The 102,173-nt window shown below is 64.4% G+C and carries 85 protein-coding genes and 1 pseudogene; 32 read left to right on the forward strand and 54 right to left on the reverse strand.

Features of this window, described 5'->3' with window-relative positions:
• Positions 1–157: 157 nt before the first annotated feature.
• The 5 genes from ldcA to HWY30_RS23725 form a co-directional block, all read right to left on the reverse strand.
• Positions 158–1,084, reverse strand: coding sequence for a muramoyltetrapeptide carboxypeptidase (gene ldcA / locus HWY30_RS23705; protein WP_090800529.1), 927 nt, complete (start codon positions 1,082–1,084; stop codon positions 158–160).
• A gap of 25 nt (positions 1,085–1,109) precedes the next feature.
• Positions 1,110–1,829, reverse strand: a complete 720-nt coding sequence (gene tadA / locus HWY30_RS23710; protein ID WP_090800531.1) for a tRNA adenosine(34) deaminase TadA — start codon at positions 1,827–1,829, stop codon at positions 1,110–1,112.
• On the reverse strand, positions 1,826–2,224 hold the full coding sequence (locus HWY30_RS23715) for a DnaJ family domain-containing protein (RefSeq protein ID WP_090800532.1): 399 nt from the start codon (positions 2,222–2,224) through the stop codon (positions 1,826–1,828). Before HWY30_RS23715 ends, tadA begins: the two co-directional genes overlap by 4 nt.
• A gap of 508 nt (positions 2,225–2,732) precedes the next feature.
• Positions 2,733–3,332, reverse strand: coding sequence for a 2'-5' RNA ligase family protein (locus HWY30_RS23720; RefSeq protein ID WP_090800535.1), 600 nt, complete (start codon positions 3,330–3,332; stop codon positions 2,733–2,735).
• 120 nt (positions 3,333–3,452) lie between these two features.
• A complete protein-coding gene (locus HWY30_RS23725; RefSeq protein WP_167368591.1) occupies positions 3,453–4,211 on the reverse strand; it encodes a LysR substrate-binding domain-containing protein in 759 nt (252 codons plus the stop codon).
• A 36-nt stretch (positions 4,212–4,247) separates the two neighbouring features.
• Between HWY30_RS23725 and HWY30_RS23735 the strand changes: the two genes are divergently transcribed.
• From HWY30_RS23735 to HWY30_RS23755, 5 genes are all read left to right on the forward strand, one after another.
• Positions 4,248–4,796: an amidohydrolase family protein gene (locus tag HWY30_RS23735; protein WP_341809940.1), complete on the forward strand. Its 549-nt coding sequence runs from the start codon at positions 4,248–4,250 to the stop codon at positions 4,794–4,796.
• 581 nt (positions 4,797–5,377) lie between these two features.
• Positions 5,378–6,838, forward strand: coding sequence for a DUF3375 domain-containing protein (locus HWY30_RS23740; protein ID WP_090800538.1), 1,461 nt, complete (start codon positions 5,378–5,380; stop codon positions 6,836–6,838).
• A 2-nt stretch (positions 6,839–6,840) separates the two neighbouring features.
• The gene (locus tag HWY30_RS23745) at positions 6,841–7,497 is read left to right on the forward strand and encodes a DUF4194 domain-containing protein (RefSeq protein ID WP_090800540.1); all 657 of its coding nucleotides are present in this window, start codon (positions 6,841–6,843) and stop codon (positions 7,495–7,497) included.
• A complete protein-coding gene (locus HWY30_RS23750) occupies positions 7,490–10,861 on the forward strand; it encodes an ATP-binding protein (protein WP_090800541.1) in 3,372 nt (1,123 codons plus the stop codon). The genes HWY30_RS23745 and HWY30_RS23750 overlap by 8 nt, the downstream gene beginning before the upstream one ends.
• A complete protein-coding gene (locus HWY30_RS23755) occupies positions 10,858–12,042 on the forward strand; it encodes a Wadjet anti-phage system protein JetD domain-containing protein (protein WP_090800543.1) in 1,185 nt (394 codons plus the stop codon). Before HWY30_RS23750 ends, HWY30_RS23755 begins: the two co-directional genes overlap by 4 nt.
• A gap of 92 nt (positions 12,043–12,134) precedes the next feature.
• On the opposite strand, the gene HWY30_RS23760 is transcribed toward HWY30_RS23755, so the two are convergent.
• From HWY30_RS23760 to HWY30_RS23770, 3 genes are all read right to left on the reverse strand, one after another.
• The gene (locus HWY30_RS23760; RefSeq protein WP_244144974.1) at positions 12,135–14,642 is read right to left on the reverse strand and encodes a DEAD/DEAH box helicase; all 2,508 of its coding nucleotides are present in this window, start codon (positions 14,640–14,642) and stop codon (positions 12,135–12,137) included.
• 321 nt (positions 14,643–14,963) lie between these two features.
• Positions 14,964–15,791: a nucleotidyl transferase AbiEii/AbiGii toxin family protein gene (locus HWY30_RS23765; protein WP_244144975.1), complete on the reverse strand. Its 828-nt coding sequence runs from the start codon at positions 15,789–15,791 to the stop codon at positions 14,964–14,966.
• Between the two features lie 24 nt (positions 15,792–15,815).
• On the reverse strand, positions 15,816–17,000 hold the full coding sequence (locus HWY30_RS23770) for a tyrosine-type recombinase/integrase (RefSeq protein ID WP_090800549.1): 1,185 nt from the start codon (positions 16,998–17,000) through the stop codon (positions 15,816–15,818).
• A gap of 58 nt (positions 17,001–17,058) precedes the next feature.
• Here HWY30_RS23770 and HWY30_RS23775 point away from each other — a divergent pair, with 58 nt between their 5' ends.
• On the forward strand, positions 17,059–17,361 hold the full coding sequence (locus HWY30_RS23775) for a hypothetical protein (RefSeq protein WP_167368582.1): 303 nt from the start codon (positions 17,059–17,061) through the stop codon (positions 17,359–17,361).
• A 199-nt stretch (positions 17,362–17,560) separates the two neighbouring features.
• Here the strand turns inward: HWY30_RS23775 and HWY30_RS23780 are convergent, their stop codons facing one another.
• Complete coding sequence (locus HWY30_RS23780; protein ID WP_090800550.1) at positions 17,561–18,808, reverse strand: type II toxin-antitoxin system HipA family toxin; 1,248 nt, start codon at positions 18,806–18,808, stop codon at positions 17,561–17,563.
• Positions 18,801–19,136, reverse strand: coding sequence for a helix-turn-helix domain-containing protein (locus tag HWY30_RS23785; protein ID WP_090800552.1), 336 nt, complete (start codon positions 19,134–19,136; stop codon positions 18,801–18,803). Before HWY30_RS23785 ends, HWY30_RS23780 begins: the two co-directional genes overlap by 8 nt.
• 208 nt (positions 19,137–19,344) lie before the next feature.
• On the opposite strand from HWY30_RS23785, the gene HWY30_RS23790 reads away from it, so the two are divergent.
• The 4 genes from HWY30_RS23790 to HWY30_RS23805 all read left to right on the forward strand — a co-directional run bounded on the left by HWY30_RS23790 (position 19,345) and on the right by HWY30_RS23805 (position 27,008).
• The gene (locus HWY30_RS23790; RefSeq protein WP_244144976.1) at positions 19,345–20,703 is read left to right on the forward strand and encodes a hypothetical protein; all 1,359 of its coding nucleotides are present in this window, start codon (positions 19,345–19,347) and stop codon (positions 20,701–20,703) included.
• Positions 20,704–20,863: 160 nt separating this feature from the next.
• On the forward strand, positions 20,864–21,595 hold the full coding sequence (locus HWY30_RS23795; protein ID WP_090800554.1) for a hypothetical protein: 732 nt from the start codon (positions 20,864–20,866) through the stop codon (positions 21,593–21,595).
• A 2-nt stretch (positions 21,596–21,597) separates the two neighbouring features.
• Positions 21,598–26,001, forward strand: a complete 4,404-nt coding sequence (locus tag HWY30_RS23800; RefSeq protein WP_090800556.1) for a coiled-coil domain-containing protein — start codon at positions 21,598–21,600, stop codon at positions 25,999–26,001.
• Complete coding sequence (locus HWY30_RS23805) at positions 25,998–27,008, forward strand: Wadjet anti-phage system protein JetD domain-containing protein (protein ID WP_090800558.1); 1,011 nt, start codon at positions 25,998–26,000, stop codon at positions 27,006–27,008. Before HWY30_RS23800 ends, HWY30_RS23805 begins: the two co-directional genes overlap by 4 nt.
• A 289-nt stretch (positions 27,009–27,297) precedes the next feature.
• Here HWY30_RS23805 and guaA read toward each other — a convergent pair whose 3' ends face one another.
• The 3 genes from guaA to guaB form a co-directional block, all read right to left on the reverse strand.
• Positions 27,298–28,881, reverse strand: coding sequence for a glutamine-hydrolyzing GMP synthase (guaA, locus tag HWY30_RS23810; protein WP_090800560.1), 1,584 nt, complete (start codon positions 28,879–28,881; stop codon positions 27,298–27,300).
• A gap of 215 nt (positions 28,882–29,096) precedes the next feature.
• Positions 29,097–29,840 (reverse strand): hypothetical protein, encoded by a 744-nt coding sequence (locus HWY30_RS23815; protein WP_090800561.1) that lies wholly within the window; start codon positions 29,838–29,840, stop codon positions 29,097–29,099.
• 6 nt (positions 29,841–29,846) lie between these two features.
• Entirely contained in the window at positions 29,847–31,307 is a 1,461-nt protein-coding gene (guaB, locus tag HWY30_RS23820) for an IMP dehydrogenase (protein ID WP_090800562.1), read from the reverse strand.
• Between the two features lie 317 nt (positions 31,308–31,624).
• On the opposite strand from guaB, the gene HWY30_RS23825 reads away from it, so the two are divergent.
• Positions 31,625–32,611 (forward strand): DMT family transporter, encoded by a 987-nt coding sequence (locus HWY30_RS23825; RefSeq protein ID WP_090800564.1) that lies wholly within the window; start codon positions 31,625–31,627, stop codon positions 32,609–32,611.
• A gap of 72 nt (positions 32,612–32,683) precedes the next feature.
• Here HWY30_RS23825 and HWY30_RS23830 read toward each other — a convergent pair whose 3' ends face one another.
• Both HWY30_RS23830 and HWY30_RS23835 read right to left on the reverse strand, forming a co-directional pair.
• Positions 32,684–33,016, reverse strand: a complete 333-nt coding sequence (locus HWY30_RS23830) for an RnfH family protein (RefSeq protein ID WP_090800565.1) — start codon at positions 33,014–33,016, stop codon at positions 32,684–32,686.
• Positions 33,013–33,450 (reverse strand): type II toxin-antitoxin system RatA family toxin, encoded by a 438-nt coding sequence (locus HWY30_RS23835; protein ID WP_018417666.1) that lies wholly within the window; start codon positions 33,448–33,450, stop codon positions 33,013–33,015. The genes HWY30_RS23830 and HWY30_RS23835 overlap by 4 nt, the downstream gene beginning before the upstream one ends.
• A 100-nt stretch (positions 33,451–33,550) precedes the next feature.
• Between HWY30_RS23835 and smpB the strand changes: the two genes are divergently transcribed.
• Positions 33,551–33,997, forward strand: coding sequence for an SsrA-binding protein SmpB (gene smpB / locus HWY30_RS23840; RefSeq protein WP_013089686.1), 447 nt, complete (start codon positions 33,551–33,553; stop codon positions 33,995–33,997).
• Positions 33,998–34,096: 99 nt separating this feature from the next.
• Here smpB and HWY30_RS23845 read toward each other — a convergent pair whose 3' ends face one another.
• The 3 genes from HWY30_RS23845 to ppsA form a co-directional block, all read right to left on the reverse strand.
• Positions 34,097–35,044 (reverse strand): SPFH domain-containing protein, encoded by a 948-nt coding sequence (locus tag HWY30_RS23845; protein ID WP_090800567.1) that lies wholly within the window; start codon positions 35,042–35,044, stop codon positions 34,097–34,099.
• An 87-nt stretch (positions 35,045–35,131) separates the two neighbouring features.
• A complete protein-coding gene (locus HWY30_RS23850) occupies positions 35,132–35,587 on the reverse strand; it encodes an NfeD family protein (RefSeq protein ID WP_090805347.1) in 456 nt (151 codons plus the stop codon).
• A 118-nt stretch (positions 35,588–35,705) separates the two neighbouring features.
• Positions 35,706–38,108 (reverse strand): phosphoenolpyruvate synthase, encoded by a 2,403-nt coding sequence (gene ppsA / locus HWY30_RS23855; RefSeq protein ID WP_090800568.1) that lies wholly within the window; start codon positions 38,106–38,108, stop codon positions 35,706–35,708.
• A 519-nt stretch (positions 38,109–38,627) separates the two neighbouring features.
• On the opposite strand from ppsA, the gene ppsR reads away from it, so the two are divergent.
• A complete protein-coding gene (gene ppsR / locus HWY30_RS23860) occupies positions 38,628–39,443 on the forward strand; it encodes a posphoenolpyruvate synthetase regulatory kinase/phosphorylase PpsR (RefSeq protein WP_090800570.1) in 816 nt (271 codons plus the stop codon).
• Between the two features lie 58 nt (positions 39,444–39,501).
• On the opposite strand, the gene HWY30_RS23865 is transcribed toward ppsR, so the two are convergent.
• From HWY30_RS23865 to rpsB, 16 genes are all read right to left on the reverse strand, one after another.
• Positions 39,502–40,290 carry a TrmH family RNA methyltransferase gene (locus HWY30_RS23865; RefSeq protein ID WP_090800571.1) on the reverse strand — a complete coding sequence of 263 codons (789 nt, stop codon included), beginning with the start codon at positions 40,288–40,290 and terminating at the stop codon, positions 39,502–39,504.
• A gap of 92 nt (positions 40,291–40,382) precedes the next feature.
• On the reverse strand, positions 40,383–41,132 hold the full coding sequence (gene rnhB, locus HWY30_RS23870) for a ribonuclease HII (protein WP_090800573.1): 750 nt from the start codon (positions 41,130–41,132) through the stop codon (positions 40,383–40,385).
• Positions 41,129–42,298, reverse strand: coding sequence for a lipid-A-disaccharide synthase (lpxB, locus tag HWY30_RS23875; protein WP_090800574.1), 1,170 nt, complete (start codon positions 42,296–42,298; stop codon positions 41,129–41,131). The genes rnhB and lpxB overlap by 4 nt, the downstream gene beginning before the upstream one ends.
• Before the next feature lie 3 nt (positions 42,299–42,301).
• Entirely contained in the window at positions 42,302–43,090 is a 789-nt protein-coding gene (gene lpxA, locus HWY30_RS23880) for an acyl-ACP--UDP-N-acetylglucosamine O-acyltransferase (RefSeq protein ID WP_090800576.1), read from the reverse strand.
• Positions 43,091–43,190: 100 nt separating this feature from the next.
• Entirely contained in the window at positions 43,191–43,655 is a 465-nt protein-coding gene (gene fabZ, locus HWY30_RS23885; RefSeq protein ID WP_090800577.1) for a 3-hydroxyacyl-ACP dehydratase FabZ, read from the reverse strand.
• A 186-nt stretch (positions 43,656–43,841) separates the two neighbouring features.
• Positions 43,842–44,954 carry a UDP-3-O-(3-hydroxymyristoyl)glucosamine N-acyltransferase gene (gene lpxD / locus HWY30_RS23890; RefSeq protein WP_090800579.1) on the reverse strand — a complete coding sequence of 371 codons (1,113 nt, stop codon included), beginning with the start codon at positions 44,952–44,954 and terminating at the stop codon, positions 43,842–43,844.
• 95 nt (positions 44,955–45,049) lie between these two features.
• Positions 45,050–45,571, reverse strand: a complete 522-nt coding sequence (locus tag HWY30_RS23895; protein ID WP_026225318.1) for an OmpH/Skp family outer membrane protein — start codon at positions 45,569–45,571, stop codon at positions 45,050–45,052.
• Between the two features lie 89 nt (positions 45,572–45,660).
• Entirely contained in the window at positions 45,661–47,964 is a 2,304-nt protein-coding gene (gene bamA / locus HWY30_RS23900; RefSeq protein WP_090800580.1) for an outer membrane protein assembly factor BamA, read from the reverse strand.
• Between the two features lie 67 nt (positions 47,965–48,031).
• Positions 48,032–49,426, reverse strand: a complete 1,395-nt coding sequence (gene rseP, locus HWY30_RS23905) for an RIP metalloprotease RseP (RefSeq protein WP_018417653.1) — start codon at positions 49,424–49,426, stop codon at positions 48,032–48,034.
• Positions 49,427–49,433: 7 nt separating this feature from the next.
• Positions 49,434–50,639 (reverse strand): 1-deoxy-D-xylulose-5-phosphate reductoisomerase, encoded by a 1,206-nt coding sequence (locus HWY30_RS23910; protein ID WP_090800582.1) that lies wholly within the window; start codon positions 50,637–50,639, stop codon positions 49,434–49,436.
• A gap of 10 nt (positions 50,640–50,649) precedes the next feature.
• Positions 50,650–51,471: a phosphatidate cytidylyltransferase gene (locus tag HWY30_RS23915; protein WP_090800583.1), complete on the reverse strand. Its 822-nt coding sequence runs from the start codon at positions 51,469–51,471 to the stop codon at positions 50,650–50,652.
• Positions 51,465–52,244, reverse strand: coding sequence for a polyprenyl diphosphate synthase (gene uppS, locus HWY30_RS23920; RefSeq protein WP_090800585.1), 780 nt, complete (start codon positions 52,242–52,244; stop codon positions 51,465–51,467). Before uppS ends, HWY30_RS23915 begins: the two co-directional genes overlap by 7 nt.
• A 62-nt stretch (positions 52,245–52,306) precedes the next feature.
• Entirely contained in the window at positions 52,307–52,867 is a 561-nt protein-coding gene (gene frr / locus HWY30_RS23925; protein ID WP_090800586.1) for a ribosome recycling factor, read from the reverse strand.
• 97 nt (positions 52,868–52,964) lie between these two features.
• Positions 52,965–53,678, reverse strand: coding sequence for a UMP kinase (gene pyrH, locus HWY30_RS23930; protein ID WP_090800588.1), 714 nt, complete (start codon positions 53,676–53,678; stop codon positions 52,965–52,967).
• A gap of 222 nt (positions 53,679–53,900) precedes the next feature.
• A complete protein-coding gene (gene tsf, locus HWY30_RS23935) occupies positions 53,901–54,782 on the reverse strand; it encodes a translation elongation factor Ts (RefSeq protein WP_090800589.1) in 882 nt (293 codons plus the stop codon).
• A gap of 219 nt (positions 54,783–55,001) precedes the next feature.
• Positions 55,002–55,754, reverse strand: coding sequence for a 30S ribosomal protein S2 (rpsB, locus tag HWY30_RS23940; protein ID WP_013089705.1), 753 nt, complete (start codon positions 55,752–55,754; stop codon positions 55,002–55,004).
• A 486-nt stretch (positions 55,755–56,240) separates the two neighbouring features.
• Here rpsB and map point away from each other — a divergent pair, with 486 nt between their 5' ends.
• The 3 genes from map to HWY30_RS23955 are packed head-to-tail and all read left to right on the forward strand — an operon-like array spanning position 56,241 to position 61,891.
• Complete coding sequence (gene map / locus HWY30_RS23945; RefSeq protein ID WP_279613298.1) at positions 56,241–57,131, forward strand: type I methionyl aminopeptidase; 891 nt, start codon at positions 56,241–56,243, stop codon at positions 57,129–57,131.
• Positions 57,132–57,160: 29 nt separating this feature from the next.
• Positions 57,161–59,740: a [protein-PII] uridylyltransferase gene (locus tag HWY30_RS23950; RefSeq protein ID WP_090800592.1), complete on the forward strand. Its 2,580-nt coding sequence runs from the start codon at positions 57,161–57,163 to the stop codon at positions 59,738–59,740.
• A 6-nt stretch (positions 59,741–59,746) separates the two neighbouring features.
• Positions 59,747–61,891 carry a pseudouridine synthase gene (locus HWY30_RS23955; RefSeq protein ID WP_090800594.1) on the forward strand — a complete coding sequence of 715 codons (2,145 nt, stop codon included), beginning with the start codon at positions 59,747–59,749 and terminating at the stop codon, positions 61,889–61,891.
• A gap of 96 nt (positions 61,892–61,987) precedes the next feature.
• Here HWY30_RS23955 and def read toward each other — a convergent pair whose 3' ends face one another.
• The 5 genes from def to HWY30_RS23980 form a co-directional block, all read right to left on the reverse strand.
• The gene (gene def / locus HWY30_RS23960; protein WP_090800596.1) at positions 61,988–62,521 is read right to left on the reverse strand and encodes a peptide deformylase; all 534 of its coding nucleotides are present in this window, start codon (positions 62,519–62,521) and stop codon (positions 61,988–61,990) included.
• Positions 62,521–64,584: an NAD-dependent DNA ligase LigA gene (gene ligA, locus HWY30_RS23965; RefSeq protein ID WP_090800597.1), complete on the reverse strand. Its 2,064-nt coding sequence runs from the start codon at positions 64,582–64,584 to the stop codon at positions 62,521–62,523. The genes def and ligA overlap by 1 nt, the downstream gene beginning before the upstream one ends.
• A gap of 166 nt (positions 64,585–64,750) precedes the next feature.
• A complete protein-coding gene (locus tag HWY30_RS23970; protein WP_090800599.1) occupies positions 64,751–66,067 on the reverse strand; it encodes a cell division protein ZipA C-terminal FtsZ-binding domain-containing protein in 1,317 nt (438 codons plus the stop codon).
• A 113-nt stretch (positions 66,068–66,180) separates the two neighbouring features.
• Positions 66,181–69,699, reverse strand: a complete 3,519-nt coding sequence (smc, locus tag HWY30_RS23975; protein WP_090800600.1) for a chromosome segregation protein SMC — start codon at positions 69,697–69,699, stop codon at positions 66,181–66,183.
• Between the two features lie 184 nt (positions 69,700–69,883).
• Complete coding sequence (locus HWY30_RS23980) at positions 69,884–70,945, reverse strand: DMT family transporter (protein ID WP_090800602.1); 1,062 nt, start codon at positions 70,943–70,945, stop codon at positions 69,884–69,886.
• Positions 70,946–71,249: 304 nt separating this feature from the next.
• On the opposite strand from HWY30_RS23980, the gene dapC reads away from it, so the two are divergent.
• The 6 genes from dapC to cls all read left to right on the forward strand — a co-directional run bounded on the left by dapC (position 71,250) and on the right by cls (position 77,606).
• On the forward strand, positions 71,250–72,470 hold the full coding sequence (dapC, locus tag HWY30_RS23985; RefSeq protein WP_090805349.1) for a succinyldiaminopimelate transaminase: 1,221 nt from the start codon (positions 71,250–71,252) through the stop codon (positions 72,468–72,470).
• A gap of 73 nt (positions 72,471–72,543) precedes the next feature.
• Complete coding sequence (dapD, locus tag HWY30_RS23990; RefSeq protein WP_090800603.1) at positions 72,544–73,371, forward strand: 2,3,4,5-tetrahydropyridine-2,6-dicarboxylate N-succinyltransferase; 828 nt, start codon at positions 72,544–72,546, stop codon at positions 73,369–73,371.
• Entirely contained in the window at positions 73,371–73,736 is a 366-nt protein-coding gene (locus tag HWY30_RS23995) for an ArsC family reductase (RefSeq protein ID WP_090800605.1), read from the forward strand. The genes dapD and HWY30_RS23995 overlap by 1 nt, the downstream gene beginning before the upstream one ends.
• A gap of 142 nt (positions 73,737–73,878) precedes the next feature.
• The gene (dapE, locus tag HWY30_RS24000; RefSeq protein WP_090800606.1) at positions 73,879–75,018 is read left to right on the forward strand and encodes a succinyl-diaminopimelate desuccinylase; all 1,140 of its coding nucleotides are present in this window, start codon (positions 73,879–73,881) and stop codon (positions 75,016–75,018) included.
• A 14-nt stretch (positions 75,019–75,032) separates the two neighbouring features.
• A complete protein-coding gene (gene prmB, locus HWY30_RS24005) occupies positions 75,033–75,917 on the forward strand; it encodes a 50S ribosomal protein L3 N(5)-glutamine methyltransferase (RefSeq protein ID WP_090800608.1) in 885 nt (294 codons plus the stop codon).
• 201 nt (positions 75,918–76,118) lie between these two features.
• The gene (cls, locus tag HWY30_RS24010) at positions 76,119–77,606 is read left to right on the forward strand and encodes a cardiolipin synthase (RefSeq protein WP_090800609.1); all 1,488 of its coding nucleotides are present in this window, start codon (positions 76,119–76,121) and stop codon (positions 77,604–77,606) included.
• Positions 77,607–77,616: 10 nt separating this feature from the next.
• On the opposite strand, the gene HWY30_RS24015 is transcribed toward cls, so the two are convergent.
• The gene (locus HWY30_RS24015; RefSeq protein WP_090800611.1) at positions 77,617–78,096 is read right to left on the reverse strand and encodes a glutathione peroxidase; all 480 of its coding nucleotides are present in this window, start codon (positions 78,094–78,096) and stop codon (positions 77,617–77,619) included.
• A gap of 166 nt (positions 78,097–78,262) precedes the next feature.
• On the opposite strand from HWY30_RS24015, the gene HWY30_RS24020 reads away from it, so the two are divergent.
• Both HWY30_RS24020 and HWY30_RS24025 read left to right on the forward strand, forming a co-directional pair.
• Positions 78,263–80,218, forward strand: a complete 1,956-nt coding sequence (locus HWY30_RS24020; protein ID WP_090800612.1) for an ATP-binding cassette domain-containing protein — start codon at positions 78,263–78,265, stop codon at positions 80,216–80,218.
• Positions 80,219–80,326: 108 nt separating this feature from the next.
• Positions 80,327–81,382 carry a CaiB/BaiF CoA transferase family protein gene (locus tag HWY30_RS24025; RefSeq protein ID WP_090800614.1) on the forward strand — a complete coding sequence of 352 codons (1,056 nt, stop codon included), beginning with the start codon at positions 80,327–80,329 and terminating at the stop codon, positions 81,380–81,382.
• A 70-nt stretch (positions 81,383–81,452) separates the two neighbouring features.
• On the opposite strand, the gene HWY30_RS24030 is transcribed toward HWY30_RS24025, so the two are convergent.
• The 3 genes from HWY30_RS24030 to alr form a co-directional block, all read right to left on the reverse strand.
• Positions 81,453–81,731 carry a DUF2866 domain-containing protein gene (locus tag HWY30_RS24030; protein WP_090800615.1) on the reverse strand — a complete coding sequence of 93 codons (279 nt, stop codon included), beginning with the start codon at positions 81,729–81,731 and terminating at the stop codon, positions 81,453–81,455.
• Positions 81,732–81,884: 153 nt separating this feature from the next.
• Entirely contained in the window at positions 81,885–83,261 is a 1,377-nt protein-coding gene (gene radA, locus HWY30_RS24035; RefSeq protein ID WP_090800617.1) for a DNA repair protein RadA, read from the reverse strand.
• 3 nt (positions 83,262–83,264) lie between these two features.
• Complete coding sequence (gene alr, locus HWY30_RS24040) at positions 83,265–84,335, reverse strand: alanine racemase (protein WP_090800619.1); 1,071 nt, start codon at positions 84,333–84,335, stop codon at positions 83,265–83,267.
• Between the two features lie 218 nt (positions 84,336–84,553).
• Here alr and lplT point away from each other — a divergent pair, with 218 nt between their 5' ends.
• Together lplT and thiD are read left to right on the forward strand one after the other, a co-directional pair.
• Positions 84,554–85,861, forward strand: coding sequence for a lysophospholipid transporter LplT (gene lplT / locus HWY30_RS24045; protein WP_090800620.1), 1,308 nt, complete (start codon positions 84,554–84,556; stop codon positions 85,859–85,861).
• 61 nt (positions 85,862–85,922) lie between these two features.
• A complete protein-coding gene (gene thiD / locus HWY30_RS24050; RefSeq protein WP_090800622.1) occupies positions 85,923–86,729 on the forward strand; it encodes a bifunctional hydroxymethylpyrimidine kinase/phosphomethylpyrimidine kinase in 807 nt (268 codons plus the stop codon).
• Between the two features lie 6 nt (positions 86,730–86,735).
• On the opposite strand, the gene HWY30_RS24055 is transcribed toward thiD, so the two are convergent.
• From HWY30_RS24055 to tsaB, 4 genes are read right to left on the reverse strand one after another with little or no spacing between them, the layout of a single operon-like run.
• On the reverse strand, positions 86,736–87,767 hold the full coding sequence (locus HWY30_RS24055) for a DUF1853 family protein (protein ID WP_244144977.1): 1,032 nt from the start codon (positions 87,765–87,767) through the stop codon (positions 86,736–86,738).
• On the reverse strand, positions 87,764–88,747 hold the full coding sequence (locus tag HWY30_RS24060; RefSeq protein WP_090800623.1) for a uracil-DNA glycosylase: 984 nt from the start codon (positions 88,745–88,747) through the stop codon (positions 87,764–87,766). Before HWY30_RS24060 ends, HWY30_RS24055 begins: the two co-directional genes overlap by 4 nt.
• A complete protein-coding gene (rimI, locus tag HWY30_RS24065; protein WP_018417621.1) occupies positions 88,734–89,228 on the reverse strand; it encodes a ribosomal protein S18-alanine N-acetyltransferase in 495 nt (164 codons plus the stop codon). The genes HWY30_RS24060 and rimI overlap by 14 nt, the downstream gene beginning before the upstream one ends.
• Positions 89,225–90,061, reverse strand: a complete 837-nt coding sequence (tsaB, locus tag HWY30_RS24070) for a tRNA (adenosine(37)-N6)-threonylcarbamoyltransferase complex dimerization subunit type 1 TsaB (protein ID WP_090800625.1) — start codon at positions 90,059–90,061, stop codon at positions 89,225–89,227. Before tsaB ends, rimI begins: the two co-directional genes overlap by 4 nt.
• A gap of 167 nt (positions 90,062–90,228) precedes the next feature.
• Here tsaB and HWY30_RS24075 point away from each other — a divergent pair, with 167 nt between their 5' ends.
• Positions 90,229–90,498: an acyl-CoA-binding protein gene (locus HWY30_RS24075; protein WP_090800626.1), complete on the forward strand. Its 270-nt coding sequence runs from the start codon at positions 90,229–90,231 to the stop codon at positions 90,496–90,498.
• A gap of 169 nt (positions 90,499–90,667) precedes the next feature.
• On the opposite strand, the gene HWY30_RS24080 is transcribed toward HWY30_RS24075, so the two are convergent.
• A complete protein-coding gene (locus HWY30_RS24080; RefSeq protein WP_143037102.1) occupies positions 90,668–90,991 on the reverse strand; it encodes a hypothetical protein in 324 nt (107 codons plus the stop codon).
• A gap of 8 nt (positions 90,992–90,999) precedes the next feature.
• Between HWY30_RS24080 and HWY30_RS24085 the strand changes: the two genes are divergently transcribed.
• Both HWY30_RS24085 and aceA read left to right on the forward strand, forming a co-directional pair.
• The gene (locus HWY30_RS24085) at positions 91,000–92,613 is read left to right on the forward strand and encodes a DEAD/DEAH box helicase (RefSeq protein WP_090800627.1); all 1,614 of its coding nucleotides are present in this window, start codon (positions 91,000–91,002) and stop codon (positions 92,611–92,613) included.
• Between the two features lie 400 nt (positions 92,614–93,013).
• On the forward strand, positions 93,014–94,318 hold the full coding sequence (gene aceA / locus HWY30_RS24090; protein WP_090805352.1) for an isocitrate lyase: 1,305 nt from the start codon (positions 93,014–93,016) through the stop codon (positions 94,316–94,318).
• Positions 94,319–94,588: 270 nt separating this feature from the next.
• On the opposite strand, the gene HWY30_RS24095 is transcribed toward aceA, so the two are convergent.
• Positions 94,589–95,023 carry a universal stress protein gene (locus HWY30_RS24095; protein ID WP_090800630.1) on the reverse strand — a complete coding sequence of 145 codons (435 nt, stop codon included), beginning with the start codon at positions 95,021–95,023 and terminating at the stop codon, positions 94,589–94,591.
• Positions 95,024–95,150: 127 nt separating this feature from the next.
• Positions 95,151–96,053, reverse strand: coding sequence for a LysR family transcriptional regulator (locus HWY30_RS24100; RefSeq protein WP_090800632.1), 903 nt, complete (start codon positions 96,051–96,053; stop codon positions 95,151–95,153).
• A 151-nt stretch (positions 96,054–96,204) separates the two neighbouring features.
• Between HWY30_RS24100 and HWY30_RS24105 the strand changes: the two genes are divergently transcribed.
• Positions 96,205–97,011, forward strand: a complete 807-nt coding sequence (locus HWY30_RS24105) for a haloacid dehalogenase type II (protein ID WP_090805353.1) — start codon at positions 96,205–96,207, stop codon at positions 97,009–97,011.
• A 79-nt stretch (positions 97,012–97,090) separates the two neighbouring features.
• On the forward strand, positions 97,091–98,683 hold the full coding sequence (aceB, locus tag HWY30_RS24110) for a malate synthase A (RefSeq protein WP_090800633.1): 1,593 nt from the start codon (positions 97,091–97,093) through the stop codon (positions 98,681–98,683).
• 127 nt (positions 98,684–98,810) lie between these two features.
• Here the strand turns inward: aceB and HWY30_RS24115 are convergent, their stop codons facing one another.
• Entirely contained in the window at positions 98,811–99,212 is a 402-nt protein-coding gene (locus HWY30_RS24115) for a gamma-glutamylcyclotransferase family protein (protein WP_090800635.1), read from the reverse strand.
• Between the two features lie 182 nt (positions 99,213–99,394).
• Between HWY30_RS24115 and HWY30_RS24120 the strand changes: the two genes are divergently transcribed.
• On the forward strand, positions 99,395–100,294 hold the full coding sequence (locus HWY30_RS24120; protein WP_090800636.1) for an AraC family transcriptional regulator: 900 nt from the start codon (positions 99,395–99,397) through the stop codon (positions 100,292–100,294).
• A gap of 47 nt (positions 100,295–100,341) precedes the next feature.
• Here HWY30_RS24120 and HWY30_RS24125 read toward each other — a convergent pair whose 3' ends face one another.
• The 3 genes and pseudogenes from HWY30_RS24125 to HWY30_RS24135 all read right to left on the reverse strand — a co-directional run bounded on the left by HWY30_RS24125 (position 100,342) and on the right by HWY30_RS24135 (position 102,090).
• Positions 100,342–100,806, reverse strand: a complete 465-nt coding sequence (locus HWY30_RS24125; RefSeq protein WP_090800638.1) for a GNAT family N-acetyltransferase — start codon at positions 100,804–100,806, stop codon at positions 100,342–100,344.
• Between the two features lie 123 nt (positions 100,807–100,929).
• Positions 100,930–101,073, reverse strand: a pseudogene (locus tag HWY30_RS24130) (group II intron reverse transcriptase/maturase); the annotation flags it as partial.
• 273 nt (positions 101,074–101,346) lie between these two features.
• Positions 101,347–102,090, reverse strand: a complete 744-nt coding sequence (locus HWY30_RS24135) for a reverse transcriptase domain-containing protein (RefSeq protein WP_244144978.1) — start codon at positions 102,088–102,090, stop codon at positions 101,347–101,349.
• Positions 102,091–102,173 lie beyond the last annotated feature (83 nt).

A 102,173-nucleotide genomic window follows, 5' to 3' on the forward strand; every position in this document is an offset into this window, starting at 1 on the left:
CTTCCCCTTGCCGGGTGTGCAGAGGACTTTCACCCCCAAGTCATCCGGCTCGCCACCACAGCGGGTCGGACAGCGCCAGTCACGGCGCTACGCGCCATGCCTGGCGCACCAAAAAAAAGCGGGCGATCCGCCCGCCTCCGCCCCGCCCACGACGGCTTCAGCCAATGCTCGGATAGCCCGACGCCGTCAGCCTGAAGCCATGCGCATTGGCGACCAGATGCGCGTCCGCGCCGACCGGCAGCGTCACCATGTTATGAACGTGCCCGAACTGCAGCCCCGTCACGACAGGAATGCCGATCAGCGAGCGCACTTGCTCGACCATCGCGTGCAGGTCGTAGCCGTTGTCGTAGTCGTACGGCTTGCCGCCCGAGAAATCACCGAGCACGAGCGCCTTCTGCTGCGCGAGGATGCCGGCCAGATGCAGTTGATAGATCATCCGCTCGATGCGGAACGGCTGCTCGTTGACGTCCTCGACGAACAGGATGCCGCCCTGCACCGGCGGCATGTACGGCGTGCCGACAAGCGACGCCACCACCGCCAGATTGCCGCCCCACAGCGTGCCCGTTACGTCGACGCTCTGCGCTTGCGGCGTGTCGCTCACGACCGTGATGGTCGGCTGCGTCAACGCCGACCAGAAATGCCGCATCGTGAATTCGCTGAGCTGCTCGGCGCCGAAATCACTCATCAGCATCGGGCCGCCGAAGGTCTTCAAGCCGGCGCGCGCGAGCAGCGCCAGTTGGATCGCGGTGAAGTCGCTGTGACCGACCAGCGCTATCGGCTGATCGGCGAGCCGCCGCTGCAGCCCCTCGTAGTCGAGACCGTGCAGAATCCGCACCGCGCCGTAGCCGCCGCGCACGGCCAACACGACATCGGGCAGCTCACGCGATGGATCGGCGAGCCGGTTCAGATCGGCCGCGCGCTCGCCGTCGGTGCCCGCGAAGCGTTGGTAGCGGCGCTTCGCGGCCTCCTCGCCGTCGACTCGATGCCCCTGCGCACGCAGCCGATGCAGCGCGCGATGCAGCACCTCCGGATCATGCGGATAGCCGGATGGCGCAATCAGTTCGATGGTGCGAGATGCGGTCATGGCGAGACCCGTTGGGCGTGGTTGTTTAGAGCGGCGTGGTTGGGGGCGGTTCGCTGCTGGAGGGTGTGGCGGTGTCCACGGCCGCTTCAGCCGTTTCGCCGCGCGCCGCCGCGCGGGCTGCGCGACCCGTCCGACGCCGCTCGGCAAAAAACGACCTGAGCGCGGCACCGCATTCGGCTTCGAGGACGCCGCCGCTGACCGTCGTGTGATGGTTCAACTGAGGATTCGCGAACGCATCGACCACGCTGCCGCACGCGCCGGTTTTTGGATCGCGCGCGCCGAACACGACACGGGCGATGCGCGCGTGCATGATCGCGCCGGCGCACATCAGGCAAGGCTCGAGCGTCACATAGAGTTCGCAACCCGGCAGACGGTAGTTTTGGAGCGACTGCGCGGCTGCGCGCAGCGCAACCATTTCGGCGTGCGCGGACGGATCATGCGCGCCGATCGGATGATTGAAGCCCGTGGCGATGACTTCGTCGCCGCGCACGAGCACCGCGCCGACCGGTACTTCGCCGGCTGCGCGCGCTTCTTCGGCGGCGGCCTGAGCGAGCGTCATGAAGCGCAGGTCGCGTTCGGAGATGATGGGAGCGTCGAAACTTCCGGGAGGGATGGCGGCAGCGGCCATCGGGTGATCAGCCGCCGGTGCGAAGACCGCGCCGATGCAAGCGCCAACGGATTTCTCACCGGCCTCGGCTTGTGCAGAAGAGCCGATCGAGGCGGCACACGGGAGCGGCTCGTTCACTGCGAACCCGCGGCGGCTACATCGACATTGCCCACGCGCTCCGAGAGACGCTCCGCGATGCGGCGGCAATATTCGCGCGGCAGGACCATCGGGCCGCCGCGCAGCGATTCGAGCGCCATATCGAGCGCGAGCATGCGCGCCTGGAGACGGCAACGGGTCGGCTGATCGCTCACGGCATTCAGCTCCGTTTGCAGATCGCGCAACGCGCGAAGCTGCTCGACGGCGGGCGGCACGAAGCCCGCATTTTTCAGAATCCGGTTGGCGACGCGCACCTCTTCCGGCACCAACGCATCGTCGTCGAAGGCTAGCGGCGCGCCCGCTCCCGGCAAGTCGTCGAACTCTCCGCGCGCGGCGGCGGCAATACGCTGTTCGACAAGCGCATCAAGCAATTTCATCTGCAATCCACAACGTTGCGGCCCGAGCATTCTATCAGGGAGCGCACGGACGCTCCGTGCTCACTTGACGGCATAAAAGGCGCCGATTTGCCGGCAACCCGGCATTTGACGGTGCTTCAGCGTGGACTTAGAGTAAGTCATCAAGTCGCACAACGCGCGCGGCGCTTAACCGGCGCGGCACGCAGAGGTTCCCTCTCGTCGAATTTGACGCCGCCATGCCATTCAAACCGATCGGCCGTCCCAGTGCTCTTCCCGTCGCGGAACCGCATCCGATGTGCGCCGCGCAGCCAGTGCGAGGGGGCCAGCAAGCGTCTCGGCGGATCGGCGTGCGTAGCGCGCTGGCGGCGATTACCGCGGCCGCGCTGCTTTCCGGCTGCGGCGTTTTTTGCGGCGGCGCCGCGGCGAGCGGCGGCGCCTATGCCGGGGGCTGCGGGACAAGCGTGCGGTTCTAGCCGGCGCCTCGCGAAACAGCCGCGAATTCGTTACCGAGGTGGCCTACGCCCCTCCCTCAGCTCGGCCCCACCAACGGCCAACGCGCGAGGACGATATGTCTGGTCCGTCCCAGCAGGCTGTGCATCAGCGCAAACTCGCGCACGTTCCAGCACGCCGCCGCGGCCGTATGGCGCTCGATCCACTGCATCCCATACGCCAACGTCATGTGCGGCGTAAAACGTGCGTCGGGCTCGATGCCGTCGTCGCGCAAGCCCGCTTCGAGCGCATCGTGAAGCGCCTGCAGTCCGTGCACACCGTGCTCGCCCACCAGCACCGCCGGCCCGAGCCGCGGCCTTTTCGCGAAGCTGGCGACCGCGTCGAATTCGACCGTAAATGGCGCCATGCTGACCGCCGCGGCCGCCCGTTTCGCCGCCTCGACCACATCCGCCGGCAAGCCGCCCGCGAAATTGCCGAGATGCCTGAGCGTGACGTGCAAGCGGTTCGCCGCGAGCGGTTTGCCGCGCACGCCGCTGCGCGCGCGCGCCTCCACACAGAGCTGCTGCGCGAACTTCGCGATACCGGCCGCGGTATTGGCATCGGGATAGACCGCGAAAAAGAGCCCGTCGGTGGGCGCGGACGGCGCCTCGAGCCCGGGCAACCACAGTTGTTCAGGCATCGCGCCTCGTTCCTTCAATGATTCTTTCCGTCGATCCGCACACCGCCGCACAAGCGGCCCATTGCAGTCATGATACTGTATATTCATACAGTACGACAGACCGTGTGCAACTGCGACGCGCTACAGATCGGCCGGCTTGCCGACGCGTTTGTACCAAAGCTCGATAAACGACTCGGCCGCCGGCGACAGCGAATGCTCGGCGCGTCGGATCAGATTCACGTCGCGTGTGACGAGCGGCGCTTCGAGCCTGCGCGCGACCAGATCGCGATGTGGAAACGACCCGAGCAGAATGCCCGGAAAAATCGCGATGCCGAGACCGGCCTGCACCATCGAAAGCCCGGTCGTCATATAGGACACTTCGTACTCGACCGCCTTGCGCATGCCGAGCGTGAACAACGTTTCGTCGATCAACTTGCGGATGCCGCTCGTCGACTTGATGCCGATCCACGGATACTGCAGCGCATCCTTCCAGCTCACACGCCGCTTTTTCGCGAGTGCCGAATCCTTGCGGCAGATCGCGCACAAGTTGTCGCGCGCGAGGCATTGCAGCGTGATGCCGTCGGGGCGCTCGCTGATCGTGCCGATGCCGAACTCGACGTCGCCCGTCAGCGTCGACGCGGTCAGGCGATCGGGCGCGGCGTCGTCGACCGAGACCTCGATATTCGGGTACAGCGCGCGATATTCGGCGAGCAGTTTCGGCACGATCGCCGCCGCGATCGACGGCGTCGCCGCGATCGACGGCGTCGCCGCGAAGCGCAGCCGACCGCGCTCGCGCCCGGCCAGCTCCTTCACGCTCGACCGGATCGACTCGAGATCACGCAGCATCCGCTCGACGGTCGGCAGGATTTCATGCGCGGTCGCGATGGGCAGCGCGCTCACGCATCTGTTCACGCATGAGGCGCTCGAGTCGTGGGCATGGCGCATTCCGTTCCTGCTTGGTCTGCTGATCGGCCCGGTCGGCTTCTATATCCGCCGCAACCTGCCCGAAACCGAGGCGTTCCAGAAGCTCGGCGCGCGCGTGAAGGTGCCGTTCTCGCGCGTCGTGATGCACTATCCGCGCGAGTTGTTCTCGACACGACGCTCGCCATCACGCGGATGATCTTCGAAGGCTTCTTCGATCAGTATCCGGATCTGAAGCTCATCGCGTCAGATGCGGGCGGCGCGTTGCCTTATCTGGCGGGCCGCTTCGAGAAAGGCAACGAGGTCGAGATCCCGCAACGTCGCAAGATGAAGCGCAAGCCGATCGATTATCTGCGCCATATCTACTACGACTGCATCACGTATAGCCCGGCGTCGCTCGAATTTCTCGTCTCGGTGGTCGGCGCGGATCGCGTGATGTTCGGGACCGACTGGCCGCATCAGGTGTACGACATTCGCGGCGCGTTCGCCAACACCGCGCGTCTGCCGAAGGAGCAATGCGACGCGATCCGCGGCAACAACGCGCTGCGGGTCTTCGGGTTCTGACGCGAGTCGCGGCGGCAGCTACCTGCCGGGAACCGTCAGCTGGTCGCCACCTACGCGGCGCTGCTCGACGAGCTGATCGCGCGAGCGCCGCGGTAGTCGTCGCGCGCGGTGCAAGGGCGAGGTGTCGTTGCGAGAACAATTGCCAGCGTATTCCGGCGCATCAGGTCCTCCGATCGTGCCGGTACGTGCGGGACGTCCAATCACGCCCACCCGATCGTCAATCAGCCGGCTGGAGCCTTGTAAGAACGGCGTTTCCGCCTGGTCACGCGGCGTCGATACCGTCAGTCATACCGAAATTCTGGCTCGGCAGTTAATGGCTTCCATTGCACGGCATTGGACAATCGGCACCCGCTCCGTTTAAAAAGCCAGCAAGACCGAGCATCTGAAGCCGATCCGATACCGTCGTCGATACCGTGAGCGAACCCCTGCGCGGGCGCCCACGTACACCGCCAGAAACACCGTGAGACTCATTCCAGAGCGGAGCCTTGCAAAATTGGGATGACAGTCGGAGTAGGATACTGGCCTTTTGAGCCAAAGTTCGGCGATCTCCTCAGGGGTGCCGAACCCGTCATCTCGCACCGATGCCCCTCGACTACCCTACCCTCGATGCGCTGCGCACGCGCCATCCCGCTTGGCGCCTGTTACGCTCCGACCACGCGCCGCTCGCCGTCAGCTTCCTGCACCGCGTGTTCGTCGCGCCAAACGTGCGCGTGGTGGCGGCTCCGTTTCTTGCCGAAGCACTCGAAGATGAGCTTTACGCGTTGCGCGAACAACTCGGCGATGACGCCTTCCCGAAGCCGGCGCTCGAGTATCTGAACGACTGGGCCAGCCCTGAAAAGGGATGGTTGCGCAAGTACTATCGCCAAGGTTCCGATGAACCGCAGTTCGACCTGACACCCGCCACGGAGAAAGCGATCGCGTGGCTCGGCACGCTGACGGAACGCAGCTTTGTCGGCACGGAATCGAGGCTCTTGACACTTTTCGAGCTGCTGCGGCAGATGGGCGAAGGCAGCGAGGCGGACCCCGAAAAGCGTCTTGCCGAGCTCCACACGCGGCGCGGCCAGATCGACGAAGAAATCGCCCGCGTGGAGGCCGGTGACGTTCGGCTGCTCGACGATGCCGCGCTCAAGGACCGCTTTCAGCAATTCATGCAGATGGCGCGCGACCTGCTCACGGATTTCCGTGAAGTCGAACAAAACTTTCGGCTGCTGGACCGACATGTGCGCGAGCGAATCGCGCTCTGGGAAGGATCGAAGGGTGCGCTCATCGAGGAAATCATGGGCGAGCGCGACGCGATCGCCGATTCGGACCAGGGCAGCAGCTTCCGGGCGTTTTGGGACTTCCTGATGTCGAGCCGCCGTCAAGAGGAACTCTCGAAACGGCTCGAGCGCGTGCTGGCGCTGCCGGCGGTCATGGAAATGAGGCCCGACGCGCGCACGCAGCGCGTCCACTATGACTGGCTGGAAGCCGGCGAGCATACGCAGCGCACGGTAGCTCAGCTCTCGCAGCAGCTTCGACGCTTCCTCGACGATCAAGCGTGGCTCGAAAACCGCCGCATCATGGACATTCTGCGCGGTATCGAAACGAAAGCGCTTGCGCTGCGCGAAGCGCCCCCACCAGGCTCCGTCATGGAGATCGAGACCGCATCCACTGACATCGAGCTGCCGATGGAACGCCCGCTTTACGCGCCGGCGCTGCGCCCTCTCATTGCCAACGTCTCAATCGAAACCGGTGAGGCGAACCTCGATGCCTCGGCACTCTACATGCAGATCGTCGTCGATCGCGCGCGCCTCGCAGGCCATATCCGCCGATGCCTGCAAGATCGGGCGCAAGTGACGCTTGCCGAACTGACCGCTTCGCAGCCTCTCGAGCATGGGCTCGCCGAGCTCGTCGCCTATTTGCAACTGAGCGCCGAAGCTGGATCATTTCGCGCGACCGTCGACGAGACCATTTCCGATACGATCGAGTGGCAGGCGAACGACGCCAACGGAACACCAATCATTAAGCGCACGACGATGCCGCGTGTGATTTTCACAAGGTAGAGATGACGGAAGAACAGCAAGCCTCGTCGCCTGGTCGAGGCGATTTGTCGACAGTTGCCATCGCGCTGCTCAAGGGCGTGGTTTATCGTGATGGAAACGAGCGCCTCTGGGCCGCACTGCTCGAATTGCAGACGCACGCGCGCGACTACGTCGCCGTGCTTGGCCTCGAGCTCGTCGTGGACGAGGCGGAAGGCTACGCCTTCGTAAAAAGCCGCGCCGCGCATGACGCTGAAGTCGATGGGGAACAGGCTAAGCTACCCCGGCTCGTTGCCCGGCGTCCACTCTCGTTCCCCGTGAGCCTGCTGCTCGCGCTGCTGCGAAAGAAGCTGGCGGAATGGGATGCTGGCGGCGGCGACACGCGGCTCGTCCTTGCGCGCGAGGACATCGTCGAGCTCGTACGCGTATTCCTTCCCGCGAGCACCAACGAGGCGCGCCTGGTCGATCAAATCGATACACACGTGAACAAGATCGTCGAGCTCGGCTTCCTACGCCGGATGAAGACCACGAGCGGACCGCCCACATTCGAGGTGCGGCGCATTCTCAAGGCGTTCGTCGATGCGCAATGGCTGCTCGATTTCGACGCGCGGCTCGCGAGCTATCGGGCGCACCACCTTCAAGATTCGACGGTTTCTGACCAACAGGAGAGTCGCGATGAATGAGCCGCGTACGCTCGGCCTCGATTTTGCCGTCGACGACGCCCTGACGGGCTTTCGCCTCGAGCGGCTCGAGGTTTTCAATTGGGGAACCTTCGACCAACGAGTCTGGGTGCTGCGGGTCGATGGCCGCAACGGCCTGCTGACAGGAGACATCGGCTCCGGCAAGTCGACGCTCGTCGACGCCATCACCACCCTCCTCGTGCCCGCGCAGCGCATCGCCTACAACAAGGCGGCAGGCGCGGACAGCAAGGAACGTACGTTACGCTCGTATGTGCTTGGCTACTACAAGTCGGAGCGCAACGAGGTCACGGGGACGGCCAAGCCCGTGAGCCTGCGCGACCATAACAGCTATTCGGTGGTTTTGGGCGTGTTTCGTAACGCCGGGTACGATGCCACAGTCACACTCGCGCAGGTGTTCTGGATGAAAGACGCACACGCTCAACCCGCGCGATTCTTCGTCTGTGCCGAACGCGACCTCTCGATCGCCGCTGACTTCTCGCGCTTCGGCACCGACATCGCACAGTTGCGCAAAAAGCTGCGCGGGCTGGGTGCCGAAATCGAGGACACCTTTCCGAAATACAGCGCCTGGTTCCGGCGGCGCTTTGGAATCGAAAACGAGCAAGCGCTCGAGCTCTTCCATCAAACGGTATCGATGAAATCGGTGGGCAATCTCACCGACTTCGTACGCAGCCACATGCTTGAGCCGTTCGACGTTGCACCGCGCGTCGACGCACTGATCACTCACTTCGACGATCTGAATCGCGCGCACGAGGCGGTACTGAAAGCCAAGCGCCAGGTGGAACTGCTGACACCGCTCGTCGACGACTGCGATCGCCACAGCGAGCAAGGACACGTTCTCGAAGGCTGGCGAGCGTGCCGTGAAGCACTGAAACCCTACTTCGCCGGGCTCAAGCTCGGCCTTATCGAGCGCCGCCTCCAATTGCTCGACGAGGATCACGCGCGTGCAATATCACGCAAGGCGCGGCACGAAGAAACGCGCGATCAGGCGCGCCAGCGCGTGGACGATTTGCGCCGCGCCGTGGCCGAACAAGGCGGCGATCGCATCGCGCAGCTCGAGGTCGAAATCCGCCAGCACGAGCGAGAAAGCGCGCGTCGCCGCGAACGCGCGCAACGCTATGCCACCATCGTTACGCTGCTCGGCGAAACCGAGGCCACGGATGAGGCCGCATTCACTTCCCAACGCCAACGTCTGGCCGAGCGGCGCAGCTCGCTCGTCGACGACGAAGCGCAAGAGCAAAATGCGATTACCGAATGGAGCGTGGCCTTTCGCGAAGGGAAAGCGCAGCGTGATCTGCTAGAGGACGAAATCGCGAGCCTGAAATCTCGACGTAACAACATCCCGAAGGAACAAGTCGCGATGCGGGCGAGCCTATGCTCGTCGCTCGGTCTGGAGGAAGACGCCCTGCCGTTCGCCGGCGAACTCATTCAGGTGCAAGAGGATGCGCGCGATTGGGAGGGCGCCGCCGAGCGCGTCCTGCGCAACTTCGGCCTGTCGCTGCTCGTGCCCGACGAGCACTATGCGAACGTCTCGGCGTGGGTCGATCGCACTCATCTCCGGGGGCGGCTCGTCTACTTTCGCGTGCGCTCTGAACGCGCCGCGCGTGCAGCCGAGGCCATCGAGCTACACCGCCACTCGCTTGCGCACAAGCTCGCGATCAAGCCCGATTCGCTGTTCTATGGCTGGCTCGAGCGCGAAATCGGCCGCCGGTTCGACTATGCATGCTGCGATACGCAGGAGCAGTTTCGGCGCGAAATGCGCGCGATCACGCGTGCGGGCCAGGCGAAAGCGCTTGGCGAGCGCCACGAAAAAGACGACCGCCGCGCGCTTGACGATCGCAGCCGCTACGTGCTGGGTTGGAGCAACACGGCCAAAATTGCCGCCCTCGAAGCACAACGGCGAGCGCTCGAGGTTCGGCTTGGTGAGATCGGACAGAAGCTTGGAGAAGCTCAAAGCGAGCACGCGAAGGTGCGCGAGCAGCTCGAAGCGCTTGCGCGCATCGGCGAGTTCGTCGACTTCCGCGACATCGACTGGGGAAGCTGCGCGACCGCGATCGCCCGTCTGGCAGACGAAAAAGCCCGCCTCGAAGCGGCAAGCGACGCCCTCGCGGAGCTAACGGCCCAATTGGACTCGGCGCAAGCGTCGTTGACAGAGAGTGAAGCGGCGATCTCGGAAACCGACTCGGAACTGGGCGGTATCCTGGCCAGGCGGGAGGCAGCGCAAACGTTGCGCGACGAGACGCACGCGCTCGTTGCGCAAGTGAATGCCGAACTTGCCGAGCGAATCGAGGCGCTGCGAGCGGAGATTCTCGGCGAACACCAGCTTTCCGTCGAGTCATGCGACAACCGCGAGCGGGACGTGCGAGAGGCGTTGACAACCCGTATCGACAACGAAACGAAGTCGCTCGGCCGCCTTGCCGAAAAAATCGTCAAGGCCATGGCGGCCTTCAAGGATGCCTACAAGCTCGAAACGGCCGACTTCGATGCGAGCCTCGACGCGACCTCAGAGTACCGTGACATGCTCGCGCGGCTGCAAGCGGACGATCTGCCGCGCTTCGAAGCGCGTTTCAAAGAGCTGCTCAACGTCAATACGATCAACGAGATCGCCAACTTCCACGCCCAGCTCGCCCGCGAACGGCAAACGATCAAGGAACGTATCGAACGCATCAACGAATCGTTGCGACAAATCGACTACAACGCGGGCCGATACATCGTGCTCGAGAGTCAGTCCAGCCCCGACGCGGAGATCCGCGAATTCCAGAGCGACCTGCGTGCTTGCACCGAGGGCGAACTCACCGGCTCGGACGATAGCCAATACTCGGAGACCAAGTTCCTGCAAGTCAAACGGATCATTGACCGCTTCCGCGGCCGCGAAGGGTTGACCGAGCAGGACCGGCGCTGGCGCGCCAAAGTGACCGACGTGCGCAACTGGTTTCTGTTCGCCGCCAGCGAGCGTTGGCGTGAGGACGACAGCGAATACGAGCACTATTCGGACTCGGGCGGTAAATCGGGCGGCCAGAAGGAAAAGCTCGCCTATACGATCCTTGCCGCGAGTCTCGCCTATCAGTTCGGCCTCGAATGGGGCGCCGTGCGTTCTCGATCGTTCCGCTTCGTCGTCATCGACGAGGCGTTTGGACGAGGCTCCGACGAATCGGCGCAATACGGTCTCACATTGTTTCAAAAACTGAACCTGCAACTGCTGATCGTCACGCCGCTGCAGAAGATTCACATCATCGAGCCGTTCGTTTCGAGCGTCGGATTCGTTCAGAACGAGGGCGGACGCGCCTCGAAGCTGCGCAACCTGTCGATCGAGGAGTACCGCGCGCGCAAGGCGGAGTTCGAGCAATGAATTGGACGACGACCGCCGAACTGCGCGTTCGCCTCCAGCGCCTATGGGAGCGTGGCGAATGGCTGCGGAGCCTCGTAGACGGCACCGAGGGGCTGTTTCCGCTACGTCTGACGATAAAAGGCCCGAGCTCGTCCGAATTGGCCGAACGCTTCGACGCGGTACGCGCATGGATCGCGGAGATTGCCGCGACACCGCGCGTACGCATCGAATGGCGAGAAATCAATCATCGAATTCTCGGCCTGCAGCGTTTGCCACAAGCAGCTTGGGTGGACAGTCTGGACGATGCGCTCGCGGTCGCCGGCAAGCGCCGCGACGCAGCGCAGTTCGAGCGGCTGCTCGAAATCACACGCTCGCGCCAGCCGAAGCTCACCACGTGGCTTGCGCAGCGCCCGTTGCAAGCACTCGAATTCGCAGGCGATTGGGAACGACTGCTGGCAGTCGTCGATTGGCTGCAAGCACATCCGCAGCCGGGCGTATATCTTCGCCAAGCCGAAATCGCCAACGTCGACACGAAATTCATCGAGGCGCGGCGCGGCGTCCTCGCCCAATGGCTCGATCTCGTGCTGCCGTCGGAGTCAATCGACAGCAGCCGGACAGCCGCCGCCCAATTCGCTGCTCGCTACGGGTTCCGCGAGAAGCCGCCTCGGATTCGATTTCGCGCGCTCGATGACAGGCTCGCCGTTCTGCCCGGCATGGGCCGGCCCGACATCGCACTCGACGCTGACAGCTTCGCGCGCCTCACACTGCCATGCCGCCACGTGTTCATTACGGAAAACGAGATAAATTTTTTGGCGTTTCCCGACGTTCCGCAGTCGATCGTGCTCTTCGGGGCGGGCTACGGTTGGGAAGCTCTCGAGCCGGCGCGATGGCTCACGGACTGTGCGCTCCACTACTGGGGCGATATCGACACGCACGGCTTCGCCATTCTCGATCAATTGCGCAGCCGGTTCCCGCATGTTGGATCGTTCTTGATGGACCGCGCGACGCTGGTGGCGCATGAAGCGTTCTGGGGAGAAGAAGGCGATCAGGTCACGCGCGATCTGCCGCGGCTCACTGCCAAAGAGCGGGAACTCTTCGATGACCTCCGCGACAACCGGATTCGCCATGGATTGCGGCTCGAGCAGGAGCGCGTGGGATTCGGGTGGGTCAGGGCGGCGCTCGAAGAGCGGGCTTGCGCTTAGGACTTCCCCATCTCACCGCCAGGTACAACTCGAATACGACTCGAAGCAGGCCGCCTCGAAGATCCCTGCCCCAACTCCCACGTTCAGCGACTTTAGTTTGCGCTGCCGTTGCGCAGCAGAGCATCCGAGATCGTCGACAGCGCCTCAGCCAGTCGTCTTGCCGTCTCGGGAGATGGCAGCGGCAACCTGAGACTTCGCGCGCCCGTCACGGCATCGCGCTCGACCCACGGGTGTGCAGCAACCGCGCCATCGCCCGGCTCATTCAACGCCGACGCCAGCGCCGCGCCGAACTGCAGCAACCCTGACCACGGTTCGAAGGACGCGCCTCGTTGCGCTGTATCGATGGTCGAAGCTTGAGGCCGCTCTCCGGTACCGGCGAGGTCGGTTTCCACGACGCTCGCGTCACGCGCCGCGTCGCCGGACACGACTGCGCCGCTCGCGGCTTCCTCCGCCGCGGCCATGACCTCGCTCTCTCCCATGCGCCCCGCGACGTTTTCGACATCCTTCATGAAGCGGGTCAGGCGCGAACCACCGAGCAGAATTTCGCTGGCGCCGCCATCGAGGATGCCTTCCGCCAGCGAGCGCTTGAAAGCCAGCACCGACAGCATGCCCTCCTCGATCGTTCCCTTCGCGATGTAATTGACGACTTGTACCGGCTTTTTCTGGCCCAACCGATAGATGCGCGCGATGCGCTGTTCCAGCACCGCCGGGTTCCACGGCAGATCCATGTTCACGAGCGTCGATGCGTGCTGGAGGTTGAGCCCCGTGCTACCTGCGTCCGTCGACAGAAATACCCGACAGTCCGAATCGTCCCGAAAGCGCTGCACCAGCGCGGGCCGATTTTCCGACGGCACGCCGCCATGGAAGCTGACGTAGCCGATGCCGAGCTTCTTGAGCCGGCGAATGACTATCTCATGCGTGCGCGTCCATTGACTGAACACCACGACTTTCTCGTCCGGCTGCGTGAAAAGCGACTCGAACAATGTCGCCAGCTCGTCGGCCTTCACGCCATGATCGGTTTCCTGGTCCAGCAGATAGGTGCTGTTGCACGACATGCGCATGTTCTGCAAAGCACAGGTGAGGCGCCGCTGGTCCTGATCCGACAGAAACCTGGTGTTACGCCAGCGCCGGACGATTTTGGCCACGATGTCCGCGTTTTCCGTGTGATACGCCATCTGCAGCTCGGTCATGGGCACCAGCAGATTCTGGTCGGTGCGCCCGGGCAACTGCAGCAGCACCTCGGACTTGCGACGCCGTATCATGATCGGTGCCAGGGTCTGGCTGATCTTCTCGAGGCCCGTGTATCCCGTCACGCGTCCCGCCTCGTCCTTGACCTGATGTTCGTGCAGCAGCTTCCACGTGGGCCCGAGACGGTGCTGGTCGACGAATTGAACGATGGAAACGAGTTCCTCCAGCTTGTTTTCGAGAGGCGTTCCCGTCAGCACGACGGCATAGGGGCTGTCGATTCGCTTGAGAGCCTTCGCCGCAATGGTGTTCCAGTTCTTGATGCGCTGCGCCTCGTCGACGATGACCAGCTCCGGCGCCCACGCGGAAATCATGTCAAGGTCCGATTTCAGCTTTTCATAGTTGGTGATCTTGTAGAGATTCTGGGCCGCATATTCGCCCCGCCTCTGGGCAAGGCCGCCCGCGACTACCCTCGAAGCGTGGCCGGAGAACCGCGTGATCTCGCTCTGCCACTGATACTTGAGCGAAGTCGGGCAAATCACCAGCACTTTCGATACGCCAAAATGCCGGATCAGGATTTCCGCCGCCGCGACGGCCTGCACCGTCTTGCCGAGGCCCATTTCGTCACCGATCAAGGCGCGCCCGGCGCGCACGGCGAACAATGCGCCTTCGGCCTGGTACGGATAGAGCGGCACCTTGAGCAGCTTCTTCAGCGAGGGCGTCGCCCTTCCTTGCGGAAACTGCCCGTCGAGCATCCTGGCACGGCGCGCCGCATCGTTTCGGCCAGCGATGAAATCGAGCGCGTCGTCATGGGCGCGCAATTCGTGCCCGGCCTTCGCCACCCTGGAGAGAAAGCGCCCGAGATCTTCGAAACGGTCCTCCGGCAGATGCCATCGCCGAGACTCGTCGAACAAAGCGGCGGCCGCTTTGGCTACCTTTGCCGGACAATCCGCGCCGGCGCGAAAATGGACCGCTCGCCCTCCCTCGTTTCGCAAATACAGCTCCGAGAATGCGGGCTGATAACCACGGGCGAAGGCCGCCTTTGCGCCTCGCTTGCGCAGCAGTCGCGACAAGGTAAATTCTATGTGCTTGCAGGTGCCGAGTTCGTTGGTGGCGTAATCGGGACAGTCGCAAAAGTTGTCGCCCGGGCAGGCCCCACGAATCGACACGCGATAGCTGAAGTTCGACTCCGGATTGCCGACGCGGAATTCGGAGAAATACGTCTCCGTCCCGAGATTCTCCAGCGAGAACGCTTGCTCTTGCCCGAATTGCCGACGCAAGGCGCGCTGCCAGTCGGCGGGCGACATGTGATCGGGGGCGTGGATGCGGGAAAGCTTCGAGGATCGACGTGACTTGGTGGGAGAGTGTTTGCTGGTCATGACTTGACGTGATATTTGTGCGACCGGCCCGCTCAAACAATGCGAAGTTCAGCGGGCCTCGGATTGCCTCCCACGCGGGCAGATCCAGTCAATCCGCCAACGGCTGAATCCGCCCCTCGGATCGAGTCCGTAAGGCGTCCTTGATTGCCTACCGGCTCGGTAAAAAAGAGGACACACAGTATATCCCGGGCCTCGTCCTCCATCGCCCGCAGATTCGACACACAAGGTGGCACTCAGCACCGGCACTACCACATTCTCGGGCAATAGTTTCGGCACGTAACAATCCACTGCAATCCCTGCCTTGACCTAACTCATAGACCCCTGAGAAACCGCGAATCGTCGCGTAAGCACCTCGCCTCATCTGGCACCGACGATCCGAGCCAGTGTTTCTTCCAACAGGGTCCGATCCGCCGCACGCTTGACGTCGGTACGCTGGGCCAAGTTATGCAGCTTGCGTAGCACAGCCGGCAAATTGGCCGCATGCGGAAGTCCAATCAGGTCGAATTCCGGCTGCTGATCCTCAATGGATCGTAGGAACGCACACGACGGCTCATCTAGCCAGTCGACCACACGTGCCAACAGGCGCTCATGGATGTCTAGTAAGACTTCGACTTCAATCGGCTCAGCCGTCATGCCCTTGAAGTGCGCATCGAAGGTCGCTGCGAAATCCGCAGGCACGCGAGGCGCTAGCATCTCCCAGGCAGGCTTGGGACTACAGGTCATGTAGACAAGAAAGGTACGCCAGAGCACTTGGTCCGCCCGTTCGTCTTCCAACAACAAGCCGACATCGAACAGATCGCGCAGATGCTGCCTCGACAATGCTGCGGCAAGCTTGCCGGCATAGAGGTCGGCGAAGTCCAGCACCTGCACCGAGGCGAAACCGAACGCCTCTTCGATCCTCGGGCGCACCACCATGTTCCGCGCTGGATGCACCGTACCGCGCATGACCGGCGTTGTCTCGATCTGCACACGCGCACGACCGCGGCTGGCCACCAACCGCGTGACGCCAGCGCCCTCACCTGCCGACAACTGCACCTGTAATTGCAGGGGCCGGGCACGCAACACATCGGCCAGTCGCACGAGCGCTTCTGCGAACAGCTTCGCATCCTCGGCATAGTCATGCACCGGCAACCAGGCCAGATCAATGTCTACCGACAACTCATCGAAACCCTGGCTCGACGGCAACCGCGCGCAGTTCCTCACGCGGCATCATGCCGTTGATTCGGCGATCGCATCCTCTTGCAGCATGTGGCGCCGCTGCTCGGCGTACTCGGCCTTGTTGTAGACCGAGCGTAAGGAACGTCCCTCCTCGTGCGCCAAGCACTTCTCGATCCAGTCGCGGTTGAAGCCGATTTCGTTCAGCAGCGTCGAGCCGGTACGGCGCAGATCATGGACCGTGAACGATTGCAGCGGCAGCCCTTTGGTTTTTGCCGCCTCCGCCACGAGTTGCGTGACCCGATTCAAGGTTGCGTTGGACATGCAACGCTGTGCATCGTAACGGGAGGGAAAAACGAACCTTGAGCTGGCCGCGCAGGCGTGCAGCGTCACGAAGATGTCGAGCGCCTGGCGCGACAGATAAACCACATGCGGATCGCGTCCCTTCATCCGCTGCTTCGGAATCGTCCGGGTCTTGCCCTCGAAATCGACCTCATCCCAGGTGGCCTGGATCAGTTCGCTCTTGCGCACCAGTGTCAGCAGGATCAGGCGCAGCGCCAGCTTGATCGTCGGATAGGTTGCCACCGATTCCATCTGCTGCACCATCAGCCGGATTTCCAGCGGCGACAAGGCGCGATCCTTCGGCACGAAGGTGGCGATCGAGGCCGCACCCACGCTGTTCGCCGGGTTGTCCACCTTTTCACCGTGGGCGATGGCGTAGACGTAGACCTGCTTCACGATGTCCCGAATCTGCACCGCAGTGGCGGGTGCCCCGCGCTCCTTAACCCTGTTGCACAACGCCCGCAGGTCTTCAGGCTGGATTTCGGTCAGCAGGCGGTTCTGGAAAACCGGCAGGATGTCCCGCTCGATGATGTGCTTGCGCATGGCGCGGGTGCTGTCGGCCAACTTCGCGTTGGCCAGCCATGTCTCCATCGCCGTGCCAAAGGTTTTGATAGCAAGTACCCGGCGTTTATCGCGCTGCTTTTCGAGCGCGGGCGATATGCCCTTGAGAATGGCTTTCCGTGCGTCCAAGAGCAGTTCGCGCGCCATCGCCTGCGAAATACCGTCAGGGCCATAGCGCCCGATGGTCAGCGTTTCGCGGCGGCCGTTAAAACGGTAATCGTAGCGGAAGGTGACGGTACCGCTGGGCGATACCGTCACGTACATTCCGTCCCGGTCAGAAGCCTTATAAATCTTGGACTTAGGCTTCAGATTACGCAGTGGGGCGTCAGTAAGCATCGAGGTTTTCCTCCTGTTTTTCGACGGCTTTTACCGTCAGGGATCAGGAGACCTGTTGATGCCCGGAAAGCCGCGTAAAACAAGCTTTCCTGAGAAGACTTTTACCGTCAAAGACGGTAAAAGTCTGAATAGTGAATGGGAAGGTCTTAATCCGGCCTCAATTCTTACCGTCAGTTTTATCGTCAACCTTTTTTGCTGGCCGGCGATAGTCACCGATAGATGCCGCGACGTATTTATTTATAAATCAATACGTTACAGCAATTTCTCGATAGTTGGCGATAGTCCCCGAAGGACGCATTTTCATTCCCACTCGATTGTCAATCTGGGGCTGGAGCCTTGCGCGGACGGCGTTTCCGCCTGATCACGCGACGTCGATACCGTCAGCGGTACCGAAAATCCTGCCCAGCAGTTGATGGATCTGTTGTCGAACCACACCGGAGGATCAACGCCAGCTTCATTTGAAAAATCGCGAACACCGGCCGCCCCAAGGCGATTTGTGAACACAATACCGTCGCTGATACCGTACCGTCAGGCTCGTTCGAATGCGGCCCTCGATACCGTCACAACCGTAATGCGGCGCAAAGGTCATCGTGCTCGAAGGCACTCGCCATGCGGGCGATCTCTGCGCGCCTGGAACCAACTTCCTGAGCAACCGCTTGCCATGTCCGGGTCACGTTGGCCACCTCCCGAATTGTCGACCGAGCCTGTTTCAGCGACAAACCAAAGAACTCCGCGGCGTTTTCCAGCAGGCCAACCGAACAGGTTCCCTCGTCGAGATCGATATTGGTCGTCAGGATGCGTGCCTTGACATCGGTTGGCGTGGGATTGAGGTCATATGCCGGTGACAGTACCCAGCCATCGTGCCCCACCCACAGGAAACCGTGGTTGCGCAGATGGTCATCGACATTGGAGACCAGTACATTGAACGCCACGCGGCGATACAACTGCGTGGCATCGGCCCGCGCCTTCGCACCATGTTGTGCCAGTGCGTCAACCAGTTCGGGATAACTGCCGCGTTGGCCGTCCCGCGATCCCGTCATCGACATGGCCGAGAGGAAGGGAATGCGATTGCTCCCCGCGCGATCGAAGCGACGCGACAGCAGCACAGGCTTGCCCGCTATCTCGAGCAGTTCGTGATGCGGGGTGGAGATACCAGCACGTTCAGCCAATCGCAGGGCGACTTCCTCCCAGGTCTCGATGCTGTAGTCGTCGGTCTCCTTCGGAAACTTGGCAATCGACAAATGGCCGTACTGGTCGATGATCGATGCCTTGGGACGTGCGCCGCCGAGTGATGATCCGGGCGCGAAGATCAGTTGCAGATCCTCATCGGTTTCTTCGTCCCGCAGGATGCGCTCGGTGATTTGAAGCAGCCGTCCCAATGCGATCAGCGCGGGGACACCGGCGGGCACGGGCGCCTGGAATTCATCTTCTCCGCTCCAGCGGAATCGCAGCGCACCCAGGCGTGTTTCATCTGCTACGCCCAGCAGATAATCAAGTTCACCAAGCGTCCGGACACGCCGGCCTTCCCGCTCGGCCTGTCGACGCTCCGCGCGCTGCATGAGGCGGCGCCCCCACGTATCGGGCGCCGAATCGCCAATCGAACCAAAGATGGGTTGATCAGGCGGCGGCGGGAAGACACCGCGCGTCAACGCCAGTGCCGGCTCAATCGAGAAGCGCTCGTCGTCGGCCAGCCAGGTCTCGTCGTATTCGAACGTGACCGTTTCTTCCCGGCGCGATGTATGGCGCCTGAGTAGCCCTACCGGTCGCGACGTGCCGTCGAGATCGATATATACCTCGACATCAGTCATGGTCACCCCTTCCTCCGCCTCGGGGCAACCGGACGCGCTGAGGCAATGCCGCAGTTGCCAGCGACTGCCCTACCGTATCCCGGGCCACATCGGCGATCTCCAACAGCCCGCCCAGTAGACCAAGCGCCTGCAACACGGCCGCATAGATGCCGATGCTCACGCCCGGATCACCCGCTTCGACGCGCTGCAAAGTCGCTCTGGACGTAAAAGCCCGTTCGGCAATCACCGCCATGGTCAACCGGCGGCGACGACGCGCGTCGTGAATATCGGCGCCCAATTTGCGCAGCGCCCGCCGGACGCCGGCAGAAGGAGCGTGAGGAGTCGGCATTTGCAACCTTCGTAAGTCTTTACATCCAATAATGTATCACGAAGATAACACCAATCGCCTACGATGAACTACGGAGGATGATCAAGGGCCAAGCCATTTCATAAACCGCGAAGAGCCGATATTTCAAGATAATTCGTGAAAGATACGGTAATCGGTACCGTCATACTCGTCGCAAAGCTCGGCAAAATCTGGTAACAATTGCGGTAGTATGATGACCTTTCAAATTTATTTCATTGAAAATACGGATAGGGTCCTGATGGATGGCCAAGCGACAACCACCGCCCTTGCCGCCACGCTGACAACGTTAGGCGGCTTTGGCCTGCTCGACCTGTCCCGGCAACAGCGCAACCTTCTGCTACTTCGCCCGGTATTCCAGCTTGAGCGCTATAAGATGATGCTCGGGGACGAAAGCAGTTCAGACCGCAGCCTCTTCCAGAGTATCGACACGCATTACCTTGCATTGTCAGCACTCGATCAGATGATGGAAGCCACCACGGTTTCCAGTGGTAGTACCTCGACAGAAATCCTGACGCATCTTGCCGACGTCGCAATACGGATGAAACCGACACTCTCGGCGCCTCAGGCTCGGCGCGTGGCGGAGGTCATCCTTGATGCACTGGACAACAAGGCCAACAACCATCGCGAGTTCAGCTTCGAGTATTTTGATGCCCTAAGCGGGAGCACCAACAGCATTCAGTTCCGCCTTGTACGGTTCGAGCCCGACGCCGAAGATGTATATCGGTACCGCCCAACGGCGGAAGGCTATCTGGTCTACCTCGGAATGTTGGATCTCTCGCCGGAGGACTCCCAGGAACTGCTGGAAAAGATGCTGGACCTTCTGGTCCAGCGCGGGCGCTTCGATGCAGCTCTGGAAATCGCACGTCGTGCGCGCAAGCTATCCATCGAGTACCGCCAGCTCATTCGTGATCGCCTCTACCAGGCCTATCGCGCGCCAGGCAGCGTCAACTGGAGCCGCGACATGGCCGGGCGGCTCGACGAGGCGCGGACGCACGTTCGTCAGCGCCAAGCCGAGGACGCTCGGATGGAGGAAGCCGTTGGCGAGGCCCTGCTTGGCGCCGATGAACCGAAGACGCGCGAGAGTCTCGTACAGCTGAAGGAAACCATCCGTAGCGCCAGCCTCATCCGACTACAGCTTGTCACTGATATCAACGTAGCGCCCGAGCGTTTCATCGAAGCGCAGCGCGCGGTCTTCCGTGCACGCAAGCCCACCGGTCTCCCGGACCTTGAGCCGCAACTCCTTCCGCAACTCGTCAACCTTCCGACCCAGGTACTCTCGGCAGAGGCGGACATCTTCATCAGTGCGCTATACCCACCGGTGTGGTCGAGGGTGTACGACCTGAACTCGGTGTTCGCCCTGCTACTAGAGCAGCGTGGGGAAGATGCAGAGGTCGAGACTGACCCAGGCTCGATTGAGAAGCTTGAACCCCTGCCCGACCAGTTTTCGAAGGAACTTGTACAACGCGCCAACGGCTGGCAGGCAAGCTCTCCGCCGGCCAACGGCTGCGTATCGACCAGTTGCTGGATACCGACGAGGACGAGGGCCTAGACCGGACGACGCGGCGGTGCCTCGTTCTCATCCTGTTCCGTTCGTTCGCGCGGTCTGAGAGCGAGTTCAAGAACGTGAGCGTCGAACTCACGGGAGACACCTTCCACCTCGACATCGCTCAGGGCAGCGCTCTCGAGTTCGTTCCCCAGGGAGAGTCAGAATGAATGCAGAACCTACCGTGCGCAACGCCGCGCGACTGACCTACAAGGCGCTGCACACAACGTTGTCGCCCATCAATGACTCGGAGTACCGCGAACTACTTGCCCTGTGCAGGGCGGACCCGACATTCAGACGATACGTCGAGGATGTCGCGGCCGGCATGGAACTGCAGATTCTCGACTTGAGCGAGCAGCGTGGGCTCATTGTAGTTCCGGCCTCCAAGGATAGCCGCTTCGCAGTGCGCCTCACGGATATCCGCAGCGGCATGACTCCAGACCAGAAGGCCGCACTTGTACTTGCCCACATCGCCATCGCCGCAGTCTTCTTCCCTACGACTGATGGATTGGACGACGACAACTACTCCCCGCCCCCAGCGTCTGTGGCCACCTGCCGCGATACACTCTACGCGCTAGCGCGGCGCCTGAAGGAGACATCTGACCTTCCGCCGGACATTCCATCTGAGCTTGTTCCCGGCTGGGAGACGATTTCAGCACTTCCAGTAGCAATCCCGTCCGGTCAGCGAGCGTCGCATGCCTCGGTTGTCGGCGTCGTCAAGATTGCGCTGAACCAGATGGCGCAGAACGGCCTTGCTCGGCTTGACCGCGACGCGGAAGACGAGGCGGCTGCGACCTACACGCCCACCTTTCGACTGCGTGTGCAGCTGCGAGAACTGGCGCTTCGGCGACTCTACGAAATGGCGCAACTGGCTACGACCGAGCGCAAGGCAGCGTGACTATGCAGAAGATTTCCCGCATCCACCTGGGCAACTGCGGATACCGCACCGCATGGTACGAAGGGATGACTTTCGAGCTGACTGACCCGGACAGCGGCCAACCCACCGACACGCTCATCAACCTGGAGAATGGCGGCGGCAAGACCACGCTCATCGGGCTTGTGTTCTCGTGCTTCGAGACCGCTCAAGAGAGGTTTCTCAAACACATCCAGAGCAAGCACAACACGTTCTCTCAGTACTTCACTCACGATGGCGCGCCTGGTTTCATCATCGTTGAATGGCTCATGCCGTCCAGAATGGCAGGAGGCAAGCCCTACCGTCTGGTGATCGGTCAGGCAGTCGCGGTAAGGTCGCACACCGAGCCACCGGAAGTCGACCGCATGTTCTTCTCATTCGAGGAGCACGCCGACCTCGGCCTCGCGGACATCCCGGCTCCGGGCCTGGCCCAGCCCACGCCGACCTCCATGCAGGAGTTCTCACGTTGGCTACACGCGCAGCAGAAGAAGTACCCGGGTGACGTTTTCATCAGCCACAACCGCCAAGCGGAGTGGCAGCGGCATCTGAAAGACGAGCGTCTCATTGACCTGGACATGCTGCGCATGCAGGTTAACTTCTCGGCCCAGGAAGGCGGTTTCGACACGGGCTTCCTCGACTTCAAGACGGAAGGCGAGTTCCTGCGCAAGTTTCTGCACCTGACCAGCGACACCACGAAGGCCGACGAGGCACGCAAGCTGGTGGTTGCGGTATGCGAGAAGCATCGCCGCAAGCCTCAGTTCCAGAAGCGTCGTGATGAGCTGACCAAGTTCCGGGCGTCGCTGAACGCTTTCGCCGAAGCTGCCCAGCTGTACCTCGAGACGCTGGCTGCGCAGCGCTCAATGTTGATTCGGGGCGCTCAGATGGTCCAGGCTCTGCAGGCCCGCGCCGTCTCGTTTCGCCTCGACCACGACCGAGAGGCGGAATTCGAGCAGACCCAGCGACAACTGGCTTCGGCTGCGCTTGCGGACTCGACGCTCCACACGAAGGAGCAGGCAACGGTCACCTGGGCTTGGCATCAGAAGTGCAGCGCGCAGGCAAAGGCGCGCAAGGAGACTGCCGATGGCCGGGTAAAAGACCTGGAGCGGGACGAACGGCTCATCCGGGCCGCACGGCTCCAGAAGGAAATCGTTGGCATCGACGAAGAGCTCAAGGAGCTTGACGCGCTGGCCGAGGCCGAACGGGCAAATCTCAAGCCGACGAAGGACCACGCTGAAATTCAAGGGGCACTGCTCCGTCGTGCACTGTTCAACGAAGAGCAACGGCTTAAGGCAGCACTCCAGGCAATCGACGAAAGGGCTCGCGTACGGGACAACGAGCGAACATCTCTTCGCAACCAGCGGGCCAACGCCGAAACCGAAGAGATTCGCTACGTGGAGGAACGCTCGAAGCTTCAAGCGGCCGAGGAATCCTATGTCCGGCGTCGTGAAGCATTAGAAGCGGACAAGACGTTTCGAGGACCAGAAGAGACGACAGGCGAGGCGCTCGAACGCCTTGATGATGAAGCTGCGACTGCGGCTGCTGAGCGTGACGTGCATCGAGCATCCCGGGAACGCTGCGCCAAGGAGGCGAGGGTGCATCGACAATCTGCCGCAGCGGAACACGTGCGTGCAGCCGAGTTGTCTGGCAACGCTCAGACACTCGGCGAGTTCATCGCACGAGGAGAGGCCGAACTAGAACGACTGGCTCAGTTGCCTGTCCTTCTGAACGCCGTCGAATCCGACCGCGTCAACCCGCTGTCCGCAGCGCTGCCTGCTCGCCTGCGCGAAGTCGTCTCTGATTCGGCAAAGCAGGTGTCGCTGGGAGACGTTCGGCTTGCGGAGTTGCGCGCCGCCAAACAGGCTATTGAGGAGACCGGCGTTGCCGGCTACAGTGCCGATGTAGCACTCGTCGTCCAGACGCTTCTACAGGCGGGAGTTCGCTCGGCCAAAGCCTACAACGAGTACATCTCTCGTGCGCTGCCGGATGCCTCCAAGGCACGAGCGCTCGTCGCGAGCGACCCAGCCCGCTTCCTTGGCGTCTCCGTAGCGTCCACGGAACTTGAAAAGGCCAAGGCCGTCTCCTGGGCGACGCGCCTGCCCACGCGCCCCGTGGTCGTATCAGCGGCAACACTTGAGCCAGCAGCGCACGTGGCGGAGCACGTGGTGGTCGTCCCTGCCGAGGATGATTCGGCCTTCAACGTCGAGGCTGCTGCGAAGCTGGGCGTTTCCCTCGAACTCCGCGTCACCGACGAAGATGAGCGCCGGTCCGCGTATCGGGAGCGCCACGACCAAACGCTGCGGGCAATTCACGAGCTCGATGCGTATACGAAGGAGTTCGGCGACGGCAAGCTTGGGCAGGCGCAAGCTGACAAGACAGCCCTGGAGGAAGACGTTGCCACGGCGAAGGAACGGGCCGAGTCCCTCGAGTCGCTGGCCCTTGAACTCGATGAGAAGGCGCAAGGGCTGGAGCAACAAGCACAGGCAGCCGATACGCGACGCCAGGCCGCAGTCCTGTCTTCGTCAGCAGTCCGCAGCTTCCAGAGCGAGCACGAATCCGGCCATACAGAGCGCGTCCGGCGACTGGCGGAGGTAATGCAAGACATCAGCGCAGCACAGGAGAGAAAGTCGGCAGCGGACGAGAACCTCGAGCGGCTGCAGGGGGAACACAACCGCGACCAGCGCTTGCGCGTGAGCACGGACCATGAGCTCGGGCTTGCCGGCGAAGAGCGGGCGGGCGTTGCTCACTATGACAAGGACTATCCGGCCCAGGAACAGTTGCTGCAGAACCCACGGCCAGTGGAGACATTGCGCCGCATCTATCGCGACGCCGAAGCTGCCTACTTGGCCGAGGAAAAAGATCGACTGGGGCTATTGGCGCACAAGCTGGAGGATGCTCGAAAGCGCCGCGAGGACAAAGCCAAGGAGTTCACCCGCGAGTTCAAGGGCGTTCAGATGGCAGACCTTAGGCCCTTCATGGATGCGAACCATGAAGAAGCGTTGGCCAACGTCGCGACCGCACTGGAGGCAGCCAAGCCAGAGCAGGTAAACGCCGCCTCGAATCTGCAGGTCGTGAACGGCGAGTCAAAAAAGTGGTTCTGCTCAAACAAGACGAACGTCGGGCCTGTGGTACCTGCTCACGAGGCTTTGGACCTGGATGCCCTGGCCGCGCTCATGGCCGAGGCCGAGACCCGCGTGAACGAGGCGCTGGAGCGGATGCGTACAGCCAACGAAGTTGCGAACCAGGCTGCGGACCGAGCCAATCGGAAGCGCGCAGCAGCGGAGGCCGACGGGACGGTTGAGGCGCTGCTGCGCAGCAGCATGGGATTTGAAGACAAGCCCGACCCTATGCTCATCGCAGCGGAAATCGGCGCCCAAGTGGGAATGAACTTGGAGGTGCCGGACCCCGACAGCCTTGTTCTCGAGGCCGACGCCAGCAACCAAGTCAACGCGCTGCTGAAGGACTACACAGGGAAGAATCAAGGCGTCAGCAAACTGCAGACGAAGGCCCGTGCCGCCTTCGACCTCGTCAAGGTGGCTGCGTCGGAGCAAGCGTTCCGCGAGGTTGACCCCGATGTTGCGCAGCAGATGATTGCCAACGAGTTCGGTGCCGCGTGCACGGATGCCAAACGCCTACTGGAGCACCTGGACGACCGCATCGCGACGACGGAAGCAACGCTGAGGTCGATGCAAGCCGACTTCGACGCCTGCGTCGAGGAGGTGCTCGCCGTCGTCCGCTCGGCCATCACGACGCTCAATCGCGTGACGAGCAAGGACAAGTCAGTGCCAATGGGCGCCCCATACGTTGGCGGCAAGCAAGTCCTGAAGATGCGGGCAAACTTCGGCACGGTCCCAGTCGAGACGCGACGCCAGACCCTCAGCGCCTACCTCGACACGTTGGTTGATACGAACGTGTTCCCTCCGCGCGGTACGGACCTCATCGCCGACGCTGTGGCGCGCGTTTATGGGCGTCCGCTGGGACTGCAAGTCCTGAAGATGTCCATCGAGGAGACAGAGCAGTACGTACCGGTTGAGCGGGTTTCGAACTCCGGTGGCGAAGGCGTCGTCATGGCGATGTTCCTGTACCTGGTCATCAACCAGTTGCGGGCTGAGAACCACGCGCAGGTACATCGCATCGCCGGTGGGCCGCTCATCCTCGACAACCCGTTCGCGAAGGCCACCAGCCCCGCCATGTGGCGTGCCCAACGGCTGCTGGCCGAGGCCATGGACGTCCAGTTGATATTCGCCACGGCACTTCAGGACTTCAACGCTCTCGGCGAGTTCCAGCGATTCATCCGCCTGCGCCGCGCCGGACAGAACAGCAAGACGAGACGCTGGCACCTCGAGTTCGCGAACCTGAAGCTCAACGACGTGCCCGAGGAGTTGACGGCTTGAGTGCGTTCCTTGAAGCGCTACTGTCGTCGCCGCGCAAGCGTGTGCCGCTCGACGAGCTGCGCCGGCACTACTTCTCGCTGTACCCAGATGTCCAGAACAGCCCGGACCGTGGTGTGCTGCTGCTGAGGGCGCTGAAGGAGCTGGAAGCTGACGGCGCCATCTCGCTGCCGGCTACCGGAAGTTGGGAACAGGCCGGCTCGCCCGCTCTTCCACTTTGGGTCACGTTGAAGAGCTCACCTCGCTCCAAGGTTTCTGTCAACCATGCCGACGTGACCTGGGCGCCGGAGCTGGGGTTCTGGCCGGAGTTGAGGCCATCGCAGTTGTCAGCGCTACGGCCCATCAATGACTTCCTACTCCGACGCCGAGGGGCTTTCTCCTCGGTTCCCATCAAGGAGCGTTCCTTGGAAATCTTCGGCGACGAGAAACGGCTCGACAACATGTGTGTCGGAGACTCCCTCTTTGGTGGGCGACTTCCAATATCCGTCATCGGTTGCTTCCGAGTGCCCCAGCCGCTGCCGTATCGCAAAGTTGATGCGCTTGGCAAGTCCGTACTCGTTGTCGAAAACCACAACACGTACTGGAGCTTCGCCGGATGGAACGAGGCCACGCGGCGATACACGGCGGTCATCTATGGCGGAGGTGAAAACTTCAGGCTTACTGGGCGAGCGTTGCGCCAAGCGATGCAAGAAACAGGAGCTTCTTCAGCGGAGTACTTCGGCGACCTGGACCCGAAGGGCTTGTCAATTCCCGTGGATTTCAACCGTTCCGTCGAGCCAGGCTATCCGACCGTTTCTGCGGCGCTCCCGTTGTACCGCTGGTTGCTTGCGAACGGAGTGCGGCGTGAAAAACCCGAGTGTGCAACCTATGTGGCAGGACTGGCGGCCGCCTGGCTCGGCGCAGAACTCGCCGCAAAACTAGAAACAGTTTGGTCTGCAGGCATGTGGCTGCCTCAGGAGGCGCTGGGCACTGAACAACTCCATTCTGGTGCCATTGGCATCAATGGCTGAACCCACCGCCGGCGGCTTGGACGGCTGAGCGCCAAAGCGCATGGCTTTAACCGGTCAAGGATACCGTCGGCACCGCTGACGGTATCAAGCAAGCCCATCCACATGTTGCCCATACATACCGTCAGAAATACCGTCAAATAACAGTTGCTCGGCCTCCACGCAGGCGCAGGTTGACAATTCCCCTAGCGATCAAGGACTTACGGACCTGCGCTCGGCAATTTAGAATCTGGCACGCGTGATTTATCGATCATCACAAGCCTTTGATTCAAAAGGGAATTCCAAGAGCCCCTCACTCCCACTCGATCGTCGCAGGCGGCTTCCCCGAGATGTCGTAGACGACCCGGTTGATCCCGCGCACTTCGTTGATGATCCGGTTCGATACATGCCCAAGCAGTTCATGCGGCAGATGCGCCCAATGCGCGGTCATGAAGTCGAGCGTCTGCACCGCGCGCAACGCGACGACGTACTCGTAGGTGCGCCCGTCGCCCATCACGCCGACGCTCTTGACCGGCAGGAACACCGCGAACGCCTGGCTCGTCAGGTCGTACCACGACTTGCCGGTTTCCTTGTCGATCGTGTCGCGCAGCGTCTCGATGAAAATCGCGTCCGCGCGGCGCAGCAGGTCCGCGAAATCGCGCTTCACTTCGCCGAGGATCCGCACGCCCAGACCCGGACCCGGGAACGGATGGCGATACACCATCGAGTGCGGCAGACCGAGCTTCACGCCAAGCTCGCGCACTTCGTCCTTGAACAGCTCGCGCAGCGGTTCGAGCAGCTTCAGATTCAGCGTCTCCGGCAGACCACCGACGTTGTGGTGGCTCTTGATGGTTTGCGCGGCCTTCTTGCCCTTGCCCGCCGATTCGATCACGTCCGGATAGATCGTGCCTTGTGCCAGCCACTTCGCGTCGGTCAGCTTGCCGGCTTCGGCCTGGAACACTTCGACGAACTCCGCGCCGATGATCTTGCGCTTCGCTTCAGGATCGGTCACGCCGGCGAGCTTGCCGAGGAATGCTTGGCTCGCGTCGACGTGAATCACCTTCACGCCAAGGTGATCGGCGAACAGCGCCATCACCTGCTCGGCTTCGTTCAGGCGCAGCAGGCCATGGTCGACGAACACGCAGGTCAGTTGATCGCCGATCGCGCGGTGCAGCAGCGCCGCCGCCACCGACGAATCCACGCCGCCCGACAAGCCCAGAATGACGTGCTCGTTACCGACCTGCTCGCGAATCTTCGCGACGGCTTCGTCGATGTAGTGGCCCATTTCCCAATCGGCCTTCGCGCCGCAGATCTGCAGCACGAAGCGCTCGAGCATCGCGCGGCCCTGCACCGTGTGCGTGACTTCCGGATGCCATTGCAGGCCATAGAAGCGGCGCTGCTCGTCGGCCATCGCGGCGATCGGGCACGATTCCGTCGATGCCATCAGCGCGAAACCCGGCGGCATCTCCAGCACCTTGTCGCCGTGGCTCATCCATACCTTCAGCATGCCGTGGCCTTCGGACGTGGTGAAGTCGCTGATGCCTTCGAGCAGGCTCGTATGGTTGCGCGCGCGCACTTCGGCGTAGCCGAATTCGCGCAGATGACCGATGTCGACCTTGCCGCCGAGCTGCTGCGCCATCGCCTGCATGCCGTAGCAGATGCCGAGCACCGGCACGCCGAGTTCGAACACGGCTTGCGGCACGCGCGGCGTGTCTTCCTCGGTGACCGAGCTCGGGCCGCCCGACAGAATCACGCCCTTCGGCGCGAAGTCGCGGATGAACGACGCGTCGACGTCGTACGGATGGATTTCCGAATACACGTTGGCTTCGCGAACGCGACGTGCAATCAGTTGGGTGACTTGCGAACCGAAGTCGAGAATCAGGATCTTGTCATGCATGGCAGCGGACGGAATCAGAAGTGAGCGGATACGGAATGCCGCGCGCGAGGCGCGGCGTCGAATTCAAAGCGGTCCACGCGGCGACGGTCTTGGCGCGGCGCGGACAGCCAACATTACGATGAAGCACAAGGGCGCGGCCAACCACGGAACTCGCCGCCTGTGATGCGCGCGAACGAAATCCGGTAGCTTCGGCAAACGGCCTGGCGCGCGGCGCTTCAACCATGAAACGGCGGGCGGCGTGCGCCGGGCACGTCGTTGCTGGTGTCGCGCGCGGCGCGTTCGGACTCGCTCAGGCCGGGCTCGCTTGCGGCCGGATGAAGCGGCGCGGGAGTGGCAACGGAAGCCGCGGCAGCCGGATTGGCCGGCCGCGTGACCGGCACGACGGGCTCTGGCACCGGCTCGGCGTGATAGACCGGAAAGCCCGCTGAGGCACGTGGCTCGCGCGCGTTGTCGCGTTCAGGTTCACGCTGCCGTGCGGCATCCTTTTCGGCCTCTTTCGCGGCACGCTTATCGGCACGACTGTCGGCCTTGCTCGACGAGGGCTTGACCACGATCCCCTTCTCGCGCCGCCGCACCGCACCCGACAGTCGCACGCCGCCGAGCCCGATCACCACCAGCACGACACCGGCCAGCACCGCCACCATCTGGCCGAAACCGGTCAGCGACGGCGTATGCAGCCCCAGCAGCCAGACCAACATCAGCACGCCGATCAGCCAGTGCACATGACCGACGACCTTCGCGACCGTCGAGGTCAGCGCCCCGTCGAACGACGCATGCACCGCGAGCCACGCGAGCCCGATCAGCGCGACGCCGAACGCCTGGCCGACCAGCATCGGCTCCGTTGGCACCAGTTGCAACGCGTCGTACAGCGAGGTCCACGGCGTCAGCACGAACAGCAGGCCGAACGCCAGCAGCAACAACGCATCGAGGATCAGTACAACGCGCAGCAGTGGCTTCATGGGCGTTTAGTCCACGTGGTAGTTGGGCGCTTCCTTGGTGATTTGCACATCGTGCACATGCGACTCGCGCAGGCCCGCACCGGTGATCTGCACGAACTCGGCCTTCTCGTTCATTTCGGCGATGGTGCGGCAGCCGCAGTAGCCCATGCTCGCGCGCACACCGCCGATCAGCTGGAACAGGATTGCGTTGACCGAACCCTTGTACGCGACGCGACCTTCGATGCCTTCCGGCACCAGCTTGTCGATGTTGGCCGAGTTGTCCTGGAAGTAGCGGTCCGCCGCGCCGTCCTTCATGGCGCCGACCGAGCCCATGCCACGGTACGACTTGTACTGGCGGCCCTGGTACAGGAATACCTCGCCCGGCGACTCCTCGGTACCGGCGAACATGCTGCCCATCATGACCGCGCTGGCGCCCGCCGCGAGCGCCTTGCTGACGTCGCCCGAGAAGCGCACCCCGCCGTCGGCGATGACCGGCACGCCGGTGCCGTTCAGCGCTTCGGACACGTTGGAGATAGCGGTGACCTGCGGCACGCCGACGCCTGCGACGATTCGCGTCGTGCAGATGGAGCCCGGGCCGATACCGACCTTGACGCCGTCCGCGCCGTATTCGACGAGCGCCCTGGCGGCCGCGGCGGTTGCGATGTTGCCGCCGATCACCTCGACGTGCGGGAAGTTCTGCTTGACCCACTTGACGCGCTCGAGCACGCCCATGCTGTGGCCATGCGCGGTATCGACGACGATCACGTCGACGCCGGCCTGCACGAGCAGCTCGACGCGCTCTTCGTTGTCCGCGCCGACGCCGACCGCCGCGCCCGCGCGCAGCTTGCCGTGCTCGTCCTTGCATGCATCCGGGTGCTCGGTCTGCTTGGTGATGTCCTTGACGGTCATCAGGCCGCGCAGTTCGAAGGCGTCGTTGATGACCAGCACGCGCTCGAGGCGGTGGCTGTGCATCAGCGCCTTCGCTTCGGCGAGCGGCGTGCCTTCCTTGACGGTGACGAGGCGCTCGCGCGGCGTCATGATGTTGCGCACCGGCTCGTCCAGACGCTCTTCGAAGCGCAGGTCGCGATTCGTCACGATGCCGACGAGCTGCGAGCCCTCGACGACCGGGAAGCCCGAAATGCCATGCTGGCGCGACAGTGCGATCACGTCGCGCACTTTCATATGCGGCGGAACGGTGATCGGATCGCGCACGACGCCCGACTCGAAACGCTTGACCTTCGCGACTTCACGCGCCTGCTCAGCCGGCGTGAGGTTCTTGTGGATGATGCCGACGCCGCCCATTTGCGCCATGGCGATTGCCAGACGTGCTTCGGTGACCGTGTCCATCGCGGCGGACACGAGCGGCATGTTGAGGGAGATGTTGCGGGTCAGCCGGGTCTTGAGGCTGGTGTCGCGCGGCAGAACATCGGAGAAGGCCGGGACGAGGAGCACGTCATCGAACGTGAGTGCTGTTTGGATCAGACGCATGGCAAATCCTATAGGCGCAAAAGCGAATTATACGCGATACCACCCCGGTTTTCACTGCGCGAACAGCAGCTTAGCGAATTTCAGACGATTTTTTGCCGCTCCCGCCTGCGTCGATTTCGCTCGCCTGTTCGCGTCGGGTTCGAACGGGTTTCGTTTGCGCGTTCGCAGGCGAAACCGGAGCAGAGCCGGCGGCATTTTCGCGGCACGTACCCTGTCGAGCGGCGGTCGAGCGGCCTGAATGCAGGATCGAACAAGACGTCCTGCTCGCAAAACCGCTATTCTGCCGGCCATTCCAGTTTATCCAGCAGAGGCAGTCGATGCAGCGCGGTGTCGTATATGGCGTCATAGCCGGAGCCTTGTGGGGCATGGTGTTTCTGGTGCCGCGGGTGCTGCCCGACTTCTCCCCGCTCCTGCTCGTCGCCGGCCGCTACTCGATGTACGGCGTCGTGTCGCTCGCCGCGGCGCTGCCGATCGCGCGTTCGCTCGCCAAACGGCTGAGCCGCGAGGATCTGATCGCGCTCGTCAAGCTCGCGCTGACCGGCAATATCGTTTATTACCTGCTGCTGACCGCCGCCGTGCACCTGATCGGAATCGCGCCGGCCTCGCTGATCGTCGGCGTGCTGCCGGTCACGGTCACGCTGGTCGGCCGGCGCGATCACGGCGCGGTGCCGCTCGCGCGCCTCGCATGGCCGCTCGCGACCGTGATGGCGGGCATCGTCTGCATCAATATCGACGTCTTTACGGTGGCCGGCGCGGCGCCGGTGAGCATCGCGACGCGCCTGCTCGGCGTGGCCTGCGCGGTGGGCGCGCTCATCTGCTGGACCTGGTTCGCGGTCGAGAACGCCCGTTACCTGCAGCGTCAGACGCATTTCAGCGGCAATGAGTGGTCGGTGCTGTGGGGCGTCGTGACTGGCGCGCTCGGCGGCGCGTTGTGGCTCGTGGTCGCGGTGCTGCCGTCGGGCGGCCCGCAGGGTGAGTTGGCCGACCCGCGCTGGCACACGTTCTGGCTGCTCAACCTCGCACTCGCGATCGGCGCGTCGTGGCTCGGCAACGGCCTGTGGAATGCCGCGGCAAAACGGCTGCCGCTAACGCTGTCCGGCCAGATGATCGTGTTCGAGACGCTGTTCGCGCTGCTTTACGCGTTCATTTACGACGAGCGCCTGCCGCGCCCGCTCGAACTCGCGGCGATCCTGCTGCTGGTGGCGGGGGTCTGGTGGTCGGTGCGCCGGCATTCGGACGACGATTCGTCGGGTGCGGCGCGCATCGAGGGCATGAACGATAAGGCGCAGACGGCGGCGCCTTGAGGCGATGTGACGCGATGATGCAAGACGGGCGGCGCGCGAAAAAGTCCGCCGCCCCCCCACAACTAGCGCCGCCTAGCGCGAATCCTTGTTCAACCAACGCCGCCCCTCGATCGACCCCGCCTTGCGTGTCTTTTCGACGCGGCGTTGGCGCGACACCTTCGGATCCACCAGCAACGGCCGGTAAATCTCGACGCGATCATGGTCGGCCAGCACCGTATCGAGCGGTTTGAGCTTGCCGAACACGCCCACCTTCTGCGTGTTCAGATCGATCGACGGAAAGCGCTGCAGAATCCCGCTTGCGCCGATCGCCTGTTGCAGCGTCGCGCCCGCGGGCAACTCGACCGCAATCAGCGCCTGCTCGGCAGCGAGCGCATAGCAGACTTCTACCGTTAGCCGCGCGCTCATGACTGACCATAGCGCTGGTTGGCGCGCTTCACGAAAGATTCGACGAAGGTATTGGCGATGTGATTGAACACCGGCCCGATGATCTTCTCGAGCAGGATGCTGGTGAACTCGTAGTGCAGCGCGAATTCGATCTTGCACGCATCGGCGCGCAGCGGCGTGAAGCGCCAGAAACCGGTGAACTTGCGAAACGGACCGTCGGCGAATTCCATGTCGATGCGCGTGGGGCGCTCCATCGAGTTACGCGTGGCGAAATGCTGCTTGATGCCCTTGAAGTTGATATCGATCCTCGCCTCCATGCTGGTGTCGTCCCGGTGACGAATTTCGATGCCCCCGCACCATGGCAGGAACTTGGGGTAATCGTCGACGTCGGTGACGAGGTCGAACATCTGCTCCGCCGAGTGGCGAATCAAAACGGTTTTCTGGACATCTGCCATAAATTGAACAGCGCGTGGCAACGGTGGACAAGCGCCGCGGGCTTTCCTTGCCCCGCTTTGCTAAAATCGTGATTTTAAACGAGTTGGGCACTTTCCATTCATGAGCATCATAGACAACAGAAAAGCCTTCTACGACTACTCGGTCGAGGAACGCTATGAGGCAGGCCTCGTGCTCGAAGGATGGGAGGTCAAGGCGTTGCGCGCCGGGCGCGGCCAGATCAAGGAAGGCTACGTGGTGATCCGCAACGGCGAGCTGTTCCTGATCGGCACGCACATCAGCCCGCTGCCCGAAGCCTCGACGCACATCCATCCCGACCCGGTGCGCACGCGCAAGTTGCTGCTGCATAGCGAGGAGATCAGCAAGCTGATCGGCAAGGTCGAGCAGCGCGGCTACACGCTCGTGCCGCTGAATTTTCACTACAAGAACGGTCGCGTCAAATGCGAGATCGGTCTCGCGAAGGGCAAGAAGATGCACGACAAGCGCGAGACCGAGAAGAAGCGCGACTGGGAGCGCGAGAAGGCGCGCTTGATGCGCTCGCCGACCTGAACGCGATTCGTATCCGGCATTGCAAAAATGGCCCGCGCATCGATGTGCGGGCCATTTGCTTTTACGTCACGCACTCATTGCGCATGCATTGCCCGTTCGTCAGCGCAAGTCGCCGCGCGGCGGCTCCGCTGCCGCCTTGCTCTTGTTCACGATGGTCAGCGCCGACGCGATCATCGAACTCATGTTCGACATGTCGCCCGGCACGATCAGTGTCGTGCCCTGCCTCGCCAGGTTCGAGAACGCGTTCACGTACTGTTCGGCCACCTTCAGATTCACCGCGTCCATGCCGCCGTTCAGCTGGATCGCCGCCGCGATCTTCTGGATCGCCTGCGCGTTCGCCTCGGCCACCGCCAGAATCGCCGCGGCCTGCCCCTGCGCCTGATTGATCGCTGCCTGACGCTCGCCCTCGGACTTCTGGATCGCCGCCTCGCGGCCGCCCGACGCGATATTGATCTGCTCCTGCTTGCGCCCTTCCGATGCCGCGATCAGCGCGCGTTTCTCGCGCTCGGCGGTGATCTGCGCCTGCATCGCGTGAAGGATTTCCTTTGGCGGCGTCAGGTCCTTGATCTCGTAGCGCAGCACTTTTACGCCCCAGTTCGCGGCCGCCTCGTCCAGCGCGGACACGATGCTGTGATTGATGAAATCGCGCTCCTCGAAGGTCCGGTCCAGCTCCAGCTTGCCGATGACCGAGCGCAGCGTGGTCTGCGACAACTGCGTGATCGCGAACACGAAGTTGCTCGATCCGTACGATGCCTTCATCGGATCGGTGACCTGGAAATACAGCACACCGTCGACCTGCAGTTGCGTGTTGTCGCGCGTAATACAGACCTGGCTCGGCACTTCGAGAGGAATTTCCTTCAGCACGTGCTTGTACGCGACCCGGTCGACGAACGGGAACGCGAAGCTCAGACCCGGCGTCAGCGTCGCGTGATAACGGCCGAGGCGCTCGAGCACCCACGCATGCTGCTGCGGCACGATCTTGATGGTCTGCGACGCGAGCACGATCACGACGATCAGCAGCACTGCCCCGACGATGGTTGAATCCATATCGCTACCCTCCGATTCTGCTTCGAATAGTTGTGCGCAGGTTGGTCGGGCCTGCGTTTTCAGCTTGGGCGGCCGGCGCTCAGATCGTCAGGTCGCGCTCGCGCGCGCCTTCGGCTGCCGACTCGCGACGACGACGAGGCAACTGCCCCGCAACTCCTTGATCTCGTAGACCTGCGCGTCTTCGGGTTCGCCCGCGGCCAGCTCGATGTCCCATGCCGCGCCACGATAGGTCGCGCGTGCTTTGCGCCCCTGCCAGGCCGGCACGTTCAGCGTCTGCCCGATATCCAGATTGACATCCGGATTGCGCGACGCCTGCTCGCGCCTACGACGGCCGAAGCGCGAGCGTCTGAGCACCACGACCGCCGCGAGCGCAACCAGCGCCGCCACTACGAACTGCAGATCGGTCCCGGCGCCGGCAATGCGCGCAAGCGCGGCCGCGACGAAGCCGAACGCGATCATCAACAGATAGAAGGTGCCGCTCATCAGTTCCAGCACGACAAGCACACCCGCCCCGATCCACCAGAACAGTCCACCAGGCGCCACGTCGACCTCCAAAAAGCAAAACACCCCGGTTCTACCGGGGTGTTTATAGCACGAAGCGCACGTGCCTTTAACGCGTGCCGAATGCCGCCTGCGAAAGCGGCATTCGCTACCTCGCGAGTTACTGCTTCGCCTTTGCCAGCTGCTGCCACGTATCGATGATCGTGTCGGGGTTGAGCGAGATCGACTTGATGCCTTCGTCAGTCAGCCATTGCGCGAAGTCCGGATGATCCGACGGCCCCTGGCCGCAGATACCGACGTACTTGTCGAGACGCAGACAGGTTTCGATCGCGCGCTTGAGCAGGAACTTGACCGCTGGATCACGCTCGTCGAAATCGACCGCGAGCAGCTCCATGCCCGAGTCGCGGTCGAGGCCGAGCGTGAGCTGCGTCAGGTCGTTCGAGCCGATCGAGAATCCGTCGAAGTACTGCAGGAACTCTTCCGCGAGGATCGCGTTCGTCGGCACTTCGCACATCATGATCAGACGCAGGCCCTTCTCGCCGCGCTTCAGGCCGAACTTCGCGAGCAGCCCGACCACGCGCTCCGCCTGCTTCAGCGTACGCACGAACGGCACCATGATCTCGACGTTGTCGAGGCCCATCTCTTCACGCACCTTCTTCAGCGCGATGCATTCCATCTGGAACGCCTCGGCGAAGTCTTCCGCGATATAGCGCGACGCGCCGCGGAAACCCAGCATCGGGTTTTCCTCGTCCGGCTCGTAGCGCGAGCCGCCGATCAGCTTCTTGTACTCGTTCGACTTGAAGTCCGACAGACGCACGATGACGGGCTTCGGATAGAACGCCGCCGCGATCGTTGCGATACCTTCGGTCAGCTTGTCGACGTAGAACGCGCGCGGCGACGCGTGACCGCGCGCGACGCTTTCGACCGCCTTCTTCAGGTCCTGATCGACGTTCGGGTACTCGAGGATCGCCTTCGGGTGCACGCCGATGTTGTTGTTGATGATGAACTCGAGCCGCGCGAGACCCACACCTGCGTTCGGCAGTTGCGAGAAGTCGAATGCGAGCTGCGGATTGCCGACGTTCATCATGATCTTCACCGGAATCGGCGGCAGTTCGCCGCGCTGCACTTCGGTGACTTCGGTTTCGAGCAGGCCGTCGTAGATCTTGCCTTCGTCGCCTTCCGCACATGACACGGTGACGAGTGCGCCGTCCTTCAGCACGTCGGTCGCGTCGCCGCAGCCGACCACGGCCGGCACGCCCAGCTCACGCGCGATGATCGCCGCATGGCAGGTGCGGCCGCCACGGTTCGTGACGATCGCCGACGCACGCTTCATGACCGGCTCCCAGTTCGGGTCGGTCATGTCGGCGACGAGCACGTCGCCCGGCTGCACGCGGTCCATCTCCGACGGGTCGTGGATCACGCGCACCGGACCCGCGCCGATCTTCTGACCGATCGCGCGGCCCGTTGCCAGCACGTTCGACTGGCCCTTCAGCTTGAAGCGCTGCTCGGCCTTGCCGCCGCCCTGGCTCTTCACCGTTTCCGGACGCGCCTGCAGGATGAAAATCTTGCCGTCGCGGCCGTCCTTGCCCCACTCGATGTCCATCGGACGCTGGTAGTGCTTCTCGATGATCACCGCGTACTTCGCGAGCTCGATCACGTCTTCGTCGGTGATCGAGAAGCGGTTGCGCTGTTCGTGCGCGACGTCGACGGTCTTCACGCGGCCCGGCTCGCCCGGCTTCGTGAACTCCATCTTGATCAGCTTCGAGCCGATCGAGCGGCGGATGATCGGGTACTTGCCCTGCGCGAGCGTGGTCTTGAACACGTAAAACTCGTCCGGATTCACCGCGCCCTGCACGACGGTTTCGCCGAGGCCATAGCTCGACGTGATGAAGACGGCGTCCTTGAAGCCCGATTCGGTGTCCAGCGTGAACATCACGCCCGCGGCGCCGACGTCCGAACGCACCATGCGCTGCACGCCCGCCGACAACGCGACTTCAGCATGCGTGAAGCCCTTGTGGACGCGATAGGAGATGGCGCGGTCGTTATACAGCGACGCGAACACGTGCTTCATGCGATCGAGCACGTCGTCGATGCCGACCACGTTCAGGTAGCTTTCCTGCTGACCGGCGAACGATGCGTCCGGCAGGTCTTCCGCGGTCGCGGATGAACGCACGGCAAACGACAGCTCCTCGGGCGAGCTCTGTTGCAGCGTGTCGAACCCCGCGCGAATGTCAGCCTCGAGCTGCGGCTGCAGCGGCGCGTCGACGATCCATTGACGGATCTCCTTGCCCGCTTCGGCGAGCGCCTTCACGTCGTCGACGTCGAGCGTCTCGAGACGTTTGGCGATGCGCTCGGTCAGATCGTTGTGCTGCAGGAAGTCACGGAACGCGAGCGCGGTGGTCGCGAAGCCGGTCGGCACGCGCACGCCGGCTTCGGCGAGCTGGCTGATCATCTCGCCCAGCGACGCGTTCTTGCCGCCGACGATCTCCACGTCGGTCATCCGCAACTGCTCGAACGGAACTACATACGCCTTGTCCTTTGCGACGGTAACTGCGTTAGTCATACAAGCCCCTAAGTGTGAAAGAAATTCACGACTGTGCAAGTGGGCTTGAACACGGGCAGCCCATTGGAAGCCTCGACCCCGTGTCTTGCACAACCTGTTAGATAAGCAATCGCCTGGACGGCGGAGACGCGTTGCGTTGCGTGGCGCGCCGGCCGTGGAGCACGAGGCGGAGCACCGAAGAACGCGGTTGCGCGGACTTACCGCTCGATCTGTTGCGTTCAACGCATATTGACATTAGATAACGTGACGTTGAACGACCGTTCGCGGCAAGTTAGCGGCCAATCGCCTGCAATTGCTTATCCAACAGGTTGCCGCTATTCTACCGTGCCGACTCCTGAAATGTGGCAGTCGGTCGAGAATTGCGCCTCGAGTCGCGCGCCGACCGAGCCAGCGGGCTTTTGCGGGACCGCCCGCGCGGGACACGAGCGTGGCGCGCCCGCCGCCGGGCGGTTTGATTCGAGCGCGTTGTCGCGCTCGCGCTTTCCGGCTCATTTGCCTTTCACGTTCACAACTCCTCTGATGCCGCCCACCGTATTCATCGTCTCAGACGGTACCGGGATTACTGCCGAAACCTTCGCGCATTCGATCCTCTCCCAGTTCGACCAGAAATTCCGCCTGGTCCGCGTGCCATTCGTCGACTCGACCGAGAAGGCCTACGCAACGCTCGAAAAGATCAACGAAGCGGTCGTGCAGGACGGCCGTCGACCGATCGTGTTCACCACGCTGGTCGATAGCTCGTCGAATCAGATCGTGAAGGGTTCGAACGCGCTCGTGCTCGACATGTTCCAGACCTTCGTCGAGCCGCTCGAGCAGGAACTGGAACTGAAGTCGAGCCACGCGATGGGGCGCGGCCACCAGAACGCGGACACCGAGGAGTACAAGAACCGGATCGAGGCGATCAATTTCTCGCTCGCGCACGACGACGGTCAATCGAATCGCAATCTCGCAGACGCCGACGTGATCCTCGTCGGCGTGTCGCGCAGCGGCAAGACCCCGACGAGCCTTTACCTGGCGATGCAGTACGGCGTGAAAGCGGCGAACTATCCGCTGATTCCCGAAGATTTCGAACGCGGCAAGCTGCCGACGCCGCTACGCGAGCATCGACAGAAGATGTTCGGCTTGTCGATCGATCCGCAGCGGCTGTCGGAGATCCGTAACGAGCGGCGGCCGGGCAGCAAGTATGCGGCGCCGGAAAACTGCCGCTATGAGATCAACGAAGCCGAAACGATGATGCGGCGCGAGGGGATCAAGTGGCTGTCGTCGACGCACAAGTCGATCGAGGAAATCGCGACGACGATCCTGCAGGAGATCAAGCTGGATCGGCCGTCGTATTGAGGGATGGCCGAGCAGGCGTTGCGTTGCCGGGCCAGAGCCCTCGCAACGCCACTTAAGTCTACTTTTTGCGCCCGCGCTGCTGCCGGCACTGCTCGAACACGCAGACCGCCGCCGCGGCCGCCACGTTCAGCGACTCCATACCGCCGGGCTGCGGAATCGTCACCCGCAACGACACGGCATCGCGCCACGCCTGCGACACGCCTGCCCCTTCGTTGCCGAACACCCACGCGAGCGGCCTGCTCAGGTCGCTGTCATAGATCGCTTCGGCACCGTGCGAATCGGTGATGACGATCGGTACCGCGAGCCGTTCGATCAGCGCACGCGCTTCGACATCCTCATGAATCTGCAACAGGAAGTGCGCGCCCATCCCCGAGCGCAGCACCTTCGACGACCACGCGTATGCGGTACCCGGCGCGCAGAACACGTGCTCGATACCCGCAGCCGCTGCGCTGCGCAGAATCGAGCCGACGTTGCCCGCGTCCTGCACGCCGTCGAGCACGAGACAGTTTTGCTCGACGCGCTCGGGCAGCGGTGCGTCGAGCTTCTCGACGAGCAGCAGAATCCCGACCCCATGCACGACATTCGACAACTGTCCGAACAACGCATCCGGCAGCGTCACGAGCCGATGCTCGTCGATGCGTGACACGATCGCCTGCGCTTCGTCGTGACGCAACGCGCCGTCGGTGACGACGCATAGCTCCGGCTGACCTGCGACGTCGAGATACGTGCTTGCGAGATGGAAGCCCTCGAGCAGCGCGTGGCCGCTGCGGCGCTGTTGATGCGTCGAGCCGGCCAGTGCCTTCAGGCGCTTGTAGAGCGGATTGTCCCGCGAGGTGATGGCTTTCACAGGCAGCGAAGGCGGTGAGAAGGGAAAAGGAATCAGCGGCAATCAACGGCGCGCAAGCGCGGAGCGCGCTCGAGCCGCGCTGATGGGGTCGGTCACGCGAAGCCGGCTTCGCCGAACGCATCGTCGTCGAGCAGCAGCGCGTCGGCCACGATGACGGCGTCCGCCGACGGCAACGGCACGCCAGTGCCGAACCTCAAATGCGCTTCGCGCACCGGCGCGAACGAGCGCCGATGATGCTCGCACGGCCCATGCTCGCGCAGCGCCGCGAGATGCTGCGGCGTGCCATAACCGGCATGCGCGTCGAAGCCGTACATCGGATACGCCTGGTGCAGTTCGACCAGCATGCGGTCGCGCGTGACCTTCGCGAGAATCGACGCCGCCGAGATGCTCTTCACGAGCGCGTCGCCGCCAATCACCGCCTCGCTACGGATGCTGAGCGTCGGGCAACGGTTGCCGTCGATCTTCACGAGCGTCGGCACGACCGACAGGCCCTCGACCGCGCGCTTCATCGCGAGCATGGTGGCGTGCAGGATGTTCAGCGAATCGATTTCCTCGACTGTCGCCGACGCGACGCAGTACGCGAGCGCACGCTCGACGATCTTGTCGTACAGCGCTTCGCGCTTGAGTGCGCTCAGCACCTTCGAATCGTCGAGGCCACGGATCATCGGTTTGGCGGGATCGAAAATCACCGCCGCCGCGACGACCGGACCGGCCAGCGGTCCGCGCCCTGCTTCGTCAACGCCGCAGACGATGTCGTCGGCGCTCTCGAAGTTCAGGCCGGCTTGCGCCACTACCCGAACGGTGGCCGCGATCTTCCGGCGAGGCGCGCCCGCGGCGGTCATGGCCGCCCCGCCCGCTGCTCGACAACGCTCGCCACGACTTCGGCCGCGCGCTGCGCGGTGTTCTGCTTCAGCACGTGATGCATCTCCGTGAAGATTTCCTTCAGCGTGCGCCGGTTCGCCTCGTCGCGCAACTGCTTCAGCGTCGCCTCGGCGAGCGCCTGCGGCGTCGCGAAGTGCTGCAGGATCTCCGGCACCACGAAACGCCCGGCCAGGATGTTCGGCAGGCCGACGTACGGCAGATAGCCCTGGCGGCGCATGATCTGGCCGGTCAGCCAGGGCACCTTGTACGAAATCACCATCGGCTTTTTCAGCAGCGCGGCTTCGAGCGTGACGGTGCCGCTCTTCACGAGAATCGCGTCGGCGGCGGTCATCGCGAGTTGCGACTGGCCTTCGGTGATGGTCAGCACGAGGCCCGGATGCGCATCGACGAGCGGCTGCAGCAGCGCACGCAACGCGGGCGTCGCCGCCGGCATCACGAAGCGCACGCTGGGCTCCTGGTGCTGCATCATCTCCATCGCCGCGAAGAACGTCGGGCCGATCAGGTCGATCTCGGAGCGCCGGCTGCCCGGCAGCACCGCGATCACCGGCCCGCTTTCCGCGAGACCGAGTGCGCGGCGCGCACCGAGGGTGTCGGGTTCGAGCGGGATCTGATCGGCCAGCGGATGCCCGACGTACGACGCCGCGACACCCGCCTTTTCGAGCAGCGCGGTTTCGAACGGGAACACGCACAGCATGTGGTCGACGGCCTTGGCGATCTTCTTGATGCGCCCACCACGCCACGCCCAGATGGACGGGCAGACGAAGTGCACGGTCGGAATGCCGGCGTCGCGCAGTGCGTGCTCGAGCCCGAAATTGAAGTCGGGCGCGTCGACGCCGACGAACACGGACGGCGGTTCGGCGAGCAACTGACGCTTGAGCTCGTTGCGGATACCGAGGATTTCAGGAATGTGCCGCAATGCTTCGACATAGCCGCGCACCGTCAGCTTTTCCATCGGCCAGTGGGCGTCGAAGCCCGCGGCGATCATGCGCGGACCGCCGATGCCGTAGTACTGCGTGGCGGCCGGCAACCGGCTGCCGAGGCCGTCGAGCAGCGACGCGGCGAGCAGGTCGCCGGACGGCTCGCCGGCCACCATCGCGACGCGCAGCGGACTGGGTTGCAACGTCATCGGTTAGCGGATGATGCCGCGCTGCGACGCTTCGACGAACGCGAGCAGCGTCTGCACCGGGGTGTCGCCGTCACCGCCGGCCGAACCGAGTTCCTTCAGTCGCACCTTCGCTTCTTCGAGCGACAGGCCGTTCTTGTACAGCACGCGATACGCGGTGCGCAGCACCGAGATCGCGTCGGCCGAGAAGCCGCGGCGGCGCAGCCCTTCGACGTTGATGCCGTGCGGCTCGGCCTTGTTGCCCGCGGCGATCACGTACGGCGGCACGTCCTGCACGAGCGCCGAGGCGCCGCCGAGCATCGAATGCGCACCGATGCGCACGAACTGATGCACGCCCGACATGCCGCCGATGATCGCGTAGTCGCCGATCGTCACGTGACCGGCCATCTGCGCGTTGCTCGACAGGATCACGTTGTTGCCGACGTGGCAGTCGTGACCGATGTGCACGTAGGCCATGATCCAGTTGTCGTCGCCGAGCGTGGTGACGCCCGCGTCCTGCACCGTGCCGGTGTGGATCGTCGTGAACTCGCGGATCATGTTGCGGTTGCCGATCACGAGCCTGGTCGGCTCGTCCTGGTACTTCATGTCCTGCGGACGCCCGCCGACCGATGCGTAATGGCCGATGCGGTTGTCTTCGCCGAGCGTGGTATAGCCTTCGATCACGCTGTGCGAGCCGACCGTGCTGCGCGCACCGATCGTCACGTGTGCGCCGATCACCGCATAGGGCCCGACTTCGACGGATTCGTCCAGCTGCGCGCCCGCTTCGATGATCGCGGTGGGATGGATCCTGCTCATGCGTCCTCGCTTCTGATTCTGTTGCGTTGTGTGGATGGCCTTGCCGTCAGGGCCGCCGCGCGCGTGCCTTGCCGCGCCGCGACCTGCCCCGACGCGGGCTTTACGCGTCGTTGTCCGTGTGGCGCACCGCGCACATCAGATCGGCTTCCGCCGCGACGACGCCATCCACTTCGGCGCGCGCCTTGAACTTCCAGATGCCGCGCATGTGACGCTCGAACGTGCAGTTCAGGATCAGCTGATCGCCCGGTTCCACCACGCGCTTGAAGCGCGCGTTGTCGATGCCGACGAACAGGTACAGCGTGTTCGACGGATCGCTCGGCTCTTCCGAGAACGTCAGCAGCGCTGCGGTCTGCGCGAGGGCTTCGAGGATCAGCACGCCTGGCATCACCGGCCGCGTCGGGAAATGTCCCTGGAAATACGGCTCATTGATCGACACGTTCTTCAACGCTTTGATGCTCTTGTGCGGTTCGAGTTCGAGCACCCGGTCGACCAGCAGGATCGGATAACGATGCGGCAGCAGCGTGAGAATCTTATGAATGTCGAGATTGATTTTTTCGGTGCTCATGGTGTTTCTGCTCACGCATTGACTGCGCGATGATGACTGCGGATGCTGGGTGCAGGTGGGTTGAAAACGCGCACGACCGGCGCCTCTGATGACCGGTGGTCGTGCCACCCGGTCACGGCCACCGGCTTTGCTTCATGATGCTCGACCACTATTTTACGCGGTGCGGATGGGTCGCCGGGATAACTGTCAGATCTTGTTGCCTGCGGGTTGACCTGCGGCGCCGTCAGTGGCATTGCCGGCTTTGTCGACGGTGGCGTTCTCCAGCGCTTTGATGCGATCGCGAAGCTTGTCGATATTGCGCAGCAGCGCGGCGCTTTTGTTCCAGTCCGCGTGGTTCACGGCCGGGAACGCGCTCGTGTACATGCCGGGCTTCAGCAGCGACTTCGACACGCCCGACTTTGCGGTGACGATCACGTAATCGGCGAGCGTCACGTGTCCGGCAATGCCGACCGCGCCGCCGATCATGCAATGACGGCCGATGGTCGTGCTGCCCGCGATGCCCGCGCAGCCCGCGATCACCGTGTAGGCGCCGACCTTGCAGTTGTGGCCGATCTGCACGAGGTTGTCGATCTTCACGCACTCCTCGATGATCGTGTCGGCCATCGCGCCGCGGTCGATCGTGGTGTTCGCGCCGATTTCGACGTCGTTCGCGATCGACACGCCGCCGACCTGCGGAATCTTGACCCAACTGCCGGTGCGTGCGTCGCCCTCGCCGACGAAGTCGGGCGCGAAGCCGAAGCCGTCCGAGCCGATCACCGCGCCCGCGTGGACGATCACGCGCTCGCCGAGCTTGCAGCCGTGGTACACGGTCACGTTCGGATACAGATGTGAGTTCGCCCCGACGCGGGTGCCGCGGCCGATTACGACGTTGGCGTCGAGCCGCGCGTGCTCGCCGATCACTGCGCCCGCTTCCACGGTGACACGCGGACCGATCACCGCGCTCGCGGCGACCTGGGCGGAAGGATCGATGGTTGCGCTCGGATGCACGCCGGGGACTGCCCTCGGCGCGGCCAGGTCGATGAAGGTTTGCGCGATGCGCGCAAAGTAAGCGTAGGGATTCGGCGTGACGATGAAGTTTCGAGCTTCGCGCGAGGCGAGCTTCGCAAGGTCGCCGGCATTGATCAGCACTGCGCCGGCGCGGGTCGTTTCGACCTGCGACAGATACTTAGGATTGGCGAGGAACGCCAACTGGTCCGGGCCGGCCTGGTCGAGCGGCGCAAGACTGCTCACGCGCTGCGCCCCGTTACCGACTACTTCACCGCCGAACCGCTGGACGATGTCCTCGAGCGTAAATGCCATGCCTATCCTGTCTCCAACCTGTTCAATCATTGCGAGGGGCGCGCGCCGAGGCGTGCGGGGCGACCGTGCGCCGCCCTCAGTCGCCCTCATTGCCCTTAGTTGCCCGATGCCGCAAGTGCCTTCAGCACCTGGTCGGTGATATCGATGCGCGGGCTCACGTACACCGCTTCCTGGACGATCAGATCGTAGTGCTGCGTTTCGGCGATCTGCTTGATGACCTTGTTCGCGCGATCGAGCACCGCCGCGAGTTCCTCGTTGCGGCGCTGGTTCAGGTCTTCGCGGAACTCACGCTGCTTGCGTTGGAAGTCCGAGTCGAGCTGCGACAGGTCGCGCTGCTTTTGCGCGCGATCGGTCGCCGACATTGTCGCGCCATTCTTGTCGAGTGCATCGGACATCGACTTGAGCTTTTGCGCCATGTCGGCGAGATCCTTGTCCCGCTTCGCGAATTCGGCCTCGAGCTTCAGCTGCGCGGCTTTCGCCGCCGCCGATTCGCGCAGGATGCGGTCGGAATTCACCGCGGCGATCCTCGCCTCCTGCGCGTGCGCCATGCCGACCCCGAGGGTCATTGCCAGCGCCAATGCGCACGCTACACGTTTCGAAAACATACCGGTTAGCAAAGTCATCCTCTCGATACTGTAGTTTGGCCGGGTCCGCCGCCGCAGCCGGCCGCCGGCAACGCCGGCCGCCGGGAACACCCGCCGCCCGATCAGAACGCCGTCCCGATCTGGAACTGGAACTTCTGGTACTGGTCGCCAGTGTGCTTCGTGAGCGGGAAGCCGAGGCTCAACTTGAGCGGGCCGATCGGCGAGATCCACGCGAGACCCACACCGTAGCCGTAACGCAGGCCATTTGCGCCGATGCTGTTACCTTCCGTTCCCCACACGTTACCGGCGTCGAGGAACGTGAACACACGCAGCGTGCGATCGTAGCCCGTGCCCGGCAGCGGGAACGTGAGCTCGATATTGCCGACGAGCAGCTTCGAGCCGCCGATCGGGTCGTTGGTCTTCGCGTCTCGCGGACCGAGCGAGCTCGGCTCGTAGCCGCGCACCGAACCGATACCGCCGGCGAAGTAGTTCTTGAAGATCGGATAAGGCTTGCCACCAAGGCCGTTACCGTAGCCGCCCTGGAAGTTGAAGCCCAGCACGAAGCCACGCGCGAACGAGTAATAGTACTGCGCGTTGATGTCGGCCTTGTAGTACTGCGTGCCCCCGATCGGCGTGCCGTACTCGGCGTTCGCCTGCGTGAAGTAGCCGCGGCTCGGCACCAGCGCGCTGTCACGCGCGTCGCGCGACCAACCGACCGTCAGCGGTACGTTGTTCGACACGCGGCCGAACTGGTTCACGTAGTCGATATAGCTTTGCGGCGTATTCGAGTCGATGTCGAGCTGGTTCTGCTCGAAGCCGACGCCGAAAAACACCGTGTCGACTTCGGAGAACGGAATGCCGAACTTCAGGTCACCGCCAATCGTGACGATCTTGAAGCTCGAATCGGTCGAATAGTACAGCGGCTGGTACGTGCGGTAGTAGACGTCGGTGATCCGCTTGATGCCGTCCACCGTGAAGTACGGGTCGACCTGCGTGACCGTCAGCGTACGGTACGTCTTCGCGGTATTGATGTTCACCGAGAGGCTCGTGCCGGAGCCGAACACGTTGTCCTGCGAGATACCCGCCGACAGCACCACCTTGTCCGTCGATGAGAAGCCCGCGCCAAGCGTGATCGCGCCGGTCGGTTTTTCGGCGACCTTCACGTCGATGTCGACCTGGTCGGGCGTGCCTTCGACCGGCACCGTGGTCACGTCGACGTCGGTGAAGTAGCCGAGACGGTTGATACGGTCCTTCGACAGCGCGAGGCGGTTCGAATCGAACCACGAGCTTTCGAGCTGGCGCATTTCGCGGCGCACCACTTCGTCGCGCGTGCGCGTGTTGCCGACCACGTTGATGCGGCGCACGTACACGCGACGGCTCGGGTCGACCTGAAGCGTCAGGTCGACGGTGTGGTTGTTCTGGTCGATCTGCGGCTGTGCATTGACGGTCGCGAACGCGTAGCCGTACTCGCCGAGCTTGTCGACGATCGCCTTCGTGGTGGCCTGCAGCTTTTCGGCCGAGAAGCGGTCGCCCGGCTTGATCTTGATCAGCTTCTTCAGTTCCGCTTCGCGGTCGAGCAGATTGCCGGCGAGGCGGATGTTCGAAATCGTGTACGGCTGACCTTCATGCAGCGTGACCGTCAGGTACATGTCCTTCTTGTCCGGCGAAATCGACACCTGGGTCGATTCGATGCTGAACTCGAGATAGCCGCGGTTCAGGTAGTACGAGCGGACGTTCTCGAGGTCGCCGGTGAGCTTGTCTTTCGAGTACAGGTCGTTCTTCGTGTACCACGAGAACCAGTTCGGCGTGGACAGCTGCATTTCGTCACGCAACGTGCCGGTGCTGAATGTCTTGTTGCCGATGAAGTTGATCTGACGGATCTTCGCGCTCGGACCTTCGGCCACCGAGAACAGGATGCCGACGCGGTTGCGGTCGATCGGCGTGATCGTCGTGGTGACTTCAGCCGCGTAAAAACCGCGCGTCAGATACTGGCGCTTCAGCTCCTGCTCGGCCTTGTCGACGAGGGCCTTGTCGTAGTAGCGGCCTTGCGACAGCCCGACCGCGCGCAGCGCCTTGATCAGATTGTCCTTGTCGAACTCGTGGATACCGGCGAAGTCGATCGTGCCGATGGCCGGGCGCTCTTGCACCTGCACGATCACCACGTTGCCTTCGGTCGCGATCTTGACGTCGTTGAAGAAGCCCGTCGCGTACAGCGCGCGAATCGCTTCGGACGCCTTGTCGTCGGTAAAGGTATCGCCTTGCTTGATGGGCAGGTACGCGAACACCGTGCCCGGTTCGACGCGTTGCAATCCCTCAATGCGAATGTCTTGCACCACGAAGGGCGTCGTTGCGTGAGCAACCAGCCCATGCGCGGCGAACGCCGCGGCTACAACCGTCTTTGGACCAAAGCGATGAGGTTTGAACAACGTGCTTCCCCAGTATGTATAGCTGCATCAGGCCTGGCGGCCGCCCTCGTGAACGCCGCCGGACACTTTAAAAATGGATTAAACGAGCCAGATCGTTGAACAGCGCAATCGCCGACAACGCGACGATGCAGGCAAGCCCCGCCCTCTGAAAAACGAGTTGCCAGCGATCGGAGACAACTTTACCGGTCACAGCTTCAACCAAATAATATAACAGATGACCCCCATCCAATACCGGAATTGGTAGCAGGTTCAGCACGCCGAGGCTAATGCTGACAAGGGCCAGGAACGACAGAAACGCGGCAGGACCCAGACGTGCGCTCTTTCCCGCGTAGTCGGCGATCGTCACCGGACCGGACAGATTCTTCAGCGACGCCTCGCCGACGATCATCCGGCCGAACATCCTGACCGAGTACACCGCGAGATCCCAGGTACGGCGCGCGCCGAGGTGGAGGCTCTCGAGCGGCCCGTAGCGCACGTCGATCGACGGCACCTGGGTCGCCAGCTCCGCGCCGATGCGGCCGATCTGCTGCCCGCTCGCCGCATCGCGCTGCAGCTGCGGCACGATGGTGATTTCTTCGAGCGCGCCCGCCGCATGACCGCCACGGCCCCCGCGCTCCACCCGCAGCGTGACCGGCACGCCGGCGTGCGATTTTACAAAAGCGATGAAGGCCGAGGCATTATCGGTCGGCGTGCCGTTGATCGCGCGCAGCCGGTCGCCGGCGACGAGCCCCGCCTTTTGCGCGGCGCTGCCCGCCTGCACGCCCGCCACCGTCAGCTTGCCGCCGCCGGGCTCGAAGCCGAGGCGCGACATCAGATCGTCATCGACGTCTTTCTCGCCGAGGCCGCGCAGGTCCATCGGAAAATCGGACGTGCCGTGCGCGTCTTTTGCACTGAGCACGATGCGCTGCTGATCGAACGCGGCGCCGAGCAGCTTCCAGCGCAGATCCGACCACGACCGCACCGGCTCGGTCTCATCGCTATGGCCGGTGCGCACACCGACGATGGTCTCGCCGCCCTCGAAGCCCGCCAGCGCGGCCGGCGTGTTCGGCGCGGGTGTCGCGATCACGGCGGCCGGTTCGGTCACGCCAGTTGCGAACACGAGCGCGAACAGCACGATCGCGAGCAGGAAATTCGCGACCGGACCGGCCGCGACGATCGCGAAGCGCCGCCACACCGACTGGCGGTTGAACGCATGCGGCAGATCCGCTTCGGGAATCGAACCGGGGCCGGTCTCGCGCTCGTCGAGCATCTTCACGTAGCCGCCGAGCGGCAGCGCGGCAATCGTCCACTCGGTGCCCGTCTTCGGACTGACCCACTGAACGAGCGGCTTGCCGAAGCCGATCGAGAAGCGCAGCACCTTCACGCCGCACAGACGCGCGACGCTGTAGTGCCCGTACTCGTGGACTACCACGAGTACGCCAATCGCAACCGCGAAAGCGAGCAGTTCGATCAGCAGATTCATAAACGCCTCACTGGACGGCGCGTTCCGTGCGACGGGCGCCGTCAGGCAGACGCGCGATGAATTCGGTAGCAGCTCGGCGCGCGGCGGCGTCCGCTTCGATGACGTCGTCGAGCGCGTGCGCGCTGCGATTCGGCAACGCGTTCAGCACCGAGTCGACCGCCTCGGCAATCGCCATGAAGCCGATGCGGCGCGCGAGAAATGCCTCCACCGCGATCTCGTTCGCGGCGTTCAACGCCGCGCTCGCGACGCCGCCTTCCGCAAGCGCCTTCATGGCGAGCGCGAGGCACGGGAAGCGCGCGTAGTCGGGTTTTTCGAACGACAGCGACGCGATCTCCGCGAGATCGAGCTGCGCGACCCCGGAATCGACGCGATCCGGAAACGCGAGCGCGTGCGCGATCGGCGTGCGCATGTCGGGGTTGCCGAGCTGCGCGAGCACCGAACCGTCCGCGTACGACACCAGCGAATGAATCACGCTCTGCGGATGGATCAGCACGTCGATGCGCTCGCCGGGCAGGTTGAACAGCCAGTGCGCCTCGATCACTTCGAGGCCCTTGTTCATCATCGTGGCCGAGTCGACCGAGATCTTGCGGCCCATCACCCAGTTCGGATGCTTGCAGGCTTCGTCAGGCGTCACGTCGACGAGCGTGGCCGGTTCGCGCGTGCGGAACGGGCCGCCCGATGCGGTCAGGATGATCTTTGAAACGCCGCCATGCAGCGACGCTTCACGCGGCAGGCATTGGAAAATCGCGTTGTGTTCGCTGTCGACCGGCAGCAGCACCGCGCCGTGGTCGCGCACCGCGTCCATGAAGATCGCGCCGGACATCACCAGCGCTTCCTTGTTCGCGAGCAGGATACGCTTGCCGGCGCGCGCCGCGGCAAGGCTCGGCGCGAGACCGGCCGCGCCGACGATCGCCGCGACCACCGTGTCGCAGCCCTCGCTCTTCGCGACGTCGACGAGCGCCTGCGGCCCGTACGTGACCTCGGTCTTGCTACCCGCTTCGCGCAGCTTCGCGGCGACCTTCGCGGCCGTGTCGGCGTCGCCGACCACCGCCACTTCGGGCGCGAAGCGCAGGCATTGCCCGACGAGCTTGTCGCCGTTGCGATGCGCGCTCAGCGCGTAAATCGAAAACCGCTCGGGATGACGCGCGACCACGTCGAGCGTACTGTCTCCAATCGAGCCCGTGGAACCGAGCAATGTCAGACGTTTTTGCATATCTCTTTCTCTAGCCGAGCAGCAGCATGGCGAGCGGCAGCACCGGCAACAACGCGTCGATGCGATCGAGCACGCCGCCGTGCCCCGGCAACAGGCCGCTCGAGTCTTTGACGCCGGCCTGACGTTTCATCATCGATTCGAACAGATCACCGACCACGCTAAAAACCACCAGCAGGGTCAGCGCGAGCACCGTGCGCAGCGCACCCAGTTGCGCCAGCAGCGCAGAATACAGGGTCGGCTCGAACGCGTGCAAAAAGATCGCCGCGGCGGCGACGATCATGACCAGCAGCCAGCCGCCGATCGCCCCCTCCCAGGTTTTACCCGGACTGATCGCTGGCGCCAGCTTGTGCTTGCCAAATGCCTTCCCGGAGAAGTATGCGCCGATATCGGCGAGCCATACCAATAGCAGCAGCGACAGCACGAACGGCACACCCTGCATGCGCGCGGCGACGAGAGCATGCCAGCACGCGATGAAACCGACGATTCCGGCAAGAAACAGAAACGCGCGCCACGCGCCCTGCGCGAGCACGGGCTTACGCAGCAGCGCGAATGGACCGGCGATCACCCAGAAAATCGCCGCCGCCTGGAAGAACGGCCGGGCAGGCTCGGTGCCGATGCCCACCCGCGTACTGGTGACGAGTCCGAGCGCCGCGACGAGCGCGTACAGCACCGGACCCGCGCCACCGAGCTTCAGCAGGCGCGCCCACTCCCACGCGGCGAACACGACGACGAAAGCGATCAGCGCGCCGAATGCGCCGATAGGCGCGAACAGCGTGACAGGCAGGAACACTGCCAGCAACACGATCGCCGTGATGACACGGGTCTTTAGCATGGAAGCGAATCGACGTTCTGCGATTGCGGCTCGAGCTGAGCACTGGTGCGGCCGAAGCGGCGTTCCCGCTCAGTGTACGAAGCGATGGCGTGACCGAGCGCGTCGGCGTCGAAATCCGGCCAGAACGTGTCGGTGAAATAGAACTCGGTGTAGGCAAGCTGCCACAGCAGGAAGTTGCTGACGCGGCGCTCGCCGCCGGTGCGGATGAACAGGTCCGGCTCGGGTGCGTAGGCCATCGACAGGTGCTCGGCGAACGCGTCCTCGTTGACCTCGACCGGCTTGCCCGCCGCCGCTTGCTCGACGAGCTTGCGGGCGGCCTGCATGATGTCCCAGCGCCCGCCGTAGTTCGCGGCGATGGTCAGCGTGAGACGGGTGTTGCGCGCGGTCTTGGTTTCCGCGCGCTTGATCAGATCGCGGATCTTGTCGTCGAAACGCTCGAGATCGCCGACCACGCGCAAACGGATACCGTTCGCATGCAGCTTGCCGATCTCGCGCTCGAGCGCGGTGACGAACAGGCGCATCAGGAACGATACCTCCTCGTTCGGACGGCGCCAGTTCTCCGAGCTGAACGCGAATAGCGTCAGATATTCGACACCCCGCCGCGCGCACGCCTCGACGGCCGCCCGCACCGCGTCGACGCCGCGCGTATGGCCCGCCACGCGGGGCAGACGCCGCTGCGTGGCCCAACGGCCGTTGCCATCCATGATGATCGCGATATGTCGCGGCACCGCGGCGACTTCAGGCACGCGCACGGTTGAGCTGGTATAGGTCATGGCCGTCGGGACAGTAATGCCAGTAAAGAAGTGGAAATCAGAAGGTGCTGAGCCGAACGGCGTCAGACCGTCATGATCTCGGCTTCTTTCGTTGTGACGAGCTTGTCGATTTCGGCGACGAACTTGTCCGTCAGCTTCTGGACGTCGTCACCGGCACGACGCTCGTCGTCTTCCGAGATTTCCTTGTCCTTGACGAGCTTCTTCAGTTGCTCGTTGGCGTCGCGGCGCAGGTTGCGCACGGCCACCTTGGCCGTTTCGGCTTCGCTGCGAACGACCTTGGTCAGCTCGCGGCGACGCTCTTCGGTCAACGCGGGCATCGGTACGCGGATCACATCGCCATGGGTAGCTGGGTTCAGACCGAGATCCGACTCGCGGATCGCCTTTTCGACGACCTGGACCATCTTCTTTTCCCACGGCTGCACCCCGATCGTGCGCGCGTCGATCAGCGTCAGGTTCGCGACCTGCGAAATCGGCACCGGCGAGCCATAGTAGTCGCACTGGATATGATCGAGCAGGCCCGTGTGCGCACGGCCCGTGCGGATCTTCGACAGGTCGTTCCTGAACGCGTCGATGGAGCGCTGCATCTTCTGTTCAGCGCCCTTCCTGATATCAGCCACAGACATTTTTAAACCTCCGAACCTTCAAAACGGTGCGAGCCGCCCGGCACGCGCGATGCGGCGGCCCGGGCTCGCGTCAAAGCCCACGTAATGTAAACGAAGTTTACACGTGGACGAGGGTGCCCTCGTCCTCACCTAGCACGATGCGCTTGAGCGCACCGGGTTTGACGATCGAAAACACGCGGATCGGCAGCTTCTGGTCGCGGCACAGAGCGAAAGCCGTCGCGTCCATCACCTGCAGATTGCGGCCGATTGCCTCATCGAAGCTGATCGTGCTGTAGCGGGTCGCGCTCGAATCCTTCTTCGGATCGGCCGAATAGACGCCGTCCACCTTGGTCGCCTTCAGCACCACTTCCGCGCCGATTTCCGCGCCGCGCAATGCAGCGGCCGTGTCGGTCGTGAAGAACGGGTTGCCGGTGCCGGCCGCGAAGATCACGACCTTGCCTTCCTCGAGCTGGCGGATCGCGCGGGGCCGGATGTACGGCTCGACGACCTGGTCCATGCGCAGCGCCGATTGCACGCGCGCCTCGATGCCGGCGTGACGCATCGCGTCCTGCAGCGCCAGCGCGTTCATCATCGTGGCGAGCATACCCATGTAGTCGGCCGTTGCGCGGTCCATACCCGCCGCACCGCCCGCGACGCCGCGAAAAATATTGCCGCCGCCGATCACCACGGCCAGTTGCGTTCCGAGACGGACCACTTCGGCCACGTCCGCCACCATTCGTTCGATGGTTCCGCGATTGATGCCGAAGGCATCGTCGCCCATCAGAGCTTCACCGGAGAGTTTGAGCAGGACGCGTTTATAGGCAGTGGGCATAGGGGTATCCAGATCGCGCAGAACAGGGCAACAACAAGGGACTAATGTAGGGGTGAAATGCTGATTCGGGCAAGCACCGCCAAATTGGCGAACCCTCAGGTTCGCCAGCGGCGGCCGCGCGGCGAGGGTCAACTCGTGCGCGGTCTTGCGGCGCTGCCGACCGCGGCGAGGTCTTGCCTCGCCCCGGGTCCAAACGGTACGGCGGTGAAGCTTGGGTAGCGCTTATTGTTGCTTTGCAGCAGCGACCTGGGCGGCCACTTCCGCTGCGAAGTCGTCCTGCTTCTTCTCGATGCCTTCGCCGACCACGAACAGCGCGAACTTCTGCACGCTCGAGTTGCCCGCCTTCAGCATCTGCTCGATCGTCTGCTTGTCGTTCTTCACGAACGTCTGGTTCAGCAGCGACACTTCCTTCAGGTACTTCTGCACGGTGCCGTCGACCATCTTCGCGACGATTTCAGCCGGCTTGCCCGATTCGGCGGCCTTCTGTTCAGCGATGCTGCGTTCCTTGGCGATCAGGTCCGCCGGCACGTCGTCCGACGACAGTGAGACCGGCTTCATCGCGGCGATGTGCATCGCCACGTCCTTGCCGACCTGTTCGTCCGCGCCGGTGTACTCGACCAGCACGCCGATGCGCGTGCCGTGCAGGTACGCCGCCAGCTTGTTCGCGGTGTCGAAGCGCACGAAACGGCGGATCGACAGGTTTTCGCCGATCTTGCCGACCAGCGCGAGGCGCACTGCGTCGACGGTTTGGCCGTCGAGCGGCAGGGCTGACAGCGCCGCGACGTCAGCCGGGTTTTGCGTCGCGACGAGTTCGGCGATCTTCTTCGAGAACGCGAGGAAGTCGTCGTTCTTCGAGACGAAGTCGGTTTCGCAGTTCAGCTCGACGAGCGAACCTGCGTTGCCGTTGATGAACGATGCGACGACGCCTTCGGCCGTCACGCGCGATGCCGCCTTGCTCGCCTTGTTGCCGAGCTTCACGCGCAGCAGTTCTTCAGCGCGCGCCAGATCGCCGTCGGCTTCCGTCAGCGCCTTCTTGCATTCCATCATCGGCGCGTCGGTCTTCGCGCGCAGTTCTGCAACCATGCTTGCGGTAATTGCCGCCATCATTTGCTCCTTGAGTTCTGTCTGTCACACGCCGCCCGCATTTCGATGCCGGCGGCAGGAATTCGTTTCAGCGTTTTCGCGCATTTTTTGCGAGCGACGCGCCTCGCGTCGCCTCGAGCACTCTGCCAGATGCCCGTTACAACAACTGTCATAGACGTCGCGACTTAAAAAAAGGGGGCCTGTAGAAAGCCCCCCTTTTATGCCGGACACTAGGCAGCCTTACGCTTCCGGGTTGACCTCGACGAACTCGTCGCCGTCGCCGCCACGCGCAGCCTGGACCACTTCGTTGACCGCGTTGGCACGGCCTTCGAGGATCGCATCGGCCACGCCAGCCGCGTACAGGGCGACGGCCTTGCTGGCGTCGTCGTTACCCGGGATCACGTAGTCCACACCTTCCGGCGAGTGGTTCGTATCGACCACGGCGATGACCGGAATGCCGAGCTTGTTTGCTTCGGTCACGGCAATCTTGTGGTAGCCGACGTCAACCACGAAGATCGCGTCCGGAATGCCGCCCATGTCCTTCACGCCGCCGATCGACTTCTGCAGCTTGGCCATTTCACGTTCGAACAGAAGCGCTTCCTTCTTGCTCATGCGCTCGGTTTCACCGGCTTCCAGCGCCGCTTCCATGTCCTTCAGGCGCTTGATCGAAACCTTCAGCGTCTTGAAGTTGGTCAGCATGCCGCCGAGCCAGCGCGCGTTCACGAACGGCATACCAGCGCGCTGCGCTTCCTGGGCGATCGTGTCACGCGATTGACGCTTCGTACCGACGAACAGGATCGTGCCGCGGTTCGATGCCAGCTGACGCGCGTACTTCAGCGCGTCGTTGTACATCGGCAGCGTCTTTTCGAGGTTGATGATGTGAATCTTGTTGCGATGACCGAAAATGAAGGGGGCCATCTTCGGGTTCCAGAAGCGGGTCTGGTGACCGAAGTGGACACCTGCTTCCAGCATTTGACGCATCGTAACTGCCATGAAATTCTCCACGAGGGTTGGGTCTTAAACCGGCTGCCGTATCGGCCGCGCCCGCCTCTACCTTGGCTGGAACGCGACGACACCCTGGGTGCGCCGGCTTGCGAATTGGTTGCCTGACACGACTTTCTCTCACTCACGACACCCAACAACCGGAGTGCCGCGAGAAGTCGCTCCGCCCAGCTGCCATGCGCGAATTTGCGGACTCGCGAATAAAAGCGGACTAGGACCGACTTAGCCAAAGAGTATAGCACGCGACGACCGACTGACTCAACCGACCCCACCACCGGCCGATGGCCCTACGGATGGCCCTACGCACGGGACCGCGCCGCCGGGCCCGAAGCCCGGCCTGGCGTCCTTTGGGCCGCCAATTTGCCGATTCTGGCGCTTTTCGCCCATTGCCGCCCGATCCAGCGCAACGACCCGGCCCCCACTGCTGTAAAATGGCTCGATTCCGCCACGCGCGGGGGGCGTTAAGGATCGACCGGCATTCCGTGCCCGGCAGACGCCCCTCCGCCCGGCCACCGCAACACCCAGCAAGCCTTATCCAGCAAGGCTTCCGAGGAAACCATGGCTATCACCATCAAAAACGAAGACGATATCGCGAAGATGCGCGTCGCCTGCCGGCTCGCGAGCGAAGTGCTCGACTACATCACGCCGTTCGTCAAGGCCGGCGTCAGCACTGGGGAGCTCGACCGTCTGTGTCACGAATACATGCTGAAGGACCAGGGGACCGTCCCCGCGCCGCTGAATTACCAGCCGCCCGGCTACCCGCCCTACCCGAAAGCCACCTGCATTTCCGTCAACGACGTGATCTGCCACGGCATACCGGGCGACAAGGCGCTCAAAACCGGCGACGCGCTGAACATCGACATCACCGTGATCAAGGACGGCTATTTCGGCGACACGAGCCGCATGTTCATCGTCGGCGAAGGGTCGATCATGGCAAAGCGCCTCGTGCAAGCTACTTTCGAATGCATGTGGCTCGGCATCGACCAGGTGCGACCCGGCGCGCATCTCGGCGACATCGGCTATGCGATCCAGAAGCACGCCGAAGGCCTCGGCTACAGCGTGGTGCGCGAATATTGCGGACACGGCATCGGCACCGTATTCCACGAAGATCCGCAGATCCTGCACTACGGTCGCCCCGGCACCGGGTTCGAACTGCAGGCCGGCATGATCTTCACGATCGAGCCGATGATCAACGCGGGCCGCCGTGACATCCGCACGATGCCCGACCAGTGGACCGTCAAGACCAAGGATCGCAGCCTGTCCGCGCAGTGGGAACACACGGTGCTCGTCACCGAGACCGGCCACGACGTGCTGACCGTGTCGGCCGGCACGCCGGCGCGTCCGCCCGTGGTCGCGGCCACGGCCTGACCGATTCCGACCACACCGCCTTCCTGCCAATGAGTAGCGTTCCAGCCGTCGCCCCCTCCCATGCCTCGTCGCTCAAGGCGGATTACAAAGTGGCCAAAGCCCAGTTGCTGGAACGCTTCCGAACGGCCGCCAACGTCGACGCGTTGATGGCCGCCCTCGCGCGCGCCACGGACCATTCGCTGCGCGCCGCCTGGGACACCTGCGAGCTGCCCGACGACCTCGCGCTGGTCGCGGTTGGCGGCTATGGGCGCGGCGAACTCGCGCCGCACTCCGACATCGACATCCTGGTGCTGTTGCCCGACGCGCGGCTCGAGCATCTGGACGCGCGCATCGAGCGCTTCATCAGTCTCGCGTGGGATCTCGGGCTGGAACTCGGCAGCAGCGTGCGCAGCGTGTCGCAATGCATCGAGGAAGCGGCCAACGACGTCACGGTGCGTACCTCGCTGCTGGAAGCGCGCCGCATCGCCGGCAGCGCCGCACTGTTCGACGATTTCGCCCGGCGCTACCGTGCGGCGCTCGACCCGAAGGCGTTCTTCCAGGCGAAGGTGCTCGAAATGCGCCAGCGTCACGCGAAGTTTCAGGACACGCCCTACGCGCTCGAGCCGAACATCAAGGAAAGCCCGGGCGGGCTGCGCGACCTGCAGCTGATCCTGTGGATCACACAGGCGGCCGGCTTCGGCAGCAGTTGGCGCGAACTCGAAGCACGCGGACTCATCACCGAGCGCGAGGCGCGCGAGCTGCGCCACAACGAAGGCTTCCTGAAGTCGCTGCGTGCGCGGCTGCACGTGATCGCCGGGCGCCGCCAGGACATCCTGGTGTTCGACCTGCAGACGCCGGTCGCGGAAAGCTTCGGCCTCAAGCCGACCGCGACCAAGCGCGCGAGCGAGCAGCTGATGCGCCGCTACTACTGGGCCGCGAAAGCGGTCACGCAACTCGCGACGATCCTGATCCAGAACATCGAGGCGCAGCTGTTTCCGAGCACGAGCGGCATCACGCGCGTGCTGTCGGATCGCTTCGTCGAAAAGCAGGGCATGCTCGAAATCGCCTCCGACGACGTGTTCCAGCGCGAGCCGAATGCGATCCTCGAGGCGTTCCTGCTATACCAGCGCACCCCCGGCGTGAAGGGACTGTCGGCGCGCACGCTGCGCGCGATCTACAACGCCCGCGACGTGATGGACCAGCACTGGCGGCGCGATCCGGAAAATCGCCGGCTCTTCATGGAAATCCTGAAGCAGCCGGCCGGTATCACGCATGCGTTCCGGTTGATGAACCAGACGAGCGTGCTCGGGCGTTATCTGCTGAATTTCCGGCGCATCGTCGGGCAGATGCAGCACGACCTGTACCACGTGTTCACGGTCGATCAGCACATCCTGATGGTGCTGCGCAATCTGCGCCGCTTCGCGGTCGCCGAGCATGCGCACGAATACCCGTTCTGCAGCCAGTTGATCGTCAACTTCGACCGGCCGTGGGTGCTGTACGTGGCCGCGCTGTTTCATGACATCGCGAAGGGCCGCGGCGGCGATCATTCCACGCTGGGCATGGCCGACGCACGGCGCTTCTGCCGCCAGCACGGCATCGAAGGCGAGGATGGCGAGCTGGTCGTGTGGCTCGTGCAGCAGCATCTGACGATGAGCCAGGTCGCGCAGAAGCAGGACACGAGCGACCCTGAAGTGATCAAGCGCTTCGCCGAGCTGGTCGGCACCGAGCGCCGCCTGACCGCGCTCTATCTGCTGACCGTCGCCGACATCCGCGGCACCAGCCCGAAGGTCTGGAACACGTGGAAAGGCAAGCTGCTCGAAGACCTCTACCGCACCACGCTCGCCGTGCTTGGCGGTGCCCAGCCGGACGAGCATTCCGAGCTGAAGTCGCGCCAGGAAGAGGCGCTCGCGCTGCTGCGTCTCGAAACCGTGCCGGAAGGCGCGCAACGGGCGCTGTGGGACAAGCTGGACGTCGGCTATTTCCTGCGTCACGACGCGGCGGACATCGCGTGGCAGACGCGCGTGCTGTACCGCCACGTAGAAACGCCGACGCCGCTCGTACGCGCGCGGCCGTCGCCGATCGGCGAGGCGCTGCAGGTGCTCGTCTACGTGAAGGACCAGCCCGATCTGTTCGCGGGCATCTGCGCGTATTTCGACCGCAACGGCCTGTCGGTGCTCGATGCGCGCGTCAGCACGACGCGCCACGGCTACGCGCTCGACAACTTCCTCGTCGCGCACACCGAAGAGGACGTGCACTATCGCGACATCGCCAATCTGGTCGAGCAGGAGCTGACCGCGCGCCTCGGGGGCCACGGCACCTTGCTGCCGGGACCGTCGAAGGGCCGGCTGTCACGGCTGTCGCGCACCTTCCCCATTACGCCGCGCGTCGACCTGCGGGCCGATGAGCGCGGCCAATACTACATCCTGTCCGTGTCGGCGAACGACCGGCCGGGCCTTCTTTATTCGATCGCGCGCGTGCTGGCTGAGCACCGGGTCGGCGTCGCCTCGGCGCGGATCAATACGCTCGGCGAACGCGTCGAGGACGTGTTTCTGCTCGAAGGACACAGCCTGTCGGACAACCGCCTGCAAATTCAGGTCGAGACCGAACTACTGCGCGCGATCGCAATGTGAGATTTCATGCGAATCAAATTAACAGCGAAGCATCCGCGGCCGGCGGCGTCCGAACGCGCCCCTGTCCGCCCCGGCAGCGCGTCGGCGCGTAAGCCGACCCGTCCAGCGCGGCCGAAGCCATTCGAGGCCGAGGCCGGCGCGAAGCGCGAAGGCGCGGCATCGACGGGTGGTGGCGCGAAGCGGCCGGTCGGTGCGAAGCCGGCGGGCGCCGGTGCACGCGCGCCGCGTGCCGAAGGGTCGGGCGTGCGCGAACGGGGCGCGGCTGCCGCGGGCGCACCGCGCCGCTTCGAAGGTGCGGCTCAGCGAGGCGAGCGCGGAGAACGCGCGCCGCGTCGTTTTGAGGGCGGCGCCGAGCGTGGCGAACGGGCGCCTCGGCGCGATTTCGGCGAACGGACTGAACGCGCGCCGCGTCGTCTCGAAGGCAGCGCTGAGCGTGGTGAACGCGGGCCTCGGCGCGATTTCGGCGAACGGACTGAACGCGCGCCGCGTCGTTTCGAAGGCAGCGCTGAGCTTGGTGAACGCGCTCCTCGACGCGAATTCGGCGAACGGACTGAACGCGCGCCGCGTCGTTTCGAAGGCAGCGCTGAGCGTGGTGAACGCGCTCCTCGACGCGAATTCGGCGAACGGACTGAACGCGCGCCGCGTCGTTTCGAAGGCAGCGCTGAGCGTGGTGAACGCGCTCCTCGACGCGAATTCGGCGAACGGACTGAACGCGCGCCGCGTCGTTTCGAAGGCAGCGCTGAGCGTGGCGAACGCGCTCCTCGGCGCGAATTCGGCGAACGGACTGAACGCGCGCCGCGTCGTTTCGAAGGCAGCGCTGAGCGTGGCGAACGCGCTCCTCGGCGCGAATTCGGCGAGCGTGCAGAACGCGCACCCCGTCGTTTCGAGGGCAATGCGGAGCGCGGCGAGCGCGCACCGCGCAGTTTTGGTGAGCGCGCACCGGGCCGCGACGCCGGCGAACGCCGTCCGTTCAGCGGTCCGCGTCCAGGCACAGGCAGGCCGTCGGAAGGCGGCGCGCGTGGCGATCGTCCGGTGCGCCGGGAGCGCGAGGCCGCCGACCGTCCGCGCTTCGGTAGCGATCGCGGTGAGCCGCAGGAGCGTCGCAGTGGCGATCGAGGCGCGCGCAGCGACAGCACCTCGCGCCGCTTCGAAAGCGAGCGTGGCGAGCGCAGCTTCGCGAAGCCGGCGAAAGGCGGCTACGGCGAACGCACCGAGCGTCGCGAGCGCCCTGCGCGCGGCTTCGACGACACGTTGCCGGCCGCGAACCGCCGCTTCGGCGACGACCGACCAGCCCGCGCCGCCAAGCCGCGAGCCTCGGCATCAGCAACCGCCCGCCCCGTCGACACCACCATCGACACCCCGCACCCGCCCCGCCGCGATCGCGAAGACGCGCCGGGCATGCTGCGTCTGTCGAAGCTGATGTCCAAGCTCGGCCTGTGCTCGCGTCGCGAGGCCGACGAATGGATCGAGAAAGGCTGGGTCATGGTCGACGGCGAGCGCGTCGATACGCTCGGCACGAAGGTGTTCCCGGATCAGCGCATCGACATCGACCCGGCCGCCGAAGCCTTTCAGTCGAGCCAGGTGACCGTGATCGTTCACAAGCCGGTCGGGCTCGTGTCGGGCCAGGCGGAGGACGGCTATCAGCCGGCCATCACGCTCGTCACGCCGGAGAATCGCTGGGAAGGCGACCGTTCGGGGGTCCCCTTCTCGGCGTCGCATCTGCGCCAGCTCGCGCCGGCCGGGCGTCTCGACATCGATTCGACGGGCCTGCTCGTGCTGACGCAGGACGGCCGCATCGCGAAGCAACTGATCGGCGGTCACTCGGACGTGGACAAGGAGTATCTGGTGCGCGTCGCCTACGGCGATCACACGGTCGACGTCGAAAGCCATTTCCCGGCCGAAAAACTCGCGCTGCTGCGCCACGGCCTGTCGCTCGACGACGTCGCGCTGAAGCCCGCGCAGGTCAGCTGGCAGAACGGCGAGCAGCTGCGTTTCGTGCTGCGCGAAGGCAAGAAGCGTCAGATTCGCCGCATGTGCGAACTGGTCGGTCTCGAGGTGGTGGGCCTGAAGCGCGTGCGCATAGGCCAGGTGATGCTCGGCGCGCTGCCGCCGGGACAGTGGCGCTACCTGTCGGAAGACGAGTCGTTCTGAGGTCCGTCCAATGCGCCTCCTTGCTGAGAGCGGGCGCATCGGCACAACAAAAAACCCACGCACTTTGGCGTGGGTTTTTTGTTGGCGGCAGCCGTGTCAGTCGTCGCTATTCGTATCGAGATCCGGGAACAGGACCTCCGTAAAGCCGAACTTCGAGAAATCGGTAATCCGCATCGGATACAGCTTGCCGATCAGATGATCGCATTCGTGCTGCACAACCCGCGCGTGAAAACCCTCGGCGACCCGGTCGATCGGATTGCCGAACTGGTCGAAGCCGTGATAACGGATCATCGAAAACCGGCTCACCACGCCGCGCAGCCCCGGCACCGACAGGCAACCTTCCCAGCTTTCTTCCATGTCCTGCGAGACCGGCGTGACGGTCGGGTTGATCAGCACCGTTTCGGGCACCGGCGGCGCGTCCGGATAGCGCTCGTTCGAACCGAAGCCGAAGATCACCACCTGCAGATCGACGCCGATCTGCGGCGCGGCGAGACCCGCGCCGTTCGCCGCGTGCATGGTCTCGAACATGTCTTCCACGAGCCGGTGCAGCTCGGGCGTGTCGAAGTGATCGACCGGCTCGGCGATTCGCAGCAGGCGCGGATCGCCCATCTTCAGAATGTCGTGAATCATCAGTGCCCCTCCAGGAGCTTGCGCATACCATCTTCGTCGAGTACGGGGATGCCGAGTTCCTCGGCCTTCGAAAGTTTGCTGCCCGCGTCGGCCCCCGCCACCACGTAACTGGTTTTCTTCGATACCGACCCCGCCACCTTCGCGCCGGCCGCCTCGAGCATTTCCTTCGCGTCCTCGCGCGACAGGTTTGGCAGCGTACCGGTCAGCACGACCGTCTGCCCGGCCAGCACGCCCTGCGGCGCCTTCGGCGCTGGCGGCCCCTCGGGCCACGTGACCTTGCCCGGCGCGCGCAGCTGTTCGATCACCGTGCGGTTGTGGTCCTCGGCGAAGAACTGGTGGATCGATTCGGCGACGACCGGCCCCACGTCGTTGACTTCGAGCAGTTCCTCCAGCGACGCATCCATGATCGGATCGAGCGAGCCGAAGTGCTTCGCGAGATCCTTCGCGGTCGATTCGCCGACATGGCGAATCCCCAATGCGTAGATAAAGCGCGCGAGCGACGTGTGCCTGGCCTTGTCGAGCGAGTCGAGCAGGTTCTGCGCGGACTTTTCGGCGAAGCGGTCGAGTTCCGCGAGCGTCGTGAAGCCGAGATTGAACAGATCGGCCGGCGTGCGCACCAGGTTCTGTTCGACCAGTTGATCGATGATCTTCTCGCCGAGGCCGTCGATATCGAGCGCACGCCGCTGCGCGAAGTGCCACAGCGCCTGCTTGCGCTGTGCCGGACAGAAGAGCCCGCCCGTGCAGCGCGCGATCGCCTCGTCGGGCAGCCGCTCGATCGCCGAACCGCACACCGGGCACTGCGTCGGCATCACGAACTCGCGCGCGTCGGCCGGACGACGCTCGAGCAGCGCGCTGACCACCTCCGGAATCACGTCGCCGGCGCGCCGCACGATCACCGTGTCGCCGATGCGGATGTCCTTGCGGCGCACTTCATCCTCGTTGTGCAAGGTCGCGTTCGTGACCGTCGCCCCGCCGACGAACACCGGTTCCAGCCGCGCGACCGGCGTGATCGCGCCGGTGCGGCCGACCTGCACGTCGATCGCGACGAGCTTCGTCAGCGCTTCCTGCGCGGGGAATTTGTGCGCGAGCGCGAAGCGCGGCGCGCGCGACACGAAACCGAGCGCATCCTGCTCGTCGCGCCGGTTGACCTTGTAGACCACGCCGTCGATGTCGTAGGGGAGCCTGTCGCGCTTCTCGCCGACCGCGTGGAAGAAGCCGAGCAGGCCTTCGGCGCCCTGCACGACCGCGCGCTCGCCATTGACCGGCAAGCCCATCTCCTTGTACCAGTCGAGCAGTTCGCTATGGGTGGCCGGCATCTCGATGCCTTCGAGCACGCCGATGCCATACGCGAAAAACGACAGCGGCCGCTGCGCGGTGATCTTCGAATCGAGCTGCCGCAAGCTGCCCGCCGCCGCGTTGCGCGGGTTCGCGAATTCGCGTTGTTCGGCGGTGCGCTGGCGTTCGTTCAGGCGCTCGAAATCGCGCTTGAACATCAGCACTTCGCCGCGCACGTCGAGCACGCGCGGCACGCGCTTCCCCTTCAGCTTCAACGGAATCGAGCGGATCGTGCGGACGTTTTCGGTGACGTTCTCGCCGGTTGTGCCGTCACCGCGCGTGGAGGCCTGCACGAACACGCCGTCGGCGTAGCGCAGCGAGATCGCGAGGCCGTCGAATTTCAGCTCGGCCGCGTAGTCGACGGGAACCGGCGGCTCGCTCGCGTTGTTGCCGAGCGCGTCGCCGATGCGCTTGTCGAACGCGACGATGTCTTCGTCGGCGAAACCGTTGTTCAACGACAGCATCGGCAGATCGTGCACGACCGGCTCGAAACCGCTCGCGGCCTCGCCGCCGACGCGCTGCGTCGGCGAATCCGGCACGATCAGATCGGGATGCTCGGCCTCGATGCGCTCCAGCTCCTTGAACAGCTTGTCGTACTCGGCGTCCGGCAGGTCCGGTTGATCGAGCACGTAATACGCGTAGTTCGCGCGTTCGAGTTCCGCGCGCAACCACACGGCCCGCTCGGCCGGAGCGCTGATTGCGGAAGGAGGGACGGAGGATCGGGCCATGCTGTCGGAAGCTTCTCGAGAAGAAAGTCGGACATCGGATTATCGCAGGAAGCGTGCCCCTTTACATCGCTGAATCGGGGCGGGCCGCGCTGCGACGCAAGCCGGAAACGACGACGGCCGCACATCGTGCGGCCGTCGTCAAAACGCGTAGAACGCTGCAAAAGGCTTACTGGCTGAACAGGCGCCGCGTGGCCGGCGAACCCGCCGGAATACCCGCCTGTTCGAGCTTCGCGTACAGCGTCATCAACTGTTTTTCGATCGCGAGCAGCGCGCTTTCCGGCAGCGGCCGGCGACCGTCGTCGACCACGCGTCCGCCGATGCGCTCGGCCAGCGACTTCGCGTAATCGCACATCAGCCGGAACGGCAGGATGTCTTCGTCGGCGACCGGCACGTCGAGCACCAGCGTGATCATCTCGCCGCCTTTGTACGTGAGGTCGTCGCGCAGGAAGTTGGTGTCGCCGAACTGCAGCATGAACACCGGGCTTTGCCGCGAGTCGAGCTTGACGAAGCGCGTGCCGTCGCGCGACAGCAGCAGACCGTCCTGCGATGCGACCGCCTGCACGTAGTTGGCCGACCACGGCGCGCCGTCCGACAGCACGTTGATCGACAACTGCGCGTCGCACTGGGCGGCAAAGCCGTCGAGCTCGCGCGCCATCGCGACGGTTTCGAGCATGTCGGGGAATTCCGGCGCCGCGTCGAGCGCATCGGCGAACTGCTGTACGCCGGTCACGAACTCGGAAAATTCGAGCTCGTTCAGCGCGCCGCTACGGTTCGCGAGCTGCGCGGCCGCGCGCAGCTCTTCATAGCGCGTGCCGTTCTGCAGCAGCTCCCACGCGCCGCCGCCTTCGGGTTTGCCTTCGATGTGCACGGGCTTGCTGCCCGCCCGACGCAAGCGCTGCGCGAGCGGAAGCACCTTGTCGCCGGCCACGGGGCCGTTCAGCCGGATCGGCACGATACAGTCGATGCGTCGATCGACGATCGCGGGCGGCGCCGACGAAATCGTCGTGGCGGCCGGCAGGATCGGTTCGACCCGCTCGTGCCCGGCGGACGCGGGCTGGGCCGCGGGCGCTTCGGCGGTGGGCCGCTTCGCGTGCGCGCCCGGCGCCGCCGCAGGTTCGCCTTCGCCCACGGTATCGGCGTCCGCCGCTGGATAACCGTTCGGCGACGTCATCTCGGCCTGGATATCGGCCGGTGTATCGAGCGGTGCGGCGCCCGCGCCGAACGTCGGCTCGACGCGCGCCGCGGTCCGGTCCGCGGCCGCCTCGGCGCTCACGCTCGGCTCGCGCCGCGCGGTCGGCCGGGCCGGCTCGATGAACGGGCTCTGCTCCTCATGCTCGTCCCGCGCAAAGTTCTCGGCAGTGTCGGCCGGCATCGGCCGCGGCATCTTGCGGCGCACCTTCGCGCCCTGCCACGCGTTGTACACGACCACGCCCCCCACCACCACGGCACCCGCGCCGATCAAACCGAGTGTCAACTCGTCCATGCATGCTCCATCAGCAATTCTTCTATCCGCGCGGGCCTGTCGTCCGCTCCACGTACCGCGCGGCGCTCATCGAGGCCGCTGCGCTGGATGCGGATGCCCGCGAAGGCGTTAACTCAAACGATATTCTGGGCGAAACCCGCCGCCGTTTCCATGTCGACCGCGACGATCCGCGAGACGCCCTGCTCCTGCATCGTCACGCCGATCAGCTGCTGCGCCATCTCCATCGCGATCTTGTTGTGCGAAATGAACAGGAACTGGGTTTTGTCGGACATCGCCCGTACCAGATTCGCGAAACGCTCGGTGTTGGCGTCGTCGAGCGGTGCGTCCACTTCGTCGAGCAGACAGAACGGCGCGGGATTGAGCTGGAACATCGCGAACACGAGCGCGGTCGCGGTCAGCGCTTTCTCGCCGCCCGACAGCAGGTGAATCGTCGAATTCTTCTTGCCCGGCGGTTGCGCCATCACCTGCACGCCGGCGTCGAGAATTTCGTCGCCGGTCATGATCAGCTTCGCCTGGCCGCCGCCAAAGAGACGCGGGAACAGCTCGCCGAAATGGCGGTTCACTTCGTCGAACGTGCTTTGCAGCAGCGTGCGCGTTTCGGCGTCGATCTTGCGAATCGCGTCTTCGAGCGTTTCGATCGCGCTCGTCAGGTCGGCCGACTGCGAATCGAGGAAGCTTTTGCGCTCGGTCGCGGCCTTCAGCTCGTCGAGCGCGGCCATGTTGACCGGCCCGAGCGCGGCGATCGCGTTGTTGATGCGCGTGACCTCGCCCTGCAGGTACGACGGCTTCATGTCCGCCGTCAGCTTGGCTTGCAGTTCGGCTTCATCGACACCGGCCGCGGCCAGCTGCTCGACGAACTGCTCGCCGCTGATGCGCGCGGCCTGCTCCTTCAACTGCAATTCGTTGATGCGGTCGCGCAGCGGCTGCAGGGCGCGCTCGGCGGTGAGGCGCGTTTCGTCGGCCGAGCGCAGCTTCGCGGTCAGGTCGTCGAGCTCGACGCGCGCGGCGCGCAGCGCCTCTTCTTTCACGGCGCGGATGTCGAGCGCGTCCTGCAGCCCGGTGTGCGCGGTCTGCTCGTTGATCGTTTCCAGTTCGGCGCGCGCGTCTTCGAGCGCGCCCGCGACGCGCTCGCTCTGCTCGTGCGCGACCTGGATGCTGCGCTTCAATTCGTCGATGCGGTTCGCCATGTTGCGCGCGGCGAAGCGCGCGTCGGTGGCGGCGCGGTCGAGCTCGCGTGCTTCGCCGCGGGCGGTCGTCAGTTCTTCGTCGAGTGCTTCGAACGCGAGCTGGTGGTCTTCGAAGCGCGCCTGCAGTTCGGCGAGCTCGCCGTCGTGACGCTCGAAGTTCGCTTCCGACTCGGCGCGCAGCGCCCGCTGCTCGTCGATCTGCGCGGCGATTTCTTCGAGTTCCTCGCGAATCTGCGTGCTGCGCTGCGTGTAGCGTTCGTGTGCCTGGGTGAGCCTCAGCACGTCCATCTGCAACGCGTGCACCCGCTGCGTCGCGCGTTCGGCCTGCTGGCGCAGCTCGGCGAGCGCCTGCGCGGCTTGCGTGTGCGCGGCTTCGGCGCGGATCGCGGCGGCCTTCGCCTCGTCGGCGAGCAATGCCTGTGCGCGCACCTGGCGGCCGAGGTTTTCGATTTCCTGCTGACGCGCGAGCATGCCGGCCTGTTCGGAATCGGCCGCATACAGCTGTACGCCGACGCGCGTGACCACGTGCCCCGCCTTGACGACGAACGCGCCGCCCTCGGGCAGCTGCGCGCGCATCGAAAGCGCCTGCTGCAGATCGTCGGCGACGAACGCGAGGCCGAGCCAGTCGGTCAGCACCGCGCGGATACCCGCGTCCTCGATGCGCACGAGCGACAGCAGCGAGCGCAGCGCGCCCGCCGCCGGGGCAGGCTGACCAGCCGCGGGCGGCGCGTAGAACGCGAGCTTGGCCGGTGGCGCGTCGGTTGCGAACGCCTTGACCCAGTCGAGATTCGACACTTCGAGCGCGGCGAGGCGCTCGCGCAGCACCGCTTCGAGCGCGGCTTCCCAACCGGCCTCGACATGCAGTTTCTTCCACAAACGCGGCAGGCTGCCCAGCTCGTGCTTGTCGAGCCACGGCTGGATCTTGCCTTCGGTCTGAACGTTTTCCTGCAACTGCCTGAGCGCGGCGAGGCGCGCGTCGAGCTGATGGATCTGCGCGCTTTCGGCCTGCACGCGCTCCTGCGCGGCGCGGCGTTCACCGTCGAGCCGCGGCAGTGTTTCCTGCGCGTCGGCGAGGCGGCTCTGCGCGTCGTGAAGGATTTCCTCGTGCTCGGCGAGCTGCATGCGCAATTCTTCGAGTTGCGCCTCGTCGGGCGCGTCGAGGCCACCCTCTTCCGATTTCAGCCGCTCATGGCGCTGCTGCAGCTGCTGCAACTGCTGATCGGCATTGCGCTGATGCGCGGCTTCGAGCTTCAGCGCCTGCTCGGTCTGCGCGATACCGCCGCGCTCGGTGTTCAGCTCCGCCTGAGCGTCGCGCCAGCGCGCTTCGAGGGCGGGCAGCGCATCGTGCTTCGCGGCGGCGTCCTCTTCGGCGAGCACGGCTTTTTCTTCAGCGACGGCCAGTTGCTCTTCAGCGTCGGCGATATCGTCCTGCGCCTTGTCGGCCTGCGATTGCCACTGCTCGCGCTGCGCGGTCAGCGCGGCGATCTGCGCCTGCACGCGGTTGCGCGATTCGACGATGAAGCGGATCTCGGCTTCCAGCCGGCTCACTTCCGCGTTCGCCTCGTACAGCGCGCCCTGCGCGCCTTGCATCGCGTCGCTCGCCGAATAGTGCGCGACGCGCAGCGTTTCGAGTTCCGCCTCGACTTCGCGCAGCTTCGCGGTTTGCGCCTCGAGGTCGATCTGCGCCTGCTCGATCGCGCGTTGCTGGCGCTGCTGCTCGCCGGCCGCCTCGTTCTTGCGCAGCAACCACAGCAGACGCTGCTTTTCCTCGCCGTCGCTTTGCAGCTCGCGATAACGGGTCGCGACGACCGCCTGCCCCTCGAGCTTCTCGAGATTCGTGCCGAGCTCGCGGACGATGTCCTCGACGCGCGTCAGGTTCTCGCGCGTGTCGTGCAGACGGTTCTCGGTCTCGCGGCGGCGCTCCTTGTACTTCGACACGCCGGCGGCTTCTTCGAGGAACACGCGCAGCTCTTCGGGCTTCGCCTCGATCAGCCGCGCGATCATGCCCTGCCCGATGATCGCGTACGCACGCGGCCCGAGGCCGGTGCCGAGGAAGATGTCCTGGATGTCGCGGCGCCGCGCCGGCAGATTGTTGATGTAGTAGCTCGACGTGCCGTCGCGCGTCAGCACGCGCTTCACGGCGATCTCCGCATACTGGCCCCACTGGCCGGCGGCGCGGCCGTCCGCGTTGTCGAACACGAGTTCGACGCTCGCGCGGCTGCCGGGCTTGCGGGCGGTCGAGCCGTTGAAGATCACGTCCTGCATCGACTCGCCGCGCAATTCAGAGGCGCGCGATTCGCCGAGCACCCAGCGCACGGCGTCGATGATGTTGGATTTGCCGCACCCGTTCGGACCGACCACGCCAACCAACTGGCCTGGGACCTGGAAATGCGTGGGATCGACGAAGGATTTGAAACCAGCGAGTTTGATCGAGGTGAGCCGCACGGCGATTTCGCTGTTTGAAAAGAGAGAGTGATAGGTGGCTCGCGAGGTTGCGCCAGTCGTTCACCGCCGTAGCGGGACGGCCCCGCGCAACCTCGCGAGCCTTCGCAATTTGGTTGCCGGCTGCATGCGCTCATGCATATCTGAGGCACGCACAGGTACGCATGCGCCGGCTAATGAGGGGGAATCATACCATCGCGCGTGGACGATTCTTACCGCCCTTTCGGCGGTCGTCACTGTTGCCGTCAGGGCCGTGTTCGTCACCGCGATGGTCGCCGCGTTTGCTACCGCATTGACCACCGCGTCCATCGTCGCCGCCGGGCCCCTCCGTGTTCCCGATGGCGGGATCGGGCGGCGCCAATTTCGTCCGATGCACCCAGCTCGACAAGGCCGACGCGAGCACGATGCACGCGCCGCCGGCCCATTCGCGCGGGCCCGGTACTTCGCCGGCGAACAGCCACGCCGACAGCGCCGTCACGACGAGTTCGAACAGCATGATGATCGACGCGCGATTGGCCCGCACGCGCGCGAGCCCGTATTGCACGAGCATGTTGTTCGACGCGAGCAGCAGACCGAGACCGAGCACCAGCAGCGTCGCCGTGCCCAGATGCGCGCCGACGGGCGGCGCGGGCATCGGCTCGAACAGCGACGCGAGCGCGCCGAACAGCGCCGCGCCGCCGAAGATCACCGCGGTGCGCATTTCGGGCTTCATGTCCGGCAGCACGCGGCTCGTCTTCAGGATCAGCACGTTGCTCATCGCGAAGCCCATGCCGCCGGCGAGCCCGGCCCATTCGGCGGGATTGCCGGGTACCGGAATGCCGAGACGCGGCGACCATAGCATCGTCATCGCGCCCGCGAGCGACAGCGCGGCCAGCGCCGCGCCCGACCACGTGAGCCGCTCGTGCAGGATGAAATGCGCGAACAGCGCGGTCCACGCGGGCGTCAGATAGAACAGCAGCAGCACGCGCATCACCTGACCGTGGATCGCGCCCCACACGAAGCCGAGATTCGTGACGCCCGCGGCGAGCGCGAGCGCCGGCAGCAGCCAGTGCCACCGCACGGTCTTCAGCGCGCCATTCCGCACGAGCAGCACGAACAGGCAGCCGGTGCCGCTCGTGAGCGCGCTCGCGGCGGTGCCGGTCACCCCGAGCGCGGCCAGCATCCGCAGCGGATACCAGACCATCCCCCAGACCGACGCGCCCAGCATGATCGCGAGCGTCGGCCAGCCGTTGCGAAGCCAGTTGGTCATGGGGCGGGACTCCGACGGGCGTCGTGGGCGGGTCGTCTGAGGGTCCAGCCGGCCGTCTCCTGAACTGCTGCGTACATTGCTGCTCCTGCGTATTCTTTTACGCGAACCGTGGCGGATTTCGCGCCGTTCCCGCCGCGGCGCCCCGGTGTGCCGCCTCGCGGATTGCTCCCGCGCCGCGCGCCAGGCTCCCGCCTGGTCCGCGGGCGCGCCACGCTATAATCGTCCGTTCGCCGCCGCCCGCCGGCGCGCGTGCCCGGTTGTCCCGCCATTCGTCCGCGTCCATCCCGATCAGGCCATTTCGTCCGTGAATCCGCTACTCGACTCCCTTCAGCCCTATCCGTTCGAAAAGCTGCGCCTGCTTTTCAAGGACGTCACGCCGCCGGCCGGCCCTGCGCACATCAGCTTCGGCATCGGCGAGCCGAAACATCCAACCCCGCCGCTGATCCGCGACGCCGTCATCGATTCGCTCGGCGGCCTCGCCGCGTACCCGGCCACGCTCGGCTCGGCGCCGCTGCGCGAGTCGATCGCGAAATGGATCGCGCAACGCTACGACCTGCCGCCGCTCGATCCGCTGACCGAGGTGCTGCCGGTGGCGGGCTCGCGCGAGGCGCTGTTCGCGCTCGCGCAGACGGTGCTCAATCCGCGCCGCGATGCTGACGGCGAGCCTGCGATCGTACTCTGTCCGAACCCGTTCTACCAAATCTACGAAGGCGCGGCGCTGCTCGGCGGCGCGCAGCCGTACTTCGTCAACAGCGACCCGGCGCGCAACTTCGCGTGCGACTACTCGGGGGTGCCCGCCGACGTCTGGGCCCGCACGCAACTGCTGTACGTCTGCTCGCCGGGCAACCCGACCGGCGCCGTGCTCACGCTCGACGACTGGCGCGAGCTGTTCGCGCTATCGGACCGCTACGGCTTCGTGATCGCGTCGGACGAGTGCTACTCGGAAATCTATTTCGACGAGTCGAAGCCGCCGCTCGGCGGACTGGAAGCGGCGCACAAGCTCGGACGCGGTTTCGAGCGCCTCGTGATGCTGTCGAGCCTGTCGAAGCGCTCGAACGTGCCGGGCATGCGCTCGGGCTTCGTCGCCGGCGACGCCTCGATTCTCAAGGCGTTCCTGCTGTACCGCACGTACCACGGCACGGCGCTCTCGACGGTATTCCAGAGCGCGAGCGTCGTCGCATGGAGCGACGAGACACACGTGCGCGAGAACCGCGCGAAGTACCTGCGGAAGTTCACGACCGTCACGCCGATGCTCGCCGACGTGCTCGACGTGCGGCTGCCCGACGCCGCGTTCTACCTGTGGGCCAACGTCGAGCGCACCGGCCTCACGGACACCGAGTTCGCCCAGCGCCTCTACGCCGACTATAATGTGACGGTTCTGCCGGGCTCGTTCCTCGCGCGCACCGCGCACGGCGTGAACCCCGGCCGCAATTTCGTGCGCCTCGCGCTCGTCGCCGACGTCGACGAATGCACGGCGGGCGCGCAGCGGATCGTCGAATTCTGCCGCTCGCTCAGTGTCAACTGAGTGCAGCCTGAGCCTCGCTCGAGCTACACGGCATCCCCTTCTTCAGACTTCAACCCTTCAGATAATCACGCATATGTCGCAACAACTTCAGAGCATCATCGATACCGCCTGGGACAACCGCGCCGAACTGTCGCCGAAGGCCGCGCCGGCAGAAGTGCGCGAAGCCGTCGCCCACGCGATCGAGCAACTCGATAAGGGCGCGCTGCGCGTCGCCGAAAAGAAGGACGGCGACTGGGTCGTCAACCAGTGGCTGAAGAAGGCCGTGCTGCTGTCGTTCCGTCTGGAAGACAACGCGCCGATGCCGGCCGGCGGCTACAGCCAGTTCTACGACAAGGTGCCGTCGAAGTTCGCGAACTACACCGCTGAAGACTTCGCCGCCGGCGGCTTCCGCGTGGTGCCGCCCGCGATCGCGCGCCGCGGCTCGTTCATCGCGAAGAACGTCGTGCTGATGCCGTCGTACACCAACATCGGCGCGTACGTCGACGAAGGCACGATGGTCGATACGTGGGCCACCGTCGGCTCGTGCGCACAGATCGGCAAGAACGTGCACCTGTCGGGCGGCGTCGGCATCGGCGGCGTGCTGGAGCCGCTGCAGGCCAACCCGGTCATCATCGAAGACAACTGCTTCATCGGCGCGCGCTCGGAAGTCGTCGAAGGCGTAATCGTCGAGGAAAACTCGGTGATCTCGATGGGCGTGTACCTCGGCCAGAGCACCAAAATTTACGACCGCGAAACCGGCGCAGTCACGTACGGCCGCATTCCGGCGGGATCGGTCGTGGTGGCGGGCAACCTGCCGTCGAAGGACGGCACGCACAGCCTGTACTGCGCGGTCATCGTCAAGAAGGTCGACGCGAAGACGCGCGCGAAGGTCGGCCTGAACGAGTTGCTGCGAGGCGATTGATGGCGCGCGGCACCAAAACCGTCGTCTACGGCATTCCGAACTGCGACACCGTGAAGAAGGCCCGTGTGTGGCTCGAAGAGCACGGCGTCGAGTTCGAGTTCCACGACTTCAAGAAGGCCGGCGTGACCGAGCCGCTCGTGCAGGACTGGCTCAAGGACGTCAAGCTCGAGGCGCTGCTGAACCGCCGCGGCACGACGTGGCGCGCTCTGTCCGACGACATGAAGGCGGCCGCGGAAACGCAGCCGGGCGCGATCGCGCTGATGATCCACAAGCCGTCGGTGATCAAGCGGCCGGTACTGGTCGTGAACGGGCGGGTGAAGTCGCTCGGCTTTTCGGCGGACGAGTACGCGGCGCTGTTTGTCTGAGCGCGGCGCTGAAGCGCCAGGCTCGAGCACGAGGTAGTCGAACGCGCGGCCTCGCGCCGCGTCGTTCAAAGGCTGTTGCCGGCTGCGGTGCCTCACCGCGAGCCGGCATTTTTTCATTTCAAAAGTGGCTTGTACTGAATCCATGTCCGGCACCCTCGCCCTTACCGAACAACTGATCGCGCGCGCGTCCGTCACGCCCGACGATCAGCATTGCCAACGTCTCCTGATCGAGCGCCTCGCCGCGCTCGGCTTCGAGCACGAGACGATCGAATCCAACGGCGTGACCAACCTGTGGGCCGTCAAACGCGGCGTCGACGGCACGCAAGGCAAGCTGCTCGCGTTCGCCGGCCACACCGACGTGGTACCGACCGGCCCGCTCGAACAGTGGCGCTCGGCGCCGTTCGAGCCGACCCACCGCGACGGCAAGCTGTACGGCCGCGGCGCGGCGGACATGAAGGCGTCGATCGCCGGCTTCGTCGTCGCGAGCGAGGAGTTCGTCGCCGCGCACCCCGCGCACCGCGGCTCGATCGCATTCCTGATCACGAGCGACGAGGAAGGCCCCGCCACCGACGGCACCGTCAAGGTCGTCGAAGCATTGCAGCAGCGCGGTGAGCGCATGGACTACTGCATCGTCGGCGAGCCGACCTCGAGCGAGCGTTTCGGCGACATGGTCAAGAACGGCCGGCGCGGCTCGATGTCGGGCAAGCTGATCGTCAAGGGCGTGCAGGGCCATATCGCCTACCCGCATCTGGCGAAGAATCCGGTGCACCTGCTGGCGCCAGCGCTCGCCGAACTCGTCGCCGAGCGCTGGGACGAAGGCAACGAATATTTCCCGCCGACCACCTGGCAGGTGTCGAACCTCCACAGCGGCGCCGGCGCGACCAACGTGATCCCCGGCCACGCGGACGTGATGTTCAACTTCCGCTTCTCGACCGCGAGCACCGTCGAAGGACTGCAAAAGCGCGTGCATGCGATTCTCGACAAACACGGCCTCGAATACGAACTGCAATGGACCGTGAGCGGCCTGCCATTTCTCACCCCGAGCGGCGAGCTGTCGAGCGCGCTCGCGCAGGCGATCAAGGACGAAACCGGCGTGGACACCGAACTGTCGACCACCGGCGGCACCTCGGACGGCCGCTTCATCGCGCGCATCTGCAAGCAGGTGATCGAGTTCGGTCCGCTGAACGCGAGCATCCACAAGATCGACGAACATATCGAAGTCGCCCATATCGAGCCGCTGAAGAACGTGTATCGCCGCGTGCTCGAACAACTGATCGCGTAACCTGGAACTTTGCGATGACGCTTCCTTTTTGCACCGTCCGCGACCTGCTGCGTTATGCAGTGTCGCGTTTTAGCGAGGCCAAACTGTCGTTCGGCCACGGCTCGGCCAATGCCTACGACGAAGCCGCCTATCTGATCCTGCACACGCTGCATTTGCCGCTCGACCTGCTCGAACCGTTTCTCGACGCGCGCCTGACCACGGCCGAAATCGAGGCGGTGCTGAAAGTGATCGAGCGACGCGCCGCCGAACGCGTGCCGGCCGCGTACATCACGCAGGAAGCGTGGATGCACGGCTATCGCTTTTACGTCGACGAGCGCGTGATCGTGCCGCGCTCGTTCATCGGCGAGCTGCTGCAGGACGGCCTGCAGCCGTACGTCGAGGACCCCGAGCAGGTCGGCGCGGTGCTCGAACTGTGCACCGGCTCCGGGTGCCTCGCGATCCTCGCCGCGCACGCGTTCCCGAACGCCGACGTCGACGCGGTCGATCTGTCCGCGCCCGCGCTCGAAGTCGCGACGCGCAATGTGCTGGACTACCACCTCGACGAGCGCATCGCGCTGTTCGAAGGCGATCTGTATGCGCCGCTCGCCGAGCGCCGCTACGATGTGATCATCAGCAATCCGCCGTACGTCAACGCCACGTCGATGCAGGAGCTGCCGGCCGAATACAAGCACGAGCCGGAGATGGCGCTCGCGGGTGGCGCGGACGGCATGGACATCGTGCGACGGATCATTGCCGACGCGCGCAACTGGCTGACCGAAGACGGCGTGCTCGTCATCGAGATCGGCAACGAACGCGAGCACGTCGAGGCCGCGTTCGGCGGTCTCGACCTCGTGTGGCTGTCGACCAGCGCCGGCGACGACAACGTGTTTCTGATCCAGGCCAGCGACTTGCCGGTCTGAGTCCGGCATGCTGAGCGTTTGATCGTCGTTTCAAGCGCGTTTCTCAGGCAGGGGCACGAGCAATCGCCGCGACAGCGCGTGGCCTTGCCCGCAACCGCAGCCTGAGCCCGTTGCCCGACGCGTTCGCCGCAGACCACGGAGCGAGCCCGTGCCCGCCTCCGTTTCCTGAACCACGGCGCTTCGCCAACTGTTCGCGAGCTTATGTCATTCGACCTGCTTCACGTCGGCACGCTGGTTGCTGTTGCCCACATTCTCGGCATCATCGCGGCCGCTCACGCGATTCTCCATACCCGCACCTCGCAAGGGGCGATCGCGTGGGCCGTGTCGCTGGTCGCGATGCCTTATCTGACGCTCATACCCTACCTGTTCCTTGGCCGCAGCAAGTTCGCCGGCTACGCGGACGCGCGCCGCGTCGAGAACGAGCTGCTGCGCACGCGCGCGCATCCGCAGGTGTGGGACACGCAGGCGTCGTCGGCCGGGGTGCCGACGCAGCAGCTCGGCTCGCGGCTCGTGCAGTCGCTGACGCGCCTCGGCGGCATGCCGTTCCTGCCCGGCAATACCGTGCGCACGCTGGTCAACGGCACGGCGACTTTCGAGGCGATCTTCGAGGCGATCGAGAACGCGCGCCGCTATGTGATCGTGCAATTCTTCATCGTGCGCGACGACGCGCTCGGCGACATGCTGAAGGACGCGCTGATCGCCAAAGCCAAACAGGGCGTGCGGGTCTACTTCCTGTATGACAGTATCGGCAGCTTCGATCTGCCGCACCGCTACGTCGCGGCGCTGCGCGCCGCCGGCATCGAGATGCAGCCGTTCGCCACGAACCGCCTCTTCGTCAACCGTCTGCAACTGAATTTCCGCAATCACCGCAAGATCGTGGCGGTCGACGGCGAGCGCGCGTTTGTCGGCGGTCATAACGTCGGGGTCGAATATCTGGGCGCGAAGCCGCCGCTGTCGCCGTGGCGCGATACGCACATCGAAGTGCGTGGTCCGGCGGTCGCAAGCATCCAGTTCGTCTTCATCGAGGACTGGTACTGGGCCACGCAGCAGTTGCCCAAGTTCGACGCGCCGGCCGCGGATTCCGTGACCCCATCCTTCGACCAGCCCGGCGACCACGGCGCCAACGAGCGCGCCGCGAATAACATGCACTGCCTCGTGCTGCCGAGCGGCCCGGCCGACAAGCAGGAGACCTGCTCGCTGTTTTTCGTTGAAGCAATCAACGCGGCACGTGAACGCATCTGGATCACGACGCCCTACCTCGTCCCCGACGAAGCCGTATTCGCTGCGTTGCGCCTCGCTGCGCTGCGCGGCGTCGACGTGCGCATCCTGATTCCGAGCCGGCGCGATCACCTCGTGGTGTTCGCGGCGTCGAAGCTCTATGCGTACGACTCGCTGCGCGCGGGCATTCGCATCTTCCGCTATCAGCCGGGCTTCCTGCATCAGAAGGTCGTGCTGATCGACAGCAGCGCGGCCGCGATCGGCAGCGCCAATCTCGACAACCGCTCGTTTCGCCTGAACTTCGAGATCATGGTGCTGACCGTCGACCGCGGCTTCGCGCTCGAAGTCGAGACGATGCTGCTCGACGACTTTGCCGAGTCGCGCGAAATCGACGGCGACGAGTACCGCAAGTCGAACGCGCTGCGACGCATGCTGATGCACGTCGCGCGGCTCTTTTCGCCGATCCTGTAGGCGTGCCCGCTTACAGCAGCGCTTCGATATCCCCGGTGATCGCCTCGGGCTTGGTCAGCGGCGCATAGCGCTTGACGACGTTGCCGTCGCGGCCGATCAGAAACTTCGTGAAATTCCACTTGATCGCCTCGAGACCGAGCAGTCCCGGCGCCTCGATCGTCAGATAGCGGAACAGCGGGTGCGCGTTCGGGCCGTTCACGTCGATCTTGTCGAACATCGGAAACGTCACGCCGTAGTTCTTCTCGCAGAAGCTGCCGATCTGCGCGGCGTCGCCCGGCTCCTGCTTGCCGAACTGGTTGCACGGAAAACCGAGCACCGCGAGCCCGCGCGCCGCGTACGCGTCATACAGTTTCTGCAAGCCCGCGTATTGCGGCGTGAACCCGCATTCGCTCGCGGTATTGACGATCAGCATCACTTTGCCTTCGTACTGCGCGAGACTCGCTTCCTCGCCGCCGAGCGTGCGTGCCGAAAACGAAAAGATCGATGTCATGTGCCCTCCCGTGAAAGCCGTCAGTCTATGCCAAAAGCGCTGCCGATACAGTCGGCCGGATGGCCGATGAGCGCTGCGCGCGAAGTGACAGACCGGCAATCGGCGCCGCGCGCCCGGCAACGCGCCGGGCAGTCTAAAATAGCGGTTTTCTTCAGCCGGCCACGTCGTGATCCGCTTCAATCAGTTCAGCCTCGCGCGCGGCACCAAGCCGCTTTTCGACAACACCACATTCACCTTGAACCCCGGTGAAAAAGCCGGCCTCGTCGGAGCGAACGGCGCGGGCAAGTCGACGCTGTTCGCCGTGCTGCTCGGCGAGCTGCACGCGGACGGCGGCGATTTCTCGATCCCGCCGACCTGGCGCATCGCGCACGTCGCGCAGGAAACGCCCGCGGTCGACAAAACCGCCCTCGCCTACACGCTAGACGGCGACGCCGCGCTGCGCGACATCGAAGCGCGCATCGCTTCGGCCTCCGCGGCGCACGACGGCGCGGCAGAAGCCGAAGCGCACGCCGCGTTCGCCGACGCCGACGGCTACACCGCGCCGGCTCGCGCCGAAGCGTTGCTGCTCGGCCTCGGCTTCACGCTCGACCAGACCCGCGAGCCGGTCAGCAGCTTCTCGGGCGGCTGGCGCATGCGCCTGAATCTGGCGCAGGCGCTGATGTGCCGCTCCGATCTGCTGCTGCTCGACGAACCGACCAACCACCTCGACCTCGACGCGATCGTCTGGCTGGAAGATTGGCTGAATCGCTATGCGGGCACGCTGATCGTGATCTCGCACGACCGCGAGTTCCTCGATTCCGTCTGCAACGTCACGCTGCATCTCGAGAACCAGCAGATCAAACGCTACGGCGGCAACTACTCGCAATTCGAAGTGCTGCGCGCGCAGCAGATCGCGCTGCAACAGAGCGCGTACGAAAAGCAGCAGCGCACGGTCGCGCATCTGCAGAGCTACATCAACCGCTTCAAGGCGCAGGCCACCAAGGCGCGTCAAGCGCAAAGCCGGGTGAAGGCGCTCGAGAAGATGGAGCTGATCGCGCCCGCGCACGTCGGGTCGCCGTTCACGTTCGAGTTCCGCACTCCCGACTCCGCGCCGAATCCGATGATGGTGATGGAAGACGTGCGCTGCGGCTACCATGCCGAAGACGGCAGCGAGACTCCGATCGTCGAGCGCGTGATGCTGTCGATCCAGAATGGTCAGCGCATCGGCCTGCTCGGCGCGAACGGCCAGGGCAAGTCGACGCTGATCAAGACGCTCGCGGGCACGCTCGAACCGTTGAGCGGCCACGTACGCGAAGGCAAGGGTCTGCGCATCGGCTACTTCGCGCAGCATCAGCTCGAAACGCTGCGTCCGGACGACACCCCGTTGCAGCACCTCGCGCGTCTCGCGCCCGATACGCGCGAGCAGGAGCTGCGCGACTTCCTCGGCAGCTTCAACTTTTCCGGCGACATGGCGACCGCGAAGATCGCGCCGTTCTCGGGCGGCGAGAAGGCACGCCTCGCGCTCGCGCTGATCATCTGGCAAAAGCCGAACCTGCTGCTGCTCGACGAGCCGACCAACCACCTCGACCTCGAAACGCGCCACGCGCTGACGATGGCGCTCGCGCAATTCGAAGGCACGCTGATCCTGGTCTCGCACGACCGGCATCTGCTGCGCGCGACGACCGATCAGTTCATGCTGGTCGCGAAGCATCGTCTGCAGGAATTCGACGGCGATCTCGACGACTACCGCGACTGGCTGCTGCAGCATGCGGCCGAGCAGCGCGCCGCGCTGAAGGCCAATGCTTCCGGTGCGTCGGACGCAGCGTCCAACGGCGCGGCAAGTGGCGACAGCAACGTCAATCGCAAGGAACAGCGTCGCCTCGAAGCGGAAACGCGGCAGAAGCTCGCGCATCTGAAGAAGCCGCTGCAAAGCCGCATCGCGAAGATCGAAAGGGAAATGGACGCACTCAACGCGGAGAAAGCGACGCTCGATACATTCGTCGCCGATCCCGCGAGTTACGAACCGGAGCAGAAGAGCAAGCTGACGGAGGCGATCCGCCGTCAGGCAGACGTGAACGCGCGCCTCGACACGCTCGAAGCCGAATGGCTCGAGACGCACGAGGAACTCGAACAGATCGGCTAGCGGCACCGCGCCGGCATCCACGGGAGCTTGGCCTTGTCATTTGCGAATTCATCGTCCGGGTTATCGGCCCCAGAATCCGTAGCTGCATCGGCAGCCGATGCGCCGCCGTTGCAAGGACTGCGCGTGCTCGACCTCACGCGTCTGCTGCCGGGTCCGGTGGCCGCGCTGCGCCTCGCCGAGCTCGGCGCCGATGTGCTGAAGATCGAGGCGCCCGGCGCGGGCGACCCGACTCGCACGATGATGCAGTCGTCGAGCGATCGTGTCGCGGGCCGACCCGGCGCGTTTTACCGGATGGTCAATCGCGGCAAGCGCGAGACGCGCCTCGACCTCAAGTCCGAAGCAGGACGCCAGGTGCTGCGCGCACTCGCGGCTGAAGCCGACGTGCTGATCGAGAGCTTCCGGCCCGGCGTGATGGAGCGGCTCGGCCTCGGCTACGCGACGCTCAGCGCAGCCAATCCGCGGCTCGTCTTTTGCGCGATCAGCGGATATGGCGCGAGCGGTCCGTTCGCGGACCATGCCGGCCACGATCTGAATTACATCGGCTATGCAGGCGTGCTCGATCAACTGGCGAACCGCGACGGTGCGCCGATCCTGCCGAACTTCCAGATCGCCGATCTGCTCGGCGGCGCATTGAGCGCGGTCACGCAAATTCTCGCGGCGCTCTGGCATGTCGCGCGAGGCGGCGCGGGCCGCTTCGTCGATGTATCGATGACGCACACGAGCTATGCGCACAACTTCGTCGCGCAGGTGTCGCTCGTCAACGAAGGTGCGGCGCCCGCCGCGGGCAGTGGTCTGTTGAACGGCGGCGTGCCCTGCTACAACCTCTACCGCACCAGCGATGAACGCTGGCTCGCGGTCGGCGCGCTCGAATTGAAGTTCTGGGAAACGCTGTGCATGGCGCTCGATCGGCCGGAATGGGCGACGCGTCACTGGAGCCTGGGTCAGGCGATCGGCGGTCCCGATGCCGTGGCACTCATTCAGGAAGTCGCCAATCTGATCGCGACGCGCACGCTCGGCGAATGGGTGGAATCGCTGGAATCGCTCGATTGCTGCGTGTCGCCGGTGCTGACGCCCGCTGAAGCGGCGCAGCATCCGCTGTTCAATCCGCACGCGTATGCGGCGGTGGCCGCGAGCGCCGCCGACTCACACGACGACGAGGCCTAATGCGCGTGGCGAAGCCGCGACGCGGGCGCAATGAAGATCAAGGCCCGGTCAATCGAAAAACCCGCCGCCGTCAACGCCGCGTCGGCGTCTGCCTCGGCAGCGTTTGCCGAGGCGACTTTTCGTCGTCGTACAGCAGGTGCTTGCGGCCTTCCACATGGCGGCTGATCGTGGCACGCACTTCGGCGGCCGTTACGTCTTCGGCCACCACCCGCCGCGAGATCTGGCCCGCGGTGTCGATCCACTCGACGATCCGGCAAGCGCCGCCCCACGGCTGATGAATCGGGGCGGAGACCCGGCAGCCGCGCACCTGGATGTTATGGTGGGCAGCGGTTTCACGAGACTGTTTCAAGGCGCGATCCTTTTTCGAGCATCAGACGGGATGCATATCCTTACAGCTTAGAAAAAAGGTATGGCGACCAGGTTACAGCCAATATGAAGATATTTACCGGGCATTACGGTACCGCAAGCGTACAAAGTACTGGCGAGCCGTCCCGGCCCCCGTCTATTCGAGCGTGCGGACGCGGTCGATGGCCTGTTCGATCCGTTCGACCGCAACGACCTGTAAGCCTTCGATTGGCTGTTTCGGCGCATTGGCCTTCGGAATCACCGCCACCGAGAAGCCGAGCTTGGCTGCTTCCTTCAGGCGCTCCTGACCGCGCGGCGACGGCCGGATTTCGCCGGCGAGGCCCACTTCGCCGAATACGACGAGCCCCTTCGGCAGCGGCTTGTTGCGCATCGACGAATGGATGGCGAGCAATACCGCGAGGTCGGCGGCGGGCTCGGAGATCTTCACCCCGCCCACCGCGTTCAGGAACACGTCCTGATCGAAACAGGCGATGCCCGCGTGCCGATGCAGCACCGCGAGCAGCATCGCGAGCCGGTTCTGTTCGAGGCCGACCGCAAGGCGTCGCGGATTTGGCGCGTTGGCCGCATCGACGAGCGCCTGCACTTCGACGAGCAACGGCCGCGTGCCTTCCTGCGTGACGAGCACACATGAGCCCGGCACCGACTGCTCGTGCTGCGATAAAAACAATGCCGACGGATTCGCGACGCCGCGCAAACCACGCTCGGTCATCGCGAACACGCCGAGTTCGTTGACCGCGCCGAAACGGTTCTTGATCGCGCGCACGAGACGGTACGACGAGTGCGTATCCCCCTCGAAATACAGCACCGTATCGACGATATGTTCGAGCACGCGCGGTCCCGCGAGCGCGCCCTCTTTCGTCACGTGCCCGACCATGATGATCGTCGTGCCCGACTGCTTGGCGATGCGCGTGAGTTGCGCCGCGCACTCGCGCACCTGCGCGACCGAGCCCGGCGCCGATGTCAAAGCATCCGAATAGACGGTCTGGATCGAATCGATCACGGCGACTTCGGGCCGTTGCTCCGTGATCGTCGCCTGAATTTTTTCGAGCTGGATTTCCGCGAGCAATTGCAACTCGCTTGCCTTCGAGCCGGGTTCGAGCAACGCCAGCCGTTGCGCGCGCAACGCGATCTGCGCGCCAGATTCTTCGCCGCTGATATAGAGCGCGCGTTTGTCCGCCGCGATTTCCGCGAGCGATTGCAACAACAGCGTCGATTTACCGATGCCCGGATCGCCGCCGATCAGCACCACGCCGCCCGGCACGAGGCCGCCGCCGAGCACGCGGTCGAATTCGCCGACGCCGGTGGAAAAGCGCGGCACGTCCGACGCGTCGATGTCGGCGAGGCGCCGTACCGGCGTGCTCTTCGCGAGCGACTGGAAACGGTGACCCGACGGCGCCTCCGCGACCGATTCGACGAGCGTGTTCCACGTCTGGCAGGACGGGCATTGACCGGACCACTTCGGCGACTGTCCGCCGCATTCCCCGCAGATGTACAACGTCTTCGCTTTCGCCACGCGTTACTCCGCCCGAACCGGCACACGCGGCGCGACCGCGCACATCAGCTCGTAGCCGATCGTGCCGCAGGCCTGCGCGACGTCGTCGATGGGCAGCCCGGTGCCCCACAATTCCACGCGCGAGCCGACGTTGGCGGTCGGCACCGGGGTCAGGTCGACGGTCAGCATGTCCATCGACACACGTCCAACGACCCGTGTGCGCACGCCATCGACGATCACCGGCGTGCCTTCCGGCGCGACGCGCGGATAGCCGTCCGCGTAACCGCACGCGACCACGCCGATGCGCATCGGACCGCGCGCAGTGAACCTCGACCCATAGCCGACCGAGCTGCCTTCGCCGAGCGTCTGCACGGCGATCAGTTCCGACGCGAGCGTCATCGCGGGCTGCAGGCCCGTGCCGTCGATCGCGGCCGTCACGCCGGACGGCGACGCGCCGTACAGGATGATGCCCGGACGCACCCAGTCGAAATGCGCTTCCGGATGCCACAGCGTCGCGGCCGAATTCGACAGACTGCGCGCACCGGCGATGCCCTGCGCGCCGCGCTCGAACGCCTCCATCTGATGCGCGATGCCGCGCTCGGCATCGGCATCGGAAAAATGCGTCATCAACGTGATCTGGCCGACGCCCTGACAGGCGCGCGCACGTTCCCACGCGGCACGGAATTTTTCGACCGTGTAGCCGAGCCGGTTCATGCCGGTGTTCATCTTCAACTGAATATTGACCGGTTTCGACAGACGCGCCATTTCGAGCATGCGCAGCTGCTCGTCCGAATGCAGCGCCGTGGTCAAACTGTAGCGGTCGATTACGTCGATGTCGGTCGGCCGAAAAAAGCCTTCCAGCAGAAGAATTGGACCCGCCCAGCCCAATTCACGCAACTTCACCGCTTCTTCGAGGTCCAGCAGCCCAAAGCCGTCCGTAGCGCGCAAACCGGGAAACACGCGCGCGAGGCCATGCCCGTAGGCATTAGCCTTGACGACGGCCCAGATTTTCGATTTCGGCGCATAGCGCCGCGCGACAGCGAGGTTATTGGCGAGAGCAGCGGTATGAATCGTGGCGGAAAGGGGGCGCGGCATGGGATTTTTTCGTAAAGACACTTGCGAATCAGCGGCTTACAGGGCGTTTTCAGCGCTCGGCGGCCCGCTGGGCGGTGCGATCAAGAATTCTGCTAGTCCGAATTCAGCTATTTTCATGATATAAAGCCGTGCGCACAACCCATTTCGATCGGCATAAGCCCGGACACATGACAAACGGCCGGGGCGGACAGACCGCAGCGAGGACAGCATCGCATCAGATGAAAAAAGGTTTTTACACCATCATGGCCGCGCAGTTTTTTTCGTCGCTGGCCGACAATGCGCTTCTGATCGCTGCTATCGCTCTGCTGAAAGATCTTCACGCTCCGAACTGGATGACGCCGCTGCTCAAGCTGTTTTTTGTGCTGTCGTACGTCGTTCTTGCCGCCTTCGTGGGCGCATTCGCCGACTCCCGTCCGAAAGGACGCGTGATGTTCATCACCAATACGATCAAGGTGGTTGGCTGCATAACGATGCTGGTCGGCGCGCATCCGCTGATTGCGTACGGCATCGTCGGCTTCGGCGCGGCGGCCTACTCGCCCGCCAAATACGGCATTCTCACCGAACTGTTGCCGCCTGACCGGCTCGTTGCCGCGAATGGCTGGATCGAAGGCACCACGGTCGGCTCGATCATTCTCGGCACGGTGCTCGGCGGCGCGCTGATCAGCCCGCATATCGCCGCGCCGATTCTCAAATGGCACGTCCCCTCTGTGAACACGCCCGCGGAAGCCGCGATGGTCGTGATCATGGCCATTTACGTGATCGCCGCGCTGTTCAATCTGCGCATTCCCGACACCGGCGCGCGCTATCCGCGACAGGAGCACGGGCCGATCCGCCTGATCACCGATTTCGCCGACTGCTTTCTCGTGCTGTGGCGTGACAAGCTCGGACAGATTTCACTCGCCGTGACGACGCTGTTCTGGGGTGCGGGCGCGACGCTGCAATTCATCGTGCTGAAGTGGGCCGAAGTGTCGCTGGGCATGTCTCTGTCCGAGGCGGCGATCCTGCAGGCGGTGGTCGCGGTTGGCGTCGCGTTCGGCGCGATTTTCGCGGCTTCGCGTGTGCCGTTGAAGAAGTCGCTGTCGGTCTTGCCGGTCGGCATCATGATGGGTATCTCCGTGATGCTGATGGCGTTCTACACGCGCGATCTGTTTCCCCCGCATTGGGGCGTGTATTTTGGCCGCATGCACGTGTCGGGCTATCTGATTTTCGCGTATATCTTCCTGATGTTCGTGGGCGGCCTGTCGGGCTTTTTCGTCGTGCCGATGAATGCGCTGCTGCAGCATCGCGGGCACGTGCTGCTGTCGGCGGGCCATTCGATCGCCGTGCAGAACTTCAACGAGAATCTGTCCGTGCTCGTGATGCTGTGCCTGTACGCGGTGCTCGTGTGGCTCGACGTGCCGGTCACCATCGTGATCGTTCTGTTCGGCACCTTCGTCTGCCTGATGATGTGGCTCGTGATGCGACGCCATCAGGCGAACCAGCGCGCCTTCGATTCGGTCGCGCTGATCGGCGAAGCCAAGCACTGATCGGCTGCGCCGGGCCGGCCGCGGCACACACGAGCGCGCCCCCCTTCTTCCTCGCTCGACCATGACTCAATCGATTCCCAATGTGCTGACGATCGCCGGTTCCGACTCCGGCGGCGGCGCCGGCATCCAGGCCGATCTGAAGACCTTCTCCGCGCTCGGCGCCTATGGCGCGAGCGTGATCACCGCGCTGACCGCGCAGAACACGCGCGGCGTGACCGCGATTCACGCGCCGGACCCGGGCTTCGTCACCGCGCAGCTCGACGCGGTGTTCGACGACATCCGCATCGACGCGGTGAAGATCGGCATGCTCGCGAATGCGCCGATCGCGCGTGCGGTCGCCGACGCGCTGCGCCGTCATCAGCCCAAACACATCGTGCTCGATACGGTGATGATCTCGAAGAGCAATCACGCGCTATTACTACCCGATGCGGTCGCGGTGGTACGCGACGAACTGCTGCCGCTCGCCGATCTGCTGACGCCGAATCTGCCGGAAGCGGCCGCATTGCTGGGCATGCAAACCGCCGCCGACGAAGCCGACATGGTCGAGCAAGGCGAAGCGTTGCGCGCGCTCGGCGCGCGCGCGGTGCTGATGAAGGGCGGCCATCTGAGCGCGACCGATAGCCCCGACTGGCTCGTGCAGGAAAGCGGCACGCTGCGTCTCGGCGGTCCGCGCGTGCCGGTGAAGAACACGCACGGAACGGGCTGCACGTTGTCGTCGGCGATCGCGGCCTTGATTGCGCAGCGCGACGATCTCGCTAGCGCGGTCGCCGATGCGAAGGTTTATCTGACGGGTGCGTTGCAGGCGAGCGAGCGGCTCGACGTCGGCCACGGCGTGGGGCCGGTGCATCACTTTCATCGGTGGTGGTGAGCGACGTCATTGCTTCGCGTAACGCCGCGCGTGCTCGGGCCAGTCGTCGGGCACGATAAAACCGCGCGAGCGTTCAAGTACACGCCCCGTGTTGTCTGCGATGAATCCGGCGACCATCGTCGGGCCGTGTTGCGGTGAGATCTGCGCGGCGAGCGTGTTTGCGTCGACGTACCACGTGTCGTCCGCACCGGCTTGCGCTCGATATTGCGGCGCGAGCCATTCGAGCCGCGGCAACACTCGCCACCTGTGCGCATGCGCGCACGCGAAAGCCGGCCAGTCGCGATGCGTGACCCACCAGCCGCGACCGTGCGCGGGATCGAGTTCGGCAGGATCGGTCGGCATCTCGCCATGCCGGTAAAACAGCCAGCCTTTGACGAACATCTGCGGCGTCCACGCGCCCGCATAGCCCGTCGAGGCAAATTCCTCGCGTGCGCTGAGCGGCAACTGATGATCGAGCAAATGCGCGAGCTTCAGATCGAGGCGATCTTTCAGATTGGGGCCGACGTAATCGGCGAGACGCGCCGCCTCTGCCCCATTCGCATCGCCCGCATGCAGATAGCACTTCACCGCGAGTTCCCAATGCAGTCGCGCGCCCTGGCGCGTGCGCACGAGGAAATCGCATTCACCGAGCGTGAGGCCCGCATGTCGTAGCGGCACACCCGCTGCGATCAGTTGCGTCGCCGGTCCATGACGAAGGAAAAAGCCCAGCAGGCGTTCGGCGTAGCGGCCAAGGCGCGTGATACGCGTTGCCGCGAGATCCTGACGCAGAAGTGCCGGCGCGACGTCGAGCGCGCGCAGCCAGTCGAGCGTGGCCTGCAATTCCTGCGGCGTGCCGAAAGGATCGGCGAGCGCGCCTGTGGGAAGCTGAGGGCGCAACAGATCTGGACTGAGCAGCAGCCACGCGAGATCGCGGACAGCGGGATCGCGCAGCGCGTCGACTGAAGCATCGCCACGCAAACCCAGCAAGGTATCGAGAAGCGCCGCGCGGCTGACAGACGCGGCGGGCATGCGCGCCGCCGGTCCCTCGGGCATCGTCACTTTGATTCGTTCGACGGCACGCCGCCGTTCGCGAGCCACGTGGCACGCGCGAGGCACAGATCCGCCCAGGCCTTGGCCTTGTCGGGCAGGCTACGCAGCAGATAGGCCGGGTGATAGGTGACGATCACCGGTACGCCCTCGTACGTGTGCACGCGGCCGCGCAACGACGAAATGCTCGCGTCGGTCTTGAGCAGACTTTGCGCGGCGAAACGGCCGAGCGCGACGATCAGCTTCGGCTTCACGAGCGACACCTGACGCTGTAGATAAGGTTCACAACGCGCGACTTCGTCCGGCTGCGGATTGCGATTGCCAGGCGGCCGGCACTTGATCACGTTCGCGATATACACGTTGGTGCCGCGCGCGAGCGCGAGCGAGTGCAGCATGTTGTCGAGCAGCTTGCCGGCCTGGCCAACGAACGGTTCGCCTTGTCGGTCCTCGTTCTCGCCGGGCGCTTCGCCGATCAGCATCCAGTCGGCCTCGCGATCGCCGACGCCGAACACCGTGTTCGTGCGCTTCTCGCACAGCCGGCACGCCTCGCATCCGGCGACGCGCTCGGCGAGCGCGTCCCAGTCGAGTGTGTGGATAGACGGCAGCGCGGGCGCGTCGCGGCGCGCTTCGGCGGGCGCGGCGGCCGATGCGGTCGGATCGTCGAACCACGCGAAGTCGTCCTCGGAAGGGGCGTCGAAAGTCGGCGGGGCTGAAAAGTCAGTTTGCGGTTCTGATGTTTCGCGCCGCGCTGCACTTTCGTCGAAGCGCGGCGTGGATTCGCGCTGCACTTGCGGCGGCTGCACCTCGGCGGACGCGCGCAGCGGTTCGCGCGAGGTCTGCGTCGCAGGCTCCGCGCGACGCAAGTCTGCCGCGCGTTCCCGCGGCGACTGCAGCGCATCGCTCTGCCCGGCCTCCTCTCGCGCCGCGAGTCCGCGACGCACCCACAACGGCGCGAGTCCGAATTCTTCGAGCACCGATTCATGCAGCGCCATCTGCGCCCTCCGTGGCTAACGACAGACGCATCACGATCGCGTCCTCCCGGCCGCGATGCCGCGCCGGATAATAATTTTTGCGCCGGCCGATCGACGCGAAGCCGAAGCGCTCGTACAACCGGATCGCCCGATGATTCGACGGCCGCACTTCGAGCAGCAGCCCCTCGAGCCTCTCCGCGTGCGTGATGCGCACCGCCTCGCGCAGCAGCGCGAGGCCTGCGCCGGCGCCTTGTGCTTGCGGCGTGACGCACAGATTCAGCAGATGCATTTCATCGACAACTGGCATCAGCACGCAGTAGCCGATCAACGTCCCCGTCACGTGACGCAGACAGACGCCGAAATAGCCATTGCGCAGCGAGTCGCCGAAGTTGCCGCGGCTCCACGGAAACTCATACGCAAGTTTCTCGATCGCGGCGACTTCGTCCAGGTCGCTTTCGGTCATCGGCGACATGTAGCGGTCCGTGAGCAGCACGCCGCTCATGGGCGCGCCTCGTCGTGGGACGGTTGGCCGGAGCCGCCATCGGGCGCGTGCTGCGCGGACTGCTCGGCGCTATGAGCCGCTTTGGCTGATTTCGCCGCTTTGTCGGCCATGCGCTCTGCGGTCGTCTGCGCGACCTTGTCGCGCACGTACTCGGGTGCGGCCTGATCGGCGCGCACCGTGCGGCCCGCATGAAACGCGCGCAGCGCCGCGTACGCGAGCGGCAACGCATGCGGCAACGCTTGGCCATCGACGCTCCGCGCGGCCGCGACCGCCGGCAAGCGCTCGCCGAACGCGGCGGCCGCGTTGCCGGCGAGTGTGAATGGCACGTCGGGCAGCACGAGCCGCTCGGGTGCATCGAGCGTCGCCGCCTGCACGGTGCGCCATTCGTGTTGCGTGTCGTCCCACGCGTAGTCGGCCCAGTAGATTTCGTCCATGCGCGCGTCGAGCGCGGCGAGCACGCGCGTCGTCGACGGATCGCGCAGGCGGGCGCTCTCCGCGCACGCGAGCAGCGTGCCGATCGGTACGACCGGCAGGTTCAGGCCGAACGCGAGGCCTTGGGCGACGCCGGTCGCCGTACGCAGTCCGGTGAACGAACCCGGACCCGAGCCGAACGCGATCGCGTCGCAATCCGCCAGCGTGAGGCCGGCTTCGTCGAACAGTTCGCGGATCGCCGGCAGCAGGCGGGTACTGGACACCGCGCCGGTTTGTTCATGACGAACCCAGACGCGCGGTTCGGCGCTGGGCTGACCGGCGGCATGGACGGACGCGGACACGAGCGCCGCCGAGCAGAACTCGGTCGATGTATCGAGGGCAAGGAGCACTGTTTGAGTCATGGACCGTATTGTAATCGGCGCGGTGCGCGTGAATGGTGGTTTGCGCGGCCGCGCCGCCCGGCTTCGCGGCCGTCATCGTTTGGAATAAGCCCTCGGTCCCGGGGCGGCGGGCAATTGCTATGATTTTCGGCCGATCTCATCTATCCCGCCACGCGGGCCAAACGACCATGACCGACATCAATTCCCAGTTCGAGCAAGCCCAGCAAGACGTCAAGCAACTGCCCGAGCGTCCGGGCAACCTGACGCTGCTGCGTCTCTACGCGCTCTTCAAGCAGGCGAGCGAAGGCGACGTGTACGGCGACAAGCCGGGCTTCACCGACATCGTCGGCAAATACAAGTACGATGCGTGGGCGGCGCTCAAGGGCACCGCGCAGGACGCCGCGAAGCAGCAATACGTCGAACTCGTCGAATCGCTGAAGAGCGGCACCGCGGCCTGAGTTTCCGGCGCGCCAAGCATCTGCCGAAATGGCCGTCTGGCAATGCTGCGACCGCCTCGCGGCGGTTTCGGACACGAAGCTCCGGCCCGCCGCCCTCACTCGCCTACTTCATTCCGACACTTTCTTCTGTCGGAATTGCCTGAATGGTGGCGCAGTGCAGCAAATGTCGCTACAATGCCGCCTGCGCTTCACTGCTTTGCCCGTTTTTTCCAGCGGTCCTCGCGGCGCAGCGTCCATAGCGTTTGCTCCAATCCAGTTTAGAACCTGTCCCCTTCTGCCTAGCCCGCTCCGGGCTCAAGTCCCAGGCTGGCGACTCGCCATGTTGGCACGTCGCATCCGATACAGCTTCTAACGAAAAACTCGCCTTCATTGTCGCGAGTTGCCCCCGTTTATCGATTTGCTCGCTGCTGTTTTGCTCGCTGAATCCGACGACTTGGGTATGCCGATTGGCGTTGACGTTTTCATCCGATGAACCACCCAGGATCGTTTTCAAGGATTCACATGACTTTGAGCAACACCCCCAGCAGCCCGTTGAACGCCGTCGCCGACGAAGCACTCGGTCTTACGCCCGCCGCTCCCGAAGCCCTCGCGCAGGCTGACGCCAAGCCGACCTTCGCGTCGCTCGGCCTGTCCGCGGACGTCGTCTCCGCGCTGACCGCCGCCGGCTACGAGCACCCGACGCCGGTGCAGCAACGCGCGGTGCCGGCAGCGATCGCCGGCCGCGATCTGCTGGTTTCGAGCCCGACCGGCTCGGGCAAGACCGCCGCGTTCATGCTGCCCGCCATCGAGCGTTTCTCGCAGCTGCAAAAGACGCAGGCGAGCCAGCCGCGCGAACCGCGCCCGGCCGACGGTGGCCGCGGCCGCCGTCCGCAGCCGGTCGCGCGTCCTACCATGCTGGTGCTGACCCCGACCCGCGAACTGGCGATGCAGGTCACGACCGCCGCCGCGACGTACGGCAAGCACCTGAAGCGCCTGCGCACCGTCAGCATTCTCGGCGGCGTCGCTTATGGCCAGCAGCTGATGCTGCTCGCGAAGAACCCTGAAATCCTCGTCGCGACGCCGGGCCGTCTGATCGACCATCTCGAGCGCGGCCGCATCGATCTGTCGCAACTGCAGATCCTCGTGCTCGACGAAGCCGACCGCATGCTCGACATGGGCTTCATCGACGACATCGACACGATCGTCGCCGAAACGCCGGCTACGCGTCAGACCATGCTGTTCTCCGCCACGCTCGACGGCAAAATCGGCTCGCTGACCGGCCGTCTGTTGAAGGACCCGGAGCGGATCGAGATCGTCCAGCGCTTGGAACAGCGCACCAACATCGCGCAAACCGTCCACTACGTCGACGACCGCGATCACAAGGACCGTCTGCTCGACCATCTGCTGCGTGACGACGGCCTCGACCAGGCCATCGTCTTCACGGCCACCAAGATGGACGCCGACCAGTTGGCGGGCCGTCTGGCCGACGCCGGCTTCGAATCGGCCGCGCTGCACGGCGACCTGCCGCAAGGTGCGCGTAACCGCACGATCCGCGCACTGCGCGAGCGCCGCGTGCGCGTGCTGGTTGCGACCGACGTCGCCGCTCGCGGTATCGACATCCCGGGCATCACGCACGTGTTCAACTACGACCTGCCGAAGTTCGCCGAAGACTACGTGCACCGTATCGGCCGTACCGGCCGTGCGGGCCGCTCGGGTATCGCCGTGAGCCTCGTGCATCACGCCGAACAGGGCGCGTTGAAGCGCATCGAGCGCTTCGTGCGCACGCCGCTTCCGGTCAACGTCGTCGAAGGCTTCGAGCCGCGCAAGGCGGCGCCCTCGGGCAACGGCCGTCCTGGCTTCGGCGGCCGCGGCCGTCCTGGCGGTGGTAATGGCCGTCGCTTCGGCAGCGGCTCGGGCAAGCCGGGCGGCTACGGCGGCTCGCGCAACGGTAACGGCACTGGCAACAGCAACAGCAACGGCGGCGGCTGGGGCAACAAGTCGGCCGGCGGTTCGCGCGAAGGCTTCGGCTCGCGCGAAAGCCACGGCGGTTCGCGCGAAGGCTTCGGCGGTGGCTCGCGTGACGGCTACGGCGCGCGCCGCAACGACGGTCCCCGTTCGGCACGTCGCGGCAGCTAATAGCGACCCACCTGACCGACCGGATGGCTTCGCGCCGTCCGTGACACAGAAGAAAACCGGCGCTCGGGCGCCGGTTTTTTTCGTCTATCGACTGGCCGCCCCAAATTTCACGATGTAAAAAATTTTTTTGCGTCGTAAAAAATCATGCTGCAAAGCACAAGAAGGACTATTGCAACAGGGAAAATATCGTTTCTTATCGCGAAAAGCAGGCATCAAGTCATTGATTTTATATAAAAATAAATATTGGAAAAACGCTTTGCGGCGTCTATTGTGCGTCCTTCGATTTGCCTAGACTCTTATATAAGACTTCACGAAACAGAACGCCTCTCCGGGCCCCACGCTTCGAGAAGACAGAGTCACCCATCCTCCATAACTGGCATCGAAGGAGCACATCATGACCATGACCCGCGAACAGCAAGTGCAGCAACTCAAGCAGCAATGGGAATCGGACCCGCGTTGGAAAGGTGTCAAGCGCACCTACTCGGCCGAAGACGTGGTGCGTCTGCGCGGCTCGGTGCAACCTGAGCACACGCTCGCGAAGCGCGGCGCGGAAAAGCTGTGGGCCGCCGTCAACAACGAGCCGTTCGTCAACTCGCTCGGCGCGCTGACCGGCAACCAGGCGATGCAGCAGGTGAAGGCTGGTCTGAAGGCAATCTATCTGTCGGGCTGGCAGGTCGCGGGCGATGCCAACGTCGCCGGTGAAATGTATCCGGACCAGTCGCTGTATCCGGCCAACTCGGTGCCCCTCGTCGTCAAGCGCATCAACAACACGCTGACGCGCGCCGACCAGATCCAATGGTCGGAAGGCAAGAACCCGGGCGATGAAGGCTACGTCGATTACTTCGCGCCGATCGTGGCCGACGCGGAAGCCGGTTTCGGCGGCGTGCTGAACGCGTTCGAACTGATGAAGGCGATGATCGAAGCGGGCGCCTCCGGCGTGCACTTCGAAGACCAGCTCGCATCGGTCAAGAAGTGCGGTCACATGGGTGGCAAGGTGCTCGTGCCGACCCGCGAAGCCGTCGCGAAGCTGACAGCCGCGCGTCTGGCCGCCGATGTGTCGGGCGTGCCGACCGTGCTGCTCGCCCGCACCGACGCGGAAGCCGCCGACCTCGTGACCTCGGACATCGACGAGAACGACCGCCCGTTCCTGACCGGCGAGCGTACCGTCGAAGGCTTCTACCGCACGAAGCCCGGTCTCGAGCAGGCAATCTCGCGCGGCCTCGCCTATGCGCCCTACGCAGACATGATCTGGTGCGAAACCGGCAAGCCGGACCTCGAGTTCGCCAAGAAATTCGCCGACGCGATCCACAAGGAGTACCCGGACCAACTGCTGTCGTACAACTGCTCGCCGTCGTTCAACTGGAAGAAGAACCTCGACGACGCGACGATCGCGAAGTTCCAGCGCGAACTCGGCGCGATGGGCTACAAGTTCCAGTTCATCACGCTGGCCGGCTTCCACGCGCTGAACTACTCGATGTTCAACCTCGCGTACGGCTATGCGCGCAACCAGATGACCGCGTTCGTCGAAATGCAGCAGGCGGAGTTCGCGGCGGCCGAAAAGGGCTTCACCGCGGTCAAGCATCAGCGCGAAGTCGGCACCGGCTACTTCGACGCGGTCACGCAGACGGTCGAGCGCGAAGCATCGACGACCGCGCTGCACGGTTCGACGGAAAACGAGCAGTTCTTCGACAAGAAGGTCGCCTGAGATCAGCCAGTCGGGTTATGCAGTCCCGTGGCCTGAGCGCAGGAACGATCGGCAAACGTCGAGCGGCACCACCAGAGTGCCGCCGACGCAGGGAGGGCCGTGCCGTGCTGGATTGGCAGGAGCGTCAGCGCGAACGCCGACGGCCGGAGAGTCTCAAAGAAGCCAGCACGCGGCAAGCGTGCGGCGAACCTGAACGCGCCGGCAGCGCCGCCGGCGCGCTTTTTTTCGAAGGCGGTGCCTGCCGGCACGCTGCCGGCAGTGCCAAGCGATTCAGCGATAGACGATCACAGGAATTTTCGTATGCGTGAGCACGCGCTGCGTTTCACTGCCGATCAGCAGGCTGCCGAGCCCGCGCCGCCCATGCGATGCCATGAAGATCACGTCGCAGCGCCCCTGCTCCGCCGCTTCGATGATGCCGAGATACGGCGCCGGATGCACGCTCGTGCGGCTCTCGACACTGACGCCGACGCGGTGCGCCGCATGCTCGACTTCGCGCAGATGCACGCGCGCCTCGCGCTCGCTGCGTTGCAGGAACTCGCCGGGCGGTTCGACCACGACATCGGAGAACGGCGAGTACGGATATTGCGGCAGACAGGCGTATGCGGTAACGCGGGCGCCCACGGCCTGCGCGAGGTCGATCGCGCCCGCTATCGCCTTGCGTGACAGATCTGAACCATCGGTCGGAACCAGGATGTGCCTGAACATGATCCCCTCCGTCGCCGGCTGCCCGCAGCACGGCGTCAGCGTCCAACACAGCCCAGGGTGCAGGCTGCTCGAAACGATTGTAGTGCGTATGAATGCGGGTATTCGCGTCTGTCTGGAGATTGGCGCATCAGTCCCAGTAACCGGGTTCGCCGTACGTATGCTTGAGAAAGTCCAGAAACAGCCGCACCCGCAGCGGCAGATGACGGCGCTGCGGGAACACCGCGTGGATGCCGATCGGCGGCGCGGCGAATTCGTCGAGCACGCTGACGAGGCGGCCCGCCGCGATCTCCGCGCCGACCTCCCACCACGAGCGCCACGCGAGCCCGTGTCCGGCGAGACACCATTCGTGCAGCACCGCGCCGTCCGAGCACTCCATCGTGCCGGACACCTTGATCGACGCGACCTTGCCGTCGTGCTGAAACATCCAGCCGCGCTGCTGGTTCGCGCTGGCGCCGAGCGCGAGGCAGTTGTGGCGCGCGAGATCGGCCAGGCTGTGCGGCGCGCCGCGCCGGCTCAGATACGCGGGCGACGCGACGCATACGCGCCGGTTCTCCGCGAGCTTCAGCGACACCAGCGACGAATCGGGCAACTCGCCGAGCCGCACCGCGCAATCGAAGCCTTCGTTGACGAGGTCGACGAGGCGGTCGGACAGATCGAGCGTGATCGACACGTCCGGATGCGCGACCGTGAACGCGGGCACCAGTGGCGCCACGTGCCGGCGCCCGAAGCCGGCCGGCGCCGACAGCCGGAGATGGCCGCTCGCCTTCACGCCGCCCGCCGACACGCTCGCCTCGGCGTTCTGCATGTCGTGAAGAATGCGCTGGCAGTCTTCGAGAAAGGCCGAGCCTTCGAAGGTCAGCGTGATCTTGCGCGTCGTGCGCACGAGCAGCTTCACGCCGAGGCGCTCCTCCAGTGCGTCGATGCGCCGGCCGATGATCGCGGGCGCGACGCCCTCGGCGAGCGCCGCCGCGGACAGGCTCCCTTTGGCCGCGACAGTGGCGAAGGTCTCGATCTGCTTGAAACGGTCCATGAACGATACGCGCCGCGGCGAGGCGGAAAAGTGAGCAGTGCGCGTCAGATTAGGTACGCAAAAGTAAAAGATCAAGTGATCTTTAGCCTATTTTTTAGCACCTAAGGTCAGCAATACAATCGATCCCGACCTCTGACAGGAGCGCATGGCAATGTCGGCCACAACGACACCTTCCCCGCGAGCAGTGATTTTCGACGCCTACGGCACGTTGTTCGACGTGCATTCGGTGATCGCCGCCGCGGAGCAACTGTTCCCCGGCCACGGCGACGCGCTGTCACAGCTGTGGCGCCAGAAGCAGATCGAATACACGCAATTGCGCACGCTCGCCGCGCGCAGCGACGCCCCCGGCGAACACTACCGCCCGTTCTGGGACATCACGCTCGACGCGCTGCGCTTCGCCGCGAAAAGACTGCAGCTCACACTCGGCCCCGCGGCCGAAAAGCGGCTGATGGACGAATACGCGTGCCTGTCCGCATTTCCCGACGCGGTGCCCGTGCTGCGTGCGTTGCGCGAGGCCGCCGCCGCGCCACGCGTGGGGCTCGCGATTCTGTCAAACGGCAATCCGCAAATGCTCGATATCGCGGTCAAGAGCGCCGGCATGAATGCCCTCTTCGATCACGTGCTGTCGGTCGACGCCGTGCGCGCGTACAAACCCTCGCCTGCCGCGTATGCGCTCGGCCCCGACGCGTTCGGCGTGGCCGCGCGCGAGATCGTGTTCGTGTCGTCGAACGGCTGGGACGTCGCGGGCGCGACATGGTTCGGCTTCACGACGTTCTGGCTGAACCGGCAGAACCTGCCCGTCGAAGAGCTCGGCGTGACGCCGCATGGCACCGGTAGCGGCATGAACGATCTGCTGGACTTTCTGCGCACACTCGCGACGTCGTCATGTTCGAGAGGCGGCCGTCGAACGAAAGTTCCTGGCAGTGGCAGTCGCAAGCGCGCCGGCCCGCGCGTATGACGGCGTCCCCCGCATTCGGCAATCCACTTCCCCTTTTCAACCTTCGCATTTTTGCAACCTGACCGACCAAGGAAAAAACATGGCTAATCCGCTGTCGTTGCCGCAAGGCATGGAAATCACCGGCGACATCAAGCCCGGCTTTGAAGCGATCCTCACCCGCGAAGCGCTGGAACTCGTCGCGGCCTTGCACCGTACGTTCGAGCCGCGCCGTCAGCAGTTGCTGCAGGCGCGCGTCGAGCGCGCGAAGCGGCTCGACGCTGGCGAGCGGCCCGACTTCCTCGCCGCCACGAAGAGCGTGCGCGAGGGCGACTGGAAGATCGCGCCGCTGCCGCAGGATCTGCAGTGCCGGCGCGTCGAGATCACCGGCCCCGTCGAGCGCAAGATGATCATCAACGCGCTCAATTCGGGCGCCGACTCCTACATGACCGACTTCGAGGATTCGAACGCGCCGAGCTGGGACAATCAGATCACCGGTCATATCAATCTGAAGGACGCGGTGCGCCGCACGATCTCGCTCGAACAGAACGGCAAGTCGTACCGGCTCAACGACAGGACCGCGACGCTGATCGTACGTCCGCGCGGCTGGCATCTCGACGAGAAGCACGTGAAGGTCGACGGCCAGCGCGTGTCGGGTGGCATCTTCGATTTCGCGCTGTACATGGTGCACAACGCGAAGGAGTTGATCGCGCGCGGCTCGGGTCCGTACTTCTATCTGCCGAAGATGGAGAGCCATCTCGAAGCGCGGCTGTGGAACGACCTCTTCGTCGCCGCGCAGGAAGCGGTCGGCGTGCCGCGCGGCACGATTCGCGCGACGGTGCTGATCGAGACGGTCGTCGCCGCGTTCGAAATGGACGAGATCCTGTACGAGCTGCGTGAACATAGCTCGGGCCTGAACGCGGGCCGCTGGGACTACATCTTCTCGGCGATCAAGAAGTTCAAGAGCGACCGCGACTTCTGCCTCGCCGATCGCTCGCAGATCACGATGACCTCGCCGTTCATGCGCGCGTACGCGTTGCTGCTGCTGAAGACCTGCCATCGCCGCAACGCGCCGGCGATCGGCGGCATGAGCGCGCTGATTCCGATCAAGAACGATGCGGCCGCGAACGACAAGGCGATGGCCGGCGTGCGTTCAGACAAGGCGCGCGACGCGGGCGACGGCTACGACGGCGGCTGGGTCGCGCACCCGGGCCTCGTGCCGGTCGCGATGGAAGAGTTCGTCAAGGTGCTCGGCGATCGGCCGAACCAGATCGGCAAGCAGCGCGTCGACGTGCTCGTGAGCGCGACCGACCTGCTCGACTTCCGCCCGGAAACGCCGATCACCGAAGCGGGCTTGCGCAACAACATCAACGTCGGCATTCACTACCTCGGTTCGTGGCTCGCGGGCAATGGCTGTGTGCCGATTCACAACCTGATGGAAGATGCGGCCACCGCCGAGATTTCGCGCTCGCAGGTCTGGCAGTGGATCCGCTCGCCGAAGGGCAAACTCGACGACGGTCGCAAGGTGACGGTCGAACTGGTGCGCGAGCTCGCGGCGCAGGAGTTCGACAAGGTCAAACAGACGGTGGGCGGAGATACGAAGCCGTATGAGCGTGCCGCGCAGATCTTCGAGCAGATGTCGACCGCGGAGCAGTTCACCGATTTTCTGACGCTGCCGCTTTACGAAGAGATTTGATGGTGTTGATGATGCGGGCTCGAGCGCCTTGGGCCTGCTCGAGCCAGGGGACCCCATCGGCTTGAACGACGGCACGCCGCGGACATACGTGGCGCGCCGTTTTTTTTGCTCGCCTTCGTGGACCAGCTCAGCGCGTGCGCCGATGTTCGACCCAATCGCCTGAACGGATCTCGGGCAGCCCTTTTACGGCGCTCGGCGCGACCGGATAGAAGCGGCAATTCACGACGTTGCCGTCCACTTTGACCATCACCTCACGTGTCAGAAAACGATCCTCGACGCCCGGATACACGGCTTCGATTTCGTCGAGCACCGCGACGAGCGCATCGTCGATTTCATAGACGTCGCCGAGCACGTCGATACCCGCTTCGTCGACGACGAGACCCGGATAGTCGCCAAAATCGAACAGATGGCCGCGCACGGTGGTACTGCCGAGCAGGCTCGGTGCGGGGATGTCGTTGCGCGCGGCGGCTTCGCTGATGTCGTTGGTTTCACCGGCACGCAGCGTGCCGTAGACAAAGACGGTCTGCATCGTCGTTGAGTCTCCATGGTCAGAGGTGATGTCGGTGGCTCGGGGGCCATCGGGACATTATGCAACGGCGGCCCGTCGGCAACAGAAACTGGGCACGGCCTACAATGCTTGATGCCCGCGGCGGTGAATGGCCTCGACCGCGCTTCGCCGTTGCCAGCTCCGTGATCCGAACCGACCTTGCCATGACCTCGTCCTCCGACTCCGACTTGTTGAGCCGCGTGCGTTTCGCCGACATACCGCCCGAGTTCGCGCCGAACGAGATGCATCCGATCCGCGTGCGCTCGCGGCCAATGCCGGCGGGCTGGCATATCGCGCGTCATACGCATGCCTGGGCGCAGGTCGCGTATGCGTCGCGCGGCGTGCTGCGGGTCGCAACGACGGGCACGACATGGATGGTGCCGCCATCGCGCGCAATCTGGTTGCCGCCGCATGTGACGCACGAAGTGGTCGCCGTCGAGGATGCGTTCCTGCGCACGCTGTACATCACCGAGAGTACGGTGCCGGCCGGGCTCGATACGCCGCGCGTCGTCGAAGTATCGAACCTGTTGCGCGAGGTGATTGCCGCGCTCGATACGGCTGGCCTGTCCGCCGCGCGCGAGCAGCTGCTCGGCGCGCTCGCGCTCGATGAACTGACGCGCTCCGAGCCGTTGCCGCTGTCCGTGCCGATGCCCAGCGAAAAGCGCCTGCGCGCGCTGTGCGAGGCCCTGATCGCCGACCCGATGCATGGCGAGTCGCTCGAGCAGTGGGCATCGACGGTGGGCGCGAGCACGCGCACGATCGCGCGGCTGTTCCGCCAGGAGCTGGGTGTGAGTTTTTCGCAGTGGCGTCAGCAGGCGATTCTCGCGCGCGCCATTCCATTGTTGAGCCAGGGACGGCCGCTGTCGCACGTCGCGCAGGAACTGGGCTATCAGAGCCAGAGCGCCTTCTCCGCGATGTTCCGGCGTGGGTTCGGCGCGAGTCCACGCGCGTTTATCGAGCGAGGCGCCGAGCATCGCGCGAGCAACGGCGAGCATGATGACGCGCAAAAGGATGATGAAACGGCACAGGATCAAGCCGGTTCGACGGACGTCGCCGAGCGGTGAATGGCGACAACTAGCGGTGCGCGTCGGCCATCAATGCGGGGCACGCCTCAAACCCGCCGCGCCAGATGACGGATTGCGCCTAGCTGCGCGAGCCGCGGCCCGGTGAGCTTATAGCCCTTGCGCAGATAGAGCCGCGCCGCCGGATTGTCGACGAACACGCGCAACTGCAACTCACGCAGCCCGCGCTCGCGCGCCCATTGATGCGAGATGTCGAGCAGGAAGGTACCGGCGCCAAGCCGACGATATCCTTCGGCGATCTGCACGTCGCGGATATGCAGCGAATCACCCTCTTCGGTGATACGCAGCACGCCCATCGGCACGCCATCCACTTCGAGAATGAAATTCTCCGATTCGCGCCAACTGCCGAGAAACAGATCGCTGCGCCACACCAGATGATGCCGGCGATAGTAGCCGCCCATGTTGTTGCGGGTCAGCGCCTCGGCAAACTCGAAATCGTCCATGCTGGCCGAGCGCAGATGAAACGGTGACGGAGCTTCGGTGGGATCGAACATGGCAGGACCGCGAGGATGAGTCGGATAAACGGTAAAACAGGCCGCGCGCGCTGGCAATGGCTGTTTGTCCCGAGCCTTCCGGGAGGCGGCCGGCAACGGCAGTAGAAACGGAGCGGTTACGGTCCTATGAGCAGGCGCCATCACCCGCTCACCAGCACGACGGCTGCGGATATACACGTTCGCATCGTCGGCACAGCGCACGAAGCAGTGGCCGCGCCGTTCCAGTTCCTTGTCCACCACGTCGAGCAACACGTTGGCCAGCAACGGCGGATCATCATGGCGCGGACAACAGGCTTCGTCGCTCACGGAAATAGGCGCAGCTTCACCGCGCGTGCCTCCCGATCGCCCCGCTTGCGCGGGCATCTGACGCAATTCCTGTCGCATCGACATGGCGCTGGACACTCCCTCCCGTTCGGCCCTTCATCACCAGCTCCAGTCTCACCGACCTGTCCTGTGACTGTTGGGTCGGAGGAGGCGCGCTGACGCGCTGGCCTCCGTCCGCCGCTCAAACTGCACGTGCCGTTTTCCGGCATGCAGCTTTCACGAAGATGCAGCATGCTGGGATGCAATAGAAGGTATCAGTTGCACAAGGTTGACTAACCCGAACTCACCATAGAGCCGCGCCTCGGGCAAGACCTTCCAGCCCATGTTGCGCCAGCGCTTGAATCGATGCGACCAGATGCGCCGCACGATCCATCGGTTGAGCCGGTTGAAGATTCGCCGGACGTGGGACCGCTTGTAGTAGTGCCCCCAGCCGCGCAGGATGGGATTGAGCCGTCCAATCAGCTCCCGCGTTCGAAGCGGCACACATCGCTTTGTAAGACGACGCACCTGATCCATGAAGCGCTGGACCGACTTCTCCCGGGGGTACGCGTACAGCGCACCCGACCGGGCGCCACTGCGGATCTTGGCTGCGGGCAGCGATAACTGCCGCCCACGCTTGATCTTGTAGCCGAGAAACTCGAATCCAAACCGAACATGCACGATCCGCGTCTTCTGCGGATTAAGTTGCACACCCAGTGCGCTCAGAATCTTCGTCGCCGCTGCGATGGCAGCGCGCGCTTCTGTCTGGGATGAACAGGTGATCACCCAGTCATCCGCGTAACGGGTAAGCTGGTAGCCCTTGCGCCGCATCTCCCGATCAAACGGCGTCAGGAGGATATTGCTGAGCAGCGGTGAAGCTACCCCACCTTGCGGCGTTCCACGCTCGCTTGGAAACAGACGACCCTTGCCGAAACTGCCGGCTTTGAGCATCGCCTTGATCAGGCCTAGTACGAATGGCACTTACTTAAGCCTACATGGAGGAGAAGACGCGGGTAAGTGCTTGAAGAGAAAGGGAGGGGGCTGATCCAGGGATTGATACGATG

Origin of the sequence: Paraburkholderia tuberum STM678, assembly GCF_902833905.1 — a bacterium.
GTDB lineage: Bacteria > Pseudomonadota > Gammaproteobacteria > Burkholderiales > Burkholderiaceae > Paraburkholderia > Paraburkholderia tuberum.

Bases quoted from the DNA above. Each gene is read 5' to 3' on its own strand.
- ppsA (WP_090800568.1), bottom strand. From the start codon at position 38,108: ATGACTAACGCAGTTACCGTCGCAAAGGACAAGGCGTATGTAGTTCCG.
- HWY30_RS23980 (WP_090800602.1), bottom strand. From the start codon at position 70,945: ATGACCAACTGGCTTCGCAACGGCTGGCCGACGCTCGCGATCATGCTG.
- pyrH (WP_090800588.1), bottom strand. From the start codon at position 53,678: ATGCCCACTGCCTATAAACGCGTCCTGCTCAAACTCTCCGGTGAAGCT.
- cls (WP_090800609.1), top strand. From the start codon at position 76,119: ATGTCATTCGACCTGCTTCACGTCGGCACGCTGGTTGCTGTTGCCCAC.
- rimI (WP_018417621.1), bottom strand. From the start codon at position 89,228: ATGAGCGGCGTGCTGCTCACGGACCGCTACATGTCGCCGATGACCGAA.
- rnhB (WP_090800573.1), bottom strand. From the start codon at position 41,132: ATGACCGCCGCGGGCGCGCCTCGCCGGAAGATCGCGGCCACCGTTCGG.
- HWY30_RS23825 (WP_090800564.1), top strand. From the start codon at position 31,625: ATGCAGCGCGGTGTCGTATATGGCGTCATAGCCGGAGCCTTGTGGGGC.
- tsf (WP_090800589.1), bottom strand. From the start codon at position 54,782: ATGGCGGCAATTACCGCAAGCATGGTTGCAGAACTGCGCGCGAAGACC.
- guaA (WP_090800560.1), bottom strand. From the start codon at position 28,881: ATGCATGACAAGATCCTGATTCTCGACTTCGGTTCGCAAGTCACCCAA.
- HWY30_RS23815 (WP_090800561.1), bottom strand. From the start codon at position 29,840: ATGAAGCCACTGCTGCGCGTTGTACTGATCCTCGATGCGTTGTTGCTG.
- aceA (WP_090805352.1), top strand. From the start codon at position 93,014: ATGACCCGCGAACAGCAAGTGCAGCAACTCAAGCAGCAATGGGAATCG.
- HWY30_RS24120 (WP_090800636.1), top strand. From the start codon at position 99,395: ATGACCTCGTCCTCCGACTCCGACTTGTTGAGCCGCGTGCGTTTCGCC.
- HWY30_RS23775 (WP_167368582.1), top strand. From the start codon at position 17,059: ATGCCCGGAAAGCCGCGTAAAACAAGCTTTCCTGAGAAGACTTTTACC.
- HWY30_RS23800 (WP_090800556.1), top strand. From the start codon at position 21,598: ATGCAGAAGATTTCCCGCATCCACCTGGGCAACTGCGGATACCGCACC.
- rpsB (WP_013089705.1), bottom strand. From the start codon at position 55,754: ATGGCAGTTACGATGCGTCAAATGCTGGAAGCAGGTGTCCACTTCGGT.
- HWY30_RS23750 (WP_090800541.1), top strand. From the start codon at position 7,490: ATGAATGAGCCGCGTACGCTCGGCCTCGATTTTGCCGTCGACGACGCC.
- HWY30_RS24015 (WP_090800611.1), bottom strand. From the start codon at position 78,096: ATGACATCGATCTTTTCGTTTTCGGCACGCACGCTCGGCGGCGAGGAA.
- HWY30_RS23770 (WP_090800549.1), bottom strand. From the start codon at position 17,000: ATGCTTACTGACGCCCCACTGCGTAATCTGAAGCCTAAGTCCAAGATT.
- guaB (WP_090800562.1), bottom strand. From the start codon at position 31,307: ATGCGTCTGATCCAAACAGCACTCACGTTCGATGACGTGCTCCTCGTC.
- frr (WP_090800586.1), bottom strand. From the start codon at position 52,867: ATGTCTGTGGCTGATATCAGGAAGGGCGCTGAACAGAAGATGCAGCGC.
- prmB (WP_090800608.1), top strand. From the start codon at position 75,033: ATGACGCTTCCTTTTTGCACCGTCCGCGACCTGCTGCGTTATGCAGTG.
- HWY30_RS23745 (WP_090800540.1), top strand. From the start codon at position 6,841: ATGACGGAAGAACAGCAAGCCTCGTCGCCTGGTCGAGGCGATTTGTCG.
- fabZ (WP_090800577.1), bottom strand. From the start codon at position 43,655: ATGAGCACCGAAAAAATCAATCTCGACATTCATAAGATTCTCACGCTG.
- alr (WP_090800619.1), bottom strand. From the start codon at position 84,335: ATGCCGCGCCCCCTTTCCGCCACGATTCATACCGCTGCTCTCGCCAAT.
- HWY30_RS23830 (WP_090800565.1), bottom strand. From the start codon at position 33,016: ATGAGCGCGCGGCTAACGGTAGAAGTCTGCTATGCGCTCGCTGCCGAG.
- HWY30_RS23785 (WP_090800552.1), bottom strand. From the start codon at position 19,136: ATGCCGACTCCTCACGCTCCTTCTGCCGGCGTCCGGCGGGCGCTGCGC.
- tsaB (WP_090800625.1), bottom strand. From the start codon at position 90,061: ATGACTCAAACAGTGCTCCTTGCCCTCGATACATCGACCGAGTTCTGC.
- HWY30_RS23780 (WP_090800550.1), bottom strand. From the start codon at position 18,808: ATGACTGATGTCGAGGTATATATCGATCTCGACGGCACGTCGCGACCG.
- dapD (WP_090800603.1), top strand. From the start codon at position 72,544: ATGTCGCAACAACTTCAGAGCATCATCGATACCGCCTGGGACAACCGC.
- ligA (WP_090800597.1), bottom strand. From the start codon at position 64,584: ATGGCCCGATCCTCCGTCCCTCCTTCCGCAATCAGCGCTCCGGCCGAG.
- HWY30_RS23915 (WP_090800583.1), bottom strand. From the start codon at position 51,471: ATGCTAAAGACCCGTGTCATCACGGCGATCGTGTTGCTGGCAGTGTTC.
- thiD (WP_090800622.1), top strand. From the start codon at position 85,923: ATGACTCAATCGATTCCCAATGTGCTGACGATCGCCGGTTCCGACTCC.
- def (WP_090800596.1), bottom strand. From the start codon at position 62,521: ATGATTCACGACATTCTGAAGATGGGCGATCCGCGCCTGCTGCGAATC.
- HWY30_RS24075 (WP_090800626.1), top strand. From the start codon at position 90,229: ATGACCGACATCAATTCCCAGTTCGAGCAAGCCCAGCAAGACGTCAAG.
- uppS (WP_090800585.1), bottom strand. From the start codon at position 52,244: ATGACCTATACCAGCTCAACCGTGCGCGTGCCTGAAGTCGCCGCGGTG.
- rseP (WP_018417653.1), bottom strand. From the start codon at position 49,426: ATGAATCTGCTGATCGAACTGCTCGCTTTCGCGGTTGCGATTGGCGTA.
- ldcA (WP_090800529.1), bottom strand. From the start codon at position 1,084: ATGACCGCATCTCGCACCATCGAACTGATTGCGCCATCCGGCTATCCG.
- lpxA (WP_090800576.1), bottom strand. From the start codon at position 43,090: ATGAGCAGGATCCATCCCACCGCGATCATCGAAGCGGGCGCGCAGCTG.
- smpB (WP_013089686.1), top strand. From the start codon at position 33,551: ATGAGCATCATAGACAACAGAAAAGCCTTCTACGACTACTCGGTCGAG.
- HWY30_RS23790 (WP_244144976.1), top strand. From the start codon at position 19,345: ATGATGACCTTTCAAATTTATTTCATTGAAAATACGGATAGGGTCCTG.
- HWY30_RS23845 (WP_090800567.1), bottom strand. From the start codon at position 35,044: ATGGATTCAACCATCGTCGGGGCAGTGCTGCTGATCGTCGTGATCGTG.
- HWY30_RS24115 (WP_090800635.1), bottom strand. From the start codon at position 99,212: ATGCAGACCGTCTTTGTCTACGGCACGCTGCGTGCCGGTGAAACCAAC.
- aceB (WP_090800633.1), top strand. From the start codon at position 97,091: ATGGCTAATCCGCTGTCGTTGCCGCAAGGCATGGAAATCACCGGCGAC.
- HWY30_RS23740 (WP_090800538.1), top strand. From the start codon at position 5,378: ATGCCCCTCGACTACCCTACCCTCGATGCGCTGCGCACGCGCCATCCC.
- HWY30_RS24105 (WP_090805353.1), top strand. From the start codon at position 96,205: ATGTCGGCCACAACGACACCTTCCCCGCGAGCAGTGATTTTCGACGCC.
- HWY30_RS23955 (WP_090800594.1), top strand. From the start codon at position 59,747: ATGCGAATCAAATTAACAGCGAAGCATCCGCGGCCGGCGGCGTCCGAA.
- HWY30_RS24095 (WP_090800630.1), bottom strand. From the start codon at position 95,023: ATGTTCAGGCACATCCTGGTTCCGACCGATGGTTCAGATCTGTCACGC.
- lpxD (WP_090800579.1), bottom strand. From the start codon at position 44,954: ATGGCATTTACGCTCGAGGACATCGTCCAGCGGTTCGGCGGTGAAGTA.
- HWY30_RS24125 (WP_090800638.1), bottom strand. From the start codon at position 100,806: ATGTTCGATCCCACCGAAGCTCCGTCACCGTTTCATCTGCGCTCGGCC.
- lpxB (WP_090800574.1), bottom strand. From the start codon at position 42,298: ATGACGTTGCAACCCAGTCCGCTGCGCGTCGCGATGGTGGCCGGCGAG.
- lplT (WP_090800620.1), top strand. From the start codon at position 84,554: ATGAAAAAAGGTTTTTACACCATCATGGCCGCGCAGTTTTTTTCGTCG.
- HWY30_RS23950 (WP_090800592.1), top strand. From the start codon at position 57,161: ATGAGTAGCGTTCCAGCCGTCGCCCCCTCCCATGCCTCGTCGCTCAAG.
- HWY30_RS24060 (WP_090800623.1), bottom strand. From the start codon at position 88,747: ATGGCGCTGCATGAATCGGTGCTCGAAGAATTCGGACTCGCGCCGTTG.
- HWY30_RS23910 (WP_090800582.1), bottom strand. From the start codon at position 50,639: ATGCAAAAACGTCTGACATTGCTCGGTTCCACGGGCTCGATTGGAGAC.
- dapE (WP_090800606.1), top strand. From the start codon at position 73,879: ATGTCCGGCACCCTCGCCCTTACCGAACAACTGATCGCGCGCGCGTCC.
- HWY30_RS24085 (WP_090800627.1), top strand. From the start codon at position 91,000: ATGACTTTGAGCAACACCCCCAGCAGCCCGTTGAACGCCGTCGCCGAC.
- HWY30_RS23720 (WP_090800535.1), bottom strand. From the start codon at position 3,332: ATGCCTGAACAACTGTGGTTGCCCGGGCTCGAGGCGCCGTCCGCGCCC.
- HWY30_RS23715 (WP_090800532.1), bottom strand. From the start codon at position 2,224: ATGAAATTGCTTGATGCGCTTGTCGAACAGCGTATTGCCGCCGCCGCG.
- HWY30_RS23995 (WP_090800605.1), top strand. From the start codon at position 73,371: ATGGCGCGCGGCACCAAAACCGTCGTCTACGGCATTCCGAACTGCGAC.
- HWY30_RS23835 (WP_018417666.1), bottom strand. From the start codon at position 33,450: ATGGCAGATGTCCAGAAAACCGTTTTGATTCGCCACTCGGCGGAGCAG.
- ppsR (WP_090800570.1), top strand. From the start codon at position 38,628: ATGCCGCCCACCGTATTCATCGTCTCAGACGGTACCGGGATTACTGCC.
- HWY30_RS23970 (WP_090800599.1), bottom strand. From the start codon at position 66,067: ATGGACGAGTTGACACTCGGTTTGATCGGCGCGGGTGCCGTGGTGGTG.
- HWY30_RS23735 (WP_341809940.1), top strand. From the start codon at position 4,248: ATGGCGCATTCCGTTCCTGCTTGGTCTGCTGATCGGCCCGGTCGGCTT.
- HWY30_RS23755 (WP_090800543.1), top strand. From the start codon at position 10,858: ATGAATTGGACGACGACCGCCGAACTGCGCGTTCGCCTCCAGCGCCTA.
- HWY30_RS24100 (WP_090800632.1), bottom strand. From the start codon at position 96,053: ATGGACCGTTTCAAGCAGATCGAGACCTTCGCCACTGTCGCGGCCAAA.
- HWY30_RS23795 (WP_090800554.1), top strand. From the start codon at position 20,864: ATGAATGCAGAACCTACCGTGCGCAACGCCGCGCGACTGACCTACAAG.